Raw genomic sequence first — 115,343 nt, 5'->3', positions numbered from 1 at the left:
CTCAGGGACCGGGAACGGCCCGGGACCGCCCGGCAGGGTGTCGTCGGCGGGCGCGGCGTCCAGGCCCCAGCCGTACACCACGCCCGCGCAGGGACCGTCCTCGGCGGCGGTCAGCTCCTTGAGCAGGGCGGTGAGCTCCGCCGGCCGGCTCGGGTCGATCTCGTACCGGAGCGGGCCCGGCCGCCGGCGGCCGGGGCCGGGGCCGACGGTCACACAGCGGCCGTGGCGGGCGGTGAGTTCGGCGCGCAGGGCCTCGGTGGTGCCCGCGCGGTCGGCGAAGAGCAGCCACCAGCCGGTGGCGTCGGCGGGCGGCGCGTCGGCGGCCTCCTCCTGGACGGCCCACTCCACCGCGAACAGGGCGGCCGGACGGTCGGCCACGGCCGGGGCTCCGGCGCGTTCAGTGGCCGGAGCCCCGGCGGCGGTCGGCTCCGGGGCGGCGGCCGGTGCGGGCGGCGCGGTCGGCGCCGCCACCGGCCCGGGCGCGTAACGGCGGCGCTGCCACGGGTAGTTCGGCAGGTCGACGACCGTCCGGGGCAGCGCCTCGGGCTCGTCGTCGGCGCCCCACCCGGGCTCCCGTTCCGTCAGCACCACTCCGGGCGTCGCGGCGCCCTCGGCGAGGCCGTGCAGCGCCCGCAGCGCCGCGGCCCGGTCGGGGGCGGTGATCCGGGCCAGCCGGCGGTGCCGGGCGCGGCCGGACCCGGCCGTGTAGGCGAACGCCGGGTAGTCCTCGTCCGGCAGCTCCGCGAGCCGCCGGTGGAAGGCGGCCGCCAGGGCGCGCAGGGCCTCCGGCGTCCGCGCCGAGAGCTCGAAGCCGCGCACCGGCACCGCGCCGCCCCGGCCGGTGCCCGCGGTGTCGTCCTCGGCCGGCCCGAGGACGACGTGGGCGTTGGTCCCGCCCATGCCGAAGGCGCTGACCGCGGCGTGGCGCCCGCTCCGCTCCGGCCACGGCTGCAGCGCCGTCGGCAGGGTGATGCCGGTGCCGGCCAGATCGATCAGCGGGTTCAGGGTGGCGAAGTGCACCAGCGGCGGCACCTGCCGCCGCTGCAGGCAGAGCACCGCCTTGACCAGCGCGACGACCCCGGCGGCCGACTCCGGGTGGCCCAGGTTGGCCTTGACCGAGCCGACGGCCAGCGCGGCCCCGCCGTTGCGGCGGCCCAGCGCGGCGGCGATCGCCTCCATCTCGATGGTGTCCCCGAGCGGGGTGCCGGTCCCGTGCGCCTCCACCAGGCCGATGTCGGCGGGGGTGAGCCCGGCGTCCGCCAGCGCGGTCTCGATCAGGGCGGTCTCCGACAGCACGTTGGGCGCGGTGAAGCCGGTGGAGCGGCCGGTCTGGTTGACCGCCGAACCGCGGATCACGGCGTGCACCCGGTCGCCGTCGCGCCGGGCGTCCTCCAGCCGCTTGAGGACGAGCACCCCGCAGCCCTCGCCGCGGGTGAAGCCGTTGGCCCGGGCGTCGAAGGGGCTGCACCGGCCGTCCGGGGAGAGCGTCCCCGCCAGCCGGTGCAGCCGGGTCGCGCGCGGCGAGAGCACCAGGTTCACCCCGCCGGCCAGCGCCACGTCGCACTCGCGCCGGGCCAGCGCCTGCCGCGCCAGGTGGACCGAGACCAGGGACGAGGAGCAGGCGGTGTCCACCGTGACGGCCGGACCGGCCAGCCCCAGCGCGTACGCCAGCCGGCCCACGGTGAAGCAGTGGCCGTTGCCGGCGGCCCAGTGGGTGTCCGGCTCGCCGCGGTGCCAGTCCCAGTACTCCTGGCCGGTGATGCCGACGAACAGCCCGGTCCGGGCCGCGTCCAGCCGGTCCGCGGGGAGCGCGGCGTTCTCCAGGGCCTCCCAGGCGACCTCCAGCAGCAGCCGCTGCTGCGGGTCGACCCCGCGGGCCTCCGCGGCGCCCATCCCGAAGAAGTCCGCGTCGAAGTCCATCACCTCGTCGAGGAAGCCGCCGACGTGCGGCAGCCGCTCCCACTCGGCGGCGAACGGACCGCGGCGCGCGGCGGGGAGCGGGCGGACCAGGTCGCGGCCCTCCGCCAGCGCGGCCCAGTACCCGGCCGGGTCCTCGATGCCGCCGGGCAGCCGCAGGCCGATGCCCACGACGGCCAGCGGGCCGGTACCGTTGGCGGCGTCCAGCTGCGCCCGCAGCCGCCGGACGGTGTCGAGCGCCCTGGTCAGCGGCGTGGGCGCGGCCGCCGCGCCGGCGTGCTGTGTCTCCATGGCCCTCAGCCCTCGCCGTCCGTGCGGGAGTCCGCCCCCGCCGGGGGAGCGCCCTCGCCGTCCGCGGGCGCGGTGCCGGCGGCCGGGTCGCCGAGCAGACGCTCCGCCAGCACGCCGGAGAGCGTCCGGGCGGTGCCGTACGTCCAGAGCAGGGTGGGCGACAGCCGCAGGCCGAACACCGCCTCCAGCCGGTTGCGCAGTTCGAGCCCCATGAGCGAGTCCAGCCCGAGCGCCTTGAACGGGGTGTCCCGGTCGATCGCCCCGGCTTCCAGCCGCAGTACCCGGCCGGCCAGCTCCTGCACCTTGGCCTCCAGCAGCTCCTGCCACCGCTCCTGCGGGGCGGACCGCAGTTCGGTCAGGAAGGCCGCACCGGCACCGGTGGCGCCGTTGCCGTGCCGGGCGAGCTCGCGCAGCTCGCTCCAGCTGTCCAGGGCCGCGGTGTCCGGGTACGCCTCCAGGTACTGCCGGAGGTCGATCGGCACGTAGGCGACCACCTGCTCGTCGCCGCCCAGGAACCCCTCCAGGGCCCGCCAGGCCTCGTCGGTGCCGAAGCCGGCCATCCCCCGCTCGGCCAGCCGGGCGCCGCGGTTCTCCTGCTGCGCGGCCAGCCCGACGTCGCCGAACGGGCCCCACTGCACGCTCAGCGCCGGGAGCCCGCGCCGGCGCCGTGCCACCGCCAGTGCGTCCATGAAGGCGTTGCCCGCCGCGTAGGCCGCCTGGCCGGCGTTGCCGAACAGCGCCGCCGCCGAGGAGAAGAGCAGGAAGAAGTCCAGCGGGTCGCCCTCGGTGGCCGCGTCCAGGTTGAGTGCGCCGTCCACCTTGGGCGCCAGCACCCGCCGCAGCTGTTCCGGCGTCAGGCTGCCGACGGTGGCGTCGTCCAGCAGGCCGGCCGCGTGCACCACCCCGCGCAGCGGCGGCAGTTGCTCGCGCACCCGGCGCACCGCAGCCGGGTCGGCGACGTCGGCCGCGAAGGTCTCCACCGTCACGCCCCGCGCGCGGATGGCGTCGATCCGCTCCAGCGCCGCGGCGCCCGGCGCCGAGCGTCCGACCAGCGCCAGCCGGCCGGCGCCTCGCCCGGCGAGGAACTCCGCGAGCGACAGGCCGAGGGCGCCGAGGCCGCCGGTGATCAGGTAGGTGCCGTCGCCGCGGAACCGGCCGTCCCGCAGCGGTTCCGGGGCCACCGGGTCGACCGTGGCCGGGTCCGCCAGCACGAACTTGCCGATGTGCCGGCCGCGCGACATCTCGCGCAGCGCCTCGGGCGCCTGCGCGAACGGGTACCGCAGCACCGGGAGCGGCTTGAGCTCGCCGGTGCCGACCCGCTCCCACACCTCGGCGAAGAGCCGGGTGAACAGCGCGGGGCGGCGGGCGATCACCGCGGCGAGGTCGAGCGAGGCCAGGCTGATGCCCTTGCGGAACGCGCCGAGGCTCAGCGTGCGCCCGCCGTAGATGTCCTGCTTGCCCACCTCGACGAACCGCCCGCCCTCGGCCAGCACCTCCAGCCCCAGCGGGATCGCCGCGCCGGTCAGCGAGTTGAGGACGGCGTCCACCCCGCGGCCGCCGGTGGCCTCGCGCACCCGGTCGGCCCAGGAGAGGTCACGGGAGTCGAAGACGTGCCGGACGCCGAGCTCGCGGAGCCGGGCGCGCTTCTCCTCGCCGCCCGCCGTCGCGAGGACCTCGGCGCCGAGCAGCCGGGCCACCCCGATCGCCGCCAGGCCCAGCCCGCCGGCCGCCGAGTGGACCAGCACCGTCTCCCCGGCGCCCAGGCCGGCCAGGTGGCGCAGGCCGTACCAGGCGGTGATCGTCACCGCCGGGAACGCCGCCGCCGTGGCGTCGTCCATCCCCTCCGGTACCGGGTGCGCATGGTCGGCGAGCACGGTCTGGTGCGAGGCCAGCGAGCCGCCGCTGGTGCAGGTGACGACCCGGTCGCCCGGGGCGAAGCGGTCGACCCCCGGGCCGGTCCTGGTGACCACGCCGACGCCGTCCAGGCCGAGCAGCCGGGCGTCCGCGCTCGGGTCGGGGTACGTCCCCATCACCTTCATCACGTCGATGAAGTTCAGCGCGGCCGCGGTCACCGCGATCTCGATCTCGCCGGGGCCGGGGGCGCGCCGCTCCAGCGGGCGGAACGCCAGGCCGTCCCAGGTGCCGTGGCGGTCGGGGCCGAGCCGGAAGGGCTGCGGCCGCGCGGTCCGCCAGGCGGGCCGGCCCGGTCCGGCCGCGGTGTCCGGCGCCGCGCCCGCACCCCGCACCAGCCGGCCGACCAGCCGCTCGCCGCCGCGCAGCACCACCTGGTCCGCGCCGGCGGCGAGCAGTTCGGCGGCGCACTCCGCCGGCCAGCCGTCGTCCGCGGAGCCGATGTCGACGAGCACCGGCCGCAGTTCGGGGTGCTCGTGCCGGAGCACCCGGCCGAAGCCCCAGTACAGGGCCGCCCCCGGGTCGACGGCGCCGGCCGCGGCCGGCGGACACTGTGCGTCGGCGGTGACCACGGCCAGCCGGGGGACCAGCGGGCGGGCGGTGCAGGCGCGCACCAGCGCGGTCAGCGCCAGGAGGCCGTCGCGCTGGGCCTGCAGGCCGGCCCCGGCCCGCGGCGCCAGGAAGACCACGCCGGCCGCCTCACCGCCCGCGTCCAGGTGCTCCTCCCAGGCCTCGGTCCGTGCCGCCTCCGCGGCGGGGACGGCACGGGCCACGGCGGTGCCGCCGAGCGTGCCCAGGGCCGCGGCCAGCTCGCCGGCGGCCGCGGCGCCGGCCGCGTCCGCCGTGCAGACCAGCCAGCGACCGGTGGCGCCGGCCGGCTCCGGGCGGGCCTGCGGCCGGAGCTCCAGCCGGTGCACCCGGTCGGCGTCCGCCGCGGACGGGTCGGACGCCGCGGCGAGGTGCTGCATCCGCAGCCCCTCCAGGGTCATCAGCGGCCGGCGGTCCGCGTCGAAGAGGTACAGGTCGACGAGGCTCTCCTCGCGGCGCACCGCGTGCGACCAGAGCGCGGTGACCGGCCCGGCCAGCTCCTGGTGCAGGTGGACGCGGCGGACGCCGACCGGGACGGCGGCCTCCTCGCCGGGGTACAGCGGGACGGAGGCCTGCAGCGCGCCGTCCCAGAGCGCCGGGTGCAGCCGGTGCGGGTACCCGCCGGTCGGGCACCCCTCCGGCAGCCGCACCTCGGCCAGGCTCTCCGCCGCGCCGCCGTGCAGCCCCAGCACGCCGCGGAACGCCGGGCCGTAGTTCAACCCCCGGGCCGCGCACGCCGCGTAGAACTCGTCGGCTGTTGCGGCGGCCTGCTCCAGCAGGTGCCCGGGGAAGGCCGGCACCGCGGTGGCGGTGTCGTCCGCCAGCACCCGGGCCGAGGCGTGCCGCACCCAGCCCTGCGCGCCCGGCTCCAGCGAGCCGAGGGTGAAGCTGCCGCCGCCGGTGAGGTCGTCGCGCCAGCCCAGACCGAGCGTCACCGGCTCCTCGGTGAGCGTCAGGTCGCTGTGGAAGGCGACGTCCGCGAGGGTCCGGTGCGGGCCGCCGGTCCGTGCCAGCGCCGTCCGCAGCGCCAGCTCCAGCATCCCGGTGCCGGGCAGCACCACCGCGTCGTACACCCGGTGGTCGCGCACCCAGGGGATGTCCGCCGCGGCCAGCTCCAGCGTCGCGTGCCAGGCGCCCTGCTCGGTCGCCGAGGGGACCAGCGCCACCTCGCCCCCGGCGTCGCGCGCGGTGCGCCGGCGCACCGTCTCCACCCAGTGGGCGGTGCGCTGCCACGGGTACGGCGGCACCGGCGCCCACGTGCCCCGGGGCAGGCCGCCGAACGGCTCCAGACCGCTCACGTACGCCCGGGCCATCGCCTCGCCGACCATGGCGGGCGAGCCCTGGTCGCGCCGGAGCGTGGCGAGCACCTGCGGCGGGACGGGCCGCTGCGCCGCCAGCTGCTCCAGGGCCGGGGTGAGCACCGGGTGCGGGCTGATCTCCACCACGTGGGTGACGCCCGCGTCGAAGAGCCGCTCCATCGCGTCGGCGAACAGCACCGGCCGGCGCAGGTTGTCCATCCAGTACCGGGCGTCCAGTTCGGGGCCCTCGACGGCGGCCACCCGCACCGTCGACATCAGCTCGACCTCGCCCCGGCCCGGCCGCACCGTCCGCAGCGCCGCCAGCAGGTCCTCCGCCAGCTCGTCCATCTGCGGGCTGTGCGAGGCGTAGTCCACGTTGACCAGGCGGCAGAAGGTGCCCTCGGCCTCCAGCAACTCCTTGAGCGCCAGGACGAGTTCGGTGTCCCCGGAGAGCACGCAGCTGTTCGGCCCGTTGTTGACGGCGAGCGAGACGCCCTCCTCGAAGCCGGACAGCGCCGCCTTGGCCGCGTCGAGGCCGAGGTCCACCGCCAGCATCCGGCCCCGGCCCGAGGTGCGCCGGGCGATGGCGCTGCGCCGGGCCACCACCATCGCGCCGTCCTGGTAGGAGAGGATGCCGGCCGCGGTGGCCGCGGTGACCTCGCCCTGGCTGTGGCCGACCACCACGTCCGGGACGACGCCCGCGGCCCGCCACACCTCGCAGAGGCCCAGCGAGACCGCCCACAGGGTGGGCTGCAGCATGTCGATCCGGGAGAGCCACTCCTCGCCCGCCTCGCCGGAGACCACCCGCACCAGGTCCCAGTCGACGTACGGCTCCAGGGCCTCGGCGCAGCGGTGGATCACTGCGGCGAACACCGGGTCGGCGGCGAGGAGTTCACGTCCCATGCCGTGCCATTGCGAGCCCTGCCCCGGGAAGACGAAGGCGGTCCGGCCGCGGGCGGCGGCGCGCCCGGTGGCCACCCCGGGCTCCGGGGCGCCGGGGTCGGCGGCGAGGCGGTCCAGCCGCTCGGCGGCCTCGGCGGCGCCGGTGGCGGTGAAGGCCGCCCGGACCGGGAACTGGTCGCGCTGCCGGGCGAGCGTGCCGGCGAGCGCGGGGAGCGGGACGGCGCCGCCGGCCAGGACGTCGCGCAGGTCGCGGGCCCGCTGCGCCAGCGCCTGTTCGGAGTGCGCCGACAGCGGCAGCAGCACCGGCGCGTCCGGTTCGGGCCCGCCGGTCGCCGGCTCCGGGGCACCCGCGTTCGGGGCACCTTCGGCCGGGGCGCCCGCGGGGGACTCCGCGGCGGGCTCGGGCGCTCCGGTCAGCACCACGTGGGCGTTGGTGCCGCCCCAGCCGAAGCTGCTGACCCCGATGAAGACCTGCTCCCGCTCCGGCAGCCGCAGCGGCTCCCGGACCACCCGCAGGTTGAGTCCGTCGAAGTCGATCCCGGGGTTGAGCTCCGCCGAGTGCAGACTCGGCGGGACGACGCCGTGCCGCAGCGAGAGCAGGGCCTTGAACAGCCCGGGGACGCCGGCGGCCGCCTCCAGGTGGCCGATGTTGGTCTTCACGGAGCCGATCGGCAGCGGGCCGGCGGCGCCGCTGCGCGCCTGCCCCAGGACCCGGCCGGCCGCACCGGCCTCGATGGGGTCGCCGAGCGCGGTGCCGGTGCCGTGCGCCTCCAGGTAGGCCACCCGGTCCGCCGGGATGCCCCAGCGCCGGTAGGCGTCCCGGAGCAGCCGCTCCTGGCCGTCCGGGCTCGGCGAGACGACGCTCTGCCCGCCGCCGTCGTTGTTCACCGCCGTCCCGGCGACGACCCCGTGGATCCGGTCGCCGTCCGCCTGTGCGCGGGCGAGCGTCTTCAGGTACAGGGCGCCGACGCCCTCGCCGCGCACGAAGCCGTCGGCCCCGGCGCCGAAGGCCTTGCAGCGGCCCTCCGGGGAGAGCCCGCCGAAGTGGGTCAGGCCGATCGACGCGGTCGGATCGAGGATCAGGGCGACGCCGCCCACGATCGCCCCGTCGACCTCGCCGGCGCGCAGCGCCTGGGCGGCGAGGTGCGTCGCGACCAGTGCGGAGGAGCAGCCCGTCTCGACGACCAGGCTGGGCCCGGTGAGCCCGAGGAAGTAGGAGACCCGGGCGGCGATCATGTCGAGCGCGTAGCCGGGCGCGGTGTGCTGGGTGACGCCGCTGCCGCTCTTGCGGCCGACGTGCTCGTAGTCGTGCCACCCCGCGCCGACGAAGACGCCGGTCCGGCTGCCCGTCAGTGCGCGGGCGGGCGTTCCGGCGTCCTCCAGGGCCAGCCAGGCGGCCTCCAGCATCAGCCGCTGCTGGGGGTCGAGCATCTCGGCCTCGCGGGGGGAGATCCCGAAGAACGTGGCGTCGAACCGGTCGACGCCGTCGAGGAACCCGCCGACGGCCTGGATCTCCCGCTCCGGGTCGAGCTGCGCGGTGGCGTCCCAACGGGTGGCCGGGACGGGGCCGATGGCGTCGCGCTCGTCCACCATCAGGCGCCAGAAGCTCTCGACGTCCGGGGCTTCGGGGAAGCGTCCCGCCATGCCGACGACGGCCAGGGCCTGGGTCGGGTCCTGGGCCACATGATCTGCGTGCATGTCCTCTTCCTCGGGCATCCGTGGTGAGCCGGCTCGGTCGTGGGTCGGCACCCGGGCGGCGGGGTGCGCGGCGGGCAGGTGTCGGGGCAGGCGGGAGTCACGGCAGGCGGGTGCGGGCCGGCCGGGGCGGCGGGGGACGGCAGGGACGGCGGGGGCGGCGGGGGCGGCGCGTTTCGTCCGGCTGCGGGCAGGACGGTGCCCGGAGCGCGTGCGGCGGGTGAGGGTTGGCGCGGACGGGGGCGGCGGCCCGGTTCGGGGACGGGCGGGTGGAGCCTCGGGTCAGTCGATCACCAGTGCGCATGGTGGTCCGGGCCGGTCACGGCCGACAAGGCTTCGACCGGCTTTCCCTGACACTTGTCACGTCCCTGCGGTGCGGGGACCGGTCCGGCCGGGGCGCGGGGTTAGGTTGAAGGGTCGTGGAGGACACGCGTAGATCCACCGGACCGGTCCGGCTGAGGACATGTCCGCACGCGGACGCCCGGATCCGTCGACGGGACCGGACGGCCGGCCGCACACTGGAGCACAGGCCGAATCGATCACCAGGAGTTCCGTTCACGGGATACCGGGGGACCTAGTGAACATTCGTGTGTTGGTAGCCGACGAGCACCTGCTCCCCGTCCAGGCGATCGCCGAAGTGCTCGCCGCGGTACCGGACTTCGAGGTCGTCGGGGCGGTGAGCCGGACCTCCCTGGTGGTCCCGCTGGCGGTGCGCGGCCGGCCCGACGTCGCCGTGCTGGGGATGGGCACCGCGCAGAGCGGCTTCCGGCTGGTGCGGGAGCTGGGCGTGCGACTGCCCGACTGCCGGGTCGTCATCATGACGGCGCGGCCCACCCGGACCCTGGTGGACCGTGCCGCGTCGGCGGGCGTCCTCGGCGTCATCCCGAAACAGACGAAGATCCCGCACCTGGTGGAGGCGATCCGGGAGGCCGCCGCGGGCGGCCGGGCGAACGCCTCCGCCCGGCCGTTCCCCCGGACGCCGGCCGCCGACGAGGTGCTGAGCGAGCGGGAGCGTGAGATCCTCCGGCTGACCGCGACCGGGGCCTCGGTGAAGGAGGTCGCCCGCGAGCTCTACCTGGCGGCCGGGACGGTGCGCAACCTCACCTCGTGCGCGATGCGCAAGCTCGACGGGAGGAACCGCTTCGACGCGGCGCGGATCGCCTCCGAACGGGGCCTGCTCTAGGTCCCTGAGGCTTGTTGGAGGGAGTGCGGTGGGCGCGCCGGGCCCGGGCGGGGGAGTGCCGGGGGCGGCCCGGGCCGGGGCCGGGGCGGCTCACGAGGTGCACGGCACCGCCGCCTCCTGCCCGAGCAGCCCGAGCCGGGTGGCCCGCACCATGGCCGTGAGCCGGTTGTCGGTCTCCAGGACGCGCAGGATCTCGGCGACGAAGCGCCGCACCGTCCGGTCGGAGTACCCGAGATGGCGGGCGATGGACTTGTCGGTGGCGCCGGTGGCCATCATCCGCAGCACCATCAGGTGGGTGTCGGTGAGCGCCGGCGACGAGCCGCGGGCCATCCGCCGGCGGGTGTACGGCGCGGCGGTGGACCAACTGTGCTCGAAGACGCGGGTGAAGAGCTGGGCCAGCAGGCCGCCGTTGACCACCACGTTGCGGCACAGCCCGTCGAGCTGCGAGTGGGTGACCACCTTCTCCTGGTCGAGGATGACCAGGCGCAGCGGCAGCGACTCGGTGGTCCGGATGTCGGCGCCGGACTCCTGGAGCGCGTCGACGTACTCGACCGCGGCCGGACTGTAGAGCGCCGAGGAGGGCGCCATCAGGCGGTAGCGGACACCGCGTCTCAGCAGTTCGACGTCCTCCCGGAGGCCGAGTTGCATCGGCTCCCGCTCGGCGACGGTCGGCAGCATCACCGACACCTCGTACCGGCTGGCGGCGTGCAGGTCCCGGAGTCTTCGGCGCAGCCGGACCCTGGACTCGATCACCTCCACCGCCAGGCCCTCCCGTTCGGACGCCGGCATGGCCAGGAACCCGTGCGCGAGATCGGCGATCAGGTCGTTGGCGCGGGTGAACTCGGCGATGCGCTCGCGCTGGTCGGCGAGCAGGCGTCTCAGGACGCTCTGCGGGGTCGCGACCGGGGTGGTGGAGTTCCGGTTGAGGAGGCCGTTCTCGGCCAGCCATGCCACGGCCTCCCGGACCCGGTCCAGCCCGACGCCGAGGTTCCGGGAGATCTCGTCCAGCGAGGTGGCGCCGTTCTCGGTGCGGAGAAGCGAGTGGTAGACGCGGTAGGCGAGGCGCGCGTCGATCTCGGTGGCCGTGGTCATTGCTTTGTACTCCAGCTGTAGATCCGGATCATGAGCGGGAACACGTGGGAGAGCAGCACGGAATTCAGCGGGGCACGGGCCCCGGCGGGCGACATTACTTGAAGCATTTGAACGGTCAAGGGGGAGCAGGGCCGGATCCGGCCGCCCCGGCCACGGCCGCAAAGGCCGTGGTCGGGAGGGTCGTCCCTGCTCAGTGGGCACCCGTGTGACGAGATGTCAGAAGTGTCTGACAACTGTTCACATTCCGTTGGCGAACGTGTGGTGATGCCGGCGCCCAGCGGGCGGTGTCCGGCGCGGGCGTGCCGGTGCGGCGGGCCGGGGGCCGGCGAGGGGCGTCGGGGGCCGGGCGGCTGCAGCCCCCCTGCCGGGCCCGCCCCGCGCGCACGTCCACTACCTGTCATAGCCGTCCGGGCAGGTCATCGCCAATTCCCCGGGGCGAGTTGGCAGGTTTCTGCAGGGGCCGTTGCCCGGTCGCTCGGGGGTGCCCTAGAAAGATCTCCGGAAGAAACCCGGGCAGTGGCCGCGAGGAGCCGCACCGATTAGGAAGGTCCCCATTATGGCTTCGTACGACGAGAACGTGCAGAAGATCAAGGACATTGTCTGCGACATTCTGGAGATCGAGGAGGACGAGGTCACCGAGACCAGCCTCTTCAAGGAGGACCACCAGGCGGACTCGCTGCGTTCCATCGAGATTCTGGCGGGTCTCGAGAAGGAATTCAGCGTGACCATCGACCAGTCCGAGCTCGCCCGCATGGTGAACCTCAAGGGCGTCTACGAGGTGGTCGCGGAGGCCGCCGGCTGGTAGCCGGCGGGTTCGTTCGGACAGGGCACGGGCCGAAGAGTGGACGGAGAGGTCGGGATGGCAGAGTCGGGGCAGGCTGGCCCGCGCAGGGTCGTGATCACCGGGCTGGGGGTGGTCTCCAGCATCGGGATGGGAGCCGGTGAGTTCCTGCGCGGCCTGCGCAGCGGGAGCAGCGGCGCCAAGCCGATCACCGTGTTCGACGTCGAGGGGTTCGACCACGCCAACGGGTGCGAGGTGGTCGGGTTCGAGCCCGGGCGGTGGATCCGCCACCTGCCGGTCGAGAGCCTCGGCCGCGCCACCCAGTACTCCGTCGCGGCCGCCCGGATGGCGATCGACGACTCCGGGCTGGACCTGGAGGTCTGGCGCTCGCGCCCCGGCGTCGTCACCGTCGGCACCACCGACGGCGAGTCCCGCGACCTCGACCACATGGTCGAGGCCGAGGTCCTGCACGGACCCGAGCACATGGTGCCCGAGTCCGCGCGCCGGGTCGCGGCGGGCCGGCTCTCCGCGGCCATCGCCCAGGAGCTGGAGCTGTCCGACGTCGAGGCGGTGACGATCCCGACCGCCTGCGCCGCCGGCAACTACGCGATCGGCTACGGCTTCGACGCGGTCCGCTCCGGCGAGGCCGAGTACGCCCTGTGCGGCGGCGCGGACGCCATGTGCCGCAAGACCTTCTCCGGGTTCTACCGCCTGGGCACCATCGCCCCCGACCGCTGCCGGCCCTTCGACGTGGACCGCAAGGGCATCCTGACCGGGGAGGGCGCCGGCATCCTGGTGCTGGAGAGCCTGGACTCGGCGCTCGCCCGCGGTGCCCGGATCTACGCCGAGGTGCTCGGCTACGGCCTGAACTGCGACGCCTACCACCAGGTGGCGCCGAACCAGGACAGCGTGGGCCGCTGCATGGAGCTCGCGCTGGAGAACGCCGGGATCAAGCCGGAGCAGGTGGACCTGATCTCCGCCCACGGCACCGGCACCAAGGCCAACGACGTCACCGAGGCGCGGGCGATCCGGGAACTGTTCGGAACGCAGCCGCCGAAGGTCATCTCGATGAAGTCGATGATCGGCCACACCATGGGCGCGGCGAGTGCGCTTTCCGCGATCGGCTGTGCCCTCGCCATCACCAACAATTTCATTCCGCCGACCATCAACCACACCACCACCGACCCCGAATGCGACGTCGACTGCGTGCCGAACGTCGCCGTCGAGGCCGACCTGCGGATCGTCCAGAACAACGGGCTGGCATTCGGCGGGAACAATGCGGTGGTGCTGCTCGGGAAATACGACGAGGTGGCGCCATGAGCTGGGCCGTGACCGGAATGGGCGCGGTGGCCAGTGTCGGCCGAGACCCGGCGGAGCTGTTCGCCAACCTGTGCGCCGGCGTCTCCGGGGTCGGTGAGCTCAAGGGCTTCGACCTCACCCGCCACCACGCCCGCTTCGCCTACGAGGTGGACGACCGCCCCGAGCCCGGGACCGACGTCCCGCGCCGGGCGACCGCCCTCCTCCTGGACGCCGTCCGCCAGGCCGCCCGCGACGCGGGCCTCGACGAGGACGACCTGAGCGGGGTGCCGATCCTGATCGGCACCGGTCTGCGCGAGCTGCGCTCGGTCGAGCTCTGGCAGCGCGACGGCATCGACTTCCCCCCGCAGGACCTGCACTTCGGCACCGCGCTGCGCCGGGTCTGCAACGCCGACGACACCCACACCTTCTCCAACGCGTGCTCGGCCGGGCTCTACGCGCTCGGCCTGGCCACCGACCTGCTGGCGGCCGGCGCGGCGGAGACCGTGATCGTGGCCGGCGTCGACGTGCTCACCGAGACCATGTACGGGCTGCTGGAGCGCGTCCAGCCGGTCCCGCCGGAGCGGGTGCGCCCGTTCGACCGCAACCGCGCGGGCGTCCTGATGGGCGAGGGTGCGGCGGCGGTGGTCCTGACCCGCACCCCGGCCGCCGGCCGGAAGGTGCACGGCCTGGTGCGCAGCGTCGCCGTCAACTGCGACGCCCACCACGTCACCGCGCCCGACCCGGTCGGCATCGCCGAGGCGATCCGGGAGGCGCACACCCGGGCCGGCCTCGGGCCCGCCGACATCGACCTGGTGATGGTGCACGGCACCGGGACGCTGCTGAACGACGAGACCGAGGCGGTCGCGCTCGGCGAGGCCTTCGGCGACGCCGCGGGCGGGCCGGTCATGACGGCCATCAAGTCCATGACCGGCCACACCTCCGGGGCGTCCGGCCTGCTGAACCTGGTGGTGACGCTGATCGCCCTGGCGGAGGGCCGGGTGCCCCCGACCATCGGCCTGGACGACCCGGTGAAGGAGGCCTCCGAGTTCCGGATCGTCACCGGCGAGGCCGCCGAACTCCCGATGTCGGTGGCCCAGTTGAACGCATTCGGCTTCGGCGGCGTGAACGCCGTGGCGATCGTGGAGGCGGCCCGATGAACGTGCTGGTGAGCGGCGTCGGCGTGGTGCTGCCGTGGGCGGCCACGGCCGCCGAGCTGATCGAGCCGGGGCCCGCCGACGCCCCGCCGGTCGAGCCGAAGGACCTGGTCGGCAAGAAGGGCCTGCGCTACAAGGACCGCGCGACCCAACTGGCCTACTGTGCGGCCCGGGCGGCCCTGCTGGACGCCGCGCTGGTGGACGAGGACGGTCCGACCGTCGCCGCCGGCAGCGTCGCGGTGGTGGTCAGCTCCAACTACGGCAACCTCGACACCGTCACCCGGGCGATGGACACCATCACCCGGGAGACCGCGGCCGCCGGCAGCCCGATGGACCTGCCGAACGCCTCCAGCAACGTGGTCGCCTCCTCGGTGGCCATCCGCTTCGGCCTGCGTGGCCCGAACCTGATGCTCTGCAACGGCGCCACCTCCGGGCTGGACGCGCTCCGCTGGGGCGCCGGCCTGATCCGGGCCGGGCGCGTCACCCGCGCGCTGGTCCTCGGCGTCGAGCCGGACAACGCGGCGGTGCGCGCCTTCACCGGCGCCGACCGGCTGCTGGACGGCGCGGTGGCGGTGGTCCTGGAGAGCGAGGCGGCGGCGGCCGGGCGCGGGGTGCCCGGGCTGGCGGTCCTCGGTGCCGAGGTGCGCGGCGCCGGCCTGGCGACCTCGCTGGCGCGGCTGGCGGGCCCGGCCGACGAGCGGCCGGCCCTCTGGCAGGTGCCCGAGACGGACCCGGGGGCGGACGCCCTGCCCGCGGAACTGCTCGACGGCGTGCCCCGCGACGACCTCGGCGAGCGCTTCGGCACCGCCTCCGGCGCGCTCGGTGTCCTCCAGTGCGCCGCGGCCGTCGGCTGGTTCGCCCGCGGCGGCGCCGGACCGGTGCTCGCCAGCGCCGGCACCGACACCGACGACGCCAGCGCCGGCCTCGTCCTGCTCCGTCCGGCGGCCGTCTGATGTCCGGCGGCGCCCCGATGCCCGTCGCCGGCACCGCGCCGGCGGCCGGGCCCGCATCGGCGGGCGCCGCCGCGGCCCCCGCCGTCCCGCCGGTCGCCGTGCACCGCTGCGGCGGCGACCCGGCCCGCGGCCGGATGCTCCTGCTGCACGGCCTGGCCAACAGCGCGAGCGTCTGGGACGCCTACCTCGGTGCCGCCGCGCGGGACGACGGGCCCGAGATCTGGGCCGCAGAACTCCCCTGGCGCGGCGACGCCGTGGCCCGGTGCAGCGCGCAGGGCGACGTCGTGCCGTACCTGGCCGAGGCGCTGCGCGCGGTGCCGGGCGGCGCCGGGGTGGTCATGGGCCACTCCATGGGGGCCAACGGGCTGCTGGAGTTCCTCAGCCGGCGGCTGGCCCACGGGGTCGACCCGTTCACCGAGTTCGGCATCCGCGGGCTGATCCTGGTGTCCCCGTTCTACCGCCGCACGGCGGAGGACTTCACCTGGCAGTGCGTGGAAACGGCCGTCCGGAACTTCGTCCAGATCATGGAGGACGGCGTCCGGGTGCACGCCGGCGACCGCCTCCCGCCCGAGCTCGCCCGCGAGTTGGGCGGCCGGGTGCGGGACCGGGTCGGAGCGTACGGCTGGTTCCGGTTCTTCGAGACGTACCTCGCCACCCCGAAGCTGCGCACCGGTGGCTTCACCGTGCCCTGCCTCGTCGTCGCCGGCGAGCACGACTTCGCCGCCCCTCCGGCCGAGGGGCGCCTGCTGGCGGCCGACCTGCCGGACGCCGAGTTCCACCAGATGTCCGACAGTGGGCACTTTTTGATGATCGAACAGGCGGCCGGTTTCGCCGCCGTGGTCGATCGCTTCGTCAGCGCCGTGCCGGCCGCGCCCGCGTCGGGCGGCCCCGGACCCACACCTTCAGGGGAGCACCTCCGATGACCTTCGTGACCGACAGCGCAGTCAAGGCGCTCCTCACCAGCGAGACGACGGTGCCGCTGCGCACACGCTTCGAGGGCGCCAACATCTGCACCTGGATCGGCTTCAAGCACATCAACTACCTCGTCGAGGAAGCCATCCTGCTCCACTTCACCGAAGCCGGTCTGCAGGCCCGCGCGCTCTACACGGAGCACGGCCTCGGCGTGGACCTCGTCGACCTCGACACCCGGATCCTCAGCGCCCTCTTCATGGACGAGACGGTCGAGGCGCACGTCGTCCCCAAGGCCGGGGACGAGGACACCGACGTCTCCTTCACCGTCACCCTGACCGGCGAGCGCGACGGCGCGCCGACCAAGCTGGTCGCCGCCCGGGCCAAGGCCGTGCTGCGCCGCGAGAGCTACATCGAGGAGGCGAGCGAGCCGCCGGCCCCGATCGCCCGCTTCGTCACGGACCGCCTCGGCACGCCGGTGCGCGGCCTGCAGACGCCGCCGGACATCTCCGGGCTCGACCTCACCGCGGCCACCACCTCGCTGTCCGCCGGCCGCGGCACCACCGGTCCCGACCCGGTGCTCGACCTGCTCACCGCCGGCACCAACTCCTTCGGCTGGAAGTGGCGCATCCCCTACCCGTACTGCCACTTCTCCGAGCGCCTGCAGATGTCCAGCTACCTGCGGCAGATGGAGGAGGTCGTCGACCTGTTCCTGGCCGACCGGGGCATCTCGGTGCGGACCCTGATGGACGAGCGCCGCTGGATCCCCGCCTGCCCGCACTCGAAGATCCAGATCGTCGACGAGGCGCTGATGGAGGAGGAGCTCTACACCGTCTACACGGTGGAGGACGTCTTCAAGGACTTCACCTACACCTCGCGGATGGACTGCTACGTGGTCCGCGACGGCAAGCTCGTCCAGACCGCCACCGGCAAGGTCACCCACGGCTACGCCGTCGTCGACAGCCGGCGCGAGTGGAACCTGGTCACCTTCGACGAGCGCGTCTCCAAGGCGCTCCGGGGCGAGGCCTGACCGCCCTGCCGGATCCGGCAGGCGAAACCGCGGAGAGCAACGGAGCAGACATGAGTACGACCTCGACCCCTGTGAATCGCATGGTCATCACGGCCTGGTCGGCGGTTTCGCCGTTCGGCACCGGCCGGGAGGCGTTCGCCGAGGGGCTGCGGGAACGCCGGTCGGCCGAGGCGCCGCTGGCCCGCGAGCCCTGGCAGGCGCCCGCCGAAACGGCCTGCCTGGTACCGGACTTCGACATCCGCGCGGTGCTCGGCAAGAAGGGCACCCGGTCGATGGACCGGGCCACCGGCCTCGCCGTCGCCACCGTGGGCCGGCTGCTCGACGACGCGCCGCGCAACCGGGAGGTGGCCACCGGCGAGGGCGCCGCACTCGTGCTCGGCACCACCACCGGCAGCGTGCAGAGCCAGATGGACTTCACCCGGGACTCCTTCACCGGCGAGAAGCCCTACTTCGTCGACCCGGCGCGGTTCCCGAACGCCGTGATGAACTGCGCCGCCGGCCAGAGCGCCATCTGGCACCAGCTCAAGGGCCCCAACACGACCATCGCCGGCGGCCACGCGGCCGGCCTCTACGCCCTCAACTACGCGCGCCGGCTGCTCAACTTCGGCCGCGCCCGGACCGTCCTCTGCGGCGCGGTCGAGGAGTTCTCGCACGCCCGCTCCTGGCTTGAGCAGCACTCCCACGACCCGGGCACCGACGGCACCGCCCAGCCGGCCGGCGAGGGCTGCGGCCTGCTGCTGATCGAGCGCGCGGACCCGGACGACCCGGACCAGCCGGTGCTGGCGGAGGTCCTGGCCGTCGCCATGGGCATTGCGCTCGGCGGCGACGTCCGCACCGCCCTGGGCTCCTGCGTGGAGCGTGCGCTGCGCCGCGCCGAGGTCCAGCCCGAGGAGCTGTGGGCCGTCTCCACCAGCGAGGCGCCGGGGCCGCTCGGCGAGCAGGAGCGGGCCGTGATCGAGGCCGCCACGGCCGGCGGGAACCCCCGCCACCTGACCCAGACCGCGCTGCTCGGCGACACCGTGGCCGCCTCGGCCGCCTTCCAGGTGGCCGGCGTCCTGGTGCACGCCGAGGACGACCCGACGGCCGCGGGCCGGGTGGCCCTGGTCACCTCGGTGGACCGCGACGGAGCCGTCGGCTGCGCCCTGATCCGTCTCCGCTGACCGCGGCGCCCGGCCCACCCCCCCGAACAGAACCGATCCGACGGAAGGACACCCGCCATGACGACGACCCAGGAGACCGCGGCCGCCGCCGTGCTGGACAAGGAGGACCTGCGCCGCACCGTCGCGCACGCCCTCGACGTGGACGTGGCCGAACTGGCCGACGACACCGGCTTCATCGCCGACCTCGGCGTCGACTCCCTGCTGGCCCTGGAGGTGGTGGTCGTGCTGGAGAAGAAGTACGGCATCCGGCTGGAGGAGAGCCAGTTCCCCAGGATCACCTCGCTGGCCGGCACCTACGAGGTGCTCAGCGAGAAGCTCCGGTCGGCATGAGCCGGCCGGGTCCGATCAGCCCGGTCGTCGCGGCGGTCGAGGTGGTCCGGCCCCCGGCGGCCGGTGCCGAGGGCCGGACGTCCGCCGCGACGGCGGTCGCCGTCACGGCGGACGAGCCGGTCCTGCCCGGCCACTACCCGGGGTTCCCGATCTTCCCCGGGGTCTGCGTGATCGAGTCGGTCCGCCTCAGCGCCCTGGCGGCCCCGCCGCCCGGCGCCGGGGCCCTGGCCCTGGCCGGGGTGGAGACGGCGCGGTTCCTCAGCCCCGTCTTCCCCGGCGACGAGCTGGCCGTGGAGCTGGAGTGGCGCGAGGGTGCGGACGGCTGGCGGTGCACGGCCGAGGTGGCCACCGGCCGCGGGGCCGCGGCCCGGACCAGGCTCCGCTTCACCGGAGCCCGGCCGCAGGCCGCCGGAGCGCAGGCCAGGGAGCCGTCCACCGCCGCGCCGTCCACCGCCGCGCCGTCCACCGCCGGCCAGCCGGAGATCCGCCGGGCGCTGCCCCACCGGTTCCCGATGCTGCTGGTGGACCGGGTGCTCGACGTCCTCCCGGGCGAGCGCATCGCCGCCCTGAAGGCCGTGAGCTGCAACGAGCCCTGGTACCGCGGCGTCCCCGACGGCGCCGGGGACTGGGCCTACCCGCAGGTCCTGCTGATGGAGTCCTGGTGCCAGGCGGCCGGCCTGCTGGCCACCTGGGACGACCCCAACCCGGACGTGCTCACCGGGCGGGTCATGCTGTTCGGCGCCGTCACCGGCCTCACGTACCACCGGCAGGTCCTGCCCGGGGACGTCCTGGAGCACCGGGCGTCCATCACCCGCACGCTGGGCGACACTCTGATCATCGCCGGCGAGAGCCTGGTGGACGGCGAACCCGTCCTCACCGTGGAGAGCGCCGTGCTGGCCTTCCGGCCCGCCGAGGAGCTGCGGCCGGCCGCCGCCGCCACGGCCTGACGCGGGGCATCCGAACCGCCGGCCGACCGGCCGGACGGAGCACACACCGAAGCACTCTTGGGGGAGACCCATGGCTGACAACGAATCCCGGGTGGCGCTGGTCACCGGCGGCTCGCGCGGCATCGGCCGCGCCACCGTGCTGCGACTGGCCCAGGACGGCTTCGACGTCGCCTTCTGCTACCAGTCCAACGAGCAGGCCGCGCTCGAACTGGAGAAGGAGGTCCAGGAGTTCGGCGTGCGGGTGCTCAGCCGCCGGACCGACGTGCGCGAGCTCGCCTCGGTGCGCGCCCTGGTCGAGGAGACCGAGAGCCGCCTCGGCCCGATCGACGCGGCCGTGACCGCGGCCGGCATCACCCGTGACAACCCGCTCGTCCTGATGAAGGACGAGGAGTGGCACGACGTGCTCGACACCAACCTCGACGGCGTCTACAACACCTGCCGCTCGGTCGCCTTTGGCATGATGAAGCGCAAGGGCGGGTCGATCGTCAACATCTCCTCGGTGGCGGGCGTCTACGGCAACGCCACCCAGAGCAACTACTCGGCCTCCAAGGCCGGCATCATCGGCTTCTCCCGGGCGCTGGCCAAGGAGGTCGGCCGCTACGGCATCCGCGCCAACGTGGTGGCCCCCGGCTTCATCGACACCGACATGACCTCCGTGCTCAGCGGCAAGGTCAAGGACAAGGCCCTGGAGTCGGTGCCGCTCGGCCGCCTGGGCACCGCCGAGGAGGTCGCCGACCTGGTCGCCTACCTCGTCTCGCCGCGGGCGGGCTACATCACCGGCGCCGTCCTGCAGATCGACGGCGGCATCACCATCTAGATTCCCTGGAGCCAGAGTTGGCGGTCGAGCCGGCACGCTGGTACTTCTCCCTGCGCAGCCCCTACTCGTGGCTCGCCTACCGGGAGCTGACCGAGAACGCCCCCGACGTGGCGGAACGGATCGAGTGGCGCCCCTACTGGGAGCCGGGCGCGGCGAGCGCCCGGCTCCTGGCCGGGACGGACATCCGGCTGCCCTACGTCCCGATGTCGAAGGAGAAGCACCTCTACATCCTGCAGGACGTCAAGCGCCTCGCCGCCGAGCGCGGCCTCGCGGTCGCCTGGCCGGTGGACACCGAGCCCGACTGGGACGTCTCCCACCTCGGCTACCTGGTGGCCGAGGACGCCGGCCTGGGCCGCGAGTTCATCGGCCTGGCCTACCGGGCCCGCTTCGAGTGCGGCCTGGACCTCTCCGAGAGGGCCGTGGTCGCCGCGATCGGCGCGGAGCTCGGCCTCGACCCGGACACCGTCGGCAACGCCGCCGACGACCGGGCGGTGCTCGACCGCGGCGTCGAGGCGCTGCGCACGATCGGCCGGGACGGCGTCTTCGGCGTGCCGTTCTTCATCCACGACCCGGACCGCTACTGGGGCTCGGACCGCCTGGCCGGCTTCCTCGCGGGGGTCCGCGCGGCGGCGTGACGGCCGGCCGGGCGAGCAGACGGCGGGATGCGGCATGAAGCTGACAAGCCCATGCCGGTCCCGGTCGCCCGCGGTCTAACGTGACTCCGGTGATGGCCCTGACGGTGGTACTGGTAGCGGCGGCATCCCTGGCCGTCCTCGTCCTCGGTGTGTCGGCGATCTCCCGGCGGTTGCTCGGGATCCGGGTGGGGCCGCTGCGCGCCCTCGCCGCCGGGTTGGTCGCGCTCGGCATCATGGTGAGCCTCGAACCGCTCTCCCGGGAGCACGGCAGCATCGGGGCGGTGTTCGGCGTCAAGTTCGCGCTCGCCGTGCTCGCCGCGATGGTGACCCTGGTACTCACCGAGGTCTTCCTGCCGTACGGCAGTTGGACCCTGCCGCTGCAGCTGTGGCGCGCGGTCGGCAGCCGGCTCAGCCGCACCCGCCGCTACTCGCAGATCAGCCGGATCTTCATCCGGCACGGTCTCGGCCGGCTGTTCAGCGGCCGGGGCCGGCTGGAACGCGCCCTCCAGCCGGGCGAGTTCGGTGAGCGCTCGGCCGCCTCGCTGCGGCTGGCGCTGCAGGAGTGCGGCGGGGCGTTCATCAAGCTGGGACAGGTGCTGTCCACCCGGCGCGACCTCCTGCCCCCGCACTTCATCGACGAGTTGAGCCGGCTGCAGAGCGCCGTCCCGGCCGCGCCCTGGCCGGAGGTCGAGGCGGTGCTCGCAGCCGAGCTGGGCCGGCCGGTCGCGGACGTCTTCGAGTGGATCGAGCACCTGCCGATGGCGGCCGCGTCCATCGCGCAGGTGCATCGGGCGAAGCTGCGGGACGGGCCCACGGTGGTGGTCAAGGTGCAGCGGCCCGGGGTCGGCGCGATGGTCGAGCGCGACCTCGGGATCGTCGTCGCCGTGACCCGGAGCCTCCAGGAGCGGGCCCGGTTCGCGCCGGCGCTCGGGCTGAAGGACCTCGGCGAGGGCTTCGCCCGGTCGGTGCGCGAGGAGCTGGACTTCCGGATCGAGGCCCGCAACGCGACCGCCGTGGCGGCGTCCTGCGGCGGGCTGGAGCCGGACGCCCCGGTGCGCATCCCGGGCATCCACTACGAGTACTCCTCGGCCCGGGTGCTGGTCCAGGAGCAGTTGGACGGCGTCACCCTGGACAAGGCCGGCCCGGTCGCCGACGCGAAGGGCCTGGACCGCCGGGCGCTCGCCCGAACCACCTTCACCGCGGTCATCCACCAGATCCTGCGTGCCGGCGTGTTCCACGCCGACCCCCACCCCGGCAACATCCTGCTGCTGGAGGACGGGCGGATCGGCCTGCTGGACTTCGGTTCGGTGGGCCGGCTGGACCCGGCGACCCAGCTCGCCATCGGCGAGCTGCTGCTCGCCGTCAACCGCGGGGATCCGTCGGCCATGCACGACGCACTGCTCGCCCTGCTCGGCACCCGGGCCACCAACAGCGAGGACCTGATACCCGACACGCTCGTGCTGGAGCGCGAGCTGGCCCAGTTCATGGCGCACCACCTGGGCGTCACGGCCCGGCCGGACACCGACATGTTCGCCGCGCTGTTCCAGATCCTGGCCCGCTTCGGCCTCTCGGTGCCGCCGCAGGTGGCCGCCGCCTTCCGGGCCCTGGCCACCCTGGAGGGCACGCTGGGCGCCCTCTCGGCGGACTTCAACCTGCTGGACGAGGGGCGGGCGATCGCCGGGGAGCTGGTCGCCGACCAGCTGAGGTTCCGCAACCACGGGGGACCGCCCAGGGAGGAGGGGCTGGGCGCCGAGCTCTCGTCGATGGCGCGCGGCGCCGTCCAGGAGATGCTGTCCGTCCTGCCGATGCTGCGCCGGCTGCCGAGGCGGGCCGACCGGATCAGTGCCTCGCTGGAGGAGGGCCGGCTCGCGGTGCGGGTCCGGGTGTTCGCGGACGAGCGCGAGCGGCGGTTCGTCTCGGGGCTCATCCACCAGATGACGGTCACCCTGCTGGCGGCCTGCACCGGACTGATGGGCGTGCTGCTGATGGTGTTCGGCACCGGCCGCGGGCCGCACGTGACCGCCCACCTGGAGCTGTTCCCGCTGCTCGGCTACCAGTCGATCGCGGTCAGCGGCATCCTCATGCTCCGGGCGCTCTACACGGCCATCCGCCGGCCCTCGCCCTGAAGCCGGGCGCGGCCGGGCGGGGCTTGCAGCTTCCTGTAACGGCCATTGCCCCGCTGATTCGAATGAGCTGTCATGGAGTCGAAATCAACGGGATCAGCTGCTTCGGCGCAGGAGTTCGGCCGGTCGCCGAAAAGACAGGGGAAACAATGCACGAGCGGGAGTTTCGCGCCTTCGTATCGGTCGCCGAGATCGGCCGCATGGACCACGCGGCAAAGGAGCTGGGATATTCCCAGCCGGCCATCAGCTACCAGATCAAGTGCCTGGAGCAGATGCTCGGGACCAAACTCTTCACCCGCGATTCCACCGGGGCCCACCTCACCCGGGAGGGCCGCATGATCCTGCCGTCGGCGAAGGCGGTGCTGACCCTGATCGACAGTATGAAAGGGGTCTGCGCGGTGTGAGCGCGACGGGCTCGGGACCGGCTGTGCGGAACCGGTCCGGAGCCCGCCGCGCCCGCTCGGACGGAGGCCTCAGGCGGCCTGCTCGCGGGCGCGCTCGACGGCCTCGTAGAGCGCGCGGATGTTGGAGCTGCCGAAGCCCTGGGCGCCGTGCCGCTGGATGAGCTCGAAGAAGAGCGTCCGGCGCTCGAACGGCGAGCGGGAGAACAGCTGGAGCAGGAAGCCCCACTCGTCGCGGTCGGCCAGCACGTTGGTCTTGCGCAGGTCGGGGATGGTCTCGTCGAGGTCGGCGATCCGCTCGGCCAGGGCGTCGTAGTAGGTTCCCGGGGTCTGCAGGAACTCGATGCCGCGGGACTCGAAGTCCAGCACCGCCGGCACGATCTCGTCGACCAGGAAGGCCAGGTGCTGCACGCCCGCACCGCCGTTGCGATGCAGGAACTCGTCGATCTGGCCGGGCTTCTTGGCCGGGTCCGGCTCCAGGATGGTGAAGGTGATGCCGGTGGAGGGGCTGCGGACCACGATCGAGTCCATCGCCTGGTCGCCGACCGCGACGTACTCGCTGTAGAAGCGCTCGAAGCCGAACCCGTCGAGGTAGTAGTCGACGGTGTCGTGCAGCGTCCCGGCCTCCAGGCAGACCGCGATGTGGTCGAGCAGGCGCAGCTCGGCGGGCCCGTCGGCGTCGTCCGCGTCCGCAGCCGCGGCCGCCTCCGCCGGGGCGGGCGTCCAGGCCCGGCCGGCCGGCAGCCGGTGCTCCGCGCCGGGGGCGCGGTGCACCAGGGTGTGCCGGACGGCCCCGAAGCCGGAGACCACGGGCGCGGCCGCTCCCGGGGCGGTGAGGCTGCGTCCGCCGGCCGCGACCGCGCCGGCCAGCACGGCCTCCGGGTCGGTGCAGGAGAAGGCGATGTCGGCGATGCCGTCGCCGTGCACCGCGAGGTGCTCCGCGGTGGCGGGGCCGGAGCTGACCACGAGCCGGATGCCGCTGCGGCGGAGCAGGACCGAGCGGAGGTCGTCGGTCCGGGACGTCGCCTGCTCGTGGAATCCCCACTTGGACACGAAGTAATCGGTGGTCCGGTGCCAGTCGTTGGTGTAGATCTCGATGTACTCGACGTCATGCGCGGTCACGTTCTTGTTCCCCATCCGACGATTCCTCGGCCGGGCACAGCGGTTTGCCGCCGATGCGGTCCCGGCCACTGCCAACCATGGAACGGAGGATGCCCCGGAGCGCGGCCGCGGCGATACTCCGGGTCAAATAGTTGAAAACAGACGCGGTCGTCCCGCGGGGCACATGGAAATTCTTGATGTGCGGATCTGCGGGACCGCCCGGTGCTGATATCAACGGGGGCGATGACATCGTCACGTCCGTGCATCGCGGGGACGGACCGACCGGGAGGAACCGACGGCATGTCCGAGGAGACGGCGCAGGAGCTGGAGCAGCTCGGCGAGGAGTTCGTCCGAGACCCGTACCCCGTGTACGCGCGGCTGCGCGAGCGCGGCCCGGTCGCCCATGTCGCGCTCGCCGGCACGCCGATGTGGCTGGTCCTCGGCCACGAGGAGGCGCGCGCCGCGCTGACCGACGCGCGGCTGGTGAAGGACCCGGACCGGGCCACCCGGGTCGCCGCCGCCCGGGCCGGCGTCGAGGCCCCCGAGGAGCCGGCAGAGAAGACGCTCGGGCAGCGGATGCTCGTGGAGCACATGCTGAACACGGACCCGCCGCACCACACCCGGTTGCGCAAGCTGGTCGCCAAGGCCTTCACGGTCCGTCAGATCCAGGCGCTGCGGCCGCGGATCGAGCGGACGGTCGCCCGGCTGCTGGACGACCTCGCCGACCAGGGCGAGGTGGACGTGCTCAAGGCCTTCGCGTTCCCGCTGCCGCTCACGGTGATCTCCGAGATGATCGGCGTCCCCGAGGCCGACCAGGCGGAGTTCGGCGGCTGGTCGAACGCGCTGACCGTCGCGGTGCAGCCGGAGGAGATGCACCGGATCGCCGAGGAGATGGCGGCGTACCTCACCGGCCTGATCGCCCGGAAGCGGGCCGAGCCGGCCGACGACCTGATCACCGGCCTGATCCAGGCCCGGGACGAGGAGGACCGGCTCACCGAGCACGAGCTGGTGTCGATGGTCTTCCAGCTGCTGGTGGCCGGCTACGAGACGACGGCCCACCTCATCGGCAACGGCCTGCTGGCCCTGCTCCGCCACCCCGAGCAACTGGCCGCCCTGCGGGCCGACCGCTCCCTGTTGGCCGGCGCGGTCGAGGAGTTCAGCCGGTACGACAACTCGCTGCACCTGTCGACGCTCTCGGTCACCGCGGAGCCGGTCGAGGTGGGCGGGGCGGTGATCCCGGCCGACGAGTTCGTCCTGGTGGCGCTCGGCGCGGCCAACCGCGACCCGGGGCGCTTCGCCGACCCGGACCGCTTCGACATCCGCCGCCGGCCGGGCGGGCACCTGGCGTTCGGCCACGGCATCCACCACTGCATGGGCGCGCCGCTGTCCCGGATGCAGACCGAGCTCGCGGTCGGCGCGCTGCTCGACCGGTTCGACCGGATCGAGCTGGCCGTGGCGCCGGAGGAGCTGCGCTACGAGATGAACCTGACCCGCGGGCTGGAGTCGCTGCCGCTGCGGCTCGGCTGATCCGCGGCAGGTCGAAACCGAAGGAACAGGAAGCCGGTCGGAGCCCGTCCCCCGCGGGCCCCGCCGGCCCGGCGCTGACCGGACGGGTCCGCCGCCGCCGTGATGAGGAGTCAGATGGATATCGCAATCTCCGTAGCGGGCCTACGGAAGCGCTACGGCGACACCGAGGTGCTCAAGGGCGTCGACCTCTCCGTGGAGGCGGGTACGGTCTTCGGCCTGCTCGGCCCGAACGGGGCCGGCAAGACGACCATCGTGCGGACCTTGGCGACCCTGCTCAAGCCGGACGGCGGCACCGCCACCGTCGCGGGCTACGACGTGGTGCGCCAGGCCGACGAGGTGCGCCGCAACATCGGCCTGACCGGCCAGTACGCAGCGCTGGACGCGGAGTTGACCGGCCGGGAGAACCTGGTGCTGATCGGCACGCTGCTGCACCTGGGCCGCCGGAAGGCGCGCGCCCGGGCGGTCGAGGTGCTGGAGATGTTCGGCCTCACCCACGCCGCCGACCGGCCGGTGCGGACCTACTCGGGCGGCATGCGCCGCCGGCTGGACCTCGGTGCGAGCCTGATCGCCAGCCCGCCGGTGATCTTCCTGGACGAGCCGACCACCGGGCTGGACCCGGCCAGCCGGATCGCGCTCTGGGAGCTGGTGCGCAAGCAGGTGGCCGAGGGCGTCACCGTGCTGCTGACCACGCAGTACCTGGAGGAGGCGGACCAGCTGGCCGGCCGCATCGCGGTGATCAACAAGGGCGAGCTGGCCGCGGAGGGCGCTCCGGAGGAGCTGAAGCGCCGGGTCGGCGGGGAGCGGCTGGAGATCACGGTGCGCTCGCCCGGGATGGCCCAGGCCGCCCAGGGGGCCCTGGCCAGGATCTCCTCGGCGGACTGTGCGCCGCCGGTGATCGACCCGGACGGCCTGCGGGTGTCGGTGGCCCTGGAGACCGGCATTGCCGGCGTCTCGGCGGCGGCGACGGAGCTGCAGCACGCCTCGGTCGAGGTGGTCGACTTCCTGGTCCGCAGGCCCTCGTTGGACGACGTGTTCCTGGAGCTGACCGGGAACGCTCCGGAGCCGGTCGAGAAGACCACCCGGGGCAAGAAGCTGGAGGCCTCGCACCGATGAAGTCCTACATCCTGGGCGATTCCATCGCCCTGTTCGGCCGGCACATGACGCACCTGCGGCGGACGCCGCAGAAGATCCTGCACGTCACCCTGATGCCGATCATGTTCGTGATCCTCTTCGGGTACCTCTTCGGCAGCTCGATGTCGGTCCCCGACGGCGACTACCACGAGTACATCATGGCGGGCATCTTCATCCAGATCATGCTCGCGAGCGTCGTCACCACCGGCGTCGGCGTGGCGGAGGACCTCAAGAACGGCCTGGTGGACCGGTTCCGCTCGATGCCGATGGCGCAGGTGTCGGTACTGCTCGGCCGGACCATCGCCGACGTGCTGCTGAACGCGACCTCCTGCATCGCGATGGCCTCGGTGGGCCTGCTGATCGGCTGGCGCACCCACACCAACGTGTTCAAGCTGCTGGAGGGCTTCCTCCTGATCTTCCTGCTCGGCTTCGTGATGACCTGGCTGGGCTCGCTGATCGGCCTGATCGTGCGCGAGCCGCAGGGCGTCAACGCGGTGGCGATGTTCGTCACCATGCCGTCCTCGTTCCTCTCGGCGACCTTCTATCCGCTCGACAACCTGCCGGGCTGGCTGCAGACCATCGCCCAGTGGAACCCGATGACGACGATGGCCACCGGCCTGCGCGAGTTGTGGGGGAACCCGACCGCCAACGGAACCGACCTGGCGTTCCCGCTGCGGTACCCGGTGGCGTCCTCGCTGATCATGCTGGGCCTGCTCCTGGTGGTGCTGATCCCGCTGACCACCCGGGCCTACGACCGCGCCGCACGGAAGGGCTGACCGCGCCGGCGAGCGGGTGCAGACGCGCGAACACGGCGGCCGGTGCCGGGCGGACATCTCCTGTCCCCCCGGCACCGGCCCTTCGGCGTGCCGCACCCGGTGCGGCGCGGTGCCGCAGACGCCGCGACCCGGCGGGCGCGGGGCCCGCCGGGTCGCGGTTCGAACAGTCGGGCTCGCGGCGGAGACCACCGCGGGGCGGTCCGCCGGAGGGCGGCCGCGGTCAGCGGCCCTCGTGGGCCCGCCAGGCGTCGTGCAGCCGGGCGAGGTGCTCGAAGCCGGCGACCACCTGGTCGGTCGCCACCCCGAAGTCGACCAGGCAGGCGACCTCGTCGACCCCGGCGTCGGCCAGCTGCTTCAGCATCACCATGCACTCGTCGACGGTGCCGAACATGCCGTTGGTCTCGAAGTACCGGTCGAACGCCTGGGCCACCAGGAAGCGGCGGTCCTCCTCGTCCATGCTGCGCAGCTCGCGCGACATCGCGGCCCCGTCGGCGCCGGCCGCCTCGGCCGCCTTCACCAGGAGGTCGAAGGAGCTGGCCAGGTAGCGGGAGAACGGCTCCCGGACGGTCTCCCGGACGGTCTCGCGGTCGGTGCCGACGAAGGTGTGCAGCATCAGCGCCACGTGCCCGTTGCCGTCCCGGTGCTCACGGTGGGCGGCCCGGTACTCGGCGATCCGCCGGGCGAGCACCTCCACCTCCTGGCCGAGCAGGTGGGTGAGGACGCCCATCCCGTGCCGGCCGGCCAGTTCGAAGGTCGCCGGGGTGCCGCCGGTGGTCAGCCAGACCGGCAGTTCGGGCTGGACCGGCGGCGGGAACATCGTCAGGGCGACCGGCTCGCCGGCACCGTCGACGAGTTCGACCGCCTCGCGGCGCCAGAGCCGGCGGATGGTGTCGACGGTGTCGATCAGCGCGCTCTTGCGGGTCTCGTAGTTCTCCGGGCGCAGCGCGAAGTCGGCGGCGTGCCAGCCGGAGGCGAACGCCACGCCGGCCCGGCCGTTGGAGAGGTTGTCGACGACCGACCACTCCTCGGCGACCCGCATCGGGTGGTGCAGGGGCGCCACCACACTGCCTGCTCGTACGGCCACGTGCTCGGTGACGGCGGCCACCGCGGCGCCGGTCACCGACGGGTTGGGGTAGAGGCCCCCGAAGGGGTGGAAGTGCCGCTCCGGGGTCCACACGGCGGTGAAGCCGTTCCGGTCGGCGAAGCGCGCGCCGTCGAGCAGCAGCCGGTAGCGGTCCCGCTCCTCGGCGTCGTTGTTGGCGAAGTAGAAGAGACTGAAGTCCATCGGGTCTCCGGATTCTGGAAAGGGGAGGCGGGGCGGGCGCACCGGAGGCCGGGGCACCGCAGACCGGGTGCACCGCAGGCCGGGGGCGGGCACGGAGGGCCCGGAACCCCGCCACGGCGGGTTCCGGGCCCAGCGGCGGGCTCATGCGCCCGGGGTGAACACCACCGGCAGGTCGATCATCGGGCGGACCATCAGGCCCGGCCGGTAGCGGACCTCCGACGGGTGGACGGCCAGCTTCACGCCGGGGAAGCGCTCGTACACCCGCTGGACGGCGATCTCGGTGAGCGCCTTGGACATGTGGCTGCCGAGGCAGTAGTGGATGCCGTGGCCGAAGCTGACGTGGGCCGGCCGGGCCCGGGTGACGTCCAGCCGGTCCGGGTGGTCGGGGAAGGCCTCGGGGTCGCGGTTGGCCGCGGCGAGCGAGATGATGATGATCTCGTCCGCCGGGATCGCCACCCCGCACAGCTCCACCGGCTCCAGGGTCACCCGCTGCAGGGAGTTGATCAACGGGCTGGTGTAGCGCAGCAGTTCTTCCACCGCGGCGGGCAGCAGGGCCGGGTCCTCGGTGATCAGCCGGGCCTGGTCGGTGTGGGTGAGCAGGGCCGCGAACGCGCCGTTCAGCAGGCTGGTGGTGGTGTCGTTGCCACCGGTCATCAGGGCGAACGCGGTGGACAGCGCCTCCTTGGCGTCCAGCCGCTTGTCCTCGTCCGCGTGGACGAGGGCGGAGAGCAGGTCGTCCTGCGGGCTCTCCTGCTTGTGCGCGATGAGCTCCTTCAGGTAGTCCGACAACTGCCGGGTGTGCTCGGCGATGATGCCGGTCGGGTCGGAGGCGTCCACCCGGCGCAGCGTGTTGGTCCACACCAGGAACCGGGGCCAGTCGGCGTCCGGCACGCCCATGAGCTGCGCGATGGTGATGATCGGCAGCGGCTCGTTGAGGCCGGAGACGAGGTCCCGGTTGCCGGTGCGCACCATCTCGTCGAGCAGGTCGTCGACCACCTTCACCCAGCCCGTCCGCAGGTCGCGCACCCGCTTCGGGGTGAAGGCGAAGGTCAGCGCCTTGCGCAGCGGCGTGTGCCGGGGCGGGTCGGAGTTGGCGAGGTGGTTGCTGATCTCGTCGGCCGGTTTGATCTCCTGGCCGAGCTGCCGGCCCAGGGCCTGGTACAGCTTGCCGATGTCCCGGCCGAGCCGCGGGTCCGAGAGCGCGGCACGGACGTCCTCGTACCGGCTCACCACCCAGGCCCGCACACCGTCCGGGGTCTCGACCTTGCACACCGGCTGCTCCTTGCGCAGCTCGGCGAGGAAGGGATATGGGTCCTGCGTGTACTCGTCGCTGAACATCCAGTAGCGGCTCAGCAGTCCGGAGCCCGTCACCGTGCTCCCCTTTCACCATGTGCCGACAGCGGGCCCGCGCACGCTCGTCGGCGCGCACGGGATCCCGAGGCAACCACGGGCCGCGCGGCCCGGGCAGCACCAGTGCGAAGACTTCGATACGCCGTCCGGCCCGGTGCCCCGCGCCCGGCCGGGCCGCAGAACGAAGATTTTGCAGCGCCGTTGTCCGGCTCTCCGCGCCGGAACAAGACTGACCGCTCGCGGCCGGTGGCGGGCCCGAATGCCCCGCCGGCACGCCCTGGTTCGGTTCCGGAATGACGAGTGGAGAGTTCCTCAATGACGCGTGCAGCCATCGACGATGTCCTCCCGCTGTCGCCGCTGCAGGAGGGGATGCTGTTCCATGTCCTCTACGGGGAACAGGATCTCGACGTCTACGTCGCGCAACTCGTCGTCGACCTCGACGGGGTGCTGGACGCAGGAGCGATGCGCGAGGCGGTCGCCGCGCTGCTGCGCCGGCACGCCAACCTGCGCGCCAGCTTCCGCTACGAGAAGCTGAGCCGCCCGGTACAGGTGATCCCGCGCGAAGTGGCCGTCCCCTGGCGGGAGTTCGACCTCAGCGCGCTGGACGGTCCGGCGCAGGAGCGGGAGTTGGAGCGACTCGCCGCCGAGGACGCCGCCCACCGCTTCGACCTGACCGCCGGCCCGCTGCTGCGCTTCACGCTGATCCGCCGGGGCGATCGGCTCACCCGGCTGATGTTCAACTCCCACCACATCCTGCTCGACGGCTGGTCCACCGCCCAGCTGATGCACGAGCTGTTCGAGATCTACGAGCGCGGCGGCGACGCGTCCGCGCTGCCGCCCGTCACCCCGTACCGCGACTACCTGGGCTGGCTGGCCGGGCGCGACCGCGCGGCCGCCGAGGCCGCCTGGCGCGAGCAGCTCGGGGACGTCGAGGAGCCGACGCTGCTCGCCCCCGACGACCCCGGCGCGTCCACCGTGCCGGGCAACCTGCTGGTCACCATGCCCGAGGAGCTGACCGCGCGGGTCCGGGAGACCGCACGGCGCAGCGAACTGACGCTCAACAGCGTGGTCCAGGGCTGCTGGGGCCTGCTGCTGGCCCGGCTGACCGGCCGCGACGACGTGGTGTTCGGCACCACCGTGTCCGGCCGGCCGGCCGAGCTGCCCGGCATGGAGACCATGGTCGGCCTGTTCATCAACACGGTGCCGCTGCGCCTGCGGGTGCGCCCCGAGCAGAGCCTGCTGGCCACCCTGGCCGAGGTGCAGCGCCAGGTCGGCGGGATGATGCCGCACCACCACCTCAGCCTGCCGGACGTCCAGCGGGCCGCCGGGCTGTCCACGCTCTTCGACACCCTCACCGTCACCGAGAACTACCCGCTGGGCGGCGAGGACCTGCGGGAGCTGCCCGGGGACCTCCTGCTGGCCGGCGCCGTCGGAACCGACGCCAACCACTACCCGCTGAGCATCGCGGCGATGCCCGGCGACGCGTTGCGGCTGAGCTTCGGCTACCGCCCGGAGCTCTTCGGCCGGTCGGACATCGAGGCGATCGGCGAGCAGTTCCGGCTGCTGCTGGCGGCCTTCGCCGACGATCCCGCCCAGCTGGTCGGCCGGCTGCCGATGGCCACCCCCGCCGAGCGCGAGCGGTTGCTCGCGCTCGGCCGGCCCGCCCGGCCGCTGCCCGCCGGCGACCCGATCCCCGCGCTCTTCGCCGAGCAGGTCCGCCGCCACCCGGAGGCCGCCGCGCTCGCCCACGAGGGCACCGAGCTCTCCTACGCCGAGCTGGACCGCCGGGCCAACCGGCTGGCCCGCACGCTGATCGAGCGCGGCGCGGGCCCCGAGCGGGTGGTCGCGCTGGCCCTGCCCCGCTCGCCGGAGCTGGTCGTCGCCATGCTGGCGGTCCTCAAGGCCGGCGCCGCGTACCTGCCGGTGGACATCGGCTACCCCGCCGAGCGGATCGCCTACCTGCTGACCGACTCCGACCCGGCCCTGGTGCTGACCGACTGGGACACGGCCGCCGTGGTGCCCGCCGACTGCCGGGCGCCGCGGCTGCTGCTGGACGACCCGGCCGTCCGGCGCGAGGTCGCGGACCGGCCGGACACCGACGTCGAGGACGCCGAGCGCACGGCCGCGCTGCGCCCCGCCCACCCCGCGTACGTCATCTACACCTCCGGCTCGACCGGGCGCCCCAAGGGCGTCGTGGTCAGCCACACCGGCCTGGCCGGCCTGGTCGCCACCCACGTCGAGCGCTTCGACGTCGGCCCGGGGAGCCGGGTCCTGCAGTTCGCCTCGCCCAGCTTCGACGCCGCGGTCTGGGAGACCTACATGGGTCTGCTGACCGGGGCGACGCTGGTGATCGCCCCGGCGGAGCGGCTGCAGCCCGGCGCCGCCCTGGTGGAGCTGGCCGCCGAGCAGCGCGTCACGCACGCGACCATCCCGCCCGCCGCGCTCGCGGTGCTCGACCAGGGCGACCTGCCGACCGTGCGGCTGCTGGTGGTCGCGGGCGAGGCCTCCTCGCCCGAGCTGGTCGAGGCGTGGTCCGTCGGCCGGCGCATGATCAACGCCTACGGCCCGACCGAGACCACGGTCTGCGCCTCGATGAGCGAGCCGCTCTCCGGCGCGGTGGCGCCGCCGATCGGCACCGCGATCGCCACCGCCGAACTCCGGGTCCTGGACGGCGCGCTGCGGCCGGTGCCGGTCGGCGTCACCGGCGAGCTGTACGTCTCCGGCCCCAGCGTCGCCCGCGGCTACCTGAACCGGCCCGGGCTGAGCGCCGAGCGTTTCGTCGCGGACCCCTTCGCCGGCGACGGGAGGCGGATGTACCGCACCGGGGACCTCGTGCGCTGGGCGGCCGACGGTGACCGCGCCGTCCTGGAGTTCGCCGGCCGCGCCGACGACCAGGTGAAGATCCGCGGCTTCCGGATCGAGCTCGGCGAGATCGAGTCCGCGCTCGCGGCGCACGAGCAGGTCGACCGCGCCGTGGTCGTCGTGCGCGAGCCCGCCCCCGGTGACAAGCGGCTGGTCGCCTACCTCGTACCGGCCGCCGGGGCGGAGGTGCCCCGGCCCGCCGTGCTGCGCGAGTTCGCGGGCGCCGCGCTGCCCGAGTACATGGTCCCCTCGGCCTTCGTCGCCCTGGACGAGCTCCCGCTCACCCCCAACGGCAAGCTCGACCGCAAGGCCCTGCCCGAGCCGGACGGCGCCGCCGAGCCCGCGGGGCGCGCCCCGCGCACCCCGCAGGAGGAGATCCTCTGCGCGCTCTTCGCCGAGCTCCTCGGCGTGGCCGCGGTCGGCGTCGACGACGCCTTCTTCGACCTCGGCGGCCACTCGCTGCTGGCCACCCGGCTGGTCACCCGGATCCGCGCCGTCTTCGGCGTCGACCTGTCGCTGCGCGCGGTGTTCGAGACCCCGACCCCGGCGGCGATCGCCGCCCAACTGGGCCGCGCCGCCGACGGCCGGCCCGCCCTGACGGCCGGTGAGCGCCCCGCCCGGGTGCCGCTCTCCTTCGCCCAGCGCCGGCTCTGGTTCCTGGACCGCTTCGAGGGCGCACGCTCGATCTACAACGTGCCGCTCACCGCCCGGCTGACCGGCGCCGTGGACCTGGACGCGCTCCGGCAGGCCTTCCAGGACGTCCTGGGCCGGCACGAGAGCCTGCGCACGGTCTTCCCCGACACCGCCGGCGACCCGTACCAGCACGTGCTCGCCCCCGAGGAGGCCGTGCTCGACCTGGCCGTCGTCGACCTCGCCGGCGCGCCGGACGAGCAGGTGGACGCGGCGGTGGCCGAGGAGTCCGCGGTCGGCTTCCGCCTCGCCGAGGAACTCCCGCTGCGGGTCCGGCTCTTCCGCACCGGGCCGGACACCGCCGTGCTGCTCGTGGTGCTCCACCACATCGCCGGCGACGCGTGGTCGCTCGGCGTCTTCGGCCACGACCTCTCGGCCGCCTACGCGGCCCGGCTCGGCGGCGTCGCCCCGCAGTGGGAGCCGCTGCCGGTGCAGTACGCCGACTACACGCTCTGGCAGCAGCGCGCGCTGGGCGAGGAGAGCGACGAGAACAGCGCCGTCGCCCGGCAGCTGGCCCACTGGTCGGCCGCCCTGGCGGGAATCCCCGACGAGCTCAACCTGCCGGTGGACCGCCCCCGTCCCGCGGTGGCGAGCTACGCCGGCGACACCGTCCGCTTCCAGCTCGGCGAGGAGCTGCACCGCAAGCTGCAGGCCCTCGCCCGCACCTCCCAGGCCAGCCTCTTCATGGTGCTCCAGGCCGGCCTGGCCGTCCTGCTCAACCGCTCCGGCGCCGGCGACGACCTGCCGATCGGCACCCCGATCGCCGGGCGCAACGACGACGCCGTCGACGGGCTGGTCGGCTTCTTCCTCAACACGCTGGTGCTGCGCACCGACACCTCCGGCAACCCGTCCTTCCGCGACCTCGTGCAGCGGGTGCGGGAGACCGACCTGGCCGCCTACGCCAACCAGGACGTGCCGTTCGAGCGGCTGGTCGAGGAGCTCAACCCCGGGCGCTCGCTCGCCCGGCACCCGCTGTTCCAGGTGATGTTCACGCTGCAGAACGGCGGGCCGGCCGAACTCGCCCTGTCCGGCCTGCGGGTGGCGCCGTACGACCACGCCGCCGGCTCGGCCAAGTTCGACCTGTTCGTCGGGCTGATCGAGCAGCGCGCCGCCGACGGCGCCGGGGACGGCCTCGCCGGCTGGATCGAGTACAGCACCGACCTGTTCGACCGGGAGACCGCCCAGGCGCTCGCCGACCGCTTCGTCCGGGTGCTGGCGGCCGTGGCCGACGACCCGAAGCTGCCGATCGGCGCGCTCGACGTCCTCGACCCGATCGAGCGCCACCGCCTGCTGAACCGGGACAACGCGACCGGGCACGACGTCGACGCCGCCTCGCTGCCCGAGCTGTTCGAACGCCAGGTTCAGGCCCGGCCGGCCGCCCCGGCCGTGGTCCACGGCAGCACCGAGCTCTCCTACGCGGAGCTCAACGCGCGGGCCAACCGGCTGGCCCGGCTGCTGGCCGACCGGGGGATCGGCCCCGAGTCCACCGTCGCCGTCGCCCTGCCCCGGTCGGTGGACCTGCTGGTCGCCGTCGTCGCCGTGCTCAAGGCCGGCGCGGCCTACCTGCCGGTCGACCCGGCCTACCCGGCCGACCGGATCGACTTCATGCTCGCCGACGCCGCCCCCGCCGCGGTGCTGACCCGCGGCGGCGTCCTGACCGGGCGGCCGGCAGCGCCCGTGCTCGACCTGGCCGAGCCGGCGACCGCCGAGGCCCTGGCCGCCGCCGCGGACACCGACCTGGCGGACGCCGGGCGGACGGCGCCGCTGCGCCCGGACCACCCGGTCTACGTCATCTACACCTCCGGCTCCACCGGCCGCCCCAAGGGCGTGGTGATGCCCGCCGGCGCGATGGCCAACCTGACCGCCTGGCACCACGCCGAGGTCGGCGGGGCCGCCGGGGACCGGGTCGCCCAGTTCACCGCGATCAGCTTCGACGTCTCCGCACAGGAGATCCTCGCCACCCTGCTCACCGGCAAGACCCTGGTCGTCCCCGACGAGGACGTGCGGCGCGACGCGGCCGCCCTCGCCCGCTGGCTGGACGAGCAGCGGATCAACGAGCTCTACGCCCCGAACCTGGTGGTGGACGCCGTCGTGGAGGCCGCCCTGGAGGGCGGGACCGCCCTCGCGGAGCTGCGCACCGTCGCCCAGGCCGGCGAGGCACTGGTGCTCACCCCGCGGCTGCGCGCGTTCTGCGCGGACCGGCCGCGGCTGCGGCTGCACAACCACTACGGCCCGACCGAGACCCACGTGGTCACCGCCACCACCCTGGCCGCCGACCCCGATCAGTGGCCCGCCACCGCACCGATCGGCCGGCCGGTCTGGAACGACCGGGTCTACCTGCTCGACGAGCGGCTGTCGCCGGTGCCGGAGGGCGTGGTCGGCGAGCTGTACCTGGCCGGCGCGGGCCTGGCCCGCGGCTACCTGAACCGCCCGGGGCTGACCGCCGAGCGCTTCGTCGCCGACCCGTTCGGCCCGGTGGGCTCGCGCCTGTACCGGACCGGCGACCTGGTCCGCCGGACCAGGGACGGGCGGCTGGAGTACGTGGGCCGGATCGACCACCAGGTCAAGGTCCGCGGCTTCCGGATCGAGCTGGGCGAGATCGAGTCGGCCCTGCTCGCCCACCCCGGCGTCGCCTCGGCGGCCGTGCTCGCCAGGACGGACCGCCCCGGGGTGCAGCAGTTGGTCGCCTACGTCGTCCCGGCCGGGCCGGCGGCCCCGGACGCGGCCGGACTGCGCCGGCACGTCGGCGCGGCGCTGCCCGACTACATGGTGCCCTCTGCGGTCGTCCTGCTGGACGCACTGCCGCTGACGCCGAACGGCAAGCTCGACCGCCGGGCGCTGCCCGCCCCCGCGCCGGACGCCGCCGCCCGGCGGGCCCCGGCCACGCCGCAGGAGGCGGCGCTGTGCGGGCTGTTCGCCGAGGTGCTCGGCCTGCCCGAGGTGGGCGTCGACGACAGCTTCTTCGACCTCGGCGGCCACTCGCTGCTGGCCACCCGGCTGGTCAGCCGGATCCGCACCGCCCTGGCGGTCGAGCTGAGCGTCCGCGACCTCTTCGAGTCGCCGACGGCGGCCGGCCTGGCCGCCGCGGCGGGAGCCGCCGAGCGGGCCCGGCGCGCGGTGACCGTGCGCGAACGGCCGGAGGAGGTGCCGCTCTCCTTCGCCCAGCGCCGGCAGTGGTTCCTCGAACGGCTGGTCGGGCGCAGCTCCGTCTACAACCTCCCGGTCGCCGTCCGGCTGGCCGGGCCGCTGGACCGCGGTGCGATGGCGGCGGCCTTCGCCGACCTGGTCGCCCGGCACGAGAGCCTGCGGACGGTCTTCCCCGAGGTCGAGGGCCGCCCCCGCCAGGTGGTGCTCGACCTGGTCCCCGCACTGCCGGTGGTCGAGGTGGCCGAGGACGGGCTGGAGGCGGCGCTCACCGCGGCCGCCGGGGAGGGCTTCGACCTCGGCACCGAGATCCCGGTCCGGGGCACGCTCTTCGCCCTCGGCGAGGAGGACCACGTGCTGCTCGTGGTGGTGCACCACATCGCGGGCGACGGCTGGTCGATGGCGCCGCTCAGCCGGGACCTCTCGGCCGCCTACGCGGCCCGCCGCGAGGGCCGCGCACCCGTGTTCACGCCGCTGCCGGTGCAGTACACGGACTACACGCTCTGGCAGCACGACGTGCTGGGCCGCGAGGACGACCCGGACAGCGTGATCACCCGGCAGGCGGCGTTCTGGCGCGAGGCGCTGGACGGCGCGCCCAAGGAGCTGGTGCTGCCGGTGGACCGACGCCGTCCGCCGGTGCCCAGCAACCGGGGCGAGGTGGTCGACTTCCGGCTCGACGCCGCCGTCCACCGCGGCCTGGCCGACCTCGCCCGGGCGAACCGCGCCAGCCTCTTCATGACGGTCCAGACCGGTCTGGCCACGCTGCTCTCGGGCCTCGGCGCGGGCACCGACATCCCGATCGGCACCGCCGTGGCGGGGCGCACCGACCACGCGCTGGAGGAGCTGGTCGGCTACTTCGTCAACACCCTGGTGCTGCGGACCGACGTCTCCGGCTCGCCGAGCTTCCGTGAACTGCTGGACCGGGTGCGGGCGACCGACCTCGCCGCGTACGCGCACCAGGACCTGCCGTTCGAGCGGCTGGTCGAACTGCTCAACCCGGAGCGCTCGCTCGCCCACAACCCGCTGTTCCAGGTCGCGCTCAACCTGTTGAACAGCGCCCGGCCCGCGCTCGACCTGCCCGGACTGACCGCCACCGCCCCGTCGTTCGGCATCAACGCGGCCCGGGTCGACCTGACCTTCGACCTCGCCGAGGACCACGACGCCGACGGCGCCCCGGCGGGCATCGGCGGGCGGGTCCTCTACAACACCGACCTCTTCGACCGGGAGAGCGTCGAGCGGCTGGTCGAGCGGTTCGCCGCCGTGCTGGCGGCGGCCGTCGCCGACCCCGATCAGCCGGTCGACCGGATCGACCTGCTGCTCCCCGGCGAGCGCGCGCGGCTGCTGGAGGAGTGGAACGACTCGGCCCGGGCGGTGCCCGCAGCCACCGTGCCGGAGCTGTTCGCCCGCTGGGTGCAGCAGACCCCGGACGCCCCGGCGCTGCGGTTCGAGGGCCGTGAGCTCTCCTACGCCGAGCTGGACGCCCGGGCGGCCCGGCTGGCGGCCCGGCTGGCCGCGCGCGGCATCGGCACCGAGGCGATCGTGGCCGTGGCGCTGCCCCGCTCGCCCGAGCTGGTGGTGGCCCTGCTCGCGGTGATGCGCGCGGGGGCCGCCTACCTGCCGGTCGACCCGGAGTACCCGGCCGAGCGGATCGCCTACCTGCTCCAGGACAGCAGCCCGGCCCTGCTGCTGACGGCCGGCGAGGTCGCGGACCGGCTGCCCGACGCGGACGTGCCCCGACTGCTGCTCGACACTGGCTCGGACACCGGGGCGGACCTCGGCGCGCGCGCCGGTGTGGACGCGGCCGCCCGGCCGGCCCTGGACCACCCGGCGTACGTCATCTACACCTCCGGCTCCACCGGCCGGCCGAAGGGCGTCGTGGTCACCCACCGCGGGGTCGCCAGCCTGCTGGCGAGCCAGCTGGAGCGGTGCGCGGTCGCACCGGGCAGCCGGGTGCTGCAGTTCGCCTCGCCCAGCTTCGACGCCGCGTTCTGGGACCTCTCGATGGCCCTGCTCTCCGGCGCCACCCTGGTGCTCGCCCCGGCCGAGCGGCTGGCCCCCGGTCCCGGCCTGGTCGAGCTGCTGGCCCGGGAGCGGATCACGCACGCGCTGATCCCGCCGGTCGCCGTGGCCGCGCTGCCCGACGACGGCATCCCGGCCGGCATGACGCTGGTGGTGGGCGGCGAGGCGACCTCGCCCGAGCTGGTGGCGCGGTTCGCTCCCGGGCGGCGGATGGTCAACGCCTACGGTCCGACCGAGAGCACCGTCGCCGCGACGCTGAGCGCCCCGCTGACCGCCGACGGCGCCGTGCCGCCGATCGGCCGGCCGGTCGCCAACACCCGGGTGTACGTGCTGGACGCCGCGCTGCGGCCGGTGCCGGCGGGCGTGGTCGGCGAGCTGTACATCGGCGGCGCGGGCCTGGCCCGCGGCTATCTGAACCGCCCGGGGCTGACCGCCGAGCGCTTCGTCGCCGAGCCCTTCGGCCCGGCCGGCTCCCGGCTCTACCGCACCGGTGACCTCGCCCACCTTGGCCCGGACGGCGACGTCCACTACGACGGCCGCGCCGACGCCCAGGTGAAGATCCGCGGCTTCCGGATCGAGCTGGGCGAGATCGAGGCCGGCCTGCTGGCCCTGCCCGAGGTCGCCCAGGCCGTGGTGCGGGTCCGCGAGGACCGGCCTGGCCGCCGGCAGCTGGTGGCCTACGTGGTCGCGGCGGCCGGGGCCGAGGCCGAGCCCGGAGCGCTGCGCAAGCACCTCGGCCAGTCGCTGCCCGACCACATGGTGCCGGCGGCCTTCGTGGCGCTCCCGGCGCTGCCGCTCACCGCGAACAGCAAGCTCGACGAACGGGCCCTGCCCGCACCCGAGTTCGGCGAGGCGGCAAAGGGCCCCGAGCCGCGCACCGAGGCGGAGCGGATCCTGGCCGGGCTGTTCGCCGAGGTCCTCGGGCTCGCCGAGGTCGGGCTGGAGGACAACTTCTTCCACATCGGCGGTGACAGCATCGTCTCGATCCAGCTCGTCACCAAGGCGCACCGGGCCGGTCTGGTGCTGACGCCGCGCGACGTGTTCCGGCACCAGACGGTGGCCGCCCTCGCGGCGGTCGCCGGCACGGCGGCGGCCGCACCGGTGGCGCAGGACGACGGCGTCGGCGAGCTGCCGGCCACGCCGATCATGCACTGGCTGCGCGACCGGGGCGGGCCGATCGACCGGTTCCACCAGTCGATGGTGCTCCAGACCCCGGCCGGCCTGGACGAGCGGCGGCTCGCCGACACGCTCCAGGCGCTGCTGGACCACCACGACGCCCTCCGCGCCCGGCTGCGGCGGGCCGGGCCGCAGTGGACGCTGGAGGTGCCGCCCGCCGGCGAGGTCCACGCGGCCGGGCTGATCCGCCGGGTCGACATCGCCGGGCTGGACGAGGCCGCCCGCCTGGCCGCCCTGACCGAGCACGGGGACGCGGCGCTGGGCCGGCTCGCCCCGGACGACGGCGTGCTGCTCCAGTTCGTCTGGTTCGACGCCGGGCCCGGGGAGCGCGGCCGGCTGCTCTTTGCGGCGCACCATCTCGTGGTCGACGGCGTGTCCTGGCGGATCCTGCTCCCCGACCTCGCCCAGGCCTGGGCGGCCGTGAGCGCCGGACGGGAGCCGGAGCTCCAGCCAGTCGGCACCTCGCTGCGGCACTGGGCGAGGGCGCTCGGAGCGGAGGCGGCCCGGCCTGAGCGGATCGCCGAGCTGTCCGGCTGGCGGCACCGGCTCGCCGGGGCGCCCGCCCCGCTGGCCGAGCTGACCGTGGACCCGGCCCGGGACCTCACCGCGACCGTCCGGACGATCAGCCGCTCGGTGCCCGTGGACGTCACCTCGGCCCTGCTCACCCGGCTGCCGGCGATGTTCAACGCGAGCGTCAACGACGTGCTGCTGACCGGGCTGGCGCTCGCCGTCGCCGACTGGCGCCGCCGGCGGTTCGGCGGCGCCACCCAGGGGCTCCTGGTGGCGCTGGAGGGCCACGGCCGGGAGGAGATCGTCGAGCACGCGGAACTCTCCCGCACGGTCGGCTGGTTCACCAGCATGTACCCGGTGGTGCTCGACCCGGGCCGGGTCGACTGGACTGAGGTCGGGACCGGGGGAGCGGCCCTGGGCGACATCCTCGCCCGGGTCAAGGAGCAGCTGCGGGCGATCCCCGACCACGGGATCGGCTACGGCCTGCTTCGCCACCTCAACCCGGACACCGCGCCGTCGCTGCGCGGCCTGGCCGAGCCGCAGATCGGCTTCAACTACCTGGGCCGCTTCGACACCACGGCCGCGCCCGAGGCCGCCGACTGGGCACTGGCCCCCGAGGCCGGCGCGATCGGCGGCGAGGACCCGGGGATGCCGGTCGCCCACGCGCTGGAGGTGACAGCCGCCACCCAGGACCGGGCGGAGGGCCCGGAACTGTCGGTGGTCTGGCAGTGGCCGGCGGCGCTGCTCGACCGGGCGGTGGTGGAGGAGCTCGCCGACGCCTGGGCGCGCATGCTGCAGGCGCTGGCCCGGCACGCCGAGAGCCCCCAGGCGGTCCGCCACACCCCGTCCGACATGGATCTGATCGACGTCAGCCAGGACGAACTGGACGACCTCCTCGCCGAGTTGGACGACTGATGACCGCCACCGCCCGATAGTCGCCGGAGCCGGGACGAGACCCCCGCACGGGCCCGTCCCGGCTCCGGCCCACGCGCCGGTGGCGGGCCATATCCGAGTTGTTGATGCACGTCCGGCGCGGCGGAGTTTCGCCGGTACGGTCGAGATCCACGTCGCAGTTCCTCAATTCCCGTTCACCGACGCGGAATCATCCGTCCGCCGAAGCGGACCACACATTCTCCGAACCACGAAGACGCCAGGGAGCACGTGTCGTGAAGCAGTCACGCATCGAGGACCTTCTGCCTTTGTCCCCGCTTCAGGAGGGGCTGCTGTTTCACGCGCAATTCGCCGAGGACAGTCTCGACGTCTACCTCTCCCAGCTGGCCGTCCGGATCGAGGGCCCGGTCGACGTGCCGGCCATGCGTGCGGCCGCGAACAGCCTGGTCCGCCGCCACGCCGGCCTGCGCGCCTCGTTCCGCCGCCGCAAGAGCGGCGAGCCGATGCAGGTGATCCAGCGCGGCGTCGAACTTCCGCTGGACGTCGTGGACTTCCGGGACGTGCCGGTGGACGAGCAGCCGGAGCGGGTCCGCGCGTTCGCCGCCGGGGACCGCACCCGGGGCTTCGACATGGAGCGCCCGCCGCTACTGCGCCTGACCATGGTCCGGGTTGCCGAGGACGCCTTCTGGCTGATCCTCACCTCGCACCACATCCTGCTGGACGGGTGGTCCTCGCCGCTGGTCGTCCAGGAGCTGTTCCAGCACTACCGCGCGGGCGGGGAGGACACCGGCCTGCCGCCGGTCACCCCGTACCGCAGCTACCTCGCCTGGCTCGCCAAGCAGGACCGGGGCGCGGCCGAGGAGGCCTGGCGCGGCGCGCTGGCCGGTGTCGACGCGCCGACCCTGCTGGTCCCGGAGGGCGACCGCAGCACCTCCGTCCCGCCCGAGGACCTGGTCGGCGAGCTGTCCGAGGACCTCACCCGCCGGCTCACCGAGCTGGCCCGGCGCACCGGCGTCACGCTCAACACGGTGGTGCAGAGCGCCTGGGCCGTCCTGCTGGGCCGGCTGACCGGCCGCACCGACGTGGTCTTCGGCGCGACCGTCTCCGGCCGCCCCGCGGACCTGCCCGGCGTGGAGTCGATGGTCGGCCTGTTCATCAACACCCTGCCGGTGCGGGTGGAGATCGACCCCACCCGCTCCTGGACCGAGCTCCTGACGGAGGTCCAGCGGCGGCAGACCGCGCTGCTGGACCACCACCACCTCCCGCTCTCGGCGATCCAGGCGCTGACCCCGGTCACCGGCGAACTCTTCGACACCCTCGTCGTCTTCGAGAACTACCCGCTCACCGAGGGGGCCGGCGAGGAGCCCGCCGCCGAGGGACCCCGGATCACCGACCTCACCGGGCAGGACGCCACCCACTACCCGCTCACGCTCTTCCCGACCCCCGGCCCGACGCTGCGCATGCGCCTCGGGTACCGGCCGGACCTGTACGACCGGGACGGCGCCCAGCAGGTGCTGGACGCCGTCCACCGCCTGCTGGAGCAGATCGAGGCGGACCCGGCGCTGCCGGTGAGCCGCGCCGAGGTGCTCGCCCCCGAGCAGCGCCGCCGCGTCCTGGAGGAGTGGAACCGGGCCGGCGGCCGGCCGCCGGCGGCGTCGGTGCGGGAGCTGTTCGAGGCCGCGGTCGCCGCCGACCCCACGGCGGTCGCGCTGGTCACCGGCGGCACCGAACTCTCCTACGGCGAGCTGGACGCGCGCGCCGACCGGATCGCCCACCTGCTGGCCGGCCTCGGGGTCGGCCCGGAGACGCCGGTCGCGGTGGCGCTGCCCCGCGGCGCGGACCTGGTGGCCGCCCTGCTCGCCGTCCAGAAGAGCGGCGGCGCCTACATCCCGCTCGACCCGGAGTACCCGGCGGAGCGGATCGACCACATTCTGGCGGACGCCGCGCCCGCGGTCGTGCTGACCGACTCCACGGTGGCGTCGGTGCCCGAGCGGGCGGGCGTCGAACGCGTCCTGCTGGACGACCCCGCGGTCCGCGAGCGGCTGGCCGCCCTGCCGGGCGGAGCCCTCGTCGCCGCCGCGCCGGCCACCGGGGCCAACCCGGCGTACGCCATCTACACCTCGGGCTCCACCGGCCGCCCCAAGGGCGTCGTCGTCACCCACGACAACCTGGCCAACTTCGTGGTCGACATGCGGGAGCGCTTCGCCCTGCGGCCGGGGGACCGGCTGGCCGCGGTGACCACGATCTCGTTCGACATCGCCGGCCTGGAGCTGTACGTCCCGCTGGTCTCCGGTGCCACGGTGGTCCTGGCCGACCGCGACGAGGTGCGCGACGTCGACCGGCTGGCCGAACTGCTCCGGGAGTCCGGCGCCTCCGTCATGCAGGCCACCCCCACGCTCTGGCAGGCGCTGGTCGCGCAGCGGCCGGAGGCCCTGGCGGGCCTGCGCGTGCTGGCCGGCGGCGAGGCACTGCCGGCCGGCCTGGCCGACCGGCTGGTCGAGTTGTCCGCCGGGGTGACCAACCTGTACGGCCCCACCGAGACCACCGTCTGGTCGACCGCCGCCGAGCTCGACGCCTCCGGCCGCACTCCGGTGATCGGCCGTCCGATCGCCGGCACCCAGGTCTACGTGCTCGACGCCGGCCTGTCGCTGGTTCCGCCCGGCGTTCCCGGCGACCTCTACATCGCCGGCGAGGGCGTGGTCCGCGGCTACCTCGGCCGCCCCGACCTGACCGCCGAGCGCTTCGTGGCCTGCCCGTACGGCCCGGCCGGCCGCCGGATGTACCGCACCGGCGACGTCGCCCGCTGGACCGCGGACGGGCAACTGGAGTTCGCCGGCCGCACCGACGACCAGGTGAAGGTGCGCGGCTTCCGGATCGAGCTCGGCGAGATCGAGACGGCGCTCTGCGCGTTGCCGGAGGTCGCCCGGGCCGCCGTGGTGGCCCGCGAGGACGCCTCCGGCGAGAAGCGCCTGGCCGCGTACGTGGTGCCCGCCCCCGGGGCGGCGGTGGCCGTCCCCGCCCTGCGCCGGGGTCTCGCCGAGCGGCTGCCCGAGTACATGCTGCCCGCGGCCTTCACCGTCCTGGACGCCCTGCCGCTGACCCCGAACGGCAAGACCGACCGCAAGGCGCTGCCCGCGCCCGACTTCACCGCCGCCGCGGCGGCCGTCGCGCCGCGGACGCCGCAGGAGGAGATCCTCTGCGGCCTCTTCATGGAGACCCTGGACCTGCCGTCGGTCGGCGTCCACGACAACTTCTTCGACCTCGGCGGCCACTCGCTGCACGCCACCAGGGTGGTCAGCCGCACCCGCACCGCCTTCTCGGTCGAACTCCCGCTGCGGGTGCTCTGGGAGGCGCCGACCGTCGCCGAGCTCGCCGCCCGGCTGCGCGAGGCCGACAGCGCCCGGCCGCCGGTGGTGGCGGTGGAGCGGCCCGAGCGCATCCCGCTGTCCTACGCGCAGCGCCGGCTATGGTTCCTCAACCGCTTCGAGAACGGCGCCGCCGCGCACAACATCAGCATCGGTCTGCGGATGACCGGCGAGCTGGACCACGAGGCGCTGCGGGCGGCCGTCCGGGACGTCACGGCCCGGCACGAGATCCTGCGCACCGTCTTCCCCGAGACCGACGGCGCCGCCCGGCAGCTGATCCTCTCCCCGGAGCAGGGCACCGCCGAGCTGGTCGTCCGGGACCTCGCCGAGGAGGAGCTGGAGGCGGCGGTCGCCGAGCAGGCGGCCCGCGACTTCGACCTGGCGACCGAGACCCCGCTGCGGGTCACGCTGCTGCGCCTCGCCCCGGCCGACCACGTGCTGCTGATCATCATCCACCACATCGCCGGTGACGGCTGGTCGGTCGGCCCGTTCGCCCGCGACCTCACCGCGGCCTACCTGGCCCGGGCCGCCGGCGAGGCCCCCGCGTGGGAGCCGCTGCCCGTCCAGTACGCGGACTTCACCATGTGGAGCCACGAGGTCCTGGGCGACGAAGCGGACCCGCAGAGCGTGGTCGGCCGCCAGCTCGACTTCTGGCGCGGCCGCCTCGCCGGCGCGCCCGACGTGCTGGCCCTGCCGACCGACCGGCCCCGCCCGCCGGAGGCCGACTACACCGCCGAGACCGTCGAGCTGGACGTCTCCCCGGAGCTGCACCGCGCCCTGGCCGGCGTCGCCCGCAAGACCCAGACCAGCCTCTTCATGGTGCTCCAGGCGGGCCTGTCCTCGCTCTTCACCGCCCTCGGCGCCGGCGAGGACATCCCGATCGGCTCGCCGATCGCCGGGCGCAACGACAAGGCGCTCGAAGGGATGATCGGCTTCTTCGTCAACACGCTGGTGCTGCGCACCGACACCTCCGGTGCCCCGACCTTCCGCGAACTGCTGGACCGGGTCCGGGAGTACGACCTCGCCGCGTACGCCAACCAGGACGTGCCGTTCGAGCGCCTGGTGGAGCTGCTCAACCCGGAGCGCTCGCTCGCCTGGCACCCGCTTTTCCAGATCTGGCTCAACGTCCAGAACCTGGAGGCCGCCTCCAGCGCACCGGTCGGCCTGCCCGGCGTCGAGGCCGCGGCCCACCCGGTGCCGGTCAACGCGACCCAGTTCGACCTGGCGTTCACCTTCAACGAGAGCACCGCGCCCGACGGTGCCCCGGCCGGCATGCAGGCGCTGATCGACTTCCGGCTGGACCTCTTCGACCGTGCCACCGTGGAGGACCTCTTCCGCCGGCTGGTCCGGCTGCTGGAGCGGGTCGCCGCCGACCCGGAACTGCGGGTCGCCGACCTCCCGCTGCTGACCGACAGCGAGCAGGCGGTGCTCACGGCCGCCAACGACACCGCGCGCGACCTCCCGCCGGCGACCTTCCCCGAGCTCTACGCCCGCCGGGTCGAGGCGGCCCCCGACGACGTCGCGGTGGCCTTCGAGGGCGAGGAGCTCACCTTCGCCGAACTCGACCGCCGCGCCAACCGCCTGGCCCACGTGCTCCGCGCCGAGGGCGCCGCACCCGAGCGGTTCGTCGGTCTGGCCCTGCCCCGCTCGCCGCTCTGGCCGACCGCGGTGCTCGCGGTGCACAAGGCCGGCGCGGCCTACCTGCCGCTCGACCCGGCCTACCCGGCCGACCGGCTCGCCCACATGCTCGCCGACGCCCGCCCGGAGGTGGTCGTCACCACCCGGGAGATCGCGGCGGGCCTGCCGCTCTCCGCCGGGACGGCGGTGCTGCTGCTCGACGACGAGGCGACCGGCGCCCGGGTCGACGCCGCCCCGGAGACCGCGCCCGAGGTGCGGCTGACGGACCAGCACCCGGCGTACGTCATCTACACCTCCGGCTCCACCGGCCGGCCCAAGGGCGTGGTCGTCCCGCACACGGGCTTCGCCGCCCTGCTCGCCGGCTACGTCGAGGCGCTCGGCCTCGGCCCCGGCAGCCGGGTCCTGCAGTTCGCCTCGCCGAGCTTCGACGCGGCCTTCGCCGAGCTGTGCAAGGCCCTGCTCTCCGGCTCGACGCTGGTCCTGGCGCCGCCCGCTCGGCTGGACCCGGGCGCCCCGCTGGCCGGCCTGCTGGCCGAGCAGCGGGTCACCCAGGCGACCATCCCGCCCGCCGCGCTCGGCGTGATGGCCGACGACGAGATCCCGGCCGGCCTCACCCTGCTGGTGGCCGGCGAGGCGACGCCCCCGGAGCTGGCCGGTCGCTGGTCGGTGGGCCGCCGGATGGTCAACGCCTACGGCCCGACCGAGACCACCGTCTGCGCCACCATCAGCGCCCCGCTCGCGGGCGCCGTCGAACCGCCCATCGGCACGCCCGTCCCGAACACCCGGGTGCACGTGCTGGACCGGGCCCTGCGGCAGGTCCCGCCGGGCGTTCCCGGCGAGGTCTACATCGCCGGCGCCGGGCTCGCCCGCGGCTACCTCGGCCGGCCCGGCCAGAGCGCAGAGCGCTTCCCGGCCGACCCGTACGGCCCGGCCGGCAGCCGGATGTACCGCACCGGCGACCTCGCCCGGTGGACCAGGGACGGCATGCTGATGTTCCTCGGCCGCGCCGACGAGCAGGTCAAGCTGCACGGCTTCCGGATCGAGCTCGGCGAGATCCGTTCGGCGCTGCTGCGCCGGGAGTCGGTCGCCCAGGCCGAGGTGCTGGTCCGCACCGACCGGCCTGGCGAGCAGCGGCTGGTCGCCTACGCCGTCGCGGAGAACGGCGCCGCGCCGCTCGACGGCGCCGCGCTGCGCACCGCCGTCGCCGCCGAGCTGCCCGAGTACATGGTGCCCGCGGCGGTCGTGGTGCTCGATGCCATGCCGCTGACCCCGAACGGCAAGACCGACCGGAAGGCCCTGCCGGCCCCCGACTTCGCTCCGGCCGCGGGAGCCGTGGCCGCCCGAACCCCCGAGGAGGAGCTGCTCGCCTCGCTGTTCGCCGAGATCCTGGGGGTGGCGGAGGTCGGGATCCACGACAACTTCTTCGACACCGGCGGCGACAGCATCATGTCGATCCAGCTGGTGCGCCGCGCCCGCAACTCGGGCCTCACCCTGAGCCCGCGGGACGTCTTCGAGCACAAGACGGTCGCCGCCCTCGCCCGGGCGGTCGCGGCCCAGGCCCCGGCCGAGGAGGCCGCGCAGCCGGTCGCCGCGGCCCCCGTCCCGGCCGGCGCCGGCGTCGGCGCGGTGCCGCTGACGCCGATCATCCACTGGATGCGCGAGCGCGGCGGGCGCCCGGACCGGTTCAGCCAGACCAACCTGCTGGTCGTCCCGGCCGACCTCGGACAGCAGCGGCTGGAGACCGCCCTGCAGTCCCTGCTCGACCACCACGACGTGCTGCGGATGCGCCTCGGCCGCACCGGCGGCGTGGTGTGGAACCTGGAGGTGCCCGAGCGCGGCACCGTCCGCGCCGCCGACCTGCTGCGCCGCGCCGACGTCACCGGCCTCTCCGCCGAGCAGACCCAGGCCCGCATCCTCGACGAGGCCAAGGCCGCTTGGGACCGGCTCGACCCGGAGGCCGGGGTGATGCTCCAGGCGGTCTGGTTCGACGCCGGTGCGCAGGCCCCCGGCCGGCTGCTGCTGACCGTCCACCACCTCGCCGTCGACGGCGTCTCCTGGCGCATCCTGCTGCCCGACCTGGCCCAGGCCTGGACGGCGGCCGCCGGCGGCGCGCCCGCCGAGCTCGATCCGGTCGGCACCTCCTTCCGCGAGTGGGCGCAGCTGCTCACCGACGCGGCCCAGGCGCCGGAGCGGGTCGAGGAGCTGCCGCACTGGCTGGAGACCCTCGCCGAGGCGGAGCCGGCGCTCGCCGACCGGCCGCTGGACCCGCGGCGGGACGTCACCTCGACCACCCGCCGGATGGTCCTGGAGCTGCCCGTCGAGGAGACCGCCGCGCTGCTCACCACCGTGCCCGCGGCCTTCCACGCGCGGGTCAACGACGTGCTGCTCTCCGCCTTCGCCGCCGCGGTCGCCGAGTGGCGCCGCGCCCGCGACCGCGGTGAGGGCCCGGTCCTGGTCAACCTGGAGGGCCACGGCCGCGAGGAGATCGCCGAGCAGGTCGAACTCTCCCGCACGGTCGGCTGGTTCACCAGCCTCTTCCCGGTGCGGCTGGACCCGGGCGCGCACGACTGGGCGGACTTCGCCGCCGGCGGCGCCTCGGCCGGCCGGGTGCTGAAGCGGATCAAGGAGCAGCTGCGCGCCCTGCCGGACAACGGCATCGGGTACGGCCTGCTGCGCTACCTCAACCCGCAGACCGCGCCGGTGCTGTCGCGCCTGCCCGAGCCGGGGATCAGCTTCAACTACCTCGGCCGCTTCGGAGGGGCCGGCGCCGCCGGCGACGAGGTGCTGACCGACTGGGCGACCGCACCGGAGGGCTTCGACGCCGACGGCGGCAGCGACCCGGACCGGCCGCTCGCCCACGTCGTCGACATCAACGCCCTGACCCAGGACCTGCCGGACGGGCCGCGGCTGGTCGCCGACCTGGCCTGGGCGGGGGAGCTGCTGAGCGAGGAGGACGCCCGCGCGCTGGGCGAGAACTGGATCCGCGCCCTGACCGCCCTGGTGCGCCACGCCGAGCGGTCCGAGGCGGGCGGCTACAGCCCGTCGGACCTCACCCTCGTCCCGCTCTCCCAGGAGGAGATCGACGCGGTGGAGTCGGCCGGGCAGGAGCGGCTGGAGGACGTCCTGCCGCTCACCCCGATGCAGGAGGGCCTGCTCTTCCACAGCCAGCTGGCCGAGGAGGGGCCGGACATCTACACCATCCAGCTCGGCATCGACATCGCCGGGCCGCTGGACGCCGGACGGCTCCGCGAGGCGGCGGCCGCCCTGCTGCGCCGGCACCCCAACCTGCGGGCGGGCTTCCGCCAGCAGGGGCTGAGCCGGCCGGTCCAGGTGGTCCTCGGCGACCTCGAACTTCCCTGGACGGAGCTGGACTTCACCGACCTGCCGGAGGACGGCCGGGCCGCCCGGCTGGACGCGCTGATGGACGAGGACCGGTTGCGCCGGTTCGACCCCGAGCGCCCCCCGCTGCTGCGCTTCACCCTGATCCGGATGGGCGAGCGGATCTCCCGCTTCCTGATGACCAACCACCACCTTCTGCTGGACGGCTGGTCGGGCCCGCTGCTGGTGCGCGAGCTCTTCGCGCTCTACGAGTCGGGCGGTGACGAGTCCGTGCTGCCCGAGGTGACCCCCTACCGGGACTACCTGGCCTGGCTCGGGCGGCAGGACAAGCAGGCGGCCCGTGCCGCCTGGGGCGAGGTGCTGGTGGGCGTGGACGGCGCGACTCTGATCGCGCCGGAGGCCGGCGACGTCGCGGACGCCGTGCCGGGCGACGTCCTGGTCGAGCTGGACGAGGCCGCCACGGCCGGGGTGACGGCGCTCTCCCGCCGCTTCGGGGTCACCCTGAACACGGTGGTCCAGACGGCCTGGGCGGTGGTGCTGGGCCGGCTGACCGGCCGCACCGACGTGGTGTTCGGCAGCACCGTCTCCGGGCGGCCCGCCGAGCTGCCGGGCGTGGAGCACATGGTCGGCCTGTTCATCAACACGGTGCCGGTGCGGATCGCGCTCCCGGCCGGCCGGACCTGGGCCGGCCTGCTGGACGACGTCCAGCGCGGGCAGACCGCGGTGATGGACCACCACCACCTGGGCCTGCAGGACATCCTGCGGCTGGTCGACTCCGACCGGCTCTTCGACACCATCGTGGTCACCGAGAACTTCCCGTTCGAGGGCGGCGGCGAGGGCGAGGGTGCCCAGGACGACGGCGAGGGACTGCGGATCGTCGGCGGCTACGGGACGGACGGCAACCACTACCCGGTCAGTCTGGTCGCGATGCCGGGCCGCCGGCTGCGGCTGCGCCTGGGCTTCCGGCCCGACGCGCTCGACCGCTCGGCCGTCGAGGCCGTCGGTGCCCGTCTGGTCCGGGCGCTCGGCGCCATGACGGCCGCACCGGAGCAGCCGGTGGACCGCACCGACCTGCTCGCCGACGACGAACGCCGCACCCTGCTGGAGGAGTTCAACGACACCGCGCGGCCCGCCCCGGCCCTGGTGCCGGAGCGCTTCGAGGCACAGGCCGCCCGCACCCCGGACGCGCCGGCGGTGCTGCTCGCGGACGGCACCGGGCTGAGCTACGCCGAACTGGACGCGGCCGCCGACGACCTCGCGGCGGAGCTGGTCGAGGCGGGCGTCGGGCCGGAGCGGCTGGTCGCGCTGGCGCTGCCCCGCTCGGCGGAGCTGCTGGTCGCCGCGCTCGCGGTGCTCAAGGCGGGCGGCGGCTACCTGCCCGTCGACCCGGGCGACCCGGCCGACCGGCTGGCGTACGTGCTCGCCGACGCGCGGCCGGTGCTGGTGCTGAGCCGGTCGGACGTCGCCGCCGAACTGCCGGCGGTGGACGCCCCGGTCCGGCTGCTGGACCGGCGGAGCCCGGGCGGCCGGACGCGGTCCGCCGGCGCCGACCCGCGGTGGCGCGCGCAGGCTCCGGCCTACGTGATCTACACCTCCGGCTCCACCGGACGCCCGAAGGGCGTGGTGATCGAGCACCGCTCGTTCGCCCAGTACCTCGACTACGCGGCCGAGGCCTACCCCTCGGTGCGGGAGCGGGCGCTGCTGCACTCGCCGGCCTCCTTCGACATGGCGGTGACCACCCTGTTCGCCCCGCTGGTGAGCGGCGGCTGCGTCCACGTGGCGGAGCTGGAGCAGACCGAGGGCGAGCGGCGGCAGCCGGCCTTTCTGAAGGCCACCCCCTCGCACCTGGCGCTGCTCTCGGGCCTGGACCGGGAGTGCTCCCCGACCACCGAACTGGTCGTCGGCGGAGAGCAGTTGCTCGGCGAGCCGCTGCAGGAGTGGCGCACCGCCCACCCGGGCGTCGCCGTGGTCAACGAGTACGGGCCCACCGAGGCCACCGTCGGCTGCGCCGTGCTGCGGCTGGAGCCGGGCGACCCGGCGCCCGCCGGAGCCGTGCCGATCGGCCGGCCGACGCCGAACACCAGGCTGTACGTCCTGGACGCCGGGCTGCGCCCGGTGCCGCACGGCAGCGCCGGCGAACTGTACATCGGCGGCGCGCAGTTGGCGCGCGGCTACCTGGGCCGGCCGGACCTCACCGCGGCCCGCTTCGTGGCCGACCCGTTCGGCGCGCCCGGCGGGCGGCTCTACCGCACCGGCGACCTCGCCCGGTGGGGCGCGGACGGGAGGCTGGAGTACCTGGGCCGGATCGACGACCAGGTCAAGGTCCGCGGCTACCGGGTCGAACTCGGCGAGATCGAGGCCGCGTTGACCGCCGACCCGGAGCTCGCGCAGGCCGTGGTGGTGCTGCGGGAGGATGCTGGCCGGAGCCCGCGGCTGGTCGGCTACCTGGTGCCCGCCGAGGGCCTCCCGGAGGTCGCCGCGGTGCGCGAGCGGCTGGCGGCCCAGGTGCCCGAGTACATGGTCCCGGCGGCCTTCGTGGTGCTGGACGAGCTCCCGCTGAACGCCAACGGCAAGGTCGACCGCAGGGCGCTGCCGGCGCCCGAGTACCGCGCCGCCCAGTGGAGCGGTCCGAGCACCCCGCAGGAGGAGATCCTGTGCGGGCTGTTCCGGGAGGTGCTGGGGGCCGAGGTGGTCGGCGTCCACGACAGCTTCTTCGACCTCGGCGGCGACAGCATCCTGGCGATGGGCCTGGTCAACCGGATCCGCTCGGCGTTCGGAGTCAAGCCGAGCATCCGCACGGTGCTCGCCGCGCCGACGGTCGCGGAGCTGGCCGGCCGGCTCGGCGGCGAGGCGGACCAGAACGCGCTCGACGTCCTGCTCCCGCTGCGCGAGAACGGCAGCCGCGCGCCGCTGTTCTGCGTGCACCCCGCGGGCGGGCTGAGCTGGTCGTACGCGGCCCTGCTCCGGCACGTCGACGCGGAGCACCCGGTCTACGGCCTGCAGGCCCGCGGGCTGGTCGGCGGCGACCCGCTGCCGGAGTCGATCGAGGAGATGGCGGCGGACTACGTCGAGCAGGTCCGCAAGGTCCAGCCGGTCGGCCCGTACCACCTGTTGGGCTGGTCGCTCGGCGGCACCGTGATCCACGAGATGGCCGCCCAACTCCGCGCCGCCGGCGAGGAGGTGGCGCTGCTGGCCAACCTCGACGAGTATCCGCTGGACCGCTCGCAGCCGCTGCCCGACCGGGTGCCGGACGAGCAGGACGCGCTGCGGACGATGCTCGACTTCGCGGGCCACGACGTGGACGCCCTCGGGGACGCCCGGCTGGAGCACGCCCAGGTGGTGGCCGTGCTGCAGGAGCGGCAGAGCGTGCTCGCCAGCCTGGACGAGGCGGCCGTGGCCGCGCTGGCGCGGGTGTACGCCAACAACCGGCGGCTGTTCCTGGCCTACCGGCCGCCCAGGTACGACGGCGACCTGCTGGTGCTGGTCGCCGAGCCGGACCGCTCCCGCCCCGGCTCCGACCTTGCCGACCGGGTCGGTGCCTGGAAGGAATTCGTCGGCGGCCGGATCGAGTTCCGGGTGATCGGCTGCGACCACCCGTACCTGCTGCAGCCGGAATGGGCCGCGGAGGTCGGCCGGGTGGTCAACGAGAAGCTCCGGGAACTCAGGTGACGCGCACCCCGGCCGGTCGGCGGACCGGCCGGCCGGAAGGTGCGCGAGAAGGCGTGCGAGAAGGCCGCCGAGAAGGCGCGCGAGAAATGGTGGAGAAATGACCGTGCAGACGACCGGAAGCAGGACCGCGGTTCCCGACGGGATCTCGGCGGTGAACCTGGCGGACCCGAAGTCCTACCTCGACAACGACATGGACGCCTACTGGCGGCGGCTGCGTGCCGACCACCCCGTGTACCGGCACGGCCGGGACGGCGCGTACCCCGAGTTCTGGGTGGTCAGCCGCTACGCCGACGTGATGGCCCTGTACCGGGACGACCGGCGGCTCACCTCGGAGAAGGGCAACGTCCTGGTGACGCTGCTGGCCGGCGGCGACTCGGCGGCCGGCCAGATGCTGGCGGTGACCGACGGCCGGCGCCACAAGGACCTGCGCAACGTGATGCTGCGGGCGTTCTCGCCGCGGGCGCTGGCCCACGTGACCGACCTGGTGCGCACCAACACGCGGGCGCTGGTCCGCGACTTCGTCCGCCGCGGCTCGGGCGACTTCGCCGCCGAGGTCGCCTCGGTGATCCCGATGACCACGGTGGGCGGACTGCTCGGCGTCCCGCAGCGCGACCACCCCTACCTGCTCGGCCTGACCAAGTCCTCGCTCAGCTCCGACGAGGCCGACCAGGCCCCCGAGGAGGCCTTCCTGGCCCGCAACGAGATCCTGCTCTACTTCAGCGACCTGGTCGCCGAGCGGCGGGCCGACCCGCAGGACGACGTCATCACCACCCTGACGCAGAGCGACATCGACGGGGTGCCGCTCACCGACCAGGACATCGTCTTCAACTGCTACAGCCTGATCCTCGGCGGCGACGAGACCAGCCGGCTCAGCATGATCGAGGCCGTCCACACCCTCAGCCGCGAGCCCGAACAGTGGCGGCGGCTCAAGCAGGGCGAGGTCAGCCTGGAGTCGGCCGTCGAGGAGATCCTGCGCTGGGCCTCCCCGGCGATGAACTTCGGCCGCCGCGCCCTGGTCGACATCGAGCTGCACGGCGAGACGATCAAGGCCGGCGACGTGGTCACGCTCTGGAACATCTCGGCGAACCGGGACGACACCGTCTTCGACGACCCGTTCAGCCTGGACCTCGGGCGCACCCCGAACAAGCACATCACCTTCGGCTACGGCCCACACTTCTGCCTGGGCGCCTACCTGGCCCGGGTCGAGGTGAAGGAGATGCTCGACGCGCTGCGCACCTTCACCACCGGCTTCGAGCTCACCGGCGAGCCGCGCCGGATCCACTCCAACCTGATGACCGGGATGTCCTACCTGCCGGTCGGCTTCACCGCGGACGAGGCGGGGCTGGCCACCGCCGGCTCCTGACCCGCCGCACCGTTCGCACCGCACCGCACGCAACGGACCGGCCCGGCGCCGCCCCTGGGGAGGCGCCGGGCCGGATTCCGTGCGGCGTACTCAATTCCTTGCAGTGCCGTTGTCGGCGTTGTCGCGCGGCCGGAAGGCTGGCACCTGAGATTTCTGCCTGGCCGACGGTGCCGCATTTCCTTTCCCGACCAAGCGAATTCACGCGGGCCGCACTGTCCGGGGCACCCGGGTTGATCGATCGAATGTGGAGTGAGTGAATGTCTGACCCGCAGGGTGTTCGTTACCGCTTGACCGATGGGCAGCGGGGGATCTGGTACGCGGCGCAGGGCGATCCGGCGAATCCGGTGTTCTGCCTGGCGGAGCGAGTGGACATCGACGGCCCGGTCGACGCGGAGCTGTTGGAGGCGGCCGTCCGGCAGGTGGTCGACGAGACCGAGGCCCTGCGGGCGCACTTCGGCGAGGACGCCGAGGGCCCGTACCAGGTCGTCGGCCCCGCACCCGCCTGGACCTTCCCGGTGGTCGACCTCTCCGCCGAGGACGACCCGGAGGCCGCACTGCTGCGCTGGGTGGCGGCCGACCACGAGCGGCCGGTCGACCTCGGCTCCGGGCCGCTGTTCACCTTCGCGCTGCTCCGGCTCGCCGAGCACCGGCACGTCTGGTACCAGCGGCACCACCACATCGTGCTGGACGGCCTGAGCATCGCCGTGGTCGCGCGCCGGGTGGCCGCCGTCTACTCGGCCGCCGCGGCCGGGCGGCCGTGCCCGCCGGCCGCCGCCGGCAGCCTGGGCGACCTCGTCGAGGCCGACGCCGCCTACCGGGACTCGGAGGCCTTCGCGGCGGACCGCCGGTTCTGGGCCGAGCAGCTGGCCGACCGCACCGAGGTGTCCGGGCTCGCCGAGCAGCCCGCCGGCTACCCGGACCGCCCGCTGCTGCGGGCCGTCGCCGAACTCGGCGCCGGGACCGTCGAGTCGGTCCGCTCCCTGGCCCGCGAGGCCGGCCTGGCCTGGCCGGCCGTGTTCGCCGCCGCGCAGGCCCTCTACCTCCACCGGGCCACCGGCCGCACCGACGTGGTGCTGGCCCTCCCGGTCGCGGCCCGCCCCACCGGGCCGGCCGGCGAGGTGCCCGGCATGGTGTCGAACGTCGTGCCGCTGCGGCTCTCCGTGCACCCCGGGGACACCGTCGGCGAACTGCTCCGGGACGTCTCCCGGCGGATGCGCACCGTGGTCCGCCACCAGCGCTACCGGTACGAGGCGATGCGCCGCGACGCCGGCGCGCTCGTCGACGGCCGGCGCCTGGTCGGCCCGCGCGTCAACCTCGTCATGTTCGAGTACAACCTGGACTTCGCCGGCGCCCCGGGCACCGTGCGGAACCTGACCATCGGCCAGGACGACGACCTCACGGTCGTCGTCGACGCCCGCGCCGGCGGCGGCGCCCTGCGCCTCGAACTCAACGCCAACCCCGACCTCTACACCGCCGAGGACGTCGAGCGGCACTGCGAGCGGCTGGTCGCCCTGGTCGGCGCCCTCGCCGAGGGCGGCCCCGATCAGGTCGTCGGGCGCCTCGACACCGCCACCGACCGGGAACTGCGGCAGGTGCTGACGGAGTGGAACGGCTCCGCCGCCCCCGGCGGCGACGCCACCCTGACCGAACTGTTCGAGGCTCGCGTCCGGGCCTGCCCGGACGCGACCGCCGTCACCCTCGGCGCGGAGGCGCTGACCTACCGGGAGCTGAACGCCCGGGCCAACGCCCTGGCCCGGATGCTCGTCGCGCACGGCGCCGGCCCCGGGCGGTTCGTCGGGCTGGTGCTGCCCCGCTCGGTCGACCTGGTCGTCGCCCTGCTCGCGGTGGTGAAGACCGGCGCCGCCTATGTGCCCATCGACCCCACCTACCCGGCGGACCGGATCGCCTACACGGTGGCGGACGTCGAGCTCTCGGTGGCCGTCACGCACACCGGCGGGGGAGTGGTGCTGCCGGAGGGCGTGCGGCGGATCGCCCTCGGCGACGAGGAGACCGCCGCCGCCCTGGCGGCCCGGCCCGGCACCGACCTCGCCGACGCCGACCGGCTCGGCCCGCTCGTCCCGGACGCGCCCGCCTACGTCATCTACACCTCGGGCTCCACCGGGCGCCCCAAGGGCGTCGTGGTATCGCACCGCAACGTGGTGCGGCTGTTCTCCGCGACCGACCACTGGTTCGGCTTCGGCCCCGACGACGTGTGGACGCTCTTCCACTCCTACGCCTTCGACTTCTCCGTCTGGGAGCTGTGGGGTCCGCTGCTGCACGGCGGCCGGCTGGTCGTCGTCCCGTACGACGTCTCGCGCTCCCCGGAGGCCTTCCTGCGGCTGTTGGCCGACGAGCGGGTCACCGTCCTCAACCAGACGCCCTCGGCCTTCTACCAGCTGGTGCACGCCGACCGGGCCGAGCCGGAGACCGGCGACCGGCTCGCGCTGCGCTACGTCGTCTTCGGCGGCGAGGCGCTGGACCTGGGCCGGCTCGCCGCCTGGTACGACCGCCACCCCGACGGCTCCCCGCTGCTCGTCAACATGTACGGCATCACCGAGACCACCGTGCACGTCAGCCACCTGCCGCTCGACCGCGGGCTCGCCGCCGCGGGCACCGGCAGCCTGATCGGCCGGGCCATCCCCGACCTGCGGACCTACCTCCTGGACGGCGCCCTGCGCCCGGTGCCGCCGGGCGCCGGCGGCGAGCTGTACGTGGCCGGCGGCGGCGTCGCCCAGGGGTACCTCAAGCGCCCCGGGCTCACCTCCACCCGCTTCGTCGCCGACCCGTTCGCGGGCGACGGCACCCGGATGTACCGCACCGGCGACCTCGCGCGCTGGACCCCGGAGGGCCGGCTGGAGTACCTGACCCGGGCCGACCACCAGGTGAAGATCCGCGGTTTCCGGATCGAGACCGGCGAGATCGCCGCCGCGCTCGCCGCCTGCCCCGGCGTCGCCAACTGCGCGGTGGTGGCCCGCGACGACCGCCAGGGCGAGAAGCGGCTGGTCGCCTACGTTGTGCCGCAGGACGCCGCCGACGCACCCGACCCGGCGCTGCTGCGCAAGAAGCTCGGCGAGACCCTGCCGGACCACATGCTCCCCGCCGTCTTCGTCGCCCTGGAGGCGCTGCCGCTGACGCCCAGCGGCAAGCTCGACGAGCGGGCCCTGCCGGAGCCCGAGGCCGCCGCGGGCGGCGGCGGGCGCGCCGCCCGGACGCCCAACGAGCAGGTGCTCGCCGCCCTGTTCGCCGAGGTGCTGGACGCCCCGTCGGTCGGCGCGGACGACAACTTCTTCACCCTCGGCGGTCACTCGCTGGCCGCCACCCGGCTGGCCGGCCGGGCCCGCGCCGTGCTCGGCGTCGAGCTGGCCGTCCGCGACGTGTTCGAGCGGCCCACCGTGGCGGAGCTGGCCACGCTGCTGGACACCGCCGCCGCGGCCCGCACCGCGCTCGTCCCCGGCCCGCGGCCCGACCCGGTGCCGCTCTCCTTCGCCCAGCAGCGCCTCTGGTTCCTCGACCGCCTCGACGGCCCGAGCCCGACCTACAACATCCCGTTCGTGCTGCGGCTGACCGGGGAGCTCGACACCGAGGCCCTGCACGCCGCCCTGCGCGACGTGCTGCTGCGGCACGAGAGCCTGCGCACCGTGTTCCCGGCCACCGCCGGAGTCCCGCGCCAGCGCATCCTCACCGCCGACGAACTGCCGCCGCTGCTCACGGTGACCCGCACCGACGCCGACCGGCTGCCCGCCGCGCTCGCCGCCGCGGCCGCGCACACCTTCGCGCTCGACTCCGAACTCCCGCTGCGTGCAGAGCTGTTCAGCACCGGCGAGGGCGAGTGTGCGCTCTCCGTGGTGGTCCACCACATCGCCGGCGACGGCTGGTCCCTGGCCCCGCTCGTGCGGGACCTCGCCACCGCCTACACCGCCCGTCACGGCGGCGCCGCACCCGACTGGGCGCCGCTGCCGGTCCAGTACGCCGACTACACCCTCTGGCAGCGCGCGCTGCTCGGCGACGAGTCGCACGACCGCAGCCCGCTGGAGCAGCAACTCGCCTACTGGAAGCAGGCCCTGGCAGGCCTGCCGGAGGAGCTGGAGCTGCCCGCGGACCGCCCCCGGCCGGCCGTGGCCGGACACCGCGGCGCGGTGCTGGCCTGCGACCTCGACGCCGAGCTGCACCGGGCCGTCGTCGCCGTCGCACGCTCCGGCGGCGCGAGCGTCTTCATGGTCCTCCAGGCCGCCCTCGCCACCCTGCTCTCCGCGCTCGGCGCCGGGGACGACATCCCGGTCGGCAGCCCGATCGCCGGGCGCACCGACGAGGCGCTGGACGACCTGGTCGGCTTCTTCGTCAACACCCTGGTGCTGCGGACCGACACCTCCGGCCGCCCGGCCTTCGCCGAGCTGGTCGAGCGGGTGCGACAGAGCTCGCTCGCCGCCTACGCCCACCAGGACGTGCCGTTCGAGCGGCTGGTCGAGGTGCTCAACCCGGACCGCTCGCTGGCCCGGCACCCGCTCTTCCAGATCCTGCTGAGCATGCAGGACCACCCCGACCGCGCGCTCGACCTGCCCGGCGTCGAGGCCTCGGTGGCCCCGGGCGACCTGGCGATCGCCAAGTTCGACCTGCAGTTCGACTTCAGCGAGCGGTTCGACGCGGACGGCGCCCCCGCCGGCATCGCCGGCCAGGTGCTGTACAGCACCGACCTGTACGACGCCGAAACGGTCCGGCTGATGGTGTGGCGGCTGGTCCGGGTCCTGGAACAGGCCACCGCGCGGCCGGCCGCGAGCATCGCCGGGATCGACCTCCTCTGGCCGGCCGAGGCCGAGCAGCTGGCCGTCGGCTGGGCGGGCGCCGTCCGCGACGTCCCCGCGCTCACCGGCACCGTCACCGAGCGCTTCGCGGCCCGGGCCGCGGCGACCCCGGCGGCGACCGCCCTGGTCGCCGCCGACGGCGCCGAAGTCTCCTACCGCGAGCTGGACGAGCGGTCCAACCGGCTGGCGCACCGGCTGCTCGCCGCCGGCGTCGGCCCGGAGTCCCGGGTCGCCGTCCTCCAGCAGCGCTCGGTGGACCTCGTCGTCTCGCTGCTCGCCGTGCTCAAGGCGGGCGGCACGTACGTGCCGCTCGACGCCCGCGCCCCGCAGACCCGCTGGCAGCTGGTCGTCGAGCAGACCGAGGCCTCGGTGCTGCTGCTCGACCGGGCCCAGCCCGACCGGGAGTTCACCCACGGCGCCGTGGAGTTGGTGGCCGACGAGGGCCTGGACGCCTTCCCGGCGACCGCGCCCGCCGTCGCGGGCCACCCCGAGCGGCTCGCGTACGTGATGTTCACATCCGGCTCCACCGGCCGGCCCAAGGGCGTCGCCGTCACCCACCGCGACCTGCTTGCCTTCGCGCTCGACGGCTGCTTCGCCGCCGACGCGCACCGCCGGGTGCTCTGGCACGCGCCGCACGCCTTCGACGCCGCCAACTACGAGATCTGGGTCCCGCTGCTGAGCGGCGGCACGGTGGTCGTCGCCCCGCCGCACGACATGGACGTCGCCACCCTGCGGCGCGCCGTCGCCGAGCACGGCATCACCGGCCTGCACCTGACCGCCGGGCTGTTCCGCGTGGTCGCCGAGAACGACCTCGACTGCCTCGCCGGTGTGCGCGAGCTCCTGGCCGGCGGCGACGTCGTCCCGGGCACCGCCGTGCGCGAACTGCTGGAGCGCTTCCCCGGCCTGGTCTTCAAGGACACCTACGGCCCCACCGAGACCACCTCCTTCGCGACCCACCACCGCGTCACCGACCCCGGCGCCGTGCCCGACGCGGTGCCGATCGGGCGCCCGCTGGACAACATGCGCGCCTACGTGCTGGACGCCGGCCTGCGCCGCGTCCCGCCGGGCGTCGTCGGCGAGCTGTACCTCGCCGGCGAGGGCCTGGCGCGTGGCTACTGGCGCGCGCCGGGGCTCACCGCCGAGCGCTTCCTCGCCGATCCCTTCGGCCCCGTCGGGAGCCGGATGTACCGCGTCGGGGACCTTGCCCGCTGGAACGGCGAGGGCGTGCTGGAGTTCGCCGGCCGGGCCGACGACCAGGTGAAGATCCGCGGCTTCCGGATCGAGCCGGCCGAGGTGGAGGCGGCCGTCGCCCGCCACCCCGGCGTCGGCTCGGCGGCCGTGGTGGTCCGCGAGGACCGCCCCGGGGACAAGCGGCTGGTCGCCTACGCCGTGCCCGCGGCGGGGCAGCAGCTCGACCTCGACGCCCTGCGCGCCGGTCTCGCCCGGACGCTGCCCGACTACATGGTGCCCGCCGCCGTGGTGGCCCTGGAGGCGCTGCCGCTCACCCCGAACGGCAAGCTCGACCGCAGGGCGCTTCCCGAGCCCGGGACCCCGGGCGGGGGCTCCGGCGGCCGCGCCCCGCGCACCCCGGAGGAGCAGGTGCTCTGCGGCCTGTTCGCCGAGATCCTGGAGACCTCCTCGGTCACGATCGACGACGGCTTCTTCGACCTCGGCGGGCACTCGCTGCTCGCCACCCGCCTGGTGCTGCGCATCCAAGCCGTCCTCGGCGTCGAGGTGGCGGTCCGGGACCTGTTCAACGCGTCCACCGTCGCCGAGCTCGCCGAGCTGATCGCCGGCGCCGCCGGGGCCACCCGGACGCCGCTCGCGCCCGTGGAGCGGCCCGCCGCGGTGCCGCTGGCCTTCCCCCAGCGCGGCCTCTGGTTCCTCAACCAGATGGAGGGTCCGAGCCCCACCTACAACCTCGGCGTCTCGCTGCGCTTCACCGGCCAGCTCGACCGCGACGCCCTGTACGCGGCCCTGCACGACGTCATCGCCCGGCACGAGAGCCTGCGCACGGTCTTCCCCGCCGAGGACGGTGTGCCCCGCCAGCACGTGGTGCCCGCCGCCGAGGCCCGGGCGGAGATCGGGGTCACCGAGATCGCCGAGGAGGAGCTGGACGACGCCCTGACCCGGGCCGCCCGACAGGGCTTCGACCTCGCCCGCGACCTGCCGATCCGGGCCGACCTGCTGGTGATCAGCCCGACCGAGCACGTCTTCCTGGTCCTGGTGCACCACATCGTCTCCGACGGCTGGTCGATGACCCCGCTGGTCTCCGACCTCGCCGCGGCCTACGCCGAGCGGCGGGCCGGCGGCGCGCCCGACCGGGAGCCGCCGACCGTCCAGTACGCCGACTACACGCTGTGGCAGGCGCGGTCGCTCGGGAGCGAGACCGACCCGGAGAGCCGGCTCGGCCACCAGCTCGACCACTGGCGGCAGGCCCTGGCCGGCCTGCCCGAACAGCTCGACCTGCCCACCGACCGGCCGCGGCCGGCGGTGCTGAGCAACCGCGGCGACATCGTCCCGCTGGCCCTCGGCCCCGAGCTGCACGCGGCGCTCGCCGGTGTGGCCCGCACCAGCGGCGCCAGCCTGTTCATGGTGGTCCAGGCGGGGCTCGCCGCGCTGCTGTCCCGGCTCGGCGGGGGCACCGACATCCCGCTCGGCACCGCCGTCGCAGGGCGCAACGACGAGGCCCTCTTGGAGAGCATCGGGTTCTTCGTCAACACGCTGGTGCTGCGCAACGACGTGTCCGGGGACCCGACCTTCCGCCAGCTGGTCGACCGGGTGCGCGAGGCCGACCTGGCCGCCTTCGCCAACCAGGAGGTGCCCTTCGACCTGTTGGTGGAGACCCTCAGCCCGCAGCGCTCGCTGGCCCGGCACCCGCTCTTCCAAACCATGCTCACGTTCGAGAACATGCCCGAGCTGACGCTGCGCTTCCCCGGGCTGCAGACCAGGCTCCACCCGGCCAACGCCCGCGCGGCCAAGTTCGACCTGGACTTCTCCCTCGGCGAGACCTTCGACGCCGCGGGTGCCCCGGCCGGGATCACCGGCACGCTGTCGTTCAACACGGACCTCTACGACCGCACCGGCGCCGAGGCGCTGGCCGCCCGGTTCGTCCGGCTCCTGGAGGCGGTGGCGGCCAACCCGGCGCTGCCGGTCTCCGCGGCCGACCTGCTCGCCGACGAGGAGCGGGCCGGTCTGGCCGGCCCGTGGCAGGGCGCCGAGGCGATCGAGGGCCCGGCCACTCTGGCCGATCAGCTCGCCCACTGGGCCGAGCGGACGCCCGACGCCGTCGCGGTCAGCACCGCCACCGAGCGGCTCGGCTACGCCGAGCTGGCCGCCCGGGTGAACCGCCTGGCCCGGCTGCTGGCCGGCCGAGGCGTCGGCCCGGAGCGCTTCGTCGCCCTGCTGCTGCCGCGCGGTCTCGACATGGCGGTCGCCCCGCTCGCGGTCACCGCGGCCGGCGGCGCCTACCTGCCGATCGACCCCGGCCTGCCCGCCGAGCGGATCCGGTTCGTCGTCGAGGACACCCGCCCGGCGGCCGTGCTGACGACCCGCCGGCTGGCCGCCGCGTTGCCCCCGCTGCCGGACGGGACGGCCCTGCTGCTCCTGGACGACCCGGCCACCGAGGCCACGCTCGCGGCCCTGCCCGGGCACGCCCCGGAGCCCGGCGAGCTGAACGGCGCGGTGCGCCCGGACAACCTCGCCTACGCGATCTACACCTCTGGTTCGACGGGCCTGCCCAAGGGCGTCACCGTCGAGCACCGCAGCCTGGTGAACCTCTTCACGGCGCACCGGCGCGACCTGTTCGAGCCCGCGGTGGCGGCGGCCGGCGGCCGCAGGTTCCGTGCCGGCGTGACTGCCTCGCTCTCCTTCGACACCTCCGTCGAGGGCCTGCTCTGGGCGCTGGCCGGCCACGAGGTGCACATCGTCGACGACGACGTGCGCCGCGACCCGCAGGCCCTGGTGGCCTACCTGGCCGAGCACCGCGTCGACTTCCTCGACATCACCCCCTCGTACGCGGCCGAGCTGGTCGAGGCCGGCCTGCTCGACCGGACCGACACCGCCCCGGCGGTGCTGATGCTCGGTGGCGAGGCGCTCGGCCGGGACCTCTGGGAGCGGCTGGCCGGATCGCCGGCCACCACGAGCCACAACTTCTACGGCCCCACCGAGTTCACCGTCGACGCGCTCTCCGCACCGCTCGGCGCCGCCGACCGGCCGGTGATCGGCCGGCCGATCCGGGGCACCCGCGCCCACGTGCTCGACGGCGCGCTGCGGCCGGTCCCCCCGGGCGTCCCGGGCGAGCTCTACCTGGCCGGCGCCGGCCTGGCCCGCGGCTACTGGCAGCGACCGGGCCTGACCTCCGAGCGGTTCGTCGCCGACCCGTTCGGCCCCGCCGGGAGCCGGATGTACCGCACCGGCGACGTGGTGCGTCGGCAGGCCGACGGCAACCTGGTCTACCTCGGCCGGGTCGACGACCAGGTCCAGGTGCGCGGCTTCCGCGTCGAGCTCGGCGAGATCGCGGCGGCCCTCGGCGCGCTGCCCGGCGTCGCCCGGGGCGCGGCCCTGGTCCGCGAGGACTCCCCGGGCGACCAGCGGCTCGTCGGTTACGCGGTGCCCGAGCCCGGCGCCGCGCCGGATCCGGCGGACATCCGCGCCGCCCTGCGGCGGAGCCTGCCCGAGTACATGGTGCCGAGCACCGTGGTGCTGCTGGACGCGCTGCCGCTGACCGCCAACGGCAAGCTCGACCAGAAGGCCCTGCCGGCGCCGGAGCGCGACGCCGCGACCGCGGCCCGGGCGCCCCGCACCCCGCGCGAGGAGGTGCTCGCCGGGCTCTTCGCCGAGGTGCTGGGCGTGCCCGCGGTCGGGGTGGACGACGGCTTCTTCGACCTCGGCGGGCACTCGCTGATGGCCGCCCGGCTGGTCAACCGGATCCGCGCCGCGCTCTCGGTCGAACTCTCCGTCCGCACCCTGTTCGAGGCCCCCACGGTGGCCGCACTGGCCCGCGCCCTGGACGGGGCGGAGGCCGCCCGGCAGCCGCTCGTCGTCCAGGAGCGGCCCGACCCCCTCCCGCTCTCCCACGCCCAGCGCCGCCTCTGGTTCCTCAACCGGCTGGAGGGGCTGAGCGCGACCTACAACGTGCCGGTGGTGCTGCGGCTGTCCGGTGAGCTCGACCGGGCCGCGCTGGAGCTCGCGCTCGGCGACCTGATCGGGCGCCACGAGACCCTGCGCACGGTCTTCCCCGAGACCGGCGGCACGCCGCGGCAGCAGGTGCTGGACGCCGCCGACGCGCGGCTGCCGCTGGCCGTCGTGGACACCACCGAGGAGGCCCTGCCCGACCGGCTGCGGGCCGTCGCTACCCAGGGCTTCGACCTGGGCGGGCGGCTCCCGCTGCGGGCCACCCTGTTCGCACTCGGCGCGACCGAGCACGTCCTCGCCCTGGTGGTGCACCACATCGCCACCGACGGCTGGTCCGAGGCGCCGCTGGTGCGCGACCTGTCGGCCGCCTACACGGCGCGCCGAACCGGCGCCGCACCCGACTGGGCGCCGCTGCCGGTCCAGTACGCGGACTACACGCTCTGGCAGCGCGCCCACCTGGGCGACGAGTCCGACCCGGAGAGCGGCATCGCCCGCCAGCTCGCCCACTGGCGGGACGCCCTGGCCGGTCTGCCCGACGAGCTGTCCCTGCCCACCGACCGCCCCCGGCCGGCCGCGGCGAGCTACCGCGGGCGCACCGCGGAGTGCTCGCTCGACCCCGAACTGCACCGGCGGCTGGCCGCGTTGGCCCGCTCCCGCGGGGTCACCCTGTTCATGGTGCTGCAGTCGGCCCTGGCCGTGCTGCTGACCCGGCTCGGCGCGGGCGAGGACATCCCGATCGGCAGCCCGATCGCCGGGCGCACCGACGCGGACCTGGAGGACCTGGTCGGCCTCTTCCTCAACACCCTGGTCCTGCGCACCGACACCTCCGGCGACCCGACCTTCGCCGAGCTGCTGGACCGGGTGCGGCGGACCACCCTGGACGCCTACGCGCACCAGGACGTGCCGTTCGAGCGCATCGTCGACGCGGTCGACCCGGAGCGCTCACTGGCCCGCCACCCGCTGTTCCAGGTCATGCTGATGGTCCAGAACATGCCGGCCACCGGGACCACCCTGGGCGGCCTCGCCCTCCGGCCCGAGCTGGTGGACACCGGCGTCGCCAAGGTCGACCTGAGCTTCGCCTTCGGCGAGCGCCCGGAGGGCCCCGGCGAGCCGGGCGCGCTCTTCGGCGTGGTCGAGTACAGCACCGACCTCTTCGACGAGGGCACCGTCGAGCTGCTGGTGGGCCGGCTGGTCCGGGTGCTGGAGGCGGTGGCCGACGACCCGGAGCTGCGGATCGGCGCGCTGGACGTGCTGTCCCCGGCCGAGCGCGGACGCGTCCTGGCCGAGTGGAACGACACCGCCCGGCCGGTGCCGGCCCTGCGGGTGCACGAGCTCTTCGCCGAACAGGCCGCACGCACCCCGCAGGCGGTCGCCGTGGTCTCCGCGGGCACCGAGCTGAGCTACGCCGAACTCGACGCCCGTTCCGACCGGTTGGCCGCCGTACTGAGCGCCCGCGGCGCGGGGCCGGAGCGCCTGGTGGCCATCGCGCTGCCGCGCTCGGCCGAGCTCCTGGTCGCCCTGCTGGCGGTCCTGAAGAGCGGGGCGGCGTACCTGCCGCTCGACCCGGACCACCCGCGGGACCGGATCGGCTACATCGTCGAGGACGCCCGGCCGGCGCTGGCGCTGGTCGACGCCGCGACGGCGGGCCTGTTCACCGGGACGGACGTGCCGCTGCTGGCCCTGGACGGCGACCACGCCGGGCCCGGCGCTCCGGCGCCCCGGGTGGCGGTCTCCGCGGACCACCCCGCCTACGTCATCTACACCTCCGGCTCGACCGGCCGGCCGAAGGGCGTGGTCGTCCCGCACGGCGGGCTGACCAACTTCCTCGCCGACATGGCGGACCGCTTCGCCCTCGGCGCCGGGGACCGCCTGCTCTCGGTCACCACGGTCTCGTTCGACATCGCCGCCCTGGAGCTGTACCTGCCGCTGCTCGGCGGCGCGGGCGTGGTGATCGCCGACCGGGACACCGTCCGCGACCCGGCCGCGCTGCTGCGCACCGCCGCGTCCACCGGGGCCGGGATCGTCCAGGCGACGCCGTCCCTCTGGCAGGCGATGGTGACCGCGGCGCCGGAGGCCCTGCGCGGGCTACGGGTCCTGGTCGGCGGCGAGGCGCTGCCGGCGGCCCTGGCCGCCCGGCTGCGCGAGCTGGCCGGCCCGGTGACCAACCTGTACGGGCCGACCGAGACCACGATCTGGTCGACCGCCGCCGAGCTCGGCGCGGCGGAGGGGGCGCCGTCGATCGGCGGCCCGATCGCCAACACCCGGGTGTACGTCCTCGACGAGGGCCTGCGCCCGGTGCCGCCCGGGGTCTCCGGCGAGCTCTACCTCGCGGGTGCCGGCGTGGTGCGCGGCTACCACCGCAGGCCCGCGCTCACCGCGGAGCGCTTCGTGGCGTGCCCGTTCGGCCCGGCCGGCGACCGGATGTACCGCACCGGCGACGTCGTCCGCTGGTCGGCCGACGGCCGGCTGGAGTTCTCCGGCCGGGTGGACCACCAGGTGAAGGTCCGCGGCTTCCGGATCGAGCTCGGCGAGATCGAGGCGGTGCTCGCCGCGCACGGCAGCGTGGGCCAGGCCGTGGTGGTCGACCGCCGCACCGAGCAGGGCGCCGTCCACCTGGTCGCCTACCTGGTGCCGCGCGCCGGCCGGCCGGCCCCCGGGCCGGAGGAGCTGCGGGCGCATCTGCTGGCGTCGCTGCCCGAGTACATGGTGCCGGCCGCCTTCGTGCCGCTCGACGCGCTGCCGCTCACCCCGAACGGCAAGCTCGACCGGAGGGCGCTGCCCGCCCCCGACTTCCGCGCCGCCGAGGGGTCGCGGGCCCCGCGCACCCCGGTCGAGGAGGTGCTCTGCACGGCCTTCGCCGAGGTGCTCGGCCTGCCGTCGGTGGGCATCGACGACAGCTTCTTCGAGCTGGGCGGGGACAGCATCGTCTCGATCCAGCTGGTCGCCCGGGCCCGCGCGGCGGGCGTGGCGGTCGCGGTCAAGGACGTCTTCGAGCACCGGACGGTGGCCGGCCTGGCCGGCACCGCGGCGCTGCTCGTCGGCGCCCCGGCGGCCGAACCCGACGTCGCGGTGGGCGAGTTCGCACCGACGCCGATCATGCACCGGCTGCGCGGGCGGGGCGGGGAGATCGACGGCTACAGCCAGCCGATGCTGCTCCGCACCCCCGCCGGCCTGGACCTGCCGGCGCTCACCGCGCTGCTGCGGGCGGTGCACGAGCGGCACGACGTGCTCCGCGCACGGCTGGTCGAGGACGAGCACGGCCGGTGGCGGCTGAGCGTGCCGCCGGCCGGGGCGGTGGACGCGGCGGACCGGCTCGACCGGGTCGACGCCGCCACCGCGGCCGGGTTCGCGCCGTTGGTGGCGGACCACCTCACCGCCGCGGTCGCCCGGTTGGCGCCGCGGGACGGGGAGATGCTGCGGGCGGTCTGGTTCGACGCCGGCCCCGACCGGCCCGGCCGGCTGCTGCTGGTCGCCCACCACCTGGTGGTCGACGGTGTCTCCTGGCGGATCCTGGCGCAGGACCTCGCCGCGCTCTGGGCCGCGGCCGCCGAGGGCCGGGACGCGGCGCTGCCGGCCGTGGGCACCTCGGTGCGGCGGTGGAGCGAGCTGCTGGCCGCCGAGGCCGCCACCGACCACCGGCAGGCCGAACTCGGCTTCTGGGCCGAGGTGCTGAGCACCCCCGACGCCCCGCTGGGCGCGGCGGACGTCCCGCCGGGCACGGCAGCGGCCCGCGCCGGTGCCGCCGCGGCCCCGGCCGGACGGGTCGCGCTGACCGTGCCGACCGGCACCGCCGAGGCACTGCTGACCCGCCTCCCCGCGGAGTTCCACTGCGGGGTGGACGACGTCCTGCTGACCGCGCTCGGGCTGGCGGTCGTCGACCGGCGCCGCCGGCTGGGCGGCTCGGCGACCTCGCTGCTGGTGGCGGTCGAGGGCCACGGCCGCGACGAGAGCATCGGCGGCGCCGACCTCTCCCGCACGGTGGGCTGGTTCACCAGCCTCCACCCGGTGCGGCTCGACCTCGGACCGCTCCCGTGGGCCGAGGTGTGGTCCGGCGGCCCCGCCGTGGGGCGCGTGGTCAAGCGGGTCAAGGAGCAGCTGCGGGCGGTGCCCGGCACCGGCATCGGCTACGGCCTGCTGCGCCACCTCGGCAGCCGGCCCGGCGCGGAGCCGGCCGGCCCCGCGGTCCCGCGGATCGGCTTCAACTACCTGGGCCGGATCGCGGTGGGCGCCGACCCCGCGGGCTGCTGGGACGTGGCGCCCGAGGCGCTGGACCTGGACCTCGGTGCGGCCGCTCCCGACCCGGCCCACGACGTGGAGCTCGACGTCGTCACGGTCGACCGCGCGGCCGGACCGGAGCTGCGCGCCACGCTGACGTTCGCGCCCGACGTCCTCTCCGAGCCGGATGCGCGGGAGCTGGGCGCGGGCTGGCTGCGGGCCCTGGAGGCGCTGGTCGCCCACGCGGCGAGCGCCGGGGCGGGCGGCCACACCGCGTCCGACCTGCCGCTCGCGGGCCTGGAGCAGGCGGAGATCGAGCTGCTGGAGGGCGAGTGGTAGCCCCAGGCTGACCGGCCCGGCCGGTACGCCGTTCGGCGGCGGTGGGACCCGCCCACCGCCGCCCCCCTCTCTGAGACCGGAGGCACAGATGTCCCTTGCACCCGAGGAGTTCACCCGGACGATGGCGCGGGTGCCCGGCCCGGTGGCGGTGGTCACCACGGTCGACCGGGCCGGCCGCCGCTGGGGGTTCACCGCCAGCTCGTTCAGCTCGTTGTCGATGACGCCGCCGCTGGTGCTGGTCTGCCTGGGCAGGTCCGCCAGCACGCACCGGGCGTTCGTGACCGCCGACTCCTTCATGGTCAACGTCCTCGCCCAGGAGCAGTCCGGGATCGCCCAGCGGTTCGCGCGCTCCGGCGTGGACCGCTTCGAGGCCGGCGACACCCTGCCGCTGGAGCTGGGGCTGCCCGGCATCCCGGAGGCGGCGGTCCGGGTGGCGTGCTCCATGCACCAGGTCCTCGACGGCGGCGACCACTCCATCCTGATCGGCCGGGTCGAGGCGGCCGCAGTGGGCCCCGACGCCCCGCTGGTCTACTGCGACCGCTCGTTCCAGCGCCCGGTGGCGCTGGACCCGGCCACCGTCTGAGTGCGAACCATACTTCGAACTTTTTGATGGATCGTTGGCGATCCGTCCCGGGTCGCCGATGCTTCTGACATGTCCATAACGAAAGAGCGATCGGAGCGACCCGGTGCGGACGGCAGCACCGCCGCGCCCGGTCCGGCGCGGCCCCGTACCGCGCGTCCACCCTACGAGCGGCCGGTCCTGGCGGTGATCGCCGCGGCCTGCGCGCTGGTGGTCTGCTGGGACCTCGACGGCCGGGCGCTCTCGCCGTACGCGCCCGCCGCGGTGCGCAGCATGGCGCACTCCTGGAAGGCCTTCCTCTTCGGCGCGCTGGACCCGGCCTCCTCCCTGACCGTCGACAAGATCCCCGGGGCGCTCTGGCCGCAGGCGCTGTCGGTGCGGCTGTTCGGGTTCCACCCCTGGGCGGTCTTCCTGCCGCAGGCCGTCTTCGCCGTGCTCACCGTGCTGGTGCTGCACCGGGCCGTGCGCCGGCACGCCGGACCGCCCGCGGCCCTGCTCGCCGCGGCCGCGATGGCCTGCACCCCGGTGGCCGCGGCACTCGCCCACTTCGCCTGGCCGGACACCCTGCTGACGCTCCTGCTGGTGCTGGCCGCCGATGCGACCCTCCGGGCGGTGGACGGCGGCCGGACGGGCCCGCTGCTGATGGCCGGGGTCTGGGTCGGGCTGGCGGTGCACGCCAAGATGCTGGAGGCCTGGGGTGTGCTGCCGGCGCTGGCCGCCGTCCACCTGCTCGCCGCGCCGACCGCCCTGGCCCGCCGGCTGCGCGACCTCGCCCTCGCCGGCGCCGTCACGGCCGCGGTCTCCTGCGCCTGGATGGCGGTGGTGTGGGCGGTCCCGGCCGAGGACCGCCCCTACGTCGACGCGACCTCCGACAACGACCCGTTCAGCATGGTGTTCGACTACAACGGGCTCGACCGCTTCAACGCACAGACCCAGTCCGCCGGCACGTACCCCTACCGCAGCGGCCTGTTCGACGCCGTCTTCGGCCTGCTCGGCACTCAGGTCATGTGGCTGTTCCCGGCCGCGGCCGCGGCCGTGGTGTGGACGCTGCTCCGGCACCGCCGCGCGGACCGCACCGACCCCGCACGCGCCGGGGTGCTGCTCTGGGCCGGCTGGCTCGGCACCTACGCCACGGTCTTCAGCGTCGCCCAGATCAACCACGTCGCCTACGCGGTCGTGCTCGGGCCGCCGCTGGCGGCGCTGGCCGGCGTGGGTCTGGCCGGGTGCGCACGGGGCTTCCGGGAGGGCGTCCGGGAGCGCGGCCGGCGCGCCTGGGTGCTGCCGGTGCTGGTCACGGCCTCGGCCGCCTGGGCCGTCGTGCTCACCCGGCGGGCGCCCGGCTTCCGGCCCTGGCTGCCCGGCCTGGTGACCGCCCTGGCCGCCCTCGCGGTGCTGCTGCTCCTGGGCCTGCTCCTGGCAGTGTTCCGGGGTCCGCTCCCGTCGGGCACGGCCCCGCCGGGCGTCGACCAGGGCGGGCCGCGGCTGCGCCGGGCGCGGGAACGCGTCGCGGCGGGCGGCGTGCTGCTGGGGGTGGCGGCGGTGCTGGCCGCCCCGGCCACCTGGACCGTGTCGACCGCGGCCCGGGAGTACACCGGGATCTCGACCAGTCCGGAGGCCGGGCCGCTCTTCGCGGACTGGGAGTTCGTCGACGCGCCACCCGAGGTGCGTGCACAGCTCTCCGCGGCGGCCGCCGAGTTCCTCCGGCCGGAGAACCTCGGGCGGGTGCTCGGCCCGCCGGTGCCCGCCGAGGCGGACCTGGCCGCGCTGTGGTACGCGGCCGGTCGCTCGGACGGGCGCCGGTACGCGCTGGCGGTCTCCGACGCGGTGCGGGCCGCGGACCTCATCGCCGACTCGGGCGCCTCCGTGCTGCCCATGGGCGGATTCACCGGGCGCGTGCCGTTCCCGGACCGGGAGCACTTCCTGGCCCTGCTGCGGGCGGGGGAGCTGCGCTACGTACTGGCCGTCCCGCCGACCCAGCCGGGCCCGCCGACGGCGACCACCGCGAACCTGGAGTGGGTGGCGGCGAACTGCGCGCCCGTCGATCCGGCCGACTACGGCGCGGGCGCACCGGCGGCCGACGCGGCGGCCGGACCCGGGGGAGCGGCGCCGAGCCGGCTCTACGACTGTGCGGGCCGGGCGCCGGCCACCCCGTGACGGACCGCCGGACCGACGGACCGCCGGACCGACGGCGGTGGTCCCCCGGCCGGTCGTGGCCGGGGGACCACCCCGGGGTTACTCCTCCAGCAGGTCCGGCTGTTCGGCGACGATCTCGTCCCAGAGCAGCTGGAAGCTGAACCAGCCGAGCTGGGAGTCGCCGAACCCGGCGCCGGCCGCCAGCGCCTGTTCGTGGCTGAACGCCTTCGGCGTCCCGGCCGCGTGGGCGAGCAGCTGGACCTGCGCGCAGCTGTCGTAGGTGAAGAACCAGTGCACCGCCTCGTCCAGCGAGCCGCCGACCGTGATCAGTCCGTGGTGGCGCAGCAGGATGGCGCGGTTGTCGCCGAGCTTCTCCGCGATGTCCCGGCCCTGGGCCAGCGAGACCGAGGGGCCCTCGTACTCGTCGTAGAGCACCTGGCGGCCGTAGAACGCGCAGGCCTCCTGGTCGATGGGCTCCAGCAGCCGGCCGAGCGCACCGAGCGCCCGGGAGTGTGCGGTGTGGCCGTGTGCGGCGGCGGTGGCCCCGGGCTGGAGCTCGTGGATCTGCGAGTGGATCACGAAGGCGCTGGGGTTGACCCGGTACCGGCCCTCCACCACCCGGCCGGTGGAGTCGACGCAGATCAGGTCGGCGACCCTGACCCGCTTGAAGGAGACGCCGAAGGGGTTCACCCAGAACCGGTCGGGGTGCTCGGGGTCGCGGACCGAGATGTGGCCCGAGATGCCCTCGCCGAAGCCGTACTTGCCGAACAGCCGCAGGGCGGCGGCGAGCCGCTGCTTGCGGTGGCGCCGGGTCTCCTCCGGGGTCGCGAACTCGGGCTCGCCGGGGATCGGCAGGCCGGTGGCGGTGTCGGCCAGGAACTCGGCCTCCGGCCGCGGGACAGTGGTGGTCAAGACGGATCGTTCCTCTCGGGTCGCAGGCTGGGGGAAGGGCGGGCGCGGACCGGCCCGCTCAGGTGGAGACCAGGACGTCCTCGGCCCGCGCGGATTCCGACTCCGCGGCGTGGTCGAGGATCGCGGCGACGATGTCCACGCTGCGGTCCACCAGGGACGGCACGCCCCAGGTGAAGAAGAGCGCGCCGGCCCCGATGTTGCCGAGCCCGTACAGGCGCGGGTCGGGCCGGCCGTCCACGGTGAGCCGGCTGGTGGCGCGCTCCAGGTGCAGCCCGCCGTACGGGTGCCGGGCCGCGGCCCGGCCGTGGACCAGCGAGTCGACCAGCGGGCGCGCCGCGGCCGGGATCCGGTCCGCGGCGGCGTTCACCGCGTTCACCACCGTGTCGGCGGTGAGGGCGGCACCGGTCCCGGTCAGGGCGTCGAAGCGCGCGTCGGGGCGCACGGTGATGCCGCGCAGCCCGGAACGGTTGGCCAACTGCCCGCTGTCGAACATCCGCAGCAGGGCGGCGGCGCTGCCCGGCGGCATCGGGCAGCAGAGGCTCATGGTGGTGCGGTAGTGGCGGCGGAGCACCTCGGCCTGGTCCCGCGGCCGCAGCAGCGGCCACACGTCGGGCCCGGTCTCCGGGACGGCTCGCTGCAGGATGCGCAGCCCCATCCCGGGTGAGTCGACCTCGCCGAGCTGGCGGCGCAGCCGCGCCACTGGGTCCTCCCGGCCGATCGCCGCGAGGTCGGCCACCGCGGCGTCGAGGTCGGCACCGGCGTCGCGGAACTCCGCACGCATCAGGGCGCCGAGGTCGTCGATCGACAGGTGGTGCCGCCGCCGGGCCAGCGACCGCAGCCGCTCGGTGGTGAAGTGCCGCAGCTCGAACGGGATCGGGCGCTGCCGGACCCCGGGGAGGACGCCGCGCCGGGAGAGCAGGCTGATCGGGCCGCGGTGGCCCTGGGCGGCGAGCGAGAGCACGATGTCGACGGCGGTCAGGCCGCTGCCGAGGACGGCCACGTGGTCGTCCGCGTCGATCTGCCGGAGCCGGCCCACGGCCGGGTACGGGTCGGCCACGAAGCCCGGTGCACCGGCGAGACCGTAGCCGTCCTCGGGGCGGTCGCCGCCGACGCAGAGGACCACGTGGTCGAAGGACCGGACGCCGCCCCGGCCGGAGCGCAGCACGACCTCGTCCGGGCCGCGGTCGGCGGCCGTCACGGGCTCCCCGATGAGGTTCACCTGCCAGCCCTGTCTGCGCAGGTCGGCCAGGGCCGCGGCGGCGGTCTGCTCCAGGTACTCGCCGTAGACGGGGCGTGGGGCGAAGCGGACGCCGGACCGGGCGTCGAACTCGGCCGGGCCGCCGACGGCACGGTCCCGCGCGGCCAGCCAGCGTTCGAAGTGCCCGGGGTCGCCGGCCCGCACCGACATGTCGTCGGGGGTGGCGTTCACCCGGAGCGTCTCGGTGTCGACCTGGTACGCGCGGCCGCGCCAGAGATCGGGCGACGGTTCGAACACCGTGACGCTGCCCGGTCCGCCGCGGGCCCGGGCCAGCGCGTCGATCAGGCAGACTGCGGCCGCGCCACCTCCGACGATGCCGATCGAGAATCCACGCGACATTTCTCAGTCACCTATCGATAAATGGAAGGTGCGGAGTGCTGCATCGACAGTTGTGTCCGCGGCCGCCGGAATCCTTCCTCGCCGTCGTGGGAATGTCGTGAAGTGCCGCCCATTCCTACCAAGTTCCGACGAGTATTCCGTCGGCCCGGAATGTGGTCCACCGGACTGTCAGGTTGTTGACAGGGCCGGGAAGGGGCCTTGGAGGGCGCCCCGGACATGGGACAGTGCCGCCCCGGCGCCGCCCGGAATTGGCCGCTCTCGATTCTTCGATGCGGGGGGGACCGCCGGCTCGTGATGCTGATAGAGCTGTCGCCTGAACGTTGGCGAGTCGTACCCGAGAGGCAGGCACCACCATGACGCAGACCGCCGTCGAAGAGCTGGAACTACCCGGGGCGGACCTGGAGGAGCTGGGACCGGACTTCTACCAGGACCCGTACCCCGTCTACGCACGACTGCGCGAGCAGGGCCCCGTGGTCAAGGTCCGCTTCGGCCCGACGCCGGTGTGGTTGGTCGTCGGGTACGCCGAGGGCCGCTCCGCGCTGGCCGATCCACGCCTGGTCAAGGACCAGGGCAGAATCGCCCGGGCCGCCGCGGCGCTGATGGGCGTCGAGGCGCTGCCCGAGCCCGAGGAGCAGACCTTCGGCGAGCGGGTGCTGACCAGCCACCTGCTCTCCATGGACCCGCCGGACCACGGTCGGCTGCGCGGCCTGGTCGGCAAGGCGTTCACCAACCGCAAGGTCCAGGCGCGGCGGGCGCGGGTGAACGAGGTGGTGGCCGAGCTGTTCGACGCGGTGGCCGACAAGTCCGAGATCGAGCTGCTCGCGGACGTCGCGTACCCGCTGCCGATCACCGTGCTCTGCGAGCTGCTGGGCGTGCCGGTGGGCGACCAGGCGGAGTTCACCCGGCTGGCCAACGCGCTCAACTTCGAGCCGCCGGAGCGGATGCGCGAGGTCGCCGGGGAGCTGGCCGAGCTGGTGCTGACCTGGGTGGAGCTGCGCCGTCGCGAACCCGGGGACAACCTGCTCAGCGAGCTGGTCCGGGCGCACGACGTCGACGGGGTCCTCAGCCTGGAGGAGCTCGTCTCGATGGTCTTCCAGATCCAGAGCGCCGGCTTCGGGCCGACCAGCCACCTGATCTCCAACGGGGTCCGGGCCCTGATGGTGCACCCGGACCAGCTCGCCCTGCTGCGGGCCGACCGCTCGCTGATCCCGGCCGCCGTCGACGAGTTCGCCCGCTTCGACACGACCGTGCACCTGGCGATGCTCTCGGTGGCCGCGGAGCCGGTCGAGCTCGGCGGGGTGCTGATCGAGGAGAACGACTTCGTGGTGGTCGCGACCGGTGCGGGCAACCGCGACCCGAAGTACCGGGCCAACCCCGACGTGCTGGACATCCGGGCGAGCACCGCCGCCCACCTCGGGTTCGGCCACGGCATCCACCACTGCCTGGGCACCGCGCTCGGCAAGGTCCAGGCCGAGGCGGTGGTGGCGGCGCTGCTCGACCGCTACGAGACGATCGAACTGGCTGTCCCGGCGGGCGAGCTCACCCACAAGGTGTTCCCGGCCCGGCTGCTCGACGCGCTCCCGCTGCGCGTCGGCTGAGCCCGCGGCCGTCCGCCGGTGCGAGTCCGGCCACCACGGCGTCCGGCCCCCGCGGGCCGGGCGCCGTCGTGCGTCGGGACGCCGGCCGGCCGGGCCCGTCCTGCGTGCGGTGGAGGGACCGCCTCCCCCGCGCGGGGGAGTGCTCCCCTTCTCGCGGCAGATGCGCGGGGCCCGGTCCGTCCGTCACCGTTGAATCAGCAAGAGGCAGGTACCGCCCGCCGGATCGGTGGAGGCCCTGGGGAGTGTCTTACAGATCTTGCCGGGCCGCCCCGCACCGATCGGGTATCCGAACGAGGAGAGCTCCCGATGACCGCTCGCACCATCCTGACCAAGCTGCACGGCCCGACAGCGGCGGGCGTGCCCCGCTGGGCGGTGTGGACCGCGTACGCGACGACCCTGACGGCGCTGCCCTCGTGCATCTGGCGCATCGCGGCGATGAACCTGAACGCGCCGCTGATCGACCACAACGACGCGCCACCGGAGGGCCACGGCGCCGTCCTGGTGAGCGGCGAGGGCTCCTGGTGGTACGTGATCGCGCTCAGTGTGGTCAGTGAGGCGCTGGCCTTCCTGGCCGTGGGCCTGGTCGCCCGGTGGGGCGAGGTGTGGCCGCGGTGGATCCCCGGGCTGGCCGGGCGCCGGGTGCCGATCATGGCGGCGGTCGTGCCCGCGGGTGTCGGCTCGGCGCTCCTGATGGTCTTCCCGTACGCGATGGTGATGTTCGCCAACGGCCGTATGGTGAACGGGAATCCGGACACCACGATGACCCACGGCTGGCAGACCGTCGCGTTCTGGGTCTCCTACCTGCCGCTGGCCGCCTGGGGGCCGCTGCTGGCCGTTCTGACGGTGCACTACTACCGGCGCCGCCGGGCCGCCGAGGCGGGCGGCCGCAGCCGGAAGCCGGAGGCCGCCCTGGCCGGGTGAGGCACGGGCGCCACCGGTCCGGTCCGGGGCGGTCGCCGGCGCCGTGGAACGCCACGGTGGTCCGGCGGCCGCCCCGCCGTGCGGTCCGGCCGCCTTCCCGCCGCCTTCCCGCTGTCTTCCCGCCGCCTCCCCGCCTCCTCCACGGCGGCTTCACCTGGAGGGTTCGAATTGTTCGACATGGCGTACCGCCGCACCGCTCTCCAGGTGAATGCTTCACCGAGAGAGCGGTGCGGTCCACCGGCACCGCGTGACGGCCCGGGCCGCTGCGCAGCGCACCACGCGGGCGCGGCGGTACCGGCCTGACCACCTTCCGAGGACAGGAGACAGGGATGGCCCGCACACCGTCGGCCAGACGCTGCCCGGCACACCCCAGCACCGCGCGGCGGACCGCCGCACCCGCGGCCCCGCACCCGGCCGCCGACCGCGGCCGCCCGGCCGCCGCCTGCCACACCCGCCGCGGCCGCGGCGCCCGCCCGGCGGGAGGCCGGGCATGACCCCGGGGAGCGGCCTCGGGACGGCCGCCCGGACCGGCGCGGCCGGACCGGCGCCCACGCCGATCCGGTACGTCGCGAGCCTGGAGCCGGTGTTCTCCGGCCCCTGCGAGGGCTTTCCGATCCTGCCCGGGGTCTCCCTGCTGGACTACGCCTGGGCGAGCGCCGACGCGAACCTGCCGGTGCCCGGCCTGTGCCTGCGGACGGTCGACCGGGCCCGCTTCACCGGTGCGGCGTTCCCCGGCGACGAACTGAGCGTCGAACTCGCCTGGGAGCAGCAGGGCCCGGACGAGTGGACCTGCGCGGTCACCGTCGCCACCCCGCGTGGCCCGGCCTCGTCAGCGCGGCTGCGCTACGGCACGGAGGCCCCACGGTGATCGGGCTGGACGGAATCGCCCGGCTGCTCCCGCGCCGGCGCCCGATGCTGCTGGTGGACCGGATCGTCGAGGCCGTACCGGGTGAGCGGATCACCGCGGTCAAGGCGGTCACCGGCAACGAGCCCTGCTACCTGAGGCTCCCCTTCGGCACCCCGGCCGAGCGGCTGGCCTACCCGCCGGCGCTGCTCGTCGAGTCGTGGGGCCAGACCGCGGGCCTGCTGGCGAGCATGGCGGCCGGCGACGCGCCCGAGGCCGTGATGCTGCTCGGCGGGGTCGGCGACGTCCGGTTCCACCGGCCGGTCCACCCGGGGGTGGTGCTGGAGCACCGGATCAGGGTCGCCCTGGCCGTGAACGACACCACGGTCTTCGAGGGCGAGACGCTGGTGGACGGCGAGCCGGTGCTCTCCGTCGGCCGGATGACGATCGCCTACCGCCCCTGGGACACCATCCCCATCGAGGGGTTCGGCTCGCTGCGGAGCCCCGCGCCGGCCGCGGCGGCGATCCCGGCCCAGCGCGACCGGTGACCCGCTGCCGTCCGGCCGTCCTCCGCCGGGCGCAGTGGCGGCTCCCCCGCGCGGGTGAGCCGGTCCCTCCGCACGATGGACGCGAGCAGCCCGGCGGGCTGCCAGGATTGATCACACGAAGGCATGAACTGCCCGTCGCGCCAGTGGAGTTCGGAGGATCCGCCCACCGGCCGGACGCACGTACCAGGGGAGACTCCCGATGACCGCTCGCACCATTCTGAGCAAGCTGCACGGCCGGACGGCGGCCGGCGTGCCCCGCTGGGCCGTGTGGGCGGCCTATGCCGTCCCGCTGACCACCACGCCCTCCTGCATCTGGCGCATCGCCGGGGTGGCCGGCGGCGCGCCGCTGCTGGAGCACCGCGCGGCGCCTCCGGAGGGGCACGGCCCGGTGATCTTCGAGGGGCCGCAGTACGTGGTCGCGCTCAGTGTGCTCAGCGAGGTCCTGGCCTTCCTCAGCTTCGGGCTGATCGCCCGCTGGGGCGAGGTGTGGCCGCGCTGGGTCCCCATGCTGCGCGGTCGCCGGGTGCCGATCAAGGCCGCGGTCGTCCCGGCCGGCATCGGCGCCACCCTCCTGATGATCTTCCCGTACGGGCTGCTGATGTCCGCCCTCGGCCTGATGATCAACGGGAGCCCGGACGGCACCGTCACGCACGGGTGGCAGACGGTGGTCTTCTGGGTCGCCTACGGTCCGCTGGTCGCCTGGGGGCCGCTGGTCGGCGCCCTGACGGTGCAGTACTACCGGCGCCGGCGCGCGACCGAGGCCAGTGCGGCCACCGCGACCGCTGCGGTCCCGGCGGGTGCGCCCGCCGCCGCGCCGGCCGAGGCCTGGCACGCCGGGGCGGCCGTCGCCCGCTGACGGCGGGCCACGGCCGCCGGGCCGGGCCCGCGCGGCGCCCCGCGCGGGCCCGCCGCGTGTCAGCAACCTGACGAACCGGGCCGCCGGGGCCGCTCCGCGGGCGATCGACCGCGTCCAATGGAGACCGGCTCTGGCCCCGTCGATTGGGAATGCACGATGTTCGAACGCGACGTCACAACCGAAGGACACCAAGGCGCGAAGGCGGTCGCCGCATGAGCGCCGCCGCCCCCCGCACCGCGCCGCGGCAGGCGCTGACGCTGGACGACTACGCGGCCCTGGCGCGAGAGGGGATGGACCCGGCGGTCTGGGACTTCCTCCAGGGCGGCGCCGGGGAGGAGCGGACGCTCTCCGAGAACCTCCTCGCCTTCGACCGGCGTCGGCTGCGCACCCGGGTGCTGACCGGGGTGGCCGAGGCCGACACCGCCGTCACCGTGCTCGGCCGCCGCTGGGCCGCCCCGGTGGGCGTGGCCCCGATGGCCTACCACACCCTGGTCCACCCCGGCGGCGAGACCGCCACCGTGCAGGCGGCCGGGGTGGCGGGCCTGCCGGTGGTGGTGAGCACCTTCGCCGGGCAGCCCTTCGACAAGCTGGCCGCCGCCGCCGACTCCCCGCTCTGGCTGCAGGTCTACTGCTTCCGCGACCGGTCGGTGACCCGCCGGCTGGTGGAATGCGCCGCCGAGGCGGGCTTCGAGGCACTGGTCCTCACCGTGGACACGCCCCGGCTCGGCCGCCGGCTGCGCGACCAGCGCAACGGCTTCCGGCTGCCGGCGGGCATCGTGCCCGCCAACCTGCCGCCGGGCGACTACTCCTCGCCCAGCGGTCACTCGCGCACCGAGCTGGACCCCACGCTTGACTGGTCGGTGGTCTCCTGGCTGAAGTCGGTCAGCCCGCTGCCGGTGCTGCTCAAGGGCGTCACCACCGGCGAGGACGCCGCCCGGGCGCTCGACGCCGGCGCGGACGGCATCGTCGTCTCCAACCACGGCGGGCGCCAACTCGACGGTGCCCACGCCACCGTGGACGTCCTGGCGGAGGTCGCGGCCGCGGCGGCGGGCCGCTGCCCGGTCCTGCTCGACGGCGGGGTGCGGCGCGGCACCGACGTGCTGACGGCGCTGGCGCTCGGCGCCGACGCCGTCCTGCTCGGCCGCCCGGTGCTGCACGGGCTGGCGGTGGGCGGGCAGAGCGGCGTCGCCGACGTGTTCGACATCCTGGTCGGCGAGTTGGCGGACGCGCTGCTGCTCACCGGCACGCCCTCGGCCGGGGCCGCGGGCCCCGCGCTGCTGCGTCCGGCCGGCGCCGGCCCCGCGCCGACCGCGGCACCGGGGCTGCCGGCTCCGGTCCGGCCGGTGGCGGACCCGGCCGCCCCGGTCGTGCTGCGCAAGGAGGAACTGCACGCCAGCCTCGGCGACCCGGTGCTGGACACCATGAACTTCCTCAACGAGGTGACCACCCGCTACCCCGGGGCCGTCTCCTTCGCACCGGGCCGCCCCTACGAGGGCTTCTTCGACACCGAGCAGCTCTTCGGCCACGTCCGCCGTTACCTCGACCACCTGGCCGCCGAGGGCGACACCCCCGAGGCCGTCCGGACCAAGCTCTTCCAGTACGGCCCCACCGCCGGGCTGATCAACGGACTGATCGCCGACTCGCTGCGCGCGGACGAAGGCATCGACGCCGCCCCCGGCTCGATCGTGGTCACCGTGGGCTGCCAGGAGGCGATGTTCCTCACCCTGCGCGCGCTGTTCGCCGGCCCGCAGGACGTGCTGCTGGCCGCCAGCCCCTGCTACGTGGGGATCACCGGCGCCGCCGCCCTGCTGGGCATCCCGGTCACCCCGGTCGAGGAGGGCCCGGACGGGATCGCCGCCGCGGCGGTCGAGGCGGCCGTCCTGGCCGAGCGGGCCCGGGGGCGGCGCCCCCGCGCGCTCTACCTGGTGCCCGACCACTCCAACCCCTCCGGGAACACCATGCCGCGGCAGGCCCGCGAGGAACTGCTCGCGCTGGCCGCCCGGCTCGACCTGCTGCTGATCGAGGACAACCCGTACCGCCTGATGAGCACCGGCACCCGGCTGCCCACGCTCAAGGCGCTCGACACCGGGCGCCGGGTCGTCCACCTCGGCTCGTACTCCAAGACGGCCTTCCCCGGGGCCCGGATCGGCTTCGTGGTCGCGGACCAGACCGTCGAGGACGCCCGGGGCGGCACCGGCCTGCTCGCCGACGAGCTGGTCCGGATCAAGAGCATGGTGACGGTGAACACCCCGCCGCTCAGCCAGGCCGCCGTGGCCGGTCTGCTGCTGGCCGCCGACGGCCGGCTCTCCGAGCTCAACGCCGGGCCCGCCGCGCACTACGGGGACATCCTGGCGGCCGTGCTGGAGCAGCTGGAGCGGCACTTCCCCGAGGAGCGGCGCCGTTCGCTCGGCATCTCCTGGAACGTGCCGAGCGGCGGCTTCTTCCTCACCGTCAACGTGCCGTTCCCCGCCGACAACGCGGCCCTGCTGCGCTCCGCCGAGGAGCACGGCGTGATCTGGACCCCGATGTCGTACTTCTACCCCCAGGGAGGCGGCGAGCACGCCATGCGACTCTCCTTCAGCTACCTGACCCGCGCGGACGTCGAGGACGGCATGGCCCGGCTGGCCCGCTTCGTGCAGGCCGAGACCGAGGCCCACGCGCCGGCCGCCGGTGCGAGCCGAACGGCCGGCCGATGAGGAGCGCCGCCGTCATCGGAACCGGGGCGATCGGCACCTCCGTCGCGCTCGCGCTGGCCCGGCACGGCGTCACCGTGTACCTGGACGACGTGAACCGGACCGCCGCCAGGACCGCCGAGGCCATGGGCGCCGGCTCGCTGGCCGCCCCGGACGCGCCGGTCGACCTCGCCGTCCTCGCGGTGCCGCCCGCGCACATCGGTACCGTCCTCGCCCGCTCGCAGCGCGCCGGGCTGGCCCGCGCCTACACCGACGTCGCCAGCGTCAAGGCCCAGCCGCACGACGAGATCGACCGGGCCGGGGCCGACCCGGCCAGCTACATCGGCGGCCACCCGATGGCCGGCACCGAGCGCTCCGGGCCGCTGGCCGGCCGGGCCGACCTCTTCGAGGGCCGGCCGTGGGTGCTCACCCCGTCCCCGTGCACCGGGCAGGAGACGCTGAACCGCGCGCTGGAGCTGGCCTCGCTCTGCGGGGGGACGCCGGTGGTGATGGACGCCGCGGCGCACGATCGCGCCGTCGCCCTGGTCTCGCACGCACCGCACCTGGTCTCCTCGCTGCTGGCCGCCCGGCTGGCGGGCGCGGGGGAGGAGAGCATCCGGATCTCGGGGCAGGGGCTGCGCGACGTCACCCGGATCGCGGCCGGCGACCCCGGCCTCTGGAACGAGATCCTCGACGCCAACGCCACCGCCGTGGCCGACGTCCTCGACGCCTACGCGGCCGACCTCGGCCGGGCGATCGGCGCGCTGCGGGCCCTGGGCGGCGCCGACGCCGTACGGCGCAAGGCGGCCGCGTCCACCCTGGACGGCCTGCTGCGCAACGGCAACGAGGGCCGGGCGCGGGTCGCCCACAAGTCGGGCACGCCGCTCACCGACCTGACCGCCGTGCCGGTCCTGGTGCCGGACCAACCAGGTGCTCTGGCACGGCTGTTCACCGCCGTGGGCGAGATCGGCGTGAACATCGAGGACGTCCGGATCGAGCACTCGATGGACCGGCCGCGCGGCCTGGTCGAGCTGCTGGTGCAGCAGGGGTCCGCACCGGCGCTGTCGCGGCTGCTGGACGCGGGCGGCTGGACGGTCGCGGAGAACGCCATGGCGGAGCACGCGGTGATGGCGGCCGTCGGCTGACCCCGGACGCGGCGGAGCTCCGGTGGTGCGGGATCGCCGCACCACCGGAGCTCCGCCGCCTTGCGTCGGCCTGCTCGGCCTGTTGCGCCTGCCCGTACGGGTCGCCCGGTGGGGTCGACCGCCCGGTCAGCGGCCGGCGGCCACCGGATCGCGCTGCGCGACCGGCTTGATCAGCGGTCGCGCGAGTGCGGCCCAGTCCGCCGGCGCCACGGCCAGCGAACGGTCGAGCCGGGCGGCGTTGAAGAAGATCTCCTCGTGTTCGAGCAGGCCGGGGTCGGCCAGTAGCCCGAGATCGCGGTCGAACGTGAACGGGACGATGGACCCGCTGCGGCACTGGGTGAGCCGCTCGGCGGTCTGCCGGTCGGCGAAGGCCGCTCGATCGCCGCCGAGGTGGTGGGCGACGGCTTCCAGGTCGACCCGGCGGTCACCGGGGACGACGACGACACTGTGCCGGGGCGGGCTCCCGGCGGTCCTGGTCCGGACCACGATGGACTTCGCGGCCTGCCGCAGCGCGTGCCCGCGTACTTCACTCGCCTCGGCGGTACGTCCTTCCGGCCGGTGGTGGATCAGACGGAACGGCACCCCGGTCTCCGACATCATTGTCAGGAGCCGGTGGAAAATGCCGTGCTCGGTCGGGTCCGTGAGCTGACTGCTATTCACGGAATTACCTCCCTCGAAAGGCTGGCTCGAACGTAGTGCCTGCCGGGGTCCGGGAATTCGGAATTGGCCAGTAGCTGTCATGACCGGAATCGGTCAGGTGTCGGGGGAGGATCCGGCGGATCGCCACCGCGCGTGGGCGGCCGTGCGCGGACCGTGGCCGATCCGGGGGTGCCGGCGGGGATCGGCGGGTCGGCCGCGCAGCTTGCTGACAGGGCGGTAGGGGGGCCGCGCCACCGCGCTGTTCGATGGCGGTGGACGGAGTCGCATGTCATGGGGGAGACCATGAGGGAACTTTCGGCGGTGCCGGTCCCGGCACCGCTCACCCGCCGCCGACCGGGGGACCAGGTCGAGCGAGGGCTCTTGGAGGTACAAGCACTGATCGAGGACGCCGTGGCGCGGCACCGGAACTTCGTGTCCCGGGGCGCCGTGGTGACCTCCGTGAAGCCGGACGAGGCGGTGCTCTCGGCCGAGGCGGCCCGGCTGATCGGGCGGACCAGACGCGGTCTGGAGGTGGTCCTGGCCTCGGACGTGCCCCGGGCCAAGGGGATCTACCGGGCGCTCGGCGAGATGCTCGCCGCCTGCGGGGACGCCGTCACGGTGCGGCTGCTGTGCGTGCCGGAGACCCTGGACCGGGAGTTCGTCCGCACGCAGCTGGAGGCGGGCCGCCAGCTGGAGGTGCGCACGGCCCAACTGCCGTGGATGGAGACCGTCCTGGTGGACAACCAGGTGGTGCTGGCCTGCGCGGACCTGATCACCGGGAACCGCCAGGCGGCCGTGGTCAGGGACGTCTCGGTGATCCGCACCCTGCACAACCTGTTCGCCGGCGTCTGGCGTCGGGCGATCCCGGTGGACCAGCAGCTCGACTTCGGCGGGTGGGCCCGGGCGGAGTTCGCCCGGCGGATCCTCGACCGGCTGAACGCCGGGGTGACGGACGAGGTGGCCGCCCGGGAGCTCTCGGTGTCGGTGCGCACCTACCGGCGCTACGTCGCCGAGATCATGGAACTGCTCGGCGCCAACTCCCGCTTCCAGGCCGGCGCGCGGGCCGCCGAGCTCGGACTGCTGCCGCTCGGCCCGGCCGCCCGGCCGGCCCGGCGCACCGCCTGACCTGCGGCGCGGCCGGCAGCGCCGGCCGCCGGGGGAGGCGGTGGCAGCTTCCTGAAACGGGCGTTGCCGCCGGCTCCGGGGGGTGGAAAGAATGGGCGGCGGAAGGCCGGGGGCCGCGCCGACCGGCCGGTTCGCGGCCGCACCGCACGGGCCGCGGACGGCCCCGAGGGGCGGCCCGGCGGAGCGCCCGACCGGGCTCCGGCGGGCGGCACGACCGCAACCGCGGCACGACCGCAACCGCGGCGCCACGGCACCGCGGCCGCAGCACCACCGCGACCGCGTCGGCAGCGGAGGGGGCACCCCGTGCCCCGGCCCGCCGCCGACCGGGACCGGCCCCCGCACGGGCCGCGTCCGCAGCACAGCAGAGCCTCCGGCAGCCACCTCCCCGGGCGGGCTGCCGGATCCGCCGCCAGACACGGCCCGTCCCGGTGGGAGACGGGCCGGGCGGCGGCACTCGGCGGAGCCGGGGCCGTTCCCCCGGCGGGTCCGGCTCCGCCGCGAAGCCCGGGACGCCGGTGTTCCACCGACCGAAGGTGCATCCATGACCCCCGAACCGATCGCGCTGCTGTTCCCCGGGCAGGGGACCCAGAAGCAGGGCATGGGCGAGCCCTGGCGGGAGACCGGCGCCTGGGCCCTCGTCGAGACGGTCTCCGAGCAGTCCGGCCAGGACGTCGCCGAACTGCTCCTGCACACCGACGCCGTACGGCTGCGCCGGACCGACCTGGCGCAGCTTGCCGTCTTCACCGTCGCCGTCATGGCGTTCGAGGAGGCGGACCGGGCCGGTCTGACGGCCGGTGCGCCGGTGGCCGCCTGCGCCGGCCACAGCCTCGGCGAGTACGCCGCTCTGGTGGCCGCCGGGGCGCTCGGCCTGGCGGACGCCGCCGGGCTGGTCGCGGTCCGCGGCCGCGCCATGCGGGAGGCCGCCGAACTGTCCGACGGCACCATGGGCGTGCTGGTCGGAGCGCCGCTGCCGGCGGTCGAGGCGCTGGTGGAGGACGCCCGGCAGGCCGGCCACCGGGTCTGGGTGGCCAATGTGAACGCGCCCGGCCAGGTGGTGCTCTCGGGCTCCGCCGACGGGGTGGCGGCGGCCGCCGTCGAGGCGCCCGGGATCGGCGCCAAGCTGATCAGCGTGCCGGTCGGCGGGGCCTTCCACAGCCCGTACATGGCGCCCGCGGCCGGACGGCTGCGCGCGGCGCTCACGGGCGTCGGGTTCGCCCCGCTGCACACGCCGGTGGTCGCCAACGTGGACGCCCGCCCGCACACCTCGGGTGCCGACTGGCCGGAGCTGATGGGCCGCCAGCTGGTCTCCCCGGTGCTCTGGGAGGCGGGGGTCCGGACGCTGGTGGGCCCGCTGGGCTGCCGCCGGCTGATCGAGCTGGGCCCGGGCCGGACGCTGGCCGGGATGGTCCGCCGCATCACACCGGAGACCGAGGTGCTCTCCGTCGACAGCCCGGAGGCCCTCGCGGCGGCCGCTCCGGCCCTGCAGCACGCCCGCGGTTGACGGACCGACAGGAGAGGAAGAGATGATCGAGAGTGCGGTCGACAGCCGCTGGTTCCGGCGTTACCCGCCGCCGGACGGGGACGTGGCCAGGCGGCTGGTCTGCCTGCCCCACGCGGGTGGTGCCGCCAGTGCCTTCCACGGCTGGGCCGACCACTTCGCGGCCGGGGTCGAGGTGCTGGCCACCCGCTACCCCGGCCGGCAGGAGCGGATCGCCGAGGAGTGCATCACCGGGATGCCGGAGCTCGCCGACGCGGTCACCGAGGCGCTGCTGCCCCTCCTGGACGTGCCGGTGTACCTGTTCGGCCACAGCATGGGCGCCTCGCTCGGCTACGAGGTCGCGCTCAGGCTGGAGCGGGAGCACGGTGTGCGGCTCGCCGGCCTGTTCGTCTCGGCCCGCAAGGCGCCGCACCGGGTGAACCCCGAACCCACCTACCTCGGCGGGGACGAGGCGCTGATCCAGGAGGTCCTCGGCCTCGGCGGCACCGAGGCGCAGCTGATCCGGGACCCGGACCTGTTCGAGCTGGTGATGCCCGCGCTGCGGGCCGACTTCGAGATCGTCGGCACCTACCGCGCGCAGCCCGGCCACCCGGTGCACTGCCCGGTGGTCGGCTACGTCGGCGACCGGGACGGCGGGATCAGCCCGGTCGACATGGCGGCCTGGGCGGACGTCGCCGCCGCCTCCTTCGACCTGACGGTCTTCCCCGGCGACCACTTCTACCTGCTGGGCGAGCGGGACGCGCTGCTGCGCGACCTGGCCGCCCGGCTCGTCTGACGTGACCGGCACCGCGACCGGGCGGCCGAGCAGCGGCGTCGGCGTCCTGGACAAGACCTCGTTGTTGCTCGGCGTCCTGGCCGGCGGGCCGGCCTCGCTGCGGACGCTGAGCGACGTCACCGGGCTCTCCCGGGCCACCGTGCACCGGCTGGCGCTGGCCCTGGAGAGCATCCGGCTGCTGACCAGGGACGCCCAGGGGCGTTTCCTGATCGGCCCGCGGATCGGCGAGCTGGCCGACGAGGCCGGGCGCGACCGGCTGCTCCAGGACGCCGACACCGTGCTGGCCGACCTGCGGATCAGGACCGGGGCGAGTGCCCGGCTCTTCCGGCGGCAGGGGGACCTGCGGATCTGCGTGGCCACCGCCGAGGGGCCGGGCACCGGGCGGCAGGCCCGTTCGGCGCTCGGCGTGGCACTGCCGATGAAGGCCGGTGCGGGCGCGCAGGCCCTGCTCGCCTGGGAGGAGCCGGACGAACTCGGCCGGGCCATCCGTGGCGCCGGGTTCGGTGCGGTCACCCTGACCAACGTGCGCCGGCAGGGCTGGGCACAGAGCCTGGGAGCCGGCGAACTGGGCTTCGCCGCCGTCGCCGTGCCGGTGCGCGGCGCGGCCGGCCGGGTGGTCGCGGCGCTGGTGCTGGACGGGCCGGTGACCCTGCTCTCGCGGGCCCCCGGCCGAATGCACGGCGGCCTGCTGATCGACGCGGCGGCGCGGCTCGGCGCCGGGCTCACCTGAGCCCGGCGGGCCGTCCGGGAATTCCTAGCAGTTAGTTGCCGGACGGGTTGTCCGGCTCTCCGTGACTCGATAGAAATCAGTTCGGCAATTCCTCGCGAATTCCTTGGAGGCGGTGATGGCGAGAAAGCCACCGCGGTGGTACTTCTCCTTCGGCAGCGCGTATTCCTGGATGGCCTACCGGGACCTGGTCACGCGCTACCCCGATGTCGCGGAGGCGATCGACTGGCGGCCGTTCTGGGAGCCCGACGACGCCCACCACGACCACCTGGAGGCCACCGGCGTCCAGCTGCCGTACGTGGAGATGTCCCGGGAGAAGTACCTCTACGTCCTGCAGGACGTCCGCCGGCTGGCCCGGGAGCGCGAGCTGCGGATGGTCTGGCCGGTGGACCGCGAGCCCCGCTGGGAGGTCTCGCACCTGGCCTACCTGGTGGCCGAGGAGCACGGCCGCGGGCGACAGTTCATCGACGCGGCTTACCGGGCCCGGTGGGAGGAGGGGCGGGACATCTCCGACCCCGAGGTGGTGGCCGGCCTTGGCGCCGGACTCGGCCTCGACCCCGGGCTGCTGGGCGGTGCCTGGCAGGACCCGGAGGTGCGCAGCCGAGGTCTGGAGGCGCTCAACTCCCCATACCGGGACGGTGTCTTCGGCGTGCCGTACTTCATCGACGGCTTCCAGCGCTTCTGGGGCGTCGACCGGCTGCCGGGCTTCGTATCCGCGGTGCGCCACCGCATGGCGGCCGCCACCGCGGGCGCGCACTGACCGTGCCGACGACCGCTCCACCCTGATTGCACACTGTTCTGACGATTACTCAGCCGGATCACGTTCCATCCCCAACCGACCGACAGGAGTTCCGCATCATGGCGACCAACCCGTTCGAGGACGACAGCGCCTCCTACTACGTCCTCGTCAACGAGGAGAACCAGCACTCGCTCTGGCCGGCCTTCGCCGAGGTGCCGGCCGGCTGGACCGTCGTGCACGGCCAGGAGAGCCGCGAGTCCTGCCTTGAGTACGTGAACACCCACTGGACGGACATGCGTCCGAAGAGCCTGGTGGAGGCGATGGGCGCCTGACCGCCAGTCACTCCGTAGCCGGCTCCAGGTGCTGAGCACCCGAGCACCGGGCACCGCCCCAGCCGCCGGCCGTCGTCGACGCCCTGGCACGGCCACCCGCGGTACCACGGCCGCCGGGCCCCGGTCCGTCCCCACACGGACCGCGGCCCGGCGGCCGTCTTCGTCGTCGGTCCGCTGACAGCTTGTTGCCACCCTGCCGGTGAGACAGCCCGGTCCGGTTGGCTGGGCTCGTAGGGTCGGGTTCGAACGACCGTGCTGACGCTCCGCCTGGAGGAACGATGACCACCCTGACCGCCGAGCCACGGCCGGACTCCCTCGTGGGCCGCCTGAACCTCGCCGACCCGGGGCTCACCGCCCGGCTCCACGGCGGCCTGGCCGACGCCGAGTCACGGCTGCGCGAGACGGCGGCCGACGTCCCCAGTGCGTTGGTGGCCGAGTGGTCCCGGTATCTGATCGAGGCCGGCGGCAAGCGGCTGCGGCCGTTGCTGGTGCTGCTCGCCGCCGAGTTCGGCGCGAAGTCCGACGAGGCGGACGGGGCGGACGGGGCGGACGGGGCGGCGGCCGGCCGGATATCGGACGCGGCCGCCCTGGTCGAGCTGGTGCACGTCGCCTCGCTGCACCACGACGACGTGATGGACGGCGCCCGCAGCCGGCACGGCGTCCCGAGCGCCCCGGCCCGCTGGGGCAACCGGACGGCCGTCCTGCTGGGCGATCGGCTGCTGGTCAAGGCCGGGCAGCTCGCCGCCGACCTCGGCGACGGTGCGATCCGGCTGCAGGGCGAGGCCGCCGAGCGCCTGGTTCGCGGCCAGCTGAGGGAGTTGACCGGACCGGAGGCGGGGGAGTCCCCGGTGACCCACCACTTCGCGGTGATCGCCGACAAGACGGGCTCGCTGCTCTCCCTCGCGGTGCGCCTGGGCGCCGAGGTGGCGGGCGCGCCCGAACCGGCCGTCCGGGCGCTGGCGGCCTACGGCGAGCAGCTCGGCATCGTCTTCCAGCTCTCCGACGACCTGCTCGACTTCGCCTCCGAGCCGGCGGACTCCGGCAAGGACGCCGCGCTCGACCTCGCGGTCGGCGTGCGGACCCTGCCGGTGCTGCTCGCACTCAGCGAGGACGGGCCGCGCGCCGCCGAGCTGCGCGCCCTGCTGGAGGCCGGACCGCTCGCCGACGACAGCGACCGGCGGCGGGCGGCGGAGCTGATGCGCAACTCCAGCGCCGAGGCGCGCGCCCGGGAGCTGCTGCACGCCTGCGCGACGGACGCCCGGGACGCCCTGGCCGCCCTGCCGGACGTCCCGGCCCGCGCGGCCCTGGCCGCCCTGGTCGGCCTGGTCGAGCACCGCAGCGCCTGAGCCCTGCCCGGGCCGAGGGGGCGTCTGAAACCCTCCCGAACGCAACGTACGGCGAAGGGGGCCACCGGTGCGGTGGCCCCCTTCGCCGTACCGTGCGGGGCTCAGCCCGTCGTGCGGCCGCTGCCGACCAGAACGGGCTCCTCACCGGCCTGGGCCGGGTCCGGCTCCGCCAGCCCCGGCCACCAGGCGCGGCGGCCGAGCAGCGTGGTGGTGGCGGGGACGAGGAAGAGCGCCATCACGAAGGCGGTCAGCAGGATGCCGAACGCCACCGCGAAGCCCATCTGCTGGAGCATCGAGTTGTCGGCGAGCATCAGCACGCCGAAGGTGCCGGCCAGGATGACCGCCGCCGCGCCCATGGTCGGGGCCGACCGGGCGACCGCGTGCTTGATCGCCGCCCGCGGCTCGCTGCCGCCGCGGATCTCCTCGCGGAGCCGGGCGACCATCAGGATGTTGTAGTCGGTGCCGATGGCCACCACGAAGAGGTAGACCAGCACCGGCAGGCTGAATAGCACGCCGTCGTCGCCCTTGATGCCCTGGAACAGCCAGACCGTCGCGCCGAGCGTGCCGGCGAAGCCGAGGCCGACCGAGATCATCAGGAACCAGGGCGCGACCGCGCTGCGCAGCAGCAGGCCGAGGATCAGCATGATGGCGAGCCCGGCGACCGGGAAGACCACGGTGTAGTCGCGCTCGACGGCGGTGCGGATGTCGGCCATCACGGCGGTGGTGCCGCCGACCAGGGCGCGGCTGCCGGCCGGGGCGGCCGCGTGCGCCTGGTCCCGGAGCGTGCCGTCGACCAGGTCGATCGCCCTGTCCTCCATCGGCCGGTACTTCAGCGAGACGCTGTACTGCACGACCGAGCCGTCGGCGTTCGGCGCCGCGGCCGCGACCTGGGCGACACCCTCGATGCCGGCGAGCTTGTCCCGGTAGGCGGCCAGCTGGTCCTCCGGCAGCTTGCCGCCGGAGGTGTTCTCAAGGAAGACCAGGGTCGGTTCGGCCCGCCCGGCCGAGAAGCCGGACTGCAGGTCGTCCATGGCCTGGACCGACTCCAGGTTCTTCGGCATCGACCCGCCGGTGTCGAAGTCGGCCTTGAAGCCGAGGGCGCCGAGGGCGAGGATCACCAGCAGGCCGCCGGAGACGCCGGCGACCAGGCCCGGGCGACGGGCCGTCAGGCCACCGACCCGCTGGGCGAGGGCGTTCTTCGGCTCGCGCTTCCAGGCCTTGGACGGCCAGAAGGCGGCCCGGCCGAGCAGCGCGAACACCGCCGGCACCAGGGTGACGCCGGCGACCAGGCTGACCGCGACGGCGATCGCGAGGGCCGGGCCCATGGCGCGCAGCATGCCCATGGTGGAGAGGGTGAGCGCCAGGAAGGCCACCACCACGGCGCCGGCCGCGGAGGCGATGGTCTCGCCGACGCGGGCGACGGCCTCGGCCATCGCCGGCCGCGGCTCCAGCCCGGCGCGCAGGAACTCGCGGTAGCGGAAGAGCAGGAAGAGCAGGTAGTCGGTGCCGACGCCGAACAGCACGACGATCAGCATGGTGGAGACCGAGGCGTCGGCGGTCAGCCCGAAGACCTCGCTGGCGGTGGAGATCAGGCCGATGGCGGTCAGGTAGACCAGGGCGATCACGATCACCGGCAGCAGGGCGATGAGCGGGCTGCGGAAGATGACGCCCAGCAGGACGACGATCAGCAGCAGGGTGGCCATCATGATCATGCCGTCGGTGTTGCTGCCGGACTCCTGGGCGTCCAGTGCGCTGGCCGCCGCGCCCGTCACACCGAGCTTGAGGCTGGTGCCGCTCAGCAGCTCCTTGGCGTCCGTCCGCAGCTGCTTGACGTCATCGGTGACGGCCGGCTCGTAGACGTTCTTGGTGTCGGCGTAGATCTGTGCGAGCCCGATCCGGCCGTCGGGGGAGACGGCGCTCGGGTCGGCCTGGACCTTGTTGAGGTGGGGGTACTGCTTGGCCTGGAGGCCGGTGGCCACCTTCTGGACGTCGGCCTTGTCGCCGTCGGTCAGCGCACCGCCGTCGGTGCGCTGGAACACGCCGAGCGCGGCGGGCTGGTCCTGCCCCGGGAAGGCGCGCTTCTCCAGGTCGGCCACCTGGACCGACTCGTAGTGCGAGGGCAGGAACTCGGCCTGGTCGGTGGTCGATTCCAGCTTGGGCGAGAGGACGGTCAGGGCGACCGCCGCGACCAGCCAGGCGATGACGACCAGCCACGGGCGACGGACGACGAACCGTCCGATCCGTGTGAACATGACACTCCTTGGCGTCCGGCGGGGTCCGACGGCCCCGGCCGGGGCGGGCCCGTGGGGACGGTTCGGACTGGTGGGTGGTGTGCGATCGAAATGCCCCGATCGCAGTGCGTGGGGATGCAGCATCGCACCGTCACCCGATCGCGCACCTGCGCCGTGGCAGCTTGTGGCCACTCCGGGCGGCGCGGGGGCACGGAGCGGGCCCGCCGGTTCAGCTTGCGGACCGGCGCCGGGTGAACCGTGGCGTGCCGCCGCGGGCGCTGCCTACCGTCGGGGAACCGTCGAGGAGCAGAAGGGGGGATGACCGGTGCCGGACACCACGATGACCGCGGCCGCCGCATCCACCATGCGTGACCGGGTCGAGGAGCTGCGGAGCCTGCGGTCCGGGATCCGTGCGGGAGACCCGAGGGCCACCGAGGCCCAGCGCGGCAAGGGCAAGCTGACCGTCCGTGAGCGGCTCGACCTGCTCTTCGACGAGGGCTCGTTCCAGGAGGTGGAGCCGCTGCGCCGGCACCGCGCCACCGGCTTCGGCCTGGAGGCGAAGAAGCCGCACACCGACGGCGTGGTCGTCGGCTGGGGCACGGTGCACGGCCGGACGGTCTTCGCGTACGCCCACGACTTCCGGATCTTCGGCGGTGCGCTGGGCGAGGCCCACGCGCAGAAGATCCACAAGATCATGGACATGGCCATCGCGGCCGGTGCGCCGCTGGTGTCGCTGAACGACGGCGCCGGCGCCCGCATCCAGGAGGGCGTCACCGCCCTCGCCGGCTACGGCGGCATCTTCCAGCGCAACACCCGGGCGTCGGGCGTCATCCCGCAGATCTCGGTGATGCTCGGCCCGTGCGCCGGCGGCGCAGCGTACTCCCCGGCCCTGACCGACTTCGTCTTCATGGTCCGCGAGACCTCGCAGATGTTCATCACCGGCCCGGACGTGGTCCAGGCCGTGACCGGCGAGAAGATCAGCCAGAACGGCCTGGGCGGCGCCGACGTCCACTCCGGGGTCTCCGGCGTCTCGCACTTCGCCTACGACGACGAGCAGTCCTGCATCGAGGACGTGCGCTACCTCCTCTCGCTGCTGCCGCAGAACAACCGGGAGGCCCCGCCCGCGGGGCCCCGGGACGATCCGGCGGACCGTCGCAACGACGCGCTGCTCGACCTGGTGCCGGTCGACGGCAACCGCCCGTACGACATGCGCAAGGTGATCGAGGAGATCGTCGACCACGGCGAGTACCTGGAGGTCCACGAGCACTGGGCGGCCAGTGTGCTCTGCGTGCTGGCCCGGCTCGGCGGCCGGCTGGTGGGCGTGGTGGCCAGTCAGCCGCAGTCGCTGGCCGGCGTGCTGGACATCCACGCCTCCGAGAAGGCCGCCCGCTTCGTGCAGTTCTGCGACGCGTTCACCGTCCCGCTGGTCACCCTGGTCGACGTCCCCGGCTTCCTGCCCGGGGTGGACCAGGAGCACGGCGGCATCATCCGGCACGGCGCCAAGCTGCTGTACGCGTACTGCAACGCCACCGTGCCCCGGGTGCAGCTGATCCTGCGCAAGGCCTACGGCGGCGCGTACATCGTGATGGACTCCCGATCGATCGGCGCGGACCTCTCGTTCGCCTGGCCGACCAACGAGATCGCCGTCATGGGCGCCGAAGGCGCCGCCAACGTCGTCTTCCGCCGGGAGATCGCCGCCTCCGACTCGCCGGACGCCACCCGCGCCCAGCTGGTCAAGGAGTACACCGCCGAGCTGATGCACCCGTACTACGCGGCCGAGCGCGGCCTGGTGGACGACGTGATCGACCCCGCCGACACCCGGGCCACCCTGATCGCGGCGCTCGACATGCTGGCGACCAAGCACGCGCTGCTGCCGGCCCGCAAGCACGGGAACCCGCCGCAGTGAGCGCCGGCCACGCCCCCGCCGGCCACGCCCCCGCCGGCCGCGCCCCGGGCGGACCGCTGTTGCGGGTGCTCCGCGGCCGGCCCACCGGCGACGAACTGGCCGTCCTCACGGCGGTGCTGGCCGTGGTGCTGGCACCGGCCGCCCGCCGGGCGGCGACCGTGCCGCCGGCGCGGCCGGCACCGCCGGTGCGCTGGGAGCGTGCCGAGCCGCGGCCGGTGCACCGACTGTGACACGTTCCTGCAGGTCCGCTTGTCGCTGCGGAGAAGCGGCTGGTAAGAACGACCAATCTTGGAAGATCAACAACGGATGCGGGCGGCTCACCACACGGCTGCGCCCGAGGGGAGGGGACTGATGCTCCAGGTGGTTTTCAGGATCCTCGGCCCCCTGGACGTCCAGGTGGACGGCCGACCGGTCCCGCTCTCCGGAGCCCGACAGCGCACCATCCTCGCCATGCTGCTGCTCTCCGCCAACCACGTCGTCTCGGTCGACACCCTCGCCGAGGCCGTCTGGCAGGGCTCGCCGCCGACCACGTTCGTGAACCAGATCGCCATCTGCGTCTCCGGGCTGCGCAAGGCCTTCAAGGCGGCGGTCGGTGCGGACGACCTGATCGTCACCTCCCACCCCGGCTACCTGCTCGCCACCGGCGGCCACCGGATCGACGCGGCCGAGTTCGAGGAACTGGTGGCCGAGGCCCGCGACGCGCGCGAGCGCGGGCGCACCGCGGCGGCGGCCGGGCTGCTGGAGCAGGCGCTCGGCCTCTGGCGCGGCCGCGCGCTCGAAGGCGTGGCCGCCGGGCGGGTGGCCGCCGAGGCGGCCCGGCTCGACGAGCAGCGCCTCGGCGTCCACGAGGAGCTCACCGCACTCCGGCTCGACCTCGGTCGGCACCGCGAGCTCATCGGCGAGCTGACCTCGTTCCTCGCCGAGCACGGGCTGCGCGAACAGTCCCGGGCCCAGCTGATGCTCGCCCAGTACCGCTCAGGCCTGCGGGCCGAGGCGCTGGAGACCTACCGGGACGCCCGCCGGCTCCTCGCCGACGAGCTCGGCATCGAACCCGGCCCGCGGTTGCGGCAGTTGCACGACGCGGTGCTCGCCGACGAGGCCTGGCTGGCCGCGCCGGCCGTCGCGCCGACGGCCGGGGGAACGGCTCCGGCCCCGGCCCCGGCCCCGGACCCGGGACCGTCGGCCGTCGGCGGCCCGCGGCCCGGCTCTGCGGCAGTCGCAGGCCCCGCGGACCCCGGTGCGGAACGGAAAGGATTCCATTCCGCTTTCGAGCCCGTTTCACAGCGCCGCGGCCGCCCGCGGCAGCCCGCCGTCCCGGCGGCCAGGACCCGGGGCACGGACCGGCGCTCCGGGCCCGGCGAGGTCCCGCCCGCCCGGTCCCCGCAGAACGTCCAACCGGCCGCGTCCGCACTGGAGTTCCGGCTGCTCGGGCCGGTCGAGGCGACCGCCGGAGGCCGGGAGATCCCGCTGGACGGCGCCAAGCAGCGCTCCGTCCTGGCCGCCCTGTTGCTGGCCGACGGCCGGCTGCTGCCCGACGAACGGCTCTCCACCCTGATCTGGGGCTGGGACCCGCCGGCCACCTGGACGGCCCAACTGCACACCTACGCCTCCCGGCTGCGCGGGCGGCTCGGCCCGCTCGTCGATCTGGTCCGGCGCGGCCCGGGCTACCGGCTGGACATCGGGCCGGCCCGGCTGGACCTGCGCGAGTTCCGGCGCGACGCCGACCTCGGTCACCGCGCCCTGGAGAACGGCTCCTACGCCCGAGCGGCCGAACTGCTGTCCGCCGCGCTCGGGCAGTGGCGGGGCGAGCCGCTCACCGGCGTCACCCCGCAGCTCGCGGAGAAGGAGCTGCCGGGCCTGGAGGAGAGCCGGCTCGCCGTGCTGGAGGACCGCATCGAGGCTGAGCTCGCCCTCGGCGGGCACCGGGCGGCCGTGCCCGAACTGCTCCGGCTGGTCGCCGAACACCCCACCCGGGAGCGGCTGCGCGGGCAGCTGATGATCGGCCTGTACCGCTGCGACCGGCAGGGCGACGCGCTGGAGGTGTACGAGGCCGGGCGGCGGCTGCTCGCCGAGGAGCTGGGGGTGGACCCGGGTCCGGCACTGCGCCGGCTCCACCACCAGGTGCTCACCGGGGACCTCACCCACCCCGGGGTGCCCGAGCGGCCGGCCGCGGTGCTGGCACCGGCCGCCCGGTCCGGTGCCGCGCCGCCGCCCGGCACCCGCCCGGCCGGCGCCGTACCGGACGGCGGGGAGGAGCGCGGCGGGCTGGTGCCCGCGATGCTGCCGCCCGCCACCGCCGACTTCATCGGCCGGGAGCGCCACCTCGCGGCCCTGGCGGCCGCCCTGCGCGGCGTCCGGCCCGACGGCCCGGCGTCCGCGGCCGCCGTCGAGGACCCGGCCGCCCCGGCCGGACCGGTGGTGCTGACCGGCGGCGCCGGGACCGGCAAGTCCGCGCTCGCCGTGCACGCCGCCCACCTCGTCCGGGACGACTTCCCGGACGGGCACCTCTACGCGGACCTGAGCACCCCCGACGGCACCCCGCGCGACCCCGGCGCCGTGCTCGGCGGCTTCCTGCGCGCCCTCGGCGCCGACGAGCCCGAGCTGCCCGACGCCCTGGACGAGCGGGTCCGGCTCTATCGCAGCCGGCTCGCCGGCCGGCACGTCCTGGTGGTGCTGGACAACGCCGCCGACGACCGCCAGGTCCGCCCGCTGCTCACGGCGGAGAGCCGCAGCCGGACCCTGGTCACCAGCCGGGCCGCGCTCGGCGTGCTGGAAGGGGCCCGGCGGTTCCAGGTCGGTCCGCTGGACTTCCCCGGCGCCTACCAGCTGCTCGCGGCGGCCGGCCGCGAGCGGGTGTCCGCCGACCCGGCCGCGACCGCGCGGATCGTCGAGCTGTGCGAGCGCCTGCCGCTCGCCCTACGGGTCTGTGCCGCCCGGCTGGCCGCCCACCCGCACTGGTCGCCCGCCCGGCTCGCCGACCGGCTCACCCCGGCCGAGCACCGGCTGGACGAGCTGCGCCTGGGCGACCTCGACGTCCGGGCCCGGCTGCGGTACGGCCTGCCCGGTCTGGACCCGGCCACCCGGGCCGCCCTGGGCGTGCTCGCCCGGGCGGGCGCCGACAGCTGGACCCCCGCGGACGCCGCCGCCCTGCTCGGCGCGTCCGAGCGGGACGCCGAGGAGGTCCTGGAGGCGCTGACCGGGGCCAGGCTGCTCACCGCCGCCGAGGACCGCGCCGAGCTGCGCTACCGCTTCGCCCCGCTGGTGCGCCTCATCGCCCTGGAGGAGTGCCGGACGGCCGTGGCGGTCTGAGCGGCCGCCCGGGCCGTCCGCCCCGCACCGCGCGGGGCGGACGGCCCGGCCTCCCCCTGCGGGGCAGGGCAGGCCCTACCCGCAGCCGCCGGCGTGGCCGACGTCCAGACTGCGTGCCGGCAGCGCGACGGCCAGTAGATCCGGCTCGCTGAGCAGCAGTTCGAGATCGAGGTACTGCGGCCACTGCCGTTCTTCGACGGCGGTGTCGGTGCTCGTGGTCTCCATCGTCGCCTCCGGACTCCGTGCTTCTCGGTGGAGAGAGCATGGGTCCGGCGGCTATGGCGCCCCTATCTATCCTCTGCGGATCGCCTCTGTCGTTCGGCGGATCCGGTGAGAGCGCGAATATAGAAATTCTATGGAGACTTGAGGCAGGGTTTCGGCGGGGCCGTCCGGGCCGGTGCGCCGCGAGGCGCCCCGGATGGGGCGGCCCCCCGACCGCGGCCCGGATGGCCCGTTCCGCCGTCGCCCGTCCGTGGATCGGCCGTCGGTCAGCCGTCGATCAGCCCGGCGAAGACGACGGTGTCGAAGATGTCCTCCATCCGCACCGCCCGGCCGTCGCGGAACGTCCACGAGTGGACGAACGACAGGGTCTCGGTGCGCCCGCTCAGCGAGGTGACGGCGCGGACGCCGAAGACCACCACGCGGTCGCCGGAGCGGATGAACTCCTGCGGCTCCAGCCGCATCCCGCCGAGGACGGTCGGCACCTTGGCCAGGAACTCGCGGACGCCCGCGTGGCCCAGCTTGGTGCCGCCGAGCCCGTACGGGGCCAGGCCGTCGGGGTGGACCCACTCGATGCCCGGGTCCATGGTCGCCAGCAGTGCGGCGAGGTCCCGGTCGTGGAAGGCCCGGTAGGCGGCGCGGACGACCGCGAGGTTGTCGTCGGCGCCGTGGCGGTCGGTGCCGTCGAGGTCATCGGCGACGGAAGGGGCGGCGTGGTCGACACTCATCAGGATGGCTCTCCTCAGCGGCGGATGTGCTCGGGGTACAGGGCTTCGAGGGTCAGGCGGATTCCCTCGCGCCAGTCGACCTCGCACGGGCCGGTCAGCGCGCGGCGCCGGCTCGGGTCGAACTGGTAGGTCTCCCGGGTGACTTCGCTCGGCACCAGGTCGGCCGGCACTCCGGTGAGCTCCTCGATGTAGCGCAGACAGTCGGTCATCCCGACCGCCTCGTCGCCGCCCCAGTTGACCAGGGTCGCCGGTACCGAGGCCGCCGCCCACAGCTGCGGCACCTGCCGGACCAGGTCGCTGGTGTACAGCAGCGAGCACCAGTTCTGGCCCTCCAGCGGGACCGGGATCGGCTGGCCGGCGAGCATCCGCTGGAAGTACAGCATCGGCACCCCGCCGTAACCGCCCGGTCCGTAGGCGATGTTGAGCCGGGCGATGGTGGTCGGCAGGCCCAGCACCCGGGCGAGCGCGCGGACCGCACCCTCGGTGGCGATCTTGCCCACCGGGTAGGCCGGCAGCCAGTCCGCGACGCCGTCGATCGGGTCGTCCTCGGTGTAGGCGTGGTCCAGCGTCTGCCGGGCGTAGAGCGCACCGGTCGAGACGTAGAGGAAGGACTCCGCGGTGCGGCAGTGCGCCATCAGCCGGCCGGTGGCCGAGACGTTGACGTCGATCGCCCGGTTGAAGTCGCCGTCGTCGCCGCGCCGGACCGCCGAGTGGATGACGTGGGTGAAGTCCTCCGGCACGCCCTTGAGCGCGTACTCGCTGTCGTCCTCCATGTCCCAGCGCCAGGTGGTGATGCCCCGCGCCCGCAGCTCGTCCTCGACGCCCGGGGTGCCGAAGCGGCCCAGGCACCAGACCTCGTTGCCCTGTTCGGCGAGCGCCTCCGCCACCGGCCGGGCGACCTGACCGGTACCGCCGGTCACCAGGATCTTGCTGCCCTTCACTTGCCCTCTCCCATCGCCAGGTCCAGCTCCTTGCGCAGAATCGCCTGGAACGCCGCCACGTGCTGCGGGCTCATCAGCGTGTAGTGCTCGCCGGGTACTTCGACGTACCGGTTCGGCTCCTCGGTGAAGTCGTCCCAGCGTCGCAGCTCGTTCTCCAGCCAGTCCTCCTTGGTGCCCCGCAGCGGGATCGCGTAGAAGACCGACATCCGGCGGACGCTGCCCTCCGGCCGGTAGCTGCGGCCCAGGTCGGTGAGCCGGTCGGCGAGCTCCGCCCAGGCGGCGAACTTCTCCGCGTCCAGGTCGAGTTCGGCGATCCGGTCGGCCGGAGCGAGGGCCAGCAGGCGGTCCAGCTGCAGCTCCCGGGGGAGCCCCCGCAGCCGGGCGGGCAGCTCCCGGGCCTGCTTCTTGTCGACGAGCGCCAGGAAGAAGGCCAGGTTGACGGCGGTCTCGGCGAAGTCGAGCTCGTCCATCCGGTACTTGATGTTCGGCGGCAGGTTGAAGCTGCCGACGAAGTCGACCCGCTCGCCCTCCGACTCCAGCACCTTGGCGATCTCGAAGGCGACCGCGCCGCCGTAGGAGTAGCCGGCCACGGCGTACGGGCCGTGCGGCTGCCGGGCGCGGATCGCGGCCACGTAGGTGTCGACCATCTCCTCGAAGGTCCGGAACGGCTTCTCGCCCTCGTTGAACCCGCGGGCGCGCAGCGCGTAGAACGGCCGGTCCCCCACGAAGTACTGGGCCAGGTTGACGAAGACCAGCACCTCGCCGACCCCCGGGTGGACGCAGAACAGCGGCGTCTTGTCGCCGCTCAGCTGCATCGGCACGATCGGGTCGTAGGCGGTCTCGTCGGGCCCCCGCAGCCCGGCGAGAGCGCGCGCGAGCGAGCGTACGGACGGTGCGGTCAGCACCGTGATGATCTGCAGGCCGTCCGCCCCCAGCCGCTCCGCGACCTTGCTGCGCAGCCGCAGGATGTCCAGCGACGTGCCGCCGAGGTCGAAGAAGCTGGCGGTGGCGCTGATCCGGGCCGGGTCGAGGTCGAACAGTTCGCCGTAGATCTCGGTGAGGACCCGCTCCGTCTCGCCCTCCGGCGCGGTGTAGCCGCCGAGCCGACGATCCGTCAACTCCTCTACCGCGCCGATCTGCTGCGCGTAGCAGCCGGTCTCCAGGCGGTGGCGCATCAGCGCCCGCTGGATCTTGCCCAGGCTGGTCTTGGGGAAGGCGTCCTTCGGGAGCGGCAGGATCAGCGCCGGGCGGAAGCCCCAGTGCATCACCACGGTGCTGCGTACCGCGGCCAGCACCCGGTAGCGGCCGGCCTCGTCCTCCTCGGGCACCTCGCAGTGGAAGGCCACCACCAGCTGCTCGGTGTCGGCACCGGCCGGGCGGGTGGGAAAGGCTGCGACGAACGACCTTGCAACGCCGTCCAGTTGCTCCAGAGCGGTCTCGATATCGTGGCTGAAGTAGTTGACCCCGTTGACGATCACGCTGTCCTTGCTGCGGCCGACGAGGGTGAGCCGGCCCTCGTCGATCCGGCCGAGGTCGCCGCTGCGGAACCAGCCGTCGGCGGTGAAGGCCCCGTGGGTGGCCGCCTCGTTGTTGTGGTAGCCGCGGGTGATCATCGGTCCGCTCAGCTGGAGTTCGCCGACCTCGCCCTCGGGCAGCGCGCGGTCCTCCGGGTCGGCGACCCTCATCCGCAGGCCGGTCACCGGCGTGCCGAGGTTGGCGAACTCCTGGCCCTCGTCGCTGTGCGGGAAGCCCAGCGAGTAGATGCTGCCGGCGCAGGTCTCCGTCATCCCGAACGCGGGCCAGAGGGCGTCGCGGCTCAGCCCGTACGGCGCGTACCGGTCGAGGAAGGCGGTGCCGGTGGAGCAGACCACTGCCTCGCCGCCGCTGACGATGTGCCGCAGCCGGGAGAGGTCCAGCCGCTCCCGGTCCGCCGCCGGCATCCGGTCGGCGGCCGCGTTCAGCAGGCCCAGCAGGAAGTTCGGGGTGAAGGTCATGGTCACCCCGTGCTCGGAGATCAGTCGCAGGAACTCCAGCGGCTCGCCGAGCACCACCTGGGCCGGTACGTGGACCTGCCGGCAGCCGACGGAGAGCGGCAGCAGGTGGCACTCCAGCAGGGCGGCCACGTGGTCGAACGATACCCAGTTGAGGCTGGTGTCGGCGGCGGTGAGCCGGTGGTAGCCGTTCTTCGCGGACATCGACGCCAGCAGGTTGGCGTGGCTGAGCTCCACGGCCTTGGAGTTGCCGGTCGAGCCGGAGGTCAGCACGAGGACGGCGACGTCGGAGGGCTGTGCCCGGTGCGGCTCCTCGTCGGCCGCCGCGCCGCCGCCCTGCCCGCCGTCCTCGCGCAGGGCGGTGAGCGTGGTGACGCAGAGACCGTCCACCCGCGGCAGTTCGGCCGCGAGCGCCTCGCTGGTGATGACCAGCGGCTGATCCAACAGGTCCTTCACGTGAGCGAGTTGAGCGGCCCAGCGGTCCTGGTCGCCGCGCAGCGGCGCCATCGGGCAGGGGACGAAGCCGCCGAGCACGGTGGCCCAGAAGGCGGGCAGGAAGTCGGGGTGCTGCTCCAGCAGCAGGACGACGTTGTCCCCGGGGCGCAGGCCGCGGGCGCGCAGGCCGGCCAGCAGAAGTCTTGCCTCGTCGAGGAGCTCGGGGTGGGTCTGGTCGCGGTGGCCGGTGCCGGCGCCGCCGGAGCAGTAGCGGACACCGTGGTCGGGCTGCCGTTCGGCGGCAGTGAGAAGCAGATCGGCGATGGTCTGGGTGGGGATGTCCATCGTTCTCTCCATGGCTCGGTGGATCTCAAGGCGGTCAAGCGGGGGAGAAGGGCGTGCGTCGGCGCATGCCGGCGCAGCGGTGGACCGGGTGGGGCGAGGGGCGGAACGGTGACCGTCGGACCGGAGGTGGCCGCCGGGGTCACGGTGAGAACGTAGGGCGAGTCTCCACCGCCCGAGTGGGCGGTGGCCTGAAACGGCTCGGGACGCTACGGGTGGTGAGTGGGGGGTTGCCCGCGGTGGCGGAAGCGGAGTGGTCGACCATCTGTTCGGGCATGCGGTGGCATCTTCTTGCCTCGCGTGTGACAGGACTGCGCGCCCCTCGAAGGGCCTGGTGTAGCGACCGGTTTCAGCCTGCGCACATTCGTTGACGCTCAGGGACGGAAGAACTAGTGTCAGCGATGATCTATGTCCCGTCGCACGACCCTTGTCATTCGTGACGAACTGTCAAGTGCCGATCCGGTGGCCGGTGTACCGCACGGCCGGCGCCGCCGGCCCGGGTCGTGCGCAGGGAGTAGTACGGGGTGGATCAACGGGGGCGAGGAATGGTGGAACAGAAGAACGCGGCTGCCCTGGAGGCGGCGATTTCGCAGGTCCATGCGGAGCGGGTGGAGCAGGCGCTGCTCCAGGCCCGCGCCCTGATCGAGTCCACGGTCTCGCTGCACCGGCGACGGTCGGGCGGTCCACCGCCCGTCGCGCGGACGGAGGCCGAGGCGCTCGGCGAGGCGCTCGAACAACTGGTGAGCGGCGCCCGGCGCTCCGTGGGCCTGGCGCTCCCCACCACCGGCGAGTTCGCCGTTCGTGCCGCACCCGCGTTGGCCGCACTGGCCGCCCAGTGGTCCGCGGACCAGGCGCGTGCCTCCGGCGGCGGTCCCGCCACCCCGTCCGTCCAGGAGGGACTGGTGGTCCGGGTGCTCTGCGTGGGCAGCGGCATCGACACCGCCATCGCCCTGACCCGCCGGCTGCGCGGCCCCCGGGTCGAGATCAGGGTCTCCGAGACCGAGCTGCGCGAGGCGTTGATCGTCGACGGCCGCGGCGCGCTGGTCCGCTCCGGGGCCGAGCACAGTGGCGGCAATGCCGTCACGGTCAACGACCCGGCCGTCGTCCGCGCGCTCGACCTGATGTTCGCCAGCGCCTGGACGCGCGCCCGCCCGCTCGTCGACCACCTGGGCCTGAGCCCCCGGCTGGTCAAGGACCCGGCCCGCCGCATCCTGGAGATGCTGAGCGAGGGCCACACCGACGAGGCCGCCGCCCAGGAACTGAACGTCTCGCTGCGGACGTACCGCCGCCACGTGGCCGAAATCATGCGCGAACTGGGCGCCAACTCCCGCTTCCAGGCGGGAGTGCGGGCCGTCGAACTGGGGCTGTTGTCCACCCATGGCTGAGACGACCGGAGCAGGCCCCCGAAACGGTGGGGAACAGGCCCGCGGCGCGGGAGAGCCGACTGGCACAGCCGTCGGGGAGACGAGGAGCACGGTGTCGAACCAGGCGGAGGACGAGCTGGAGGAGGCCCTGCTCGAAGTCAGCGCGATGATCGAATCGACCGTCGCCATGCACCGGGACCGCTACTCCACCGACCGGATGCTCAGCAATGTGGAGGGCGATTACGACGCCGTGCTCGACACCGCGCACGAGATCATCGTCGGGGCCTCGACCAGCATCGACATCGTGCACGCCCGGCGCGTCGCCGGCGAGGGCCGACAGGGGCGCTCCGAGCGGCAGTTGCTCTACAGTGCCGATCCGGCCGTCGGCGTGCGGCTGCTCAGCTCGCCCGAGATGCTCGACGACGAGTTCGTCCGCGAGCAGCTCGGCCGGGAGCGCCCGGTCGCGGTGCGCGTGGCGAGGGTCCCGCCGCTGCAGGCGATCATCGCCGACGGGACCACCGCGCTGGTGGTCACCGGCACGGCCGTCGCCCGCCGCGCCTCGGTGATCCGGGTGCCCGAGGTGATCCACACCCTGCACATCCTCTTCGACAACGTCTGGCGCACCGCCGTGCCGGCCAACGAACGGATCGTCTTCGGCGACCGCGCGCGGGCCGCCTTCGCCCGCCAGATCCTCGGCGCGCTGCGGGCCGGTGTCACCGACGAGGTCGCCGCCCGCGACCTGACCGTCTCGGTGCGCACCTACCGGCGCTACGTGGCGGAGATCATGGCCCTGCTCGGGGCCAACTCCCGCTTCCAGGCAGGGGTGAGAGCGGCCGAGCTGGGCCTGCTGCCCCCGTCCGGCCCGGACGGGCGGGCGCCGACCCGCAGCGGCGAGTAGCGCGGCCGGCCCGGCGGCCCACCGCCGGGCCGCCGACCGCTGCCCCGCCCGCGTGCGGGTTCCCGGTGCCTGCGACGTCATGCGCGGCATGCTAGGGGCACCCGGTTTCACGACTCTTTCGCTCCTCTTTCACGGGGCTCCCCCCGCCCACGGCTCACTCATCCTCGGCCTCTGGCGGCTGCGCCGGCTGCGAGGCGATCAGCTCGGTGAGCACGTCGATGTACCGGGCCAGCACCTCTCCCCAGGGCGCGTCGCCGGCCCGCAATTCGGCTTCCTGCTCGGCGTCGTGGTCCTGTTCGATCTGTTCCAGGACGGCAAGCGGGTGCGGGATCTGGACGGGGTCGAAGCGGTCGTCGCTCAAAGTTTCCTCCTGAAAGTGGCGCCGTTCCCATGGTGCCCCCGCGCCCTCAGGTTTCCCTTGACCCATATGGTCTTCCTTGCGAGAGCCTATATTCGCCGTCGCCCGGTTCGGACGCATAGCGCGATGCTCCCGGTTCCCCCTCGGCCGCACCGTCGTACACCATGTCAACTCGCTGTCAATCGAGGCTCTGAAACAGCGAATTGAACGGCGCGGCGCCGCCGGGAGCCACCCGGCGGCGCCGCACCCGCGCCCGGCTCAGCTGCCCGGGCGGCCGTGGATCGCCTTGACCAGCTCGTCGATGCCCTGCTCCCGCAGCACGCCGTAGTGGTCGCCGGCCAGCGACAGCACGGTCGGCGGCGCGCTGGAGTAGCCGGACCGGCCCTCCAGGAAGGCGTACTCGTCGCCGGTCGCCTTGACGATCGTCACCGGGGCCTCCAGCCGCCGTTCGGCCAGCTCGCGGAAGCTGTACTCGAACTCGTAGGTCTCCCCGACGATCCGGGTGATCCGGCGGATCAACTCCTCGTCCAGCTCCGGGAAGCGGCGGTGGACGAAGGCGGTGAAGCCGTTCTCGTCCCGCACCTGGGCGAGGCAGGCCTCCAGCCCGGGCCCGCTGATCGAGCCGGCGAACACCGAGTACAGGATGGTCAGGTAGGCCGGGTTGCGGTACGACGACTCGCGCCCGTACCGCTCGCCGTCCGCCCGGCGCACCTCCGGGTTGCCGGGGCAGATCAGCAGCAGGTCCGCGACCCGCTCGCCGGCCTGCTCCAGCTGCCAGGCGGTCTCGAAGGCCACCCGGGCCCCGAAGGAGTACCCCCAGAGACTGTAAGGGCCTGCGGGCTGCACCCGGCGGATCTCGGCGAGGTCGGCGGCGGCCGTCTCCCGGACGGTCGGGTACGGCGTCTCGCCGGCGTTCAGGCCGTACGCCTGGACGCCGTAGAACGGCCGGCCCGTCCGGCCGCCGAGCAGCCGCAGGTTCATCGGGTAGCCGCCGAGCCCCGGCCAGCAGAACACCGGAGCGCCGGCGCCCTCGCGGTGCAGTGGCACCAGCCGCGAGGCAGGCTCCCCGGCTCCGGCGTCGATCCGGGCGGCGAGGTCCGCCAGCTTCGGGCTGCCGAACAGCACCTGCATCGGCAGGTGGGTGCCGAACTCCCGGTTGACCCGGTTGATCAGCGCCACGGCGCTCAGCGAGTTGCCGCCGACGGCGAAGAACTCGTCCTCCGCCGAGACGTCCGGGTACTTGAGCGCCGCGGCCCAGGCCTCGGCGAGCCGCTGCTCGGTCGGCGTCGCGGGGGCCACGAACGGGCCGCCCACCGCTGTGCCGCGGACCTCCTCCCGGGCGGCCAGCGCCTTCAGGTCGACCTTGCCGTTGGCGGTCAGCGGCAGTTCGTCCAGCACCAGCACCCGGTTGGGGACCATGTAGTCGGGCAGCAGCGTGGCCAGGTCGTCCCGGACGATCTCGGCCGGGCCCTTCATGTGGACGGCGTCCTCCACCATGCCCTCGCTGCGGATCTGCTCCTCGCCGACCCGCCCGCCGAGGAAGAAGTACGACGGGCCGGTGGGGATCCCGCACTCGGTGAGCACGGCGTCGATCCGCCGGGCCGACGGCAGCGGGTGCCCGGACTTCGAGCTGTAGCCCGAGGACATCAGCCCGAGGCCGAGCGCCACGCCCCGGCGCTGCAGGTGGTGCAGCTCGGTGCCGAGGTCGAGGTAGGCCAGCCAGGGCTGCCCGGCCCGGCCGAGCGCGGTGATGCCGAACGCCGCCCGCCGGTAGACCTGCTGGTTGATCGCGATCACCTGCCGCGACTCCACCAGCGCGTCCGAGATCCGCGCCAGGGCGCCGTCCGCGTAACGGTACTGCCCGGCGGGCAGGCCCTCGACCCGGCCCGGATGGGCCTGGAGGAGGAGTTCGGTGCGGCGCGGCGGGGCGAGGCCGTCCTCCGGGGCGATCGTGAAGCTCCCGAGGTAGTGGTCCTCCGGCGCGACGTCCAGCCGGTCCTGGACCTCCGGGTGGTGGCCCAGCGGCCGGATCGCCAGTCCGTACCCGGGCAGCACCTCCTCGAAGACGCCCACCATGTGGCCGGCCTCGAACTCCAGCACCTCCCGGATGTTGTTGCGGTACACCGGCTCGATCGCCCCGCGCCGGCCGAGGAAGTGCACGGCCAGGCCCGGGCCGCCGGCGGCGGCGTCGCCGACCCGCACCAGGGTGTGCTCCACGGGGTGGTGGTAGTACACGCCCGCGGGGAGCCCGGCCGGGCCGCCGGTGCCGTCGGTCTCCAGGTAGAGCTGGGTGGCGTAGAGCGCACCGGGCGAGGCGTAGGCGTACTTCGGCAGCAGCCGCTCCTCGCTGTGGAACTGCCCGAACCACCGCAGGATCGTGCCGAGTTCGGCGAGGTCGGGCCCGTCGGTGCGGCGCGCGGCCGGGGCTGCCGGGCGCGGGGCCAGCAGCGCGAGCAGTTCGTCCCGGGTGACCGGCCCGTCCTGGTAGCGGCGGTAGGTCTTGCGGGCGAACGTCTCCCGGCGCTGCCGCTCGGTCTCCCGGCGGCCGGGCAGTGCCACCACGGGCCGGCCGGCGAGGTCGTCCGCGGTCCGGACGCCCGGGTCCGAGAGCTGGGCGCGGACCTGGACCCGGCCGGCCTTGGACTGGTGGTGGCCGCCGTGGTTGCCCTGGTCCATCAGGGCCGCCTCGCGGGGGTTGAGCTCGATGCAGGCGACCAGGGTCGGCCGGCCGGTCCGCGGATCGCCGGTGACCACGGCCGCGGCCCGCCGCACCCAGGTGTGCTCCTCGACGGCGAGCGCGACCTCGTCCAGCTCGACCCGGTAACCGCGCAGTTTGACCTGGTTGTCGGCCCGGCCGGTGCACTGCAGGGTGCCGTCCGGGTTCCAGTGGACGAGGTCGCCCGTGCGGTACAGCCGCTCGCCGGGCAGGTGCGGCGAGGAGACGAACCGCTCGGCCGTCAGGTCGGGCCGGTGCAGGTAGCCGCGGGCGAGCTGGACGCCCGCGAGGTGGAGCTCGCCGGTCGCGCCGGGCTCGACGGGTGCCAGGTCCTCGTCCAGGACGAAGCAGCGGGTGCGGTCGACCGGCAGCCCGATCGGCACCGATCCGGCCTCCCCGCCGAGCTCGTCGGGGTCGACCAGGTGCGCGGTCGCGTTGATCGTGCACTCGGTCGGCCCGTAGAGGTTGACCAGGGACGCCTGCGGCAGCGCGGCGAGCACCGACCGCGCCAGGCGGCGGGAGAGCGGCTCGCCGCCCGAGTACACCCGGCGCAGCGAGGTGCAGCCGGCCAGCTCCTCGTTCTCCACCAGGGCCTGGAGCAGGGTGGGCACGCACTGCAGGGTGTTCACGCCGTGCTCCCGGACGACGGCGACCAGGCGCTCGGGGTCGCGGTGGATGCCCGGTGCGCCCATCACCACCCGGGCGCCGGCGGCCGGCGCGAGGATCTCCCACTGCGCCGCGTCGAAGCTCATCGGCGTCTTCTGCAGCACCGTGGTGCCGGGGCCGAGGTGGTCGTGGGCGCCCAGCCAGCGCAGCTGGGAGACGATGCTGCGGTGCTCGATCATCACGCCCTTGGGCCGGCCGGTGGAGCCGGAGGTGTAGACGACGTAGGCCAGTGAGGAGGGGTGGGGGCCGGGGGCCGGCTCGCCGGGGCCGTGGCTCTGACCGGGGATCGGGTGCGCGCCGGGCTCGGTGTGTGCGTCCGGCGGGGCGCCCGGCCCGGGCGGCGCGGTGCGGCCGGCCGGGATTCCGGGGTGCGCACCCGCGACGAGGATCCGGGTGCCGTGCGGCGCGAGGTCGGCCAGCCGGGCCCGGAGGTGCTCCTGGGTGACCACCACTCCGGTCCGGCTGGACTCGATCATGTAGCGGATCCGCTCCTCCGGGTACTCCGGGGAGAGCGGCAGGTACGCGGCCCCCGCGCAGAGGATGCCCCAGACCCCGGTCATCAGCTCCAGCGACGGCTCCACGAACAGGCCGACGCAGTCGTCGGCACGCACGCCGAGGTGGTGCAGGCGGGCGGCCAACGCGTCGGCGGCCGCTTCGAGCTGCCGGAACCCGAGGCGCTCGCCGTCGGCGACGACGGCCGTGGCGTCGGGCCGCTCGGCGGCCTGCGCGCGGAGCAGGTCCGGCAGGCACTCGGCGGTGCGGGTGTCGTACGGGGCGAGCAGCGCGGACTGTGCGGTCATGGTGGGACCTCGGTGGTGGGTGCGGACGGGAGGAAGATCGCCCGGCGAACCGGACTGCCGTCCACGCTCCGCCACCCGCTGTCCCGAACACCTGGGGCACCGGCCGCCTTTACCGCCCGGATCGGTCCCGGCCCCGCGCCCGGCCGCCGCACGGGACCGTCCCGGCCCGCCCGGGCCCCGTCCCGGGCGCGCGTCGCCGACGCCCCGGGCCGGCCCGGGCGGCGGGGGAGCACCCGCCCGGGCGTCAGGGAGCCGTCAAGGAGCGGCCGCCGGGCGTACGGCCCGCGTCAAGGGCGGCCGCATCCGCGGCGGGTGCGCGCTCCACTGGAGTCACGGGCCCGGACCTGCGGCCCGCAGCCATCCGGAAGGAAGCGCCCGCCATGAGTGAGAACCGGACCGTCGTCGCCGTCGCCGAGCCGAACGCCCTGCCGTTGCGCCGCCGCGTCGCCGCCCCCGTCCTCGCGACGGTCCCGAGCAGGGCCGTGCGCCGGGACCGGGCCGTGGCCCGGGACGAGGCCTGGTCCGAGGATGAGCCCGAGCGGATCGCGGCCGCCGCGGAGCCGGGCGACGAGCTCGCGCTGCGCACCCGGGCCGCCCACTGCCGGATCGCCGTGCAGTACGTCGACTGATCACCGCACCGCGCGGTTGCGCGGCGACCGCGGGGGTCGCCCCGGGGGGTGGGTGCAGCCGGTGGAGGGTTACCGCCGGTGGGGTCCGTCGTTCTCCAAGGCATGAGAAGCGACCGCCCCGCCCTGGCCATCGCCAACGAAGAAACGATTCTGCACGAGCAGGTGCCGATCTTCGCCCACCTCGTCGCGGTCTGGGCCCGGTGCGGCCGCACCGTCCCCGGCCGGGCCGACGACGAGTGGCATGAACTGCTCCAACCACCGCGGTTCTTCCCCCCGGCCCCCGCAGCCCCGGGGGAGCCGGAATGACCGACCGGGAGACCCCGCAGGTGCCCCCGCAGCGCTCCGGCGCGGCGGCCGCCGCCATGGACCTCGACCTGCGCACGGTGGTCTGCCCCGGCCTCAGCGTCCTGGTCAGGGCGCGGCTGCGGTACCACCAGGCCGAGCCGTACGCGGTCTACCTGGACAGCCACGTCGACCGGGACGAGCCGATCACCTGGATGTTCGCCCGCGAGCTGCTGGCGGCCGGGCTGGAGGGACGGACGGGGGTCGGCGACGTGTCGGTGCACCCCGGCGTGGGCAGCGAGGCCGGGACGGTGTTCATCGCGCTGGGCGGGGACGAGAGCTCCGTCGTGCTGCGCGCCCGGGCCGCCGAGGTCAGGACCTTCCTCGGCCACACCGAGTGCGTGGTGCCGTACGGGCGCGAGCGCGAGTTCGTCGACCTCGACGTGCTGCTGCGCCGCCTGCTGGAGCCCGGCCCGCCGGAGGCGTGAGCCGGGGCTCCGGCCGCGGGCGGGCACGACGCGTGGGCCGGGCGCGTGGGCACGACGCGCGCCCCCGGGGGCGCCGGCCGACCGCGGGTGCGCCGCCGGCCCGGGCCGGGGTGGCCCGGGCGGCCGGGTGGCGGCTCACCGCCGGCCGGCGACGGGCGTCAGCGGCCCTTGGCGGCCTGCTCGGCGGCCTGCTTCTCCTGCTTCTCCTTGATCCGCACGGTCTCCTTGCGGACCTCGGCCTGGACGGCGCGCTCCCGCTCCAGCCAGGACGGGTTCTCCTCCTTGAGCGCGTCGATCTGCGCGGTGGTGAGGGCCTCGGTGACGCCGCCGCGGGCCAGGCCGGAGACGGAGACGCCGAGCTTGGCGGCGACCACCGGGCGCGGGTGCGGGCCGTTGCGGCGCAGGTCGGAGAGCCACGCCGGCGGCTCGGTCTGCAGGGCGTTCAGCTCCTCGCGGGAGACCACGCCCTCCTGGAACTCGGCGGGGGCGGCGTCGAGGTAGATGCCCAGTTTCTTGGCCGCCGTGGCCGGCTTCATGGTCTGGGTGGTCTTCGGCTTGAGCGATGTCATGGTCACCAGGGTAAGCGAGTGCGTGGCGTACCCGGTCACGGTCGGTAGCCTTGCTGCGTGACAGAGAGCGTGACAGAGATGCAGGCGAGCCCCTCGTTCCGGCTGGTGTACGTGCCCGGCGTGACGCCCGGTAAGTGGGTCCGGGTCTGGGAGGAACGGCTTCCCGACGTCCGGCTCGACCTGGTCGCGGTGCCGGTGGAGGAGGGCGAGCCGACCCTGCTGGGCGGCGGCGCGGACGCCGGCCTGGTCCGGCTCCCGGTCGACAAGGACAGCCTCAGCGCGATCCCCCTCTACACCGAGACCACGGTCGTCGTCTTCCCCAAGGACCACTGGCTGGCGGCGGCCGAGGAGGTGCCGGTGGCGGACCTCGCCGACGAGGTGGTCTTCCACCCGCAGGACGACGCCCTCGGCTGGGGGGCCGCCCTGCCCGGGCGCCCCGCGATCGAGCGCCCGGCGACGACCGCGGACGCCGTCGAGCTGGTCGCGGCGAACGTCGGGGTCCTGCTCGTCCCGCAGTCGCTGGCCCGGCTGCACCACCGCCGGGACCTCACCTACCGCCCGGTCCCGGACGCGCCGCAGTCCCAGGTGGCGCTCTCCTGGCTGCAGGACCGGACCACCGACCTGGTGGAGGAGTTCATCGGCATCGTCCGCGGCCGGACGGTGAACAGCTCGCGCGGGCGTGGCCAGTCGGCCCCCGCCGAGCAGCCGAAGCAGCAGCCCCGCGGCGGCGCCGGCAAGCCGGCGGGCGGGAAGACGGCGGGCAAGTCGGCCGGGGCGAAGTCGGCGGGCGGCCGCTCGGGCGGCGGGAAGACCGGCGGCGCCCGGTCCGGCGGGGGCAAGACCGCCGGGGGCAAGGCCGGCACCGGACGCTCCGGAGGAGCCAAGCCGGGCGCCCGCCGGGGCCGCCCCGGCCGGTAGGCGCCCGCCCCGGGCGGTAGGCCCCGCCCCGGCCGGTGGCGCACGCCCCGGCCGGGGCTCCGGCCCGCCCGCCGCGCCGTTCCCAGGAAGCTCCCAGGAAGGGGCAACCGAACAGCCGTTCCCTGCTGTCATCCAGTGAGACCGGGCACACGGGCCCGGACGGCAGCACAGGAACCGGGCGCGAACGCAATGAGACTGACTGGTACTCCCTTCCTCGTTCTCACGGTCGTCCTCTTCGGGGCGTCGATAGCGCTGGCCATGGCGCAATGGCTGGGCAGAGGGCCCCTGTTCGGGGCGGCGCGGGCGGTGGAGGGGCGGCGCGCGCCGCTGCGCGTGCTCTCGTACTTCGGCACGGTGCTGCTCTGTCAGTTCACCGCCGTGGCCATGGTCTTCGTGATCGTCAACAACGAGAACCAGCTCTACGACAGCTGGGGCGACCTGCTGGGCACCTCCAGCCACGTGCGGGCTGTGCCGGTGCCGCCCAAGGACGAGGGCCTGGCCGGCGACCGGGCCGCCGCCCCCGCCGCCACCCCCGGCGGCCCGACCGGCGGCCCGTCCGGGACCCCCGTGCCGAAGGTGGCGCAGGCCTTCCACGCGCCCGACTCGGACGCGGTGCCCAGGAGCGTGAAGCAGGCCGACCTCAAGGGCCGGCTCTCCGGCGTCGACGGCGAGGTCCTGGTCTGGACACCGCCGCAGTACGACGACCCCGCCTACAAGGACAAGACCTTCCCGGTGGTCGAACTGCTCGTCGGCTACCCCGGATCCTCCAGCGCCTGGTTCGGCGACACCATGAACGCGACCGGCCAGCTCGAAGGGCTGATGAAATCCGGACAGGTGACACCGTTCATCCTGGTCTCACCACGCGTCACCCTCCTCGGCGGCACCGACACCGGCTGCGCCGACATCCCCGGCAAGGTCAACGCCGAGACCTGGCTCTCCCGGGACGTCCCCCAGATGATCGTCGACAACTTCCGCGCCGACACCACACCGGACCGCTGGGCCCTGTCCGGCTACTCCGCCGGCGCCCACTGCGCCCTGCGGCTGGCGCTCGCCCATCCGAACCGGTACCGCGCCGCGATCAGCATGTCGGGGTACAACAACCCGGCCGGTGAGCCGTCCTCGCTGACCGGCAAGGACCCGAAGCTGCGCGAGAGTGCCAACCCGCTCCACATCCTGACCCACGCCCAGACGCCGCCGAACGTCGCGCTCTACGTGACCGGCAAGCGCGGTGACGGGCTGGAGGACGCGACCGCCCTGCAGCAGGCGGCGAAGAGTCCGACGACCGTGACGCCGTTCGAGACCACCGGCGCGCACCTGACGTCGACGTGGAAGCCGCTGGTCGTCCCGACCTTCACGTGGCTGACCGGGATCATCCCGCCCCGCTGACAGAGCTTCTGACGGTTTGACAGTTCTTCCAGAGCCCGGCCGGGGACTCACCGGCCGGGCTCCTCCGTGCGGTGAGACGGTTGCGAGTCATACCCCCTAGGGGTATAAAGAACTCATCGCGAGTCGATACCCCCCATGGGTATAGCGATCGAAGCCGCCCACCGCACCGGAGGAAACCATGTCCTGCTGCTCCAGCAACGGCACCTGCTCCACCACCGCCACCGTCGAGCCGGCCGTCGGCGTCACCGCGGTCACCGCCGTCTACGCGGTGGCCGGGATGACCTGCGGCCACTGCGAGCAGGTCGTCGGCAAGGCCGTCGCCGGGCTGCCGGGCGTCACCGCCGTCTCGGTCGACGTCCGGGGCGGCCTGGTGACCGTCTCCGCGGAGGCCGAGCTCGACGACGCGGCCCTGCGTGCCGCGATCGACGACGCCGGCTACGAGCTGACCGGCCGCGCCTGACCGCTCCGGCCCCCCGGGCTCAGGTACCCCCCGGGGGTTTCGGGTCGCGGGCCGGCCGGGGCGATCTCCCCGCCCACTGGTCCGGCCCGCTCCCCCCGATCCGTCGCACGACCACTCACGAGGAGTCCAGATGACCACGCAGGCACCCGCCTCCACCGAGGTGGAACTCCGGATCGGCGGCATGACCTGTGCGTCGTGCGCCGCCCGGATCGAGAAGAGGCTCAACCGGATCGACGGTGTGACCGCCACCGTCAACTACGCCACGGAGAAGGCGAAGGCGGTCGTCGAGGACGGTGTCGGGGCCGCCGACCTGATCGCCGCCGTCGAGGCCGCCGGCTACACCGCCGTCGTCCCCCGCCCCGCGGTCGCAGAGCCGGCCGGGGCCGCGACCGCCGGGGCACCGGACGGCGCCGCACCCGGCAGCGGCGCGCCGGACGATCAGGCGCTGCTGCGGCAGCGCCTGATCACGGCGCTCGTGCTGGCCGTCCCCGTGGTCGCGATGGCGATGGTGCCGGCGCTGCAGTTCACGAACTGGCAGTGGCTCTCGCTCACCCTGGCCGCGCCGGTGGTCACCTACGCCGCCTGGCCGTTCCACCGGGCCGCCTGGACCAACGCCCGGCACGGCGCGGCGACCATGGACACCCTGGTCTCGCTCGGCACCGGCGCCGCGTTCCTCTGGTCGCTCTGGGCGCTGTTCTTCGGCCACGCCGGCATGCCGGGCATGCGGCACGGCTTCGAGCTGACCGTCGCCCGCAGCGACGGCTCGTCCAACATCTACCTGGAGGCCGCGGCCGGCGTCACCGCGTTCATCCTGGCCGGCCGCTACTTCGAGGCCCGCTCCAAGCGCAGCGCGGGGGCCGCGCTGAAGGCGCTGCTGCAGCTGGGCGCCAAGGACGTCTCGGTGCTGGAGAACGGCCGCGAGGTCCGGCTGCCGGTCGACCGGCTGGCCGTCGGCATGCGGTTCGTGGTGCGTCCGGG

The 115,343-nt window shown here is 74.7% G+C and carries 66 protein-coding genes and 1 pseudogene (1 of these 67 running past the window's edge); 50 read left to right on the top strand and 17 right to left on the bottom strand.

Annotation, left to right across the window (positions count from 1 at the left end; translation table 11 throughout):
- Both ACIPSC_RS31140 and ACIPSC_RS31135 read right to left on the bottom strand, forming a co-directional pair.
- On the bottom strand, window positions 1-2,208 hold the 5' end (the start) of the coding sequence (locus ACIPSC_RS31140; protein ID WP_400830519.1) for a beta-ketoacyl synthase N-terminal-like domain-containing protein. It extends 2,694 nt beyond the left edge of the window; only the first 2,208 of its 4,902 coding nucleotides appear in the window; its start codon is at window positions 2,206-2,208; the stop codon falls past the left edge of the window.
- Between the two features lie 5 nt (window positions 2,209-2,213).
- Entirely contained in the window at window positions 2,214-8,606 is a 6,393-nt protein-coding gene (locus tag ACIPSC_RS31135) for an SDR family NAD(P)-dependent oxidoreductase (RefSeq protein ID WP_400830517.1), read from the bottom strand.
- A gap of 586 nt (window positions 8,607-9,192) precedes the next feature.
- Between ACIPSC_RS31135 and ACIPSC_RS31130 the strand changes: the two genes are divergently transcribed.
- Window positions 9,193-9,786 (top strand): response regulator transcription factor, encoded by a 594-nt coding sequence (locus ACIPSC_RS31130; RefSeq protein WP_400830515.1) that lies wholly within the window; start codon window positions 9,193-9,195, stop codon window positions 9,784-9,786.
- 90 nt (window positions 9,787-9,876) lie between these two features.
- Here ACIPSC_RS31130 and ACIPSC_RS31125 read toward each other — a convergent pair whose 3' ends face one another.
- Window positions 9,877-10,878, bottom strand: coding sequence for a LuxR C-terminal-related transcriptional regulator (locus ACIPSC_RS31125; protein ID WP_400830511.1), 1,002 nt, complete (start codon window positions 10,876-10,878; stop codon window positions 9,877-9,879).
- Window positions 10,879-11,434: 556 nt separating this feature from the next.
- Between ACIPSC_RS31125 and ACIPSC_RS31120 the strand changes: the two genes are divergently transcribed.
- From ACIPSC_RS31120 to ACIPSC_RS31060, 13 genes are all read left to right on the top strand, one after another.
- Entirely contained in the window at window positions 11,435-11,683 is a 249-nt protein-coding gene (locus tag ACIPSC_RS31120) for an acyl carrier protein (protein WP_400830506.1), read from the top strand.
- A gap of 54 nt (window positions 11,684-11,737) precedes the next feature.
- On the top strand, window positions 11,738-12,979 hold the full coding sequence (locus ACIPSC_RS31115) for a beta-ketoacyl-[acyl-carrier-protein] synthase family protein (protein WP_400830504.1): 1,242 nt from the start codon (window positions 11,738-11,740) through the stop codon (window positions 12,977-12,979).
- Complete coding sequence (locus ACIPSC_RS31110) at window positions 12,976-14,115, top strand: beta-ketoacyl-[acyl-carrier-protein] synthase family protein (RefSeq protein WP_400830501.1); 1,140 nt, start codon at window positions 12,976-12,978, stop codon at window positions 14,113-14,115. Before ACIPSC_RS31115 ends, ACIPSC_RS31110 begins: the two co-directional genes overlap by 4 nt.
- A complete protein-coding gene (locus tag ACIPSC_RS31105; RefSeq protein WP_400830499.1) occupies window positions 14,112-15,065 on the top strand; it encodes a beta-ketoacyl synthase N-terminal-like domain-containing protein in 954 nt (317 codons plus the stop codon). Before ACIPSC_RS31110 ends, ACIPSC_RS31105 begins: the two co-directional genes overlap by 4 nt.
- Window positions 15,066-15,082: 17 nt before the next feature.
- Entirely contained in the window at window positions 15,083-15,988 is a 906-nt protein-coding gene (locus ACIPSC_RS31100; protein WP_400830497.1) for an alpha/beta fold hydrolase, read from the top strand.
- Window positions 15,985-17,004 (top strand): hypothetical protein, encoded by a 1,020-nt coding sequence (locus ACIPSC_RS31095; protein WP_400830494.1) that lies wholly within the window; start codon window positions 15,985-15,987, stop codon window positions 17,002-17,004. The genes ACIPSC_RS31100 and ACIPSC_RS31095 overlap by 4 nt, the downstream gene beginning before the upstream one ends.
- A 50-nt stretch (window positions 17,005-17,054) precedes the next feature.
- Window positions 17,055-18,164: a beta-ketoacyl synthase N-terminal-like domain-containing protein gene (locus ACIPSC_RS31090; RefSeq protein ID WP_400830492.1), complete on the top strand. Its 1,110-nt coding sequence runs from the start codon at window positions 17,055-17,057 to the stop codon at window positions 18,162-18,164.
- A gap of 57 nt (window positions 18,165-18,221) precedes the next feature.
- Window positions 18,222-18,494, top strand: a complete 273-nt coding sequence (locus tag ACIPSC_RS31085; RefSeq protein WP_400830488.1) for an acyl carrier protein — start codon at window positions 18,222-18,224, stop codon at window positions 18,492-18,494.
- Window positions 18,491-19,441: a 3-hydroxyacyl-ACP dehydratase FabZ family protein gene (locus ACIPSC_RS31080; RefSeq protein ID WP_400830486.1), complete on the top strand. Its 951-nt coding sequence runs from the start codon at window positions 18,491-18,493 to the stop codon at window positions 19,439-19,441. The genes ACIPSC_RS31085 and ACIPSC_RS31080 overlap by 4 nt, the downstream gene beginning before the upstream one ends.
- Window positions 19,442-19,511: 70 nt before the next feature.
- Entirely contained in the window at window positions 19,512-20,258 is a 747-nt protein-coding gene (gene fabG, locus ACIPSC_RS31075) for a 3-oxoacyl-[acyl-carrier-protein] reductase (protein WP_400830483.1), read from the top strand.
- 17 nt (window positions 20,259-20,275) lie between these two features.
- Window positions 20,276-20,893: a 2-hydroxychromene-2-carboxylate isomerase gene (locus ACIPSC_RS31070; RefSeq protein WP_400830481.1), complete on the top strand. Its 618-nt coding sequence runs from the start codon at window positions 20,276-20,278 to the stop codon at window positions 20,891-20,893.
- A 92-nt stretch (window positions 20,894-20,985) separates the two neighbouring features.
- Window positions 20,986-23,019, top strand: a complete 2,034-nt coding sequence (locus ACIPSC_RS31065; protein WP_400830543.1) for an ABC1 kinase family protein — start codon at window positions 20,986-20,988, stop codon at window positions 23,017-23,019.
- A 146-nt stretch (window positions 23,020-23,165) separates the two neighbouring features.
- On the top strand, window positions 23,166-23,420 hold the full coding sequence (locus ACIPSC_RS31060) for a LysR family transcriptional regulator (protein WP_313762817.1): 255 nt from the start codon (window positions 23,166-23,168) through the stop codon (window positions 23,418-23,420).
- Between the two features lie 69 nt (window positions 23,421-23,489).
- On the opposite strand, the gene hppD is transcribed toward ACIPSC_RS31060, so the two are convergent.
- Entirely contained in the window at window positions 23,490-24,554 is a 1,065-nt protein-coding gene (gene hppD, locus ACIPSC_RS31055; RefSeq protein WP_400830476.1) for a 4-hydroxyphenylpyruvate dioxygenase, read from the bottom strand.
- A 264-nt stretch (window positions 24,555-24,818) separates the two neighbouring features.
- Here hppD and ACIPSC_RS31050 point away from each other — a divergent pair, with 264 nt between their 5' ends.
- From ACIPSC_RS31050 to ACIPSC_RS31040, 3 genes are all read left to right on the top strand, one after another.
- On the top strand, window positions 24,819-26,045 hold the full coding sequence (locus ACIPSC_RS31050; protein ID WP_400830474.1) for a cytochrome P450: 1,227 nt from the start codon (window positions 24,819-24,821) through the stop codon (window positions 26,043-26,045).
- A gap of 114 nt (window positions 26,046-26,159) precedes the next feature.
- Window positions 26,160-27,158 (top strand): ATP-binding cassette domain-containing protein, encoded by a 999-nt coding sequence (locus ACIPSC_RS31045; protein ID WP_400830471.1) that lies wholly within the window; start codon window positions 26,160-26,162, stop codon window positions 27,156-27,158.
- Entirely contained in the window at window positions 27,155-27,952 is a 798-nt protein-coding gene (locus tag ACIPSC_RS31040) for an ABC transporter permease (protein WP_400830468.1), read from the top strand. Before ACIPSC_RS31045 ends, ACIPSC_RS31040 begins: the two co-directional genes overlap by 4 nt.
- A 220-nt stretch (window positions 27,953-28,172) precedes the next feature.
- Here the strand turns inward: ACIPSC_RS31040 and ACIPSC_RS31035 are convergent, their stop codons facing one another.
- Together ACIPSC_RS31035 and ACIPSC_RS31030 are read right to left on the bottom strand one after the other, a co-directional pair.
- Window positions 28,173-29,237 carry a MupA/Atu3671 family FMN-dependent luciferase-like monooxygenase gene (locus tag ACIPSC_RS31035; RefSeq protein ID WP_400830466.1) on the bottom strand — a complete coding sequence of 355 codons (1,065 nt, stop codon included), beginning with the start codon at window positions 29,235-29,237 and terminating at the stop codon, window positions 28,173-28,175.
- Between the two features lie 141 nt (window positions 29,238-29,378).
- Entirely contained in the window at window positions 29,379-30,608 is a 1,230-nt protein-coding gene (locus ACIPSC_RS31030; protein ID WP_400830463.1) for a cytochrome P450, read from the bottom strand.
- Between the two features lie 294 nt (window positions 30,609-30,902).
- On the opposite strand from ACIPSC_RS31030, the gene ACIPSC_RS31025 reads away from it, so the two are divergent.
- From ACIPSC_RS31025 to ACIPSC_RS31000, 6 genes are all read left to right on the top strand, one after another.
- Complete coding sequence (locus ACIPSC_RS31025) at window positions 30,903-41,903, top strand: amino acid adenylation domain-containing protein (protein WP_400830461.1); 11,001 nt, start codon at window positions 30,903-30,905, stop codon at window positions 41,901-41,903.
- A 251-nt stretch (window positions 41,904-42,154) separates the two neighbouring features.
- A complete protein-coding gene (locus tag ACIPSC_RS31020; RefSeq protein ID WP_400830459.1) occupies window positions 42,155-53,890 on the top strand; it encodes an amino acid adenylation domain-containing protein in 11,736 nt (3,911 codons plus the stop codon).
- A gap of 97 nt (window positions 53,891-53,987) precedes the next feature.
- Window positions 53,988-55,253, top strand: a complete 1,266-nt coding sequence (locus ACIPSC_RS31015; RefSeq protein WP_400830457.1) for a cytochrome P450 — start codon at window positions 53,988-53,990, stop codon at window positions 55,251-55,253.
- Between the two features lie 287 nt (window positions 55,254-55,540).
- The gene (locus ACIPSC_RS31010; RefSeq protein WP_400830456.1) at window positions 55,541-69,742 is read left to right on the top strand and encodes an amino acid adenylation domain-containing protein; all 14,202 of its coding nucleotides are present in this window, start codon (window positions 55,541-55,543) and stop codon (window positions 69,740-69,742) included.
- 88 nt (window positions 69,743-69,830) lie between these two features.
- A complete protein-coding gene (locus ACIPSC_RS31005) occupies window positions 69,831-70,325 on the top strand; it encodes a flavin reductase family protein (protein ID WP_400830453.1) in 495 nt (164 codons plus the stop codon).
- 69 nt (window positions 70,326-70,394) lie between these two features.
- Window positions 70,395-72,476 carry an ArnT family glycosyltransferase gene (locus ACIPSC_RS31000; protein WP_400830451.1) on the top strand — a complete coding sequence of 694 codons (2,082 nt, stop codon included), beginning with the start codon at window positions 70,395-70,397 and terminating at the stop codon, window positions 72,474-72,476.
- Between the two features lie 78 nt (window positions 72,477-72,554).
- Here the strand turns inward: ACIPSC_RS31000 and ACIPSC_RS30995 are convergent, their stop codons facing one another.
- Window positions 72,555-73,367, bottom strand: coding sequence for a class II aldolase/adducin family protein (locus ACIPSC_RS30995; RefSeq protein ID WP_400830448.1), 813 nt, complete (start codon window positions 73,365-73,367; stop codon window positions 72,555-72,557).
- A gap of 58 nt (window positions 73,368-73,425) precedes the next feature.
- Window positions 73,426-74,964, bottom strand: coding sequence for an FAD/NAD(P)-binding protein (locus ACIPSC_RS30990; protein WP_400830446.1), 1,539 nt, complete (start codon window positions 74,962-74,964; stop codon window positions 73,426-73,428).
- A 353-nt stretch (window positions 74,965-75,317) separates the two neighbouring features.
- Between ACIPSC_RS30990 and ACIPSC_RS30985 the strand changes: the two genes are divergently transcribed.
- The 8 genes and pseudogenes from ACIPSC_RS30985 (at window position 75,318) to ACIPSC_RS30950 (ending at window position 83,548) form a co-directional block, all read left to right on the top strand.
- The gene (locus tag ACIPSC_RS30985; RefSeq protein WP_400830444.1) at window positions 75,318-76,562 is read left to right on the top strand and encodes a cytochrome P450; all 1,245 of its coding nucleotides are present in this window, start codon (window positions 75,318-75,320) and stop codon (window positions 76,560-76,562) included.
- A 306-nt stretch (window positions 76,563-76,868) separates the two neighbouring features.
- The gene (locus ACIPSC_RS30980; protein ID WP_400830442.1) at window positions 76,869-77,483 is read left to right on the top strand and encodes a hypothetical protein; all 615 of its coding nucleotides are present in this window, start codon (window positions 76,869-76,871) and stop codon (window positions 77,481-77,483) included.
- Between the two features lie 490 nt (window positions 77,484-77,973).
- Entirely contained in the window at window positions 77,974-78,351 is a 378-nt protein-coding gene (locus ACIPSC_RS30975; RefSeq protein ID WP_400830440.1) for a hypothetical protein, read from the top strand.
- Entirely contained in the window at window positions 78,348-78,875 is a 528-nt protein-coding gene (locus tag ACIPSC_RS30970) for a 3-hydroxyacyl-ACP dehydratase FabZ family protein (RefSeq protein ID WP_400830438.1), read from the top strand. The genes ACIPSC_RS30975 and ACIPSC_RS30970 overlap by 4 nt, the downstream gene beginning before the upstream one ends.
- Window positions 78,876-79,074: 199 nt before the next feature.
- Window positions 79,075-79,731, top strand: a complete 657-nt coding sequence (locus ACIPSC_RS30965) for a hypothetical protein (protein ID WP_400830435.1) — start codon at window positions 79,075-79,077, stop codon at window positions 79,729-79,731.
- A 149-nt stretch (window positions 79,732-79,880) separates the two neighbouring features.
- Window positions 79,881-81,002 (top strand): annotated as a pseudogene (locus ACIPSC_RS30960) (alpha-hydroxy acid oxidase); the annotation flags it as partial.
- A gap of 150 nt (window positions 81,003-81,152) precedes the next feature.
- Entirely contained in the window at window positions 81,153-82,427 is a 1,275-nt protein-coding gene (locus ACIPSC_RS30955) for a PLP-dependent aminotransferase family protein (protein WP_400830540.1), read from the top strand.
- A complete protein-coding gene (locus tag ACIPSC_RS30950) occupies window positions 82,424-83,548 on the top strand; it encodes a prephenate dehydrogenase (RefSeq protein ID WP_400830433.1) in 1,125 nt (374 codons plus the stop codon). The genes ACIPSC_RS30955 and ACIPSC_RS30950 overlap by 4 nt, the downstream gene beginning before the upstream one ends.
- 126 nt (window positions 83,549-83,674) lie before the next feature.
- Here ACIPSC_RS30950 and ACIPSC_RS30945 read toward each other — a convergent pair whose 3' ends face one another.
- Complete coding sequence (locus ACIPSC_RS30945) at window positions 83,675-84,208, bottom strand: YbaK/EbsC family protein (RefSeq protein ID WP_400830431.1); 534 nt, start codon at window positions 84,206-84,208, stop codon at window positions 83,675-83,677.
- Window positions 84,209-84,568: 360 nt separating this feature from the next.
- Between ACIPSC_RS30945 and ACIPSC_RS30940 the strand changes: the two genes are divergently transcribed.
- From ACIPSC_RS30940 to ACIPSC_RS30910, 7 genes are all read left to right on the top strand, one after another.
- Entirely contained in the window at window positions 84,569-85,312 is a 744-nt protein-coding gene (locus ACIPSC_RS30940; RefSeq protein WP_400830429.1) for a LuxR family transcriptional regulator, read from the top strand.
- Between the two features lie 541 nt (window positions 85,313-85,853).
- Window positions 85,854-86,813, top strand: coding sequence for an ACP S-malonyltransferase (locus ACIPSC_RS30935; RefSeq protein ID WP_400830427.1), 960 nt, complete (start codon window positions 85,854-85,856; stop codon window positions 86,811-86,813).
- Window positions 86,814-86,835: 22 nt separating this feature from the next.
- Entirely contained in the window at window positions 86,836-87,585 is a 750-nt protein-coding gene (locus tag ACIPSC_RS30930; protein ID WP_400830424.1) for a thioesterase II family protein, read from the top strand.
- Window position 87,586: 1 nt separating this feature from the next.
- Entirely contained in the window at window positions 87,587-88,315 is a 729-nt protein-coding gene (locus tag ACIPSC_RS30925; RefSeq protein ID WP_400830422.1) for an IclR family transcriptional regulator, read from the top strand.
- 115 nt (window positions 88,316-88,430) lie between these two features.
- On the top strand, window positions 88,431-89,072 hold the full coding sequence (locus ACIPSC_RS30920) for a DsbA family protein (RefSeq protein ID WP_400830418.1): 642 nt from the start codon (window positions 88,431-88,433) through the stop codon (window positions 89,070-89,072).
- A gap of 98 nt (window positions 89,073-89,170) precedes the next feature.
- Window positions 89,171-89,383, top strand: a complete 213-nt coding sequence (locus ACIPSC_RS30915) for an MbtH family protein (protein WP_176190830.1) — start codon at window positions 89,171-89,173, stop codon at window positions 89,381-89,383.
- Between the two features lie 278 nt (window positions 89,384-89,661).
- On the top strand, window positions 89,662-90,729 hold the full coding sequence (locus ACIPSC_RS30910) for a polyprenyl synthetase family protein (RefSeq protein ID WP_400830415.1): 1,068 nt from the start codon (window positions 89,662-89,664) through the stop codon (window positions 90,727-90,729).
- A gap of 101 nt (window positions 90,730-90,830) precedes the next feature.
- Here ACIPSC_RS30910 and ACIPSC_RS30905 read toward each other — a convergent pair whose 3' ends face one another.
- Entirely contained in the window at window positions 90,831-92,981 is a 2,151-nt protein-coding gene (locus ACIPSC_RS30905; RefSeq protein ID WP_400830410.1) for an MMPL family transporter, read from the bottom strand.
- 319 nt (window positions 92,982-93,300) lie between these two features.
- Between ACIPSC_RS30905 and ACIPSC_RS30900 the strand changes: the two genes are divergently transcribed.
- The 3 genes from ACIPSC_RS30900 (at window position 93,301) to ACIPSC_RS30890 (ending at window position 98,175) form a co-directional block, all read left to right on the top strand.
- Window positions 93,301-94,866: an acyl-CoA carboxylase subunit beta gene (locus tag ACIPSC_RS30900; protein ID WP_400830536.1), complete on the top strand. Its 1,566-nt coding sequence runs from the start codon at window positions 93,301-93,303 to the stop codon at window positions 94,864-94,866.
- Window positions 94,863-95,096, top strand: a complete 234-nt coding sequence (locus ACIPSC_RS30895; RefSeq protein WP_400830408.1) for an acyl-CoA carboxylase epsilon subunit — start codon at window positions 94,863-94,865, stop codon at window positions 95,094-95,096. Before ACIPSC_RS30900 ends, ACIPSC_RS30895 begins: the two co-directional genes overlap by 4 nt.
- Window positions 95,097-95,217: 121 nt before the next feature.
- Entirely contained in the window at window positions 95,218-98,175 is a 2,958-nt protein-coding gene (locus ACIPSC_RS30890; RefSeq protein WP_400830406.1) for a BTAD domain-containing putative transcriptional regulator, read from the top strand.
- Between the two features lie 75 nt (window positions 98,176-98,250).
- On the opposite strand, the gene ACIPSC_RS30885 is transcribed toward ACIPSC_RS30890, so the two are convergent.
- The 4 genes from ACIPSC_RS30885 to ACIPSC_RS30870 form a co-directional block, all read right to left on the bottom strand.
- The gene (locus ACIPSC_RS30885; protein ID WP_238861752.1) at window positions 98,251-98,400 is read right to left on the bottom strand and encodes a hypothetical protein; all 150 of its coding nucleotides are present in this window, start codon (window positions 98,398-98,400) and stop codon (window positions 98,251-98,253) included.
- 263 nt (window positions 98,401-98,663) lie between these two features.
- Window positions 98,664-99,122: a nuclear transport factor 2 family protein gene (locus ACIPSC_RS30880; RefSeq protein ID WP_400830400.1), complete on the bottom strand. Its 459-nt coding sequence runs from the start codon at window positions 99,120-99,122 to the stop codon at window positions 98,664-98,666.
- Between the two features lie 14 nt (window positions 99,123-99,136).
- Entirely contained in the window at window positions 99,137-100,063 is a 927-nt protein-coding gene (locus ACIPSC_RS30875; RefSeq protein ID WP_400830397.1) for an NAD-dependent epimerase/dehydratase family protein, read from the bottom strand.
- Window positions 100,060-102,834 carry an alpha/beta fold hydrolase gene (locus tag ACIPSC_RS30870; RefSeq protein ID WP_400830393.1) on the bottom strand — a complete coding sequence of 925 codons (2,775 nt, stop codon included), beginning with the start codon at window positions 102,832-102,834 and terminating at the stop codon, window positions 100,060-100,062. The genes ACIPSC_RS30875 and ACIPSC_RS30870 overlap by 4 nt, the downstream gene beginning before the upstream one ends.
- Window positions 102,835-103,376: 542 nt before the next feature.
- Here ACIPSC_RS30870 and ACIPSC_RS30865 point away from each other — a divergent pair.
- On the top strand, window positions 103,377-104,216 hold the full coding sequence (locus ACIPSC_RS30865; protein WP_400830390.1) for a LuxR C-terminal-related transcriptional regulator: 840 nt from the start codon (window positions 103,377-103,379) through the stop codon (window positions 104,214-104,216).
- 91 nt (window positions 104,217-104,307) lie between these two features.
- Window positions 104,308-105,093 (top strand): TrmB family transcriptional regulator sugar-binding domain-containing protein, encoded by a 786-nt coding sequence (locus ACIPSC_RS30860; RefSeq protein WP_400830388.1) that lies wholly within the window; start codon window positions 104,308-104,310, stop codon window positions 105,091-105,093.
- 154 nt (window positions 105,094-105,247) lie between these two features.
- On the opposite strand, the gene ACIPSC_RS30855 is transcribed toward ACIPSC_RS30860, so the two are convergent.
- Complete coding sequence (locus ACIPSC_RS30855; RefSeq protein WP_400830385.1) at window positions 105,248-105,454, bottom strand: DUF6269 family protein; 207 nt, start codon at window positions 105,452-105,454, stop codon at window positions 105,248-105,250.
- A 255-nt stretch (window positions 105,455-105,709) separates the two neighbouring features.
- Window positions 105,710-109,633 (bottom strand): amino acid adenylation domain-containing protein, encoded by a 3,924-nt coding sequence (locus ACIPSC_RS30850; protein ID WP_400830383.1) that lies wholly within the window; start codon window positions 109,631-109,633, stop codon window positions 105,710-105,712.
- A 380-nt stretch (window positions 109,634-110,013) separates the two neighbouring features.
- Here ACIPSC_RS30850 and ACIPSC_RS30845 point away from each other — a divergent pair, with 380 nt between their 5' ends.
- The 3 genes from ACIPSC_RS30845 to ACIPSC_RS30835 all read left to right on the top strand — a co-directional run bounded on the left by ACIPSC_RS30845 (window position 110,014) and on the right by ACIPSC_RS30835 (window position 111,032).
- Window positions 110,014-110,262, top strand: coding sequence for a hypothetical protein (locus ACIPSC_RS30845; protein ID WP_400830381.1), 249 nt, complete (start codon window positions 110,014-110,016; stop codon window positions 110,260-110,262).
- A 102-nt stretch (window positions 110,263-110,364) separates the two neighbouring features.
- Window positions 110,365-110,568, top strand: a complete 204-nt coding sequence (locus ACIPSC_RS30840; RefSeq protein ID WP_238861761.1) for a hypothetical protein — start codon at window positions 110,365-110,367, stop codon at window positions 110,566-110,568.
- A complete protein-coding gene (locus tag ACIPSC_RS30835) occupies window positions 110,565-111,032 on the top strand; it encodes an SsgA family sporulation/cell division regulator (RefSeq protein WP_400830378.1) in 468 nt (155 codons plus the stop codon). The genes ACIPSC_RS30840 and ACIPSC_RS30835 overlap by 4 nt, the downstream gene beginning before the upstream one ends.
- Before the next feature lie 158 nt (window positions 111,033-111,190).
- On the opposite strand, the gene ACIPSC_RS30830 is transcribed toward ACIPSC_RS30835, so the two are convergent.
- Window positions 111,191-111,601, bottom strand: coding sequence for a DUF5997 family protein (locus ACIPSC_RS30830; protein ID WP_400830376.1), 411 nt, complete (start codon window positions 111,599-111,601; stop codon window positions 111,191-111,193).
- A 69-nt stretch (window positions 111,602-111,670) separates the two neighbouring features.
- Between ACIPSC_RS30830 and ACIPSC_RS30825 the strand changes: the two genes are divergently transcribed.
- From ACIPSC_RS30825 to ACIPSC_RS30810, 4 genes are all read left to right on the top strand, one after another.
- Window positions 111,671-112,519: a LysR family substrate-binding domain-containing protein gene (locus ACIPSC_RS30825; protein WP_400830533.1), complete on the top strand. Its 849-nt coding sequence runs from the start codon at window positions 111,671-111,673 to the stop codon at window positions 112,517-112,519.
- A gap of 258 nt (window positions 112,520-112,777) precedes the next feature.
- Window positions 112,778-113,905 carry an alpha/beta hydrolase gene (locus tag ACIPSC_RS30820; RefSeq protein WP_400830372.1) on the top strand — a complete coding sequence of 376 codons (1,128 nt, stop codon included), beginning with the start codon at window positions 112,778-112,780 and terminating at the stop codon, window positions 113,903-113,905.
- Between the two features lie 178 nt (window positions 113,906-114,083).
- Entirely contained in the window at window positions 114,084-114,365 is a 282-nt protein-coding gene (locus tag ACIPSC_RS30815) for a heavy-metal-associated domain-containing protein (protein ID WP_400830370.1), read from the top strand.
- Window positions 114,366-114,495: 130 nt separating this feature from the next.
- A partial coding sequence (locus tag ACIPSC_RS30810; RefSeq protein ID WP_400830367.1) for a cation transporter occupies window positions 114,496-115,343 on the top strand: 848 nt, incomplete at its 3' end.

The organism is Kitasatospora sp. NPDC090091 (assembly GCF_044747365.1).
GTDB lineage: Bacteria > Actinomycetota > Actinomycetes > Streptomycetales > Streptomycetaceae > Kitasatospora.
This window is presented reverse-complemented; position numbering and strand designations above follow the sequence as displayed.

What these genes read in the sequence shown, in the direction of transcription:
- ACIPSC_RS30920 (WP_400830418.1), top strand. Translation starts at nt 88,431, where the DNA reads ATGGCGAGAAAGCCACCGCGGTGGTACTTCTCCTTCGGCAGCGCGTAT.
- ACIPSC_RS31085 (WP_400830488.1), top strand. Translation starts at nt 18,222, where the DNA reads ATGACGACGACCCAGGAGACCGCGGCCGCCGCCGTGCTGGACAAGGAG.
- ACIPSC_RS30950 (WP_400830433.1), top strand. Translation starts at nt 82,424, where the DNA reads ATGAGGAGCGCCGCCGTCATCGGAACCGGGGCGATCGGCACCTCCGTC.
- ACIPSC_RS30930 (WP_400830424.1), top strand. Translation starts at nt 86,836, where the DNA reads ATGATCGAGAGTGCGGTCGACAGCCGCTGGTTCCGGCGTTACCCGCCG.
- ACIPSC_RS31065 (WP_400830543.1), top strand. Translation starts at nt 20,986, where the DNA reads ATGGCCCTGACGGTGGTACTGGTAGCGGCGGCATCCCTGGCCGTCCTC.
- ACIPSC_RS31035 (WP_400830466.1), bottom strand. Translation starts at nt 29,237, where the DNA reads ATGGACTTCAGTCTCTTCTACTTCGCCAACAACGACGCCGAGGAGCGG.
- ACIPSC_RS30910 (WP_400830415.1), top strand. Translation starts at nt 89,662, where the DNA reads ATGACCACCCTGACCGCCGAGCCACGGCCGGACTCCCTCGTGGGCCGC.
- ACIPSC_RS31040 (WP_400830468.1), top strand. Translation starts at nt 27,155, where the DNA reads ATGAAGTCCTACATCCTGGGCGATTCCATCGCCCTGTTCGGCCGGCAC.
- ACIPSC_RS31000 (WP_400830451.1), top strand. Translation starts at nt 70,395, where the DNA reads ATGTCCATAACGAAAGAGCGATCGGAGCGACCCGGTGCGGACGGCAGC.
- ACIPSC_RS31100 (WP_400830497.1), top strand. Translation starts at nt 15,083, where the DNA reads ATGCCCGTCGCCGGCACCGCGCCGGCGGCCGGGCCCGCATCGGCGGGC.
- ACIPSC_RS31025 (WP_400830461.1), top strand. Translation starts at nt 30,903, where the DNA reads ATGACGCGTGCAGCCATCGACGATGTCCTCCCGCTGTCGCCGCTGCAG.
- ACIPSC_RS30980 (WP_400830442.1), top strand. Translation starts at nt 76,869, where the DNA reads ATGACCGCTCGCACCATCCTGACCAAGCTGCACGGCCCGACAGCGGCG.
- ACIPSC_RS30815 (WP_400830370.1), top strand. Translation starts at nt 114,084, where the DNA reads ATGTCCTGCTGCTCCAGCAACGGCACCTGCTCCACCACCGCCACCGTC.
- ACIPSC_RS30865 (WP_400830390.1), top strand. Translation starts at nt 103,377, where the DNA reads ATGGTGGAACAGAAGAACGCGGCTGCCCTGGAGGCGGCGATTTCGCAG.
- ACIPSC_RS31120 (WP_400830506.1), top strand. Translation starts at nt 11,435, where the DNA reads ATGGCTTCGTACGACGAGAACGTGCAGAAGATCAAGGACATTGTCTGC.
- ACIPSC_RS30900 (WP_400830536.1), top strand. Translation starts at nt 93,301, where the DNA reads ATGACCGCGGCCGCCGCATCCACCATGCGTGACCGGGTCGAGGAGCTG.
- ACIPSC_RS30975 (WP_400830440.1), top strand. Translation starts at nt 77,974, where the DNA reads ATGACCCCGGGGAGCGGCCTCGGGACGGCCGCCCGGACCGGCGCGGCC.
- ACIPSC_RS31060 (WP_313762817.1), top strand. Translation starts at nt 23,166, where the DNA reads ATGCACGAGCGGGAGTTTCGCGCCTTCGTATCGGTCGCCGAGATCGGC.
- ACIPSC_RS31110 (WP_400830501.1), top strand. Translation starts at nt 12,976, where the DNA reads ATGAGCTGGGCCGTGACCGGAATGGGCGCGGTGGCCAGTGTCGGCCGA.
- ACIPSC_RS30835 (WP_400830378.1), top strand. Translation starts at nt 110,565, where the DNA reads ATGACCGACCGGGAGACCCCGCAGGTGCCCCCGCAGCGCTCCGGCGCG.
- ACIPSC_RS30955 (WP_400830540.1), top strand. Translation starts at nt 81,153, where the DNA reads ATGAACTTCCTCAACGAGGTGACCACCCGCTACCCCGGGGCCGTCTCC.
- hppD (WP_400830476.1), bottom strand. Translation starts at nt 24,554, where the DNA reads ATGGGGAACAAGAACGTGACCGCGCATGACGTCGAGTACATCGAGATC.
- ACIPSC_RS30845 (WP_400830381.1), top strand. Translation starts at nt 110,014, where the DNA reads ATGAGTGAGAACCGGACCGTCGTCGCCGTCGCCGAGCCGAACGCCCTG.
- ACIPSC_RS30885 (WP_238861752.1), bottom strand. Translation starts at nt 98,400, where the DNA reads ATGGAGACCACGAGCACCGACACCGCCGTCGAAGAACGGCAGTGGCCG.
- ACIPSC_RS31090 (WP_400830492.1), top strand. Translation starts at nt 17,055, where the DNA reads ATGAGTACGACCTCGACCCCTGTGAATCGCATGGTCATCACGGCCTGG.
- ACIPSC_RS30890 (WP_400830406.1), top strand. Translation starts at nt 95,218, where the DNA reads ATGCTCCAGGTGGTTTTCAGGATCCTCGGCCCCCTGGACGTCCAGGTG.
- ACIPSC_RS30870 (WP_400830393.1), bottom strand. Translation starts at nt 102,834, where the DNA reads ATGGACATCCCCACCCAGACCATCGCCGATCTGCTTCTCACTGCCGCC.
- ACIPSC_RS30935 (WP_400830427.1), top strand. Translation starts at nt 85,854, where the DNA reads ATGACCCCCGAACCGATCGCGCTGCTGTTCCCCGGGCAGGGGACCCAG.
- ACIPSC_RS30820 (WP_400830372.1), top strand. Translation starts at nt 112,778, where the DNA reads ATGGCGCAATGGCTGGGCAGAGGGCCCCTGTTCGGGGCGGCGCGGGCG.
- ACIPSC_RS30990 (WP_400830446.1), bottom strand. Translation starts at nt 74,964, where the DNA reads ATGTCGCGTGGATTCTCGATCGGCATCGTCGGAGGTGGCGCGGCCGCA.
- ACIPSC_RS30985 (WP_400830444.1), top strand. Translation starts at nt 75,318, where the DNA reads ATGACGCAGACCGCCGTCGAAGAGCTGGAACTACCCGGGGCGGACCTG.
- ACIPSC_RS31080 (WP_400830486.1), top strand. Translation starts at nt 18,491, where the DNA reads ATGAGCCGGCCGGGTCCGATCAGCCCGGTCGTCGCGGCGGTCGAGGTG.
- ACIPSC_RS31005 (WP_400830453.1), top strand. Translation starts at nt 69,831, where the DNA reads ATGTCCCTTGCACCCGAGGAGTTCACCCGGACGATGGCGCGGGTGCCC.
- ACIPSC_RS31050 (WP_400830474.1), top strand. Translation starts at nt 24,819, where the DNA reads ATGTCCGAGGAGACGGCGCAGGAGCTGGAGCAGCTCGGCGAGGAGTTC.
- ACIPSC_RS30850 (WP_400830383.1), bottom strand. Translation starts at nt 109,633, where the DNA reads ATGACCGCACAGTCCGCGCTGCTCGCCCCGTACGACACCCGCACCGCC.
- ACIPSC_RS31095 (WP_400830494.1), top strand. Translation starts at nt 15,985, where the DNA reads ATGACCTTCGTGACCGACAGCGCAGTCAAGGCGCTCCTCACCAGCGAG.
- ACIPSC_RS30880 (WP_400830400.1), bottom strand. Translation starts at nt 99,122, where the DNA reads ATGAGTGTCGACCACGCCGCCCCTTCCGTCGCCGATGACCTCGACGGC.
- fabG (WP_400830483.1), top strand. Translation starts at nt 19,512, where the DNA reads ATGGCTGACAACGAATCCCGGGTGGCGCTGGTCACCGGCGGCTCGCGC.
- ACIPSC_RS30840 (WP_238861761.1), top strand. Translation starts at nt 110,365, where the DNA reads ATGAGAAGCGACCGCCCCGCCCTGGCCATCGCCAACGAAGAAACGATT.
- ACIPSC_RS31105 (WP_400830499.1), top strand. Translation starts at nt 14,112, where the DNA reads ATGAACGTGCTGGTGAGCGGCGTCGGCGTGGTGCTGCCGTGGGCGGCC.
- ACIPSC_RS31135 (WP_400830517.1), bottom strand. Translation starts at nt 8,606, where the DNA reads ATGCACGCAGATCATGTGGCCCAGGACCCGACCCAGGCCCTGGCCGTC.
- ACIPSC_RS31045 (WP_400830471.1), top strand. Translation starts at nt 26,160, where the DNA reads ATGGATATCGCAATCTCCGTAGCGGGCCTACGGAAGCGCTACGGCGAC.
- ACIPSC_RS30830 (WP_400830376.1), bottom strand. Translation starts at nt 111,601, where the DNA reads ATGACATCGCTCAAGCCGAAGACCACCCAGACCATGAAGCCGGCCACG.
- ACIPSC_RS31015 (WP_400830457.1), top strand. Translation starts at nt 53,988, where the DNA reads ATGACCGTGCAGACGACCGGAAGCAGGACCGCGGTTCCCGACGGGATC.
- ACIPSC_RS30965 (WP_400830435.1), top strand. Translation starts at nt 79,075, where the DNA reads ATGACCGCTCGCACCATTCTGAGCAAGCTGCACGGCCGGACGGCGGCC.
- ACIPSC_RS30905 (WP_400830410.1), bottom strand. Translation starts at nt 92,981, where the DNA reads ATGTTCACACGGATCGGACGGTTCGTCGTCCGTCGCCCGTGGCTGGTC.
- ACIPSC_RS31125 (WP_400830511.1), bottom strand. Translation starts at nt 10,878, where the DNA reads ATGACCACGGCCACCGAGATCGACGCGCGCCTCGCCTACCGCGTCTAC.
- ACIPSC_RS31115 (WP_400830504.1), top strand. Translation starts at nt 11,738, where the DNA reads ATGGCAGAGTCGGGGCAGGCTGGCCCGCGCAGGGTCGTGATCACCGGG.
- ACIPSC_RS30915 (WP_176190830.1), top strand. Translation starts at nt 89,171, where the DNA reads ATGGCGACCAACCCGTTCGAGGACGACAGCGCCTCCTACTACGTCCTC.